Annotated in this window: 104 protein-coding genes and 1 tRNA gene (2 of these 105 running past the window's edge); 60 read left to right on the top strand and 45 right to left on the bottom strand. The window is 63.6% G+C overall.

Annotation, left to right across the window (positions count from 1 at the left end):
• Nucleotides 1-760 carry the 3' portion of a glycerate kinase type-2 family protein gene (locus MESCI_RS01810; RefSeq protein ID WP_013528232.1) on the top strand. 506 nt of this gene lie to the left of the window's left edge, so the window shows 760 of its 1,266 coding nt (coding positions 507-1,266); the start codon falls outside the window, past its left edge; it ends in the stop codon at nt 758-760.
• A gap of 62 nt (nt 761-822) precedes the next feature.
• On the opposite strand, the gene MESCI_RS01805 is transcribed toward MESCI_RS01810, so the two are convergent.
• The 4 genes from MESCI_RS01805 to MESCI_RS01790 all read right to left on the bottom strand — a co-directional run bounded on the left by MESCI_RS01805 (nt 823) and on the right by MESCI_RS01790 (nt 6,396).
• Complete coding sequence (locus MESCI_RS01805; protein WP_013528231.1) at nt 823-2,280, bottom strand: UdgX family uracil-DNA binding protein; 1,458 nt, start codon at nt 2,278-2,280, stop codon at nt 823-825.
• A gap of 2 nt (nt 2,281-2,282) precedes the next feature.
• The gene (locus tag MESCI_RS01800; RefSeq protein WP_013528230.1) at nt 2,283-3,518 is read right to left on the bottom strand and encodes a putative DNA modification/repair radical SAM protein; all 1,236 of its coding nucleotides are present in this window, start codon (nt 3,516-3,518) and stop codon (nt 2,283-2,285) included.
• Nucleotides 3,519-3,598: 80 nt separating this feature from the next.
• Nucleotides 3,599-4,984, bottom strand: a complete 1,386-nt coding sequence (locus MESCI_RS01795) for a glutamine synthetase family protein (protein ID WP_164919993.1) — start codon at nt 4,982-4,984, stop codon at nt 3,599-3,601.
• Nucleotides 4,985-5,016: 32 nt separating this feature from the next.
• The gene (locus tag MESCI_RS01790) at nt 5,017-6,396 is read right to left on the bottom strand and encodes an aspartate aminotransferase family protein (RefSeq protein WP_013528228.1); all 1,380 of its coding nucleotides are present in this window, start codon (nt 6,394-6,396) and stop codon (nt 5,017-5,019) included.
• Nucleotides 6,397-6,551: 155 nt separating this feature from the next.
• Here MESCI_RS01790 and MESCI_RS01785 point away from each other — a divergent pair, with 155 nt between their 5' ends.
• Nucleotides 6,552-7,004 (top strand): hypothetical protein, encoded by a 453-nt coding sequence (locus MESCI_RS01785; RefSeq protein WP_013528227.1) that lies wholly within the window; start codon nt 6,552-6,554, stop codon nt 7,002-7,004.
• Nucleotides 7,005-7,010: 6 nt separating this feature from the next.
• Here the strand turns inward: MESCI_RS01785 and MESCI_RS01780 are convergent, their stop codons facing one another.
• On the bottom strand, nt 7,011-7,985 hold the full coding sequence (locus tag MESCI_RS01780) for a WD40 repeat domain-containing protein (protein ID WP_013528226.1): 975 nt from the start codon (nt 7,983-7,985) through the stop codon (nt 7,011-7,013).
• A 253-nt stretch (nt 7,986-8,238) separates the two neighbouring features.
• Nucleotides 8,239-9,288 carry a CobW family GTP-binding protein gene (locus MESCI_RS01775; protein ID WP_013528225.1) on the bottom strand — a complete coding sequence of 350 codons (1,050 nt, stop codon included), beginning with the start codon at nt 9,286-9,288 and terminating at the stop codon, nt 8,239-8,241.
• 199 nt (nt 9,289-9,487) lie between these two features.
• Here MESCI_RS01775 and MESCI_RS01770 point away from each other — a divergent pair, with 199 nt between their 5' ends.
• Together MESCI_RS01770 and MESCI_RS01765 are read left to right on the top strand one after the other, a co-directional pair.
• A complete protein-coding gene (locus MESCI_RS01770; RefSeq protein ID WP_013528224.1) occupies nt 9,488-10,234 on the top strand; it encodes an intradiol ring-cleavage dioxygenase in 747 nt (248 codons plus the stop codon).
• 221 nt (nt 10,235-10,455) lie between these two features.
• Complete coding sequence (locus MESCI_RS01765; RefSeq protein WP_013528223.1) at nt 10,456-10,926, top strand: MarR family winged helix-turn-helix transcriptional regulator; 471 nt, start codon at nt 10,456-10,458, stop codon at nt 10,924-10,926.
• 24 nt (nt 10,927-10,950) lie between these two features.
• Here MESCI_RS01765 and MESCI_RS01760 read toward each other — a convergent pair whose 3' ends face one another.
• Complete coding sequence (locus tag MESCI_RS01760; protein WP_013528222.1) at nt 10,951-11,820, bottom strand: AraC family transcriptional regulator; 870 nt, start codon at nt 11,818-11,820, stop codon at nt 10,951-10,953.
• 49 nt (nt 11,821-11,869) lie between these two features.
• On the opposite strand from MESCI_RS01760, the gene MESCI_RS01755 reads away from it, so the two are divergent.
• The 5 genes from MESCI_RS01755 (at nt 11,870) to MESCI_RS01735 (ending at nt 15,926) form a co-directional block, all read left to right on the top strand.
• Nucleotides 11,870-12,277: a DUF2000 family protein gene (locus MESCI_RS01755; protein WP_013528221.1), complete on the top strand. Its 408-nt coding sequence runs from the start codon at nt 11,870-11,872 to the stop codon at nt 12,275-12,277.
• Between the two features lie 197 nt (nt 12,278-12,474).
• Nucleotides 12,475-13,359 carry a DMT family transporter gene (locus MESCI_RS01750; protein ID WP_063173523.1) on the top strand — a complete coding sequence of 295 codons (885 nt, stop codon included), beginning with the start codon at nt 12,475-12,477 and terminating at the stop codon, nt 13,357-13,359.
• A 77-nt stretch (nt 13,360-13,436) separates the two neighbouring features.
• Nucleotides 13,437-14,459, top strand: coding sequence for a LacI family DNA-binding transcriptional regulator (locus MESCI_RS01745; protein WP_081714208.1), 1,023 nt, complete (start codon nt 13,437-13,439; stop codon nt 14,457-14,459).
• Nucleotides 14,456-15,439 carry a 2-hydroxyacid dehydrogenase gene (locus MESCI_RS01740; protein WP_013528218.1) on the top strand — a complete coding sequence of 328 codons (984 nt, stop codon included), beginning with the start codon at nt 14,456-14,458 and terminating at the stop codon, nt 15,437-15,439. Before MESCI_RS01745 ends, MESCI_RS01740 begins: the two co-directional genes overlap by 4 nt.
• A gap of 82 nt (nt 15,440-15,521) precedes the next feature.
• Nucleotides 15,522-15,926: a hypothetical protein gene (locus MESCI_RS01735; protein ID WP_024501916.1), complete on the top strand. Its 405-nt coding sequence runs from the start codon at nt 15,522-15,524 to the stop codon at nt 15,924-15,926.
• Here MESCI_RS01735 and MESCI_RS01730 read toward each other — a convergent pair whose 3' ends face one another.
• Nucleotides 15,927-16,700, bottom strand: a complete 774-nt coding sequence (locus MESCI_RS01730) for a gamma-glutamyl-gamma-aminobutyrate hydrolase family protein (RefSeq protein ID WP_013528216.1) — start codon at nt 16,698-16,700, stop codon at nt 15,927-15,929.
• Nucleotides 16,701-16,963: 263 nt separating this feature from the next.
• On the opposite strand from MESCI_RS01730, the gene MESCI_RS01725 reads away from it, so the two are divergent.
• Nucleotides 16,964-18,073 carry a TRAP transporter substrate-binding protein gene (locus tag MESCI_RS01725; RefSeq protein WP_013528215.1) on the top strand — a complete coding sequence of 370 codons (1,110 nt, stop codon included), beginning with the start codon at nt 16,964-16,966 and terminating at the stop codon, nt 18,071-18,073.
• 85 nt (nt 18,074-18,158) lie between these two features.
• Here MESCI_RS01725 and MESCI_RS01720 read toward each other — a convergent pair whose 3' ends face one another.
• From MESCI_RS01720 to MESCI_RS01705, 4 genes are all read right to left on the bottom strand, one after another.
• The gene (locus MESCI_RS01720) at nt 18,159-19,187 is read right to left on the bottom strand and encodes a zinc-dependent alcohol dehydrogenase family protein (protein WP_164919992.1); all 1,029 of its coding nucleotides are present in this window, start codon (nt 19,185-19,187) and stop codon (nt 18,159-18,161) included.
• A gap of 18 nt (nt 19,188-19,205) precedes the next feature.
• Nucleotides 19,206-20,987, bottom strand: coding sequence for a TRAP transporter large permease (locus MESCI_RS01715; protein ID WP_013528213.1), 1,782 nt, complete (start codon nt 20,985-20,987; stop codon nt 19,206-19,208).
• Nucleotides 20,987-21,571 (bottom strand): TRAP transporter small permease subunit, encoded by a 585-nt coding sequence (locus MESCI_RS01710; protein WP_013528212.1) that lies wholly within the window; start codon nt 21,569-21,571, stop codon nt 20,987-20,989. Before MESCI_RS01710 ends, MESCI_RS01715 begins: the two co-directional genes overlap by 1 nt.
• Nucleotides 21,572-21,759: 188 nt before the next feature.
• On the bottom strand, nt 21,760-22,665 hold the full coding sequence (locus MESCI_RS01705; RefSeq protein ID WP_013528211.1) for a branched-chain amino acid ABC transporter permease: 906 nt from the start codon (nt 22,663-22,665) through the stop codon (nt 21,760-21,762).
• A gap of 148 nt (nt 22,666-22,813) precedes the next feature.
• Here MESCI_RS01705 and MESCI_RS01700 point away from each other — a divergent pair, with 148 nt between their 5' ends.
• From MESCI_RS01700 to MESCI_RS01650, 11 genes are all read left to right on the top strand, one after another.
• Nucleotides 22,814-23,425 (top strand): CGNR zinc finger domain-containing protein, encoded by a 612-nt coding sequence (locus MESCI_RS01700; protein WP_013528210.1) that lies wholly within the window; start codon nt 22,814-22,816, stop codon nt 23,423-23,425.
• Nucleotides 23,418-23,954: a hypothetical protein gene (locus MESCI_RS01695; protein WP_013528209.1), complete on the top strand. Its 537-nt coding sequence runs from the start codon at nt 23,418-23,420 to the stop codon at nt 23,952-23,954. Before MESCI_RS01700 ends, MESCI_RS01695 begins: the two co-directional genes overlap by 8 nt.
• A 219-nt stretch (nt 23,955-24,173) precedes the next feature.
• Complete coding sequence (locus MESCI_RS01690; RefSeq protein ID WP_013528208.1) at nt 24,174-27,668, top strand: indolepyruvate ferredoxin oxidoreductase family protein; 3,495 nt, start codon at nt 24,174-24,176, stop codon at nt 27,666-27,668.
• Between the two features lie 144 nt (nt 27,669-27,812).
• Complete coding sequence (locus MESCI_RS01685) at nt 27,813-30,125, top strand: putative bifunctional diguanylate cyclase/phosphodiesterase (RefSeq protein ID WP_013528207.1); 2,313 nt, start codon at nt 27,813-27,815, stop codon at nt 30,123-30,125.
• Nucleotides 30,126-30,460: 335 nt separating this feature from the next.
• On the top strand, nt 30,461-31,240 hold the full coding sequence (locus MESCI_RS01680; protein WP_013528206.1) for an N-acyl amino acid synthase FeeM domain-containing protein: 780 nt from the start codon (nt 30,461-30,463) through the stop codon (nt 31,238-31,240).
• Nucleotides 31,241-31,360: 120 nt separating this feature from the next.
• Nucleotides 31,361-31,510: a DUF3096 domain-containing protein gene (locus tag MESCI_RS01675; RefSeq protein ID WP_013528205.1), complete on the top strand. Its 150-nt coding sequence runs from the start codon at nt 31,361-31,363 to the stop codon at nt 31,508-31,510.
• 205 nt (nt 31,511-31,715) lie between these two features.
• On the top strand, nt 31,716-31,940 hold the full coding sequence (locus tag MESCI_RS01670; protein ID WP_013528204.1) for an aa3-type cytochrome c oxidase subunit IV: 225 nt from the start codon (nt 31,716-31,718) through the stop codon (nt 31,938-31,940).
• A gap of 85 nt (nt 31,941-32,025) precedes the next feature.
• Nucleotides 32,026-33,306: a Re/Si-specific NAD(P)(+) transhydrogenase subunit alpha gene (locus MESCI_RS01665; RefSeq protein ID WP_013528203.1), complete on the top strand. Its 1,281-nt coding sequence runs from the start codon at nt 32,026-32,028 to the stop codon at nt 33,304-33,306.
• Nucleotides 33,306-33,731, top strand: coding sequence for an NAD(P) transhydrogenase subunit alpha part 2 (locus tag MESCI_RS01660; RefSeq protein WP_013528202.1), 426 nt, complete (start codon nt 33,306-33,308; stop codon nt 33,729-33,731). The genes MESCI_RS01665 and MESCI_RS01660 overlap by 1 nt, the downstream gene beginning before the upstream one ends.
• 6 nt (nt 33,732-33,737) lie before the next feature.
• The gene (locus tag MESCI_RS01655) at nt 33,738-35,135 is read left to right on the top strand and encodes an NAD(P)(+) transhydrogenase (Re/Si-specific) subunit beta (RefSeq protein ID WP_013528201.1); all 1,398 of its coding nucleotides are present in this window, start codon (nt 33,738-33,740) and stop codon (nt 35,133-35,135) included.
• A gap of 134 nt (nt 35,136-35,269) precedes the next feature.
• Nucleotides 35,270-36,751, top strand: coding sequence for a hypothetical protein (locus MESCI_RS01650; protein WP_013528200.1), 1,482 nt, complete (start codon nt 35,270-35,272; stop codon nt 36,749-36,751).
• Nucleotides 36,752-36,849: 98 nt separating this feature from the next.
• Here MESCI_RS01650 and MESCI_RS01645 read toward each other — a convergent pair whose 3' ends face one another.
• From MESCI_RS01645 to MESCI_RS33010, 3 genes are all read right to left on the bottom strand, one after another.
• A complete protein-coding gene (locus tag MESCI_RS01645; RefSeq protein ID WP_013528199.1) occupies nt 36,850-37,767 on the bottom strand; it encodes a hypothetical protein in 918 nt (305 codons plus the stop codon).
• A 229-nt stretch (nt 37,768-37,996) separates the two neighbouring features.
• On the bottom strand, nt 37,997-40,468 hold the full coding sequence (gene gyrB, locus MESCI_RS01640) for a DNA topoisomerase (ATP-hydrolyzing) subunit B (protein WP_013528198.1): 2,472 nt from the start codon (nt 40,466-40,468) through the stop codon (nt 37,997-37,999).
• Nucleotides 40,469-40,538: 70 nt separating this feature from the next.
• Nucleotides 40,539-40,670 (bottom strand): hypothetical protein, encoded by a 132-nt coding sequence (locus MESCI_RS33010; protein ID WP_255337201.1) that lies wholly within the window; start codon nt 40,668-40,670, stop codon nt 40,539-40,541.
• On the opposite strand from MESCI_RS33010, the gene MESCI_RS33005 reads away from it, so the two are divergent.
• The gene (locus MESCI_RS33005) at nt 40,669-40,803 is read left to right on the top strand and encodes a hypothetical protein (RefSeq protein ID WP_276325692.1); all 135 of its coding nucleotides are present in this window, start codon (nt 40,669-40,671) and stop codon (nt 40,801-40,803) included. The genes MESCI_RS33010 and MESCI_RS33005 overlap by 2 nt on opposite strands.
• A gap of 115 nt (nt 40,804-40,918) precedes the next feature.
• Here the strand turns inward: MESCI_RS33005 and MESCI_RS01635 are convergent, their stop codons facing one another.
• Nucleotides 40,919-41,488: an NADPH-dependent FMN reductase gene (locus MESCI_RS01635; RefSeq protein ID WP_013528197.1), complete on the bottom strand. Its 570-nt coding sequence runs from the start codon at nt 41,486-41,488 to the stop codon at nt 40,919-40,921.
• 177 nt (nt 41,489-41,665) lie between these two features.
• Between MESCI_RS01635 and MESCI_RS01630 the strand changes: the two genes are divergently transcribed.
• Nucleotides 41,666-43,033: a cytochrome P450 gene (locus MESCI_RS01630; protein WP_013528196.1), complete on the top strand. Its 1,368-nt coding sequence runs from the start codon at nt 41,666-41,668 to the stop codon at nt 43,031-43,033.
• 29 nt (nt 43,034-43,062) lie between these two features.
• Here the strand turns inward: MESCI_RS01630 and MESCI_RS01625 are convergent, their stop codons facing one another.
• The 8 genes from MESCI_RS01625 to MESCI_RS01590 all read right to left on the bottom strand — a co-directional run bounded on the left by MESCI_RS01625 (nt 43,063) and on the right by MESCI_RS01590 (nt 49,789).
• Nucleotides 43,063-44,040: a complex I NDUFA9 subunit family protein gene (locus tag MESCI_RS01625; protein ID WP_013528195.1), complete on the bottom strand. Its 978-nt coding sequence runs from the start codon at nt 44,038-44,040 to the stop codon at nt 43,063-43,065.
• A gap of 93 nt (nt 44,041-44,133) precedes the next feature.
• Nucleotides 44,134-44,586, bottom strand: a complete 453-nt coding sequence (locus MESCI_RS01620) for a DoxX family protein (protein WP_013528194.1) — start codon at nt 44,584-44,586, stop codon at nt 44,134-44,136.
• A 196-nt stretch (nt 44,587-44,782) separates the two neighbouring features.
• The gene (locus MESCI_RS01615; protein WP_013528193.1) at nt 44,783-45,064 is read right to left on the bottom strand and encodes a hypothetical protein; all 282 of its coding nucleotides are present in this window, start codon (nt 45,062-45,064) and stop codon (nt 44,783-44,785) included.
• Nucleotides 45,065-45,300: 236 nt separating this feature from the next.
• Nucleotides 45,301-46,302 (bottom strand): Ldh family oxidoreductase, encoded by a 1,002-nt coding sequence (locus tag MESCI_RS01610; RefSeq protein ID WP_024501902.1) that lies wholly within the window; start codon nt 46,300-46,302, stop codon nt 45,301-45,303.
• A 139-nt stretch (nt 46,303-46,441) separates the two neighbouring features.
• The gene (locus MESCI_RS01605) at nt 46,442-47,251 is read right to left on the bottom strand and encodes an ABC transporter permease (protein ID WP_013528191.1); all 810 of its coding nucleotides are present in this window, start codon (nt 47,249-47,251) and stop codon (nt 46,442-46,444) included.
• Complete coding sequence (locus MESCI_RS01600; protein ID WP_196815384.1) at nt 47,251-47,964, bottom strand: ABC transporter permease; 714 nt, start codon at nt 47,962-47,964, stop codon at nt 47,251-47,253. Before MESCI_RS01600 ends, MESCI_RS01605 begins: the two co-directional genes overlap by 1 nt.
• 155 nt (nt 47,965-48,119) lie before the next feature.
• On the bottom strand, nt 48,120-48,920 hold the full coding sequence (locus MESCI_RS01595) for a transporter substrate-binding domain-containing protein (RefSeq protein WP_013528189.1): 801 nt from the start codon (nt 48,918-48,920) through the stop codon (nt 48,120-48,122).
• A 53-nt stretch (nt 48,921-48,973) separates the two neighbouring features.
• Nucleotides 48,974-49,789, bottom strand: coding sequence for an ABC transporter ATP-binding protein (locus MESCI_RS01590; RefSeq protein ID WP_013528188.1), 816 nt, complete (start codon nt 49,787-49,789; stop codon nt 48,974-48,976).
• A 213-nt stretch (nt 49,790-50,002) separates the two neighbouring features.
• Here MESCI_RS01590 and MESCI_RS01585 point away from each other — a divergent pair, with 213 nt between their 5' ends.
• The 4 genes from MESCI_RS01585 (at nt 50,003) to MESCI_RS01570 (ending at nt 53,970) form a co-directional block, all read left to right on the top strand.
• Nucleotides 50,003-50,875, top strand: coding sequence for a dimethylarginine dimethylaminohydrolase family protein (locus tag MESCI_RS01585; protein ID WP_013528187.1), 873 nt, complete (start codon nt 50,003-50,005; stop codon nt 50,873-50,875).
• A complete protein-coding gene (locus tag MESCI_RS01580; protein ID WP_164919835.1) occupies nt 50,872-51,519 on the top strand; it encodes a TetR family transcriptional regulator C-terminal domain-containing protein in 648 nt (215 codons plus the stop codon). The genes MESCI_RS01585 and MESCI_RS01580 overlap by 4 nt, the downstream gene beginning before the upstream one ends.
• Nucleotides 51,516-53,093 carry a 5-guanidino-2-oxopentanoate decarboxylase gene (locus MESCI_RS01575; RefSeq protein ID WP_013528185.1) on the top strand — a complete coding sequence of 526 codons (1,578 nt, stop codon included), beginning with the start codon at nt 51,516-51,518 and terminating at the stop codon, nt 53,091-53,093. Before MESCI_RS01580 ends, MESCI_RS01575 begins: the two co-directional genes overlap by 4 nt.
• 169 nt (nt 53,094-53,262) lie before the next feature.
• Nucleotides 53,263-53,970, top strand: coding sequence for an SDR family NAD(P)-dependent oxidoreductase (locus MESCI_RS01570; RefSeq protein WP_013528184.1), 708 nt, complete (start codon nt 53,263-53,265; stop codon nt 53,968-53,970).
• Between the two features lie 97 nt (nt 53,971-54,067).
• On the opposite strand, the gene rpsA is transcribed toward MESCI_RS01570, so the two are convergent.
• From rpsA to aroA, 3 genes are all read right to left on the bottom strand, one after another.
• Entirely contained in the window at nt 54,068-55,765 is a 1,698-nt protein-coding gene (gene rpsA, locus MESCI_RS01565; protein WP_013528183.1) for a 30S ribosomal protein S1, read from the bottom strand.
• A gap of 214 nt (nt 55,766-55,979) precedes the next feature.
• The gene (gene cmk / locus MESCI_RS01560) at nt 55,980-56,624 is read right to left on the bottom strand and encodes a (d)CMP kinase (protein WP_013528182.1); all 645 of its coding nucleotides are present in this window, start codon (nt 56,622-56,624) and stop codon (nt 55,980-55,982) included.
• A gap of 67 nt (nt 56,625-56,691) precedes the next feature.
• Nucleotides 56,692-58,050, bottom strand: a complete 1,359-nt coding sequence (aroA, locus tag MESCI_RS01555) for a 3-phosphoshikimate 1-carboxyvinyltransferase (protein ID WP_013528181.1) — start codon at nt 58,048-58,050, stop codon at nt 56,692-56,694.
• A gap of 206 nt (nt 58,051-58,256) precedes the next feature.
• Between aroA and MESCI_RS01550 the strand changes: the two genes are divergently transcribed.
• Together MESCI_RS01550 and MESCI_RS01545 are read left to right on the top strand one after the other, a co-directional pair.
• A complete protein-coding gene (locus MESCI_RS01550; protein WP_013528180.1) occupies nt 58,257-58,646 on the top strand; it encodes a TIGR02300 family protein in 390 nt (129 codons plus the stop codon).
• Between the two features lie 172 nt (nt 58,647-58,818).
• Nucleotides 58,819-58,894 (top strand) — tRNA-Ala (locus MESCI_RS01545).
• 192 nt (nt 58,895-59,086) lie between these two features.
• On the opposite strand, the gene dgoD is transcribed toward MESCI_RS01545, so the two are convergent.
• Together dgoD and MESCI_RS01530 are read right to left on the bottom strand one after the other, a co-directional pair.
• The gene (dgoD, locus tag MESCI_RS01535; protein WP_013528179.1) at nt 59,087-60,235 is read right to left on the bottom strand and encodes a galactonate dehydratase; all 1,149 of its coding nucleotides are present in this window, start codon (nt 60,233-60,235) and stop codon (nt 59,087-59,089) included.
• Nucleotides 60,236-60,243: 8 nt separating this feature from the next.
• Nucleotides 60,244-60,933 carry a FadR/GntR family transcriptional regulator gene (locus MESCI_RS01530; RefSeq protein WP_050596413.1) on the bottom strand — a complete coding sequence of 230 codons (690 nt, stop codon included), beginning with the start codon at nt 60,931-60,933 and terminating at the stop codon, nt 60,244-60,246.
• A gap of 257 nt (nt 60,934-61,190) precedes the next feature.
• On the opposite strand from MESCI_RS01530, the gene MESCI_RS01525 reads away from it, so the two are divergent.
• The 7 genes from MESCI_RS01525 (at nt 61,191) to MESCI_RS01495 (ending at nt 69,044) form a co-directional block, all read left to right on the top strand.
• The gene (locus MESCI_RS01525; protein ID WP_013528177.1) at nt 61,191-62,180 is read left to right on the top strand and encodes an arabinose ABC transporter substrate-binding protein; all 990 of its coding nucleotides are present in this window, start codon (nt 61,191-61,193) and stop codon (nt 62,178-62,180) included.
• Nucleotides 62,181-62,250: 70 nt separating this feature from the next.
• Nucleotides 62,251-63,762 (top strand): L-arabinose ABC transporter ATP-binding protein AraG, encoded by a 1,512-nt coding sequence (araG, locus tag MESCI_RS01520; RefSeq protein ID WP_013528176.1) that lies wholly within the window; start codon nt 62,251-62,253, stop codon nt 63,760-63,762.
• An 11-nt stretch (nt 63,763-63,773) separates the two neighbouring features.
• The gene (gene araH / locus MESCI_RS01515; protein ID WP_013528175.1) at nt 63,774-64,724 is read left to right on the top strand and encodes an L-arabinose ABC transporter permease AraH; all 951 of its coding nucleotides are present in this window, start codon (nt 63,774-63,776) and stop codon (nt 64,722-64,724) included.
• Between the two features lie 13 nt (nt 64,725-64,737).
• Complete coding sequence (locus tag MESCI_RS01510; RefSeq protein WP_013528174.1) at nt 64,738-65,628, top strand: aldose 1-epimerase; 891 nt, start codon at nt 64,738-64,740, stop codon at nt 65,626-65,628.
• Nucleotides 65,621-66,400, top strand: coding sequence for an SDR family oxidoreductase (locus tag MESCI_RS01505; RefSeq protein ID WP_013528173.1), 780 nt, complete (start codon nt 65,621-65,623; stop codon nt 66,398-66,400). Before MESCI_RS01510 ends, MESCI_RS01505 begins: the two co-directional genes overlap by 8 nt.
• Before the next feature lie 14 nt (nt 66,401-66,414).
• The gene (locus MESCI_RS01500; RefSeq protein WP_013528172.1) at nt 66,415-68,127 is read left to right on the top strand and encodes an IlvD/Edd family dehydratase; all 1,713 of its coding nucleotides are present in this window, start codon (nt 66,415-66,417) and stop codon (nt 68,125-68,127) included.
• A gap of 11 nt (nt 68,128-68,138) precedes the next feature.
• Nucleotides 68,139-69,044 (top strand): dihydrodipicolinate synthase family protein, encoded by a 906-nt coding sequence (locus tag MESCI_RS01495; RefSeq protein WP_013528171.1) that lies wholly within the window; start codon nt 68,139-68,141, stop codon nt 69,042-69,044.
• A gap of 14 nt (nt 69,045-69,058) precedes the next feature.
• Here the strand turns inward: MESCI_RS01495 and MESCI_RS01490 are convergent, their stop codons facing one another.
• The 4 genes from MESCI_RS01490 to MESCI_RS01475 all read right to left on the bottom strand — a co-directional run bounded on the left by MESCI_RS01490 (nt 69,059) and on the right by MESCI_RS01475 (nt 72,589).
• Nucleotides 69,059-69,805, bottom strand: coding sequence for an SDR family NAD(P)-dependent oxidoreductase (locus MESCI_RS01490; RefSeq protein ID WP_013528170.1), 747 nt, complete (start codon nt 69,803-69,805; stop codon nt 69,059-69,061).
• A gap of 66 nt (nt 69,806-69,871) precedes the next feature.
• Nucleotides 69,872-71,383: a UxaA family hydrolase gene (locus tag MESCI_RS01485; protein WP_013528169.1), complete on the bottom strand. Its 1,512-nt coding sequence runs from the start codon at nt 71,381-71,383 to the stop codon at nt 69,872-69,874.
• 182 nt (nt 71,384-71,565) lie between these two features.
• Nucleotides 71,566-71,895 carry an L-rhamnose mutarotase gene (locus MESCI_RS01480; RefSeq protein ID WP_013528168.1) on the bottom strand — a complete coding sequence of 110 codons (330 nt, stop codon included), beginning with the start codon at nt 71,893-71,895 and terminating at the stop codon, nt 71,566-71,568.
• Between the two features lie 19 nt (nt 71,896-71,914).
• Nucleotides 71,915-72,589 carry a GntR family transcriptional regulator gene (locus MESCI_RS01475; RefSeq protein ID WP_013528167.1) on the bottom strand — a complete coding sequence of 225 codons (675 nt, stop codon included), beginning with the start codon at nt 72,587-72,589 and terminating at the stop codon, nt 71,915-71,917.
• 324 nt (nt 72,590-72,913) lie between these two features.
• Here MESCI_RS01475 and MESCI_RS01470 point away from each other — a divergent pair, with 324 nt between their 5' ends.
• The 15 genes from MESCI_RS01470 (at nt 72,914) to MESCI_RS01400 (ending at nt 89,268) form a co-directional block, all read left to right on the top strand.
• Complete coding sequence (locus MESCI_RS01470) at nt 72,914-74,416, top strand: sugar ABC transporter ATP-binding protein (protein WP_013528166.1); 1,503 nt, start codon at nt 72,914-72,916, stop codon at nt 74,414-74,416.
• Nucleotides 74,413-75,411 carry an ABC transporter permease gene (locus MESCI_RS01465; RefSeq protein WP_245268583.1) on the top strand — a complete coding sequence of 333 codons (999 nt, stop codon included), beginning with the start codon at nt 74,413-74,415 and terminating at the stop codon, nt 75,409-75,411. The genes MESCI_RS01470 and MESCI_RS01465 overlap by 4 nt, the downstream gene beginning before the upstream one ends.
• Complete coding sequence (locus MESCI_RS01460; RefSeq protein WP_013528164.1) at nt 75,411-76,406, top strand: ABC transporter permease; 996 nt, start codon at nt 75,411-75,413, stop codon at nt 76,404-76,406. The genes MESCI_RS01465 and MESCI_RS01460 overlap by 1 nt, the downstream gene beginning before the upstream one ends.
• 14 nt (nt 76,407-76,420) lie before the next feature.
• Nucleotides 76,421-77,359, top strand: coding sequence for a sugar ABC transporter substrate-binding protein (locus MESCI_RS01455; RefSeq protein WP_013528163.1), 939 nt, complete (start codon nt 76,421-76,423; stop codon nt 77,357-77,359).
• Nucleotides 77,360-77,600: 241 nt separating this feature from the next.
• Entirely contained in the window at nt 77,601-78,773 is a 1,173-nt protein-coding gene (ssuD, locus tag MESCI_RS01450; protein ID WP_013528162.1) for an FMNH2-dependent alkanesulfonate monooxygenase, read from the top strand.
• Nucleotides 78,770-80,230 carry an FAD/NAD(P)-binding protein gene (locus tag MESCI_RS01445; protein ID WP_013528161.1) on the top strand — a complete coding sequence of 487 codons (1,461 nt, stop codon included), beginning with the start codon at nt 78,770-78,772 and terminating at the stop codon, nt 80,228-80,230. The genes ssuD and MESCI_RS01445 overlap by 4 nt, the downstream gene beginning before the upstream one ends.
• 161 nt (nt 80,231-80,391) lie before the next feature.
• Entirely contained in the window at nt 80,392-81,492 is a 1,101-nt protein-coding gene (sfnG, locus tag MESCI_RS01440) for a dimethylsulfone monooxygenase SfnG (protein WP_013528160.1), read from the top strand.
• Between the two features lie 112 nt (nt 81,493-81,604).
• On the top strand, nt 81,605-82,540 hold the full coding sequence (locus MESCI_RS01435) for an ABC transporter ATP-binding protein (RefSeq protein ID WP_013528159.1): 936 nt from the start codon (nt 81,605-81,607) through the stop codon (nt 82,538-82,540).
• On the top strand, nt 82,537-83,436 hold the full coding sequence (locus tag MESCI_RS01430; protein WP_013528158.1) for a branched-chain amino acid ABC transporter permease: 900 nt from the start codon (nt 82,537-82,539) through the stop codon (nt 83,434-83,436). The genes MESCI_RS01435 and MESCI_RS01430 overlap by 4 nt, the downstream gene beginning before the upstream one ends.
• A 3-nt stretch (nt 83,437-83,439) precedes the next feature.
• Complete coding sequence (locus tag MESCI_RS01425; protein WP_013528157.1) at nt 83,440-84,480, top strand: branched-chain amino acid ABC transporter permease; 1,041 nt, start codon at nt 83,440-83,442, stop codon at nt 84,478-84,480.
• A gap of 64 nt (nt 84,481-84,544) precedes the next feature.
• Complete coding sequence (locus MESCI_RS01420; protein WP_013528156.1) at nt 84,545-85,882, top strand: ABC transporter substrate-binding protein; 1,338 nt, start codon at nt 84,545-84,547, stop codon at nt 85,880-85,882.
• A 79-nt stretch (nt 85,883-85,961) separates the two neighbouring features.
• The gene (locus tag MESCI_RS01415) at nt 85,962-86,768 is read left to right on the top strand and encodes an ABC transporter ATP-binding protein (RefSeq protein WP_164919833.1); all 807 of its coding nucleotides are present in this window, start codon (nt 85,962-85,964) and stop codon (nt 86,766-86,768) included.
• Between the two features lie 24 nt (nt 86,769-86,792).
• Nucleotides 86,793-88,040, top strand: a complete 1,248-nt coding sequence (locus tag MESCI_RS01410; RefSeq protein ID WP_013528154.1) for an SfnB family sulfur acquisition oxidoreductase — start codon at nt 86,793-86,795, stop codon at nt 88,038-88,040.
• A 63-nt stretch (nt 88,041-88,103) separates the two neighbouring features.
• Nucleotides 88,104-88,664 carry an FMN reductase gene (gene msuE, locus MESCI_RS01405; protein WP_013528153.1) on the top strand — a complete coding sequence of 187 codons (561 nt, stop codon included), beginning with the start codon at nt 88,104-88,106 and terminating at the stop codon, nt 88,662-88,664.
• A 118-nt stretch (nt 88,665-88,782) separates the two neighbouring features.
• Nucleotides 88,783-89,268, top strand: a complete 486-nt coding sequence (locus MESCI_RS01400) for a hypothetical protein (RefSeq protein ID WP_013528152.1) — start codon at nt 88,783-88,785, stop codon at nt 89,266-89,268.
• A gap of 14 nt (nt 89,269-89,282) precedes the next feature.
• Here the strand turns inward: MESCI_RS01400 and MESCI_RS01395 are convergent, their stop codons facing one another.
• The 6 genes from MESCI_RS01395 to MESCI_RS01370 all read right to left on the bottom strand — a co-directional run bounded on the left by MESCI_RS01395 (nt 89,283) and on the right by MESCI_RS01370 (nt 97,639).
• A complete protein-coding gene (locus tag MESCI_RS01395) occupies nt 89,283-89,822 on the bottom strand; it encodes a hypothetical protein (protein ID WP_013528151.1) in 540 nt (179 codons plus the stop codon).
• Nucleotides 89,815-92,691 (bottom strand): sarcosine oxidase subunit alpha family protein, encoded by a 2,877-nt coding sequence (locus MESCI_RS01390; RefSeq protein ID WP_013528150.1) that lies wholly within the window; start codon nt 92,689-92,691, stop codon nt 89,815-89,817. Before MESCI_RS01390 ends, MESCI_RS01395 begins: the two co-directional genes overlap by 8 nt.
• Complete coding sequence (locus MESCI_RS01385) at nt 92,688-92,954, bottom strand: sarcosine oxidase subunit delta (RefSeq protein ID WP_013528149.1); 267 nt, start codon at nt 92,952-92,954, stop codon at nt 92,688-92,690. The genes MESCI_RS01390 and MESCI_RS01385 overlap by 4 nt, the downstream gene beginning before the upstream one ends.
• Nucleotides 92,955-93,024: 70 nt before the next feature.
• A complete protein-coding gene (locus MESCI_RS01380; protein WP_013528148.1) occupies nt 93,025-94,278 on the bottom strand; it encodes a sarcosine oxidase subunit beta in 1,254 nt (417 codons plus the stop codon).
• A gap of 82 nt (nt 94,279-94,360) precedes the next feature.
• On the bottom strand, nt 94,361-96,772 hold the full coding sequence (locus MESCI_RS01375; RefSeq protein WP_013528147.1) for a GcvT family protein: 2,412 nt from the start codon (nt 96,770-96,772) through the stop codon (nt 94,361-94,363).
• A 207-nt stretch (nt 96,773-96,979) separates the two neighbouring features.
• Nucleotides 96,980-97,639 (bottom strand): TetR/AcrR family transcriptional regulator, encoded by a 660-nt coding sequence (locus tag MESCI_RS01370; protein WP_024501867.1) that lies wholly within the window; start codon nt 97,637-97,639, stop codon nt 96,980-96,982.
• A gap of 269 nt (nt 97,640-97,908) precedes the next feature.
• Here MESCI_RS01370 and MESCI_RS01365 point away from each other — a divergent pair, with 269 nt between their 5' ends.
• From MESCI_RS01365 to MESCI_RS01355, 3 genes are all read left to right on the top strand, one after another.
• Nucleotides 97,909-99,348 (top strand): aldehyde dehydrogenase family protein, encoded by a 1,440-nt coding sequence (locus MESCI_RS01365; RefSeq protein WP_013528145.1) that lies wholly within the window; start codon nt 97,909-97,911, stop codon nt 99,346-99,348.
• A 91-nt stretch (nt 99,349-99,439) separates the two neighbouring features.
• Nucleotides 99,440-100,015, top strand: coding sequence for a DUF1349 domain-containing protein (locus MESCI_RS01360; RefSeq protein WP_013528144.1), 576 nt, complete (start codon nt 99,440-99,442; stop codon nt 100,013-100,015).
• 212 nt (nt 100,016-100,227) lie between these two features.
• On the top strand, nt 100,228-101,202 hold the full coding sequence (locus MESCI_RS01355; RefSeq protein ID WP_013528143.1) for a hypothetical protein: 975 nt from the start codon (nt 100,228-100,230) through the stop codon (nt 101,200-101,202).
• 183 nt (nt 101,203-101,385) lie between these two features.
• Here MESCI_RS01355 and MESCI_RS01350 read toward each other — a convergent pair whose 3' ends face one another.
• The 4 genes from MESCI_RS01350 to MESCI_RS01335 all read right to left on the bottom strand — a co-directional run bounded on the left by MESCI_RS01350 (nt 101,386) and on the right by MESCI_RS01335 (nt 106,162).
• Nucleotides 101,386-102,918 (bottom strand): mercuric reductase, encoded by a 1,533-nt coding sequence (locus tag MESCI_RS01350; protein WP_013528142.1) that lies wholly within the window; start codon nt 102,916-102,918, stop codon nt 101,386-101,388.
• Nucleotides 102,908-104,257 carry a glucoamylase family protein gene (locus MESCI_RS01345; RefSeq protein WP_013528141.1) on the bottom strand — a complete coding sequence of 450 codons (1,350 nt, stop codon included), beginning with the start codon at nt 104,255-104,257 and terminating at the stop codon, nt 102,908-102,910. The genes MESCI_RS01350 and MESCI_RS01345 overlap by 11 nt, the downstream gene beginning before the upstream one ends.
• Nucleotides 104,258-104,400: 143 nt before the next feature.
• Entirely contained in the window at nt 104,401-105,153 is a 753-nt protein-coding gene (locus tag MESCI_RS01340) for an SDR family NAD(P)-dependent oxidoreductase (RefSeq protein ID WP_013528140.1), read from the bottom strand.
• 136 nt (nt 105,154-105,289) lie between these two features.
• Nucleotides 105,290-106,162: an IclR family transcriptional regulator gene (locus MESCI_RS01335; protein ID WP_244514256.1), complete on the bottom strand. Its 873-nt coding sequence runs from the start codon at nt 106,160-106,162 to the stop codon at nt 105,290-105,292.
• A gap of 123 nt (nt 106,163-106,285) precedes the next feature.
• On the opposite strand from MESCI_RS01335, the gene MESCI_RS01330 reads away from it, so the two are divergent.
• From MESCI_RS01330 to MESCI_RS01310, 5 genes are read left to right on the top strand one after another with little or no spacing between them, the layout of a single operon-like run.
• Nucleotides 106,286-107,299, top strand: coding sequence for an ABC transporter permease (locus tag MESCI_RS01330; protein WP_013528138.1), 1,014 nt, complete (start codon nt 106,286-106,288; stop codon nt 107,297-107,299).
• Nucleotides 107,299-108,141 carry an ABC transporter permease gene (locus tag MESCI_RS01325; protein ID WP_013528137.1) on the top strand — a complete coding sequence of 281 codons (843 nt, stop codon included), beginning with the start codon at nt 107,299-107,301 and terminating at the stop codon, nt 108,139-108,141. The genes MESCI_RS01330 and MESCI_RS01325 overlap by 1 nt, the downstream gene beginning before the upstream one ends.
• 3 nt (nt 108,142-108,144) lie before the next feature.
• Nucleotides 108,145-109,221 (top strand): ABC transporter ATP-binding protein, encoded by a 1,077-nt coding sequence (locus tag MESCI_RS01320; protein WP_013528136.1) that lies wholly within the window; start codon nt 108,145-108,147, stop codon nt 109,219-109,221.
• Nucleotides 109,218-110,249, top strand: a complete 1,032-nt coding sequence (locus MESCI_RS01315; RefSeq protein ID WP_013528135.1) for an ABC transporter ATP-binding protein — start codon at nt 109,218-109,220, stop codon at nt 110,247-110,249. The genes MESCI_RS01320 and MESCI_RS01315 overlap by 4 nt, the downstream gene beginning before the upstream one ends.
• Nucleotides 110,250-110,284: 35 nt before the next feature.
• Nucleotides 110,285-111,556, top strand: a complete 1,272-nt coding sequence (locus MESCI_RS01310; protein ID WP_013528134.1) for a CaiB/BaiF CoA transferase family protein — start codon at nt 110,285-110,287, stop codon at nt 111,554-111,556.
• Between the two features lie 163 nt (nt 111,557-111,719).
• On the opposite strand, the gene MESCI_RS01305 is transcribed toward MESCI_RS01310, so the two are convergent.
• Together MESCI_RS01305 and otnK are read right to left on the bottom strand one after the other, a co-directional pair.
• Nucleotides 111,720-112,358 (bottom strand): class II aldolase/adducin family protein, encoded by a 639-nt coding sequence (locus MESCI_RS01305; protein WP_013528133.1) that lies wholly within the window; start codon nt 112,356-112,358, stop codon nt 111,720-111,722.
• The gene (gene otnK / locus MESCI_RS01300; protein WP_013528132.1) at nt 112,358-113,710 is read right to left on the bottom strand and encodes a 3-oxo-tetronate kinase; all 1,353 of its coding nucleotides are present in this window, start codon (nt 113,708-113,710) and stop codon (nt 112,358-112,360) included. The genes MESCI_RS01305 and otnK overlap by 1 nt, the downstream gene beginning before the upstream one ends.
• 131 nt (nt 113,711-113,841) lie before the next feature.
• Here otnK and MESCI_RS01295 point away from each other — a divergent pair, with 131 nt between their 5' ends.
• Nucleotides 113,842-114,167, top strand: the start of a protein-coding gene (locus MESCI_RS01295) for a GntR family transcriptional regulator (protein ID WP_013528131.1). It continues 412 nt past the right edge of the window; 326 of the gene's 738 nt are visible here — the first part of the coding sequence; its start codon is at nt 113,842-113,844; its stop codon lies beyond the right edge, outside the window.

Raw genomic sequence — 114,167 nt, 5'->3', positions numbered from 1 at the left:
GCTGGCGGCGGCCGCATGGCCGGCCAGGGTGGTGTCGCTGATCGTCTCCGATATTCCCGGCGATAATCCGGCAATGGTCGCCTCCGGCCCAACCGTACCGGATACAGGCAGCCGCGCCGACGCGCTGGCCTCGATATCGGCCTATGGCATGAAACTGCCGGCCTCGGTGATGGCGCATATCAATTCGCCGGCCGCCGATGCGCCAAGCCCGGATGACGAGCGCTTTTTGCGCAACGAGGTGCATCTGATCGCTTCGGCCGGGGTATCGCTGGAAGCCGCCGTTGCGGAAGCGAAACGGCAAGGCGTCGAGGCGGTTATCCTCTCCGATGCCATCGAAGGCGAGGCGCGCGAGGTTGGCGGTGTCCACGCCGCGATCGCGCGTGAAGTGGCGACGCGCAACAGGCCTTTCTCGAGGCCGGTGCTGATCCTGTCGGGCGGCGAGACAACCGTGACGCTGCGCGCAAAAGGCAAGGGCGGCCGCAATTCGGAATTCCTGCTCGCCTTCGCCATCGGCATCAATGGCGTCGACGGTATCAATGCGCTGGCCGCCGACACTGACGGCATCGACGGTTCGGAAGACAATGCCGGTGCCTTTGCCGATGCTTCGACCGTGTCGCGCATGCGCGCTGCCGGGGTGGACGCCAAGGCTATGCTTGCCGGCAACAATGCCTGGACGGCCTTCAACGCGGTTGACGATCTCTTCGTACCCGGCCCGACCGGTACGAATGTCAACGATCTCAGGGCAATTCTGATCAGATAGCTGCAGCAATTCCAGGAAAACCGTGAAGCGGTTTTCCGTCCGGAATCGCGCAAAACAGACAATCAGGCGGCCATCAGCCGCTTCACCAGCTTCATGTCCTGCAGGAACCGTTCGCGTTCAGCCTCCTTGTCCGCGGGTTCGCGGATGCGCAGGATGAAGGAGGGATGGATGGTGATGAACACGCGCAATCCGTCCTCGCGCTCGATCACTTGTCCGCGCATCTTTGTCACCGGAATCGCCTTGCCGAGCAGCGACATCGCCGCTGTCGCGCCGAGTGCCACGGCGAGGTTCGGCTTGATCAGCTCGAATTCTTGGTCGATCCACCAGCGGCAGGCCTGAATCTCACCGGAATTCGGTTTGGAGTGGATGCGGCGCTTGCCGCGCGGCTCGAACTTGAAGTGCTTGACCGCGTTGGTGACATAGACCTTTTGCCGGTCGACACCGGCATCGTCCAGGATCGCATCGAACACCTTGCCGGCCGGACCCACGAAAGGTTTGCCGGCGAGGTCCTCCTGATCCCCCGGCTGTTCGCCGACGAAGATCACCTTGGCATTGTCAGGGCCTTCACCGAAGACGGTCTGCGTCGCGTCGCGCCACAGCGGGCAGCGGCGGCAGCCTTTCGCTGCCTCGCGCAATTCCGGAATCGTGCTTGCATCATCTTCCGGTGCTTCGACGGGCTGCTTCGGCCAATGCCGTGCCTGCACCTTTGCGTGGTGCGGCGCGGGTGTTGTCGGCATCTTCGCAATCATGTCCTTGGCGGCCTTGTCCGCTCCTGCGATCATGTCTGGAATGAGCGAGGCCTCGGGAAGGTTCCGCCAATATTTCTTCGGCATCTCCTTCTGCATGGCTTTCACCTTCAATCGCGCCGGGTTGAAGATGTTCTCGAAATAGGTGCGCCAGAGCGCCTCGGTATCGTCCTGATCAGGCGCATCGCCCTTGGCCGCGCCCGGCCCGATCGCCAGCCTTTCGCCATCCCAGTCGGCAGAGGCATAAGGGGTCAGGATCGTCCAGCGCATGCCGGTGAAACGTCTGACGAAGAAATCGGCGTTGCGCTCGACGATGAAATGATCCGGCTCGAACCAGGCGACATAGCGCTCATCGGCACCGTCGCCGATTTTCCGGAAACGTACGAAGGCGTGCATCTTGTGGCTGTCGCGCCGCACCGCCTTCTCCATGGCCTCGAGCCGCCTGGTGTCGGAATCCGACGCGATTTCCAGCAGTTTAGCTTCGTCGCGCAATCGCCACAGCATTCGGTAGAGAAAGGCAAACCGGCCGGGATCGGAATGGCAGAACGCCGTTTCGGCATGCCCGAGGAAGTCGCGCGGCACGACGAGTTGCGCGCCCGCAGGCACTTCAGGCAATTGTGCCTGATCAGAGCCCGGCGCGACATGCCAGTCGACGTCCTCGGGCCTGACCTCATTCAAGGCCAGCCGCCGTGCCGCGTCACGCCAGCCCGCAAAATCCGTCTCGCTGTCGAGCCGAATTCTGTATCTGGCGAGATCGAGTTCCGCCGGCCGCATGATCAGAACAACGACAACTGTTCGCAGGAGGAGGCAATCTTTTCGCGCAGGCCGGCCTTGTCGGTCAGCGCGCCAGGTGACCAGCCTTCGGCGATGATGAAGGGCCTGAGCTTGGCGATCGACTGGCAGATCCGTCCGACGTCCTCGAGCCGCATGCGCCGGTGCCGACGCGTCTCCAAAATCTTCGCCACCACCTTGGTGCCGAGACCCGGCACCCGCAGCAGCGCTTCGCGGTCGGCGCGATTGATGTCGACGGGAAACTGCCCCCGGTTGCGCAGTGCCCAGCCCAGCTTCGGGTCGATGGCGAGATCGAGCATGCCGTCGCTGCTGCCGGCGAGGATTTCCGGTTGCGAAAAGCCGTAAAACCGCATCAGCCAGTCGGCCTGATAAAGCCGGTGCTCACGCATCAGCGGCGGCTTCTGCAGGGGCAGCGACGACGACGAATCCGGAATCGGACTGAAGGCCGAGTAATAGACCCGCCGCAGATGGTAGCTGCCATAGAGCCGGGCGCTCGTGTGCAATATGCCGTCGTCGGATGTCTTGTCGGCGCCGATGATCATCTGCGTCGACTGGCCGCCCGGCGCAAAGCGTTCGCGCTTTTTGGTCTTCAAAGTCGGCTCGGCCTTCTCCTCCATCTTCTGGCGCAGCCTGGCCATGGAAAGCCGGATTGTCTCCGGCTTCTTCTCGGGCGCCAGCCGCTTCACTCCCTCGTCGGTCGGCAGTTCGACATTGATCGACAGCCGGTCGGCATAGAGACCGGCCTGCTCGACCAGTTCGGCCGAGCTTTCCGGGATGGTTTTCAGGTGGATATAGCCGGAGAACTTCTCCTCCAGCCGCAGCCGGCGTGCCACTTCGACCATCTCGCCCATGGTCCCGTCCGGCGAGCGAACGACGCCCGAGGACAGGAACAGGCCTTCTATGTAGTTGCGCCGGTAGAAATCCATGGTCAGCTTCACCACCTCGTCGATGCCAAAGCGGGCTCGCCGCACGTTGGAAGACGAACGGTTGATGCAGTAGCTGCAATCATAGATGCAGAAATTGGTCAGCAGGATTTTCAGCAGCGAAATGCAGCGGCCGTCCGGCGCGTAGGAATGGCAGATGCCCATGCCCTCGGTGGAGCCGATGCCGCCTGATTCCAGCGAGTCCTTTTTCGCCGCACCCGACGAGGCGCAGGACGCATCGTATTTGGCGGCATCGGAGAGGACAGCCAGTTTTTCACGGACGGTGAGTGCGCTCATCCGTTCATGATATGTTCTTATCCGCCCTTATGCCACCTCATTTGATGGAAACGGCGAAAAAGTGATCGCCCGCCCGGCCCTCAGACTTCGTGCAGATAGAGGTGGTAATCCAGTTCGCTGACCGTGCGTGCCACGCGCAGGTATTCGGACTGTTTGATCGCCACGAAGGTCCGGTGCAGGTCCTCGCCGAGCGCGTTCTTCAGGAAGCTGGACGCCCGGGCCGATTCGATCGCGGCGCGCCAGTCGACAGGCATGGTTGTGCGCGTGACCGCTGCCTCATAGCCGTTGCCGGTCGTTTCGGGCCCCGGATCGAGCCCTTCATCCATGCCCTTGATGATGCCGGCGAGCACGGTTGCGGCGATCAGATAGGGGTTGGCGTCGACGCCCGACGGCCGGTGCTCGATGCGCCGGTTCTTGGCGTCGCCGGCCGGCACACGCAGCGCCACCGATCGGTTGTTGACGCCCCATGTCGGCGCCACCGGCGCATAGGATTGCGAGACGAAGCGCCGCCAGGAATTGGCGTGCGGCGCAAACACCAGCATCGATTCCGCCATGGTCTGGATGAGGCCGCCGAGCCCTTGCAGCAGCGGCAGCGACCAGCTCTCGCCGCCGGCTTCGGCAAAGACGTTTCGGCCGGCTCTGTCCTGCAGCGAAACATGGAAATGCATGCCCGAGCCGGCGTATTTCTCGATCGGCTTGGCCATGAAGCAGGCGATGACGCCGTGGCGGCGCGCCTGCGCCCGCACCAGCCGCTTCAGCATGACCAGGTCGTCGGCCGCCCGCATCACATCCTTGCGGTAGTTCAGCGTCAATTCGTACTGGCCGGGCGCATATTCGGAAATGACCGTCTCGGCCGGAATGCCTTGCGCCTTGGCTGCGGCATAGATGTCGGAGAACAGCGGCTCCATGCCGTGCAGATGGTCGACGGAATAGACTTCCGTCTTGCCCGAGACGCGGCCGTCGAGCACGGCGCGCGCCGGCTGCACCTTGCCGTCGGCATCGCGCTCATTGGCCAGCAGGAAGAATTCAAGTTCGAAGGCGCCGGCCGGATAGAGGCCCTTGGCCGCCAGGATGTCGACTTGCCGAGCCAACGCCAGCCGCGGATCCGACGACATCGGCCGGCCGTCGAGCATGTACATCGCCATCAGCAGCTGGCCACGCGGCGGGCTCGTGCCGTAGAGCGGCACCAGCGTACCGGGGATCGGCCATGCCCTGAGATCGCCGTCGCCGGTCGTCCAGATCAACCCGGTCTCGTGCACATCCTCGCCGGTGATGTCGAGGCCCAGGATCGAGATCGGCATATGGCGGCCGCCCTCGAAGATGCTCTTCAGCTCATGCCGGCGCACGATCTTGCCGCGGCCGACGCCATTGGCGTCGGTCAGCACGATATCGAAGGCTTCGATCTCGGGATGGGCGTCGAGAAAGGCTTGCGCCTCGGCGGATGTCGAGCCCGAAGGTGAGGTCATCATGGCATTGGGATGGTCCATCGCCGCTTGTCTCATGCCGCAAGCTTTGCCGCAACCGCGCCGAAGGCGGTGATCAGCCGGTTGACCTGGGTCGCAGTGGTCGCCGGCGAGATCAGCATCATGTTGTGGAAGGGTGCGATCAGCACGCCGCGATTGACCAGCGCGACATGGATGGCGGCCTCCAGTTCCGGCGCATGCGCCACTTCCGCCTCGGTGCCATTGCGCAGCGGACCGGGCGCGCAGATGAACTCGAGGCGGGCGCCGACACGGGAAACATGCCAGGGCAGGCGATAGCGATCGATCACGCCGGTCAACCCGGCATCGAGCCGCCGCGCCAGGTGATCCATGCGGTCATAATTTTCCGGCGTCATTACCTCTTCAAGCGCGGCGCGCATCGCTGCGAACTGCAGCGGGTTGGCCGAGAGCGTCGTGCCCATGCCGGAATAGCCCGGCTCCTTGGTCCTGTTGTAGTCCGCGTAGCGCGAGGCGACGTCGTCGCTCATGCCCCAGACACTGGCCGGCACGCCGCCGGCGATCGGCTTGCCCAGGACGAAGAAGTCCGGGTCGAGACCATATTTCCTCGTGTAGCCGCCGGGGCCGGTCGAGATCGTGTGCGTCTCGTCGATCAGAAGCAGTGTGCCGGCTTGGCGTGTCAGTTTGCGCAGGGCGTCATGGTAGCCCGGATCGGCAAGCACCATGCAGGAGTTGGTCAGCACCGGTTCGGCGATGACGCAGGCGACGTCCTTATCCCCAAGCGCGGCTTCGAGTGCAGAGATATCGTTGAACTCGATGACTTTGGCCGTACGGGTCAGGTCGCGGAATTCCCCCGCCAATCCCGGCCGGTTGACGGGCTTGCCGTCGATCAGCCGCACCATCGTCTCGTCGACCGAGCCATGGTAGCAGCCGTTGAAGACAAGGATCTTCTCCCGGCCGGTGACGGCTCGGGCGACGCGCAGCGCAAAGCGGTTGGCATCGGTCGCCGTCGTCGCGATCTGCCAGAACGGCAGGCCGAAGCGCTGCTGCAGCAGCGGCCCGATGGCCAGCGCGTCTTCCGAGGGCAGCATATAAGTCAGGCCGCGTCCGGCCTGGCGGCGGATGGCGCGCGCCACCGGCGGCGGCGAATGGCCGAACATCGAGCCGGTGTCGCCAAGGCAGAAATCATCGAGCTTGTTTCCGTCAATGTCGGTGATTGTGGCGCCCTTGGCGCTGTCGACCAGGATCGGAAACGGCGTCGGCCAGTCGTTCATCCAGTGCATCGGCACGCCGCCGAAGAAGCCGGGCAGGCCGTTGCCGACCTTTACCTGAGATTGCGGCCGCGCCTTGCGGAAGGTTGCCCCCTCGGTCTCGCGCAGATCGGCAATGCGGTCGCGGCCGATGCCGCCGATGGACGTCTTGGACATATCGCTGTGCATGAAAACCCCTCTGGTCGATTCCTCTTAGCCAATCCGTGTCTGCATCCGCAATTGGCCGCGCATCTGTCCTGCGTTGGCTCAGCCTTTGGCGGCGGCGCTTGACCGTGCTGCCGAAGTCGGCGCCAATATGAGCGGGAATTGAGGGGGGAGGGGTAATGAGGACAGTCATCTGTGTGGCGATGCACCTGTCGTCGGCGAGCGCGGCCTTCGCCTCGGGCGGCATCTGGTGCTCCACCGACGACACGGCGGCGACATTCGAGGTCGAGGCCGGCGTCACCAGAGGCATGGGCGGGCCGACCTTCAACTTTCGCGGCAACCTCGAAATTCTGAGCCGGCCTGCCAGCGACAGCCTGCGCAAGACCGTGTTTGAGGATTCCAACCTGACGCAGTACTGGCTCGACGGCAAGGAATTGCGGCTGAACATCTATCGTGAGCACGAGGCCGCGCAAAAGATCAACTCGGTCGAACTGACGATCCTGACCAGGACCAGCGACGAAGGCGTCTACGACGGGAGCTATACGCTCTCCATCTACGACGCCGCGGCGGATACGGACCAGGACGGCAAACCGGTTGAAATCAGCGGCAAAGTGTCGTGCGGAGCGGAGTGAGCGGGGTCAGGCCGTGATGTCGATGACGCCGCAGTCGCCTGCCGCGCTGCCAAAGGCGACGCGGCGTTCTTCCTTGTCCCACATCATCGAGGTGATGGCGCCCTTGCCCGGTCGCCGCAACAGCACTTCCTTGGCGTCGGCAAAACGCACCGCCATCACCATGCCGTCATCATAGCCGACGGCGACGACATCCTGGCTCGGGTGACAGGCGACAGCCGTCACCATGGCGTTGCCGCGCGTGCCGAGTTCCAGCGGTGCCTTGCCCATCGGCCCGTCCTTGCCGGAAAACGGCCAGACGATCGCCGCCGGCGCGCCGGAACTCGCCAGCCACTTGCCCTTCACGCTCCACGACAGGCTTTTGACCTTGCCGGGATAGCCGGTCATGCGCATGTGCTTGCCGTCGGCGAGCTTCCACCCGTGCAATGCGTTTTCTTGCATGGTGGTGACGAGGAAGGCGCCATCCGGCGAGAAGGTGATGCCGGTATGGGCGCCGGCCCATTCGAGTTCCACCGGCTTGCCCTCGGCGGCCGGGAAATGCAGCGTCGCGCCATTGTAGCGGGCGACGCCGAAGCGCATGCCCTTGGGCGAGAAGGCCAGCCCCTCCACCGAACGCGGATGGACGAATTCCCTGGTCTTGCCGTCGGCGAAGCGCACGAAGGCAGTCTTGCCTGAGGCATAGGCGATGGCGCCTTGCGGCCCGGCGGCAACGCTGGTGATCCACTTCCTGGCCGCGCTTGCCAATTCCGTGGCCTCGCCGCCCGTTTTCACGGCAAACACCTTGCCGTCCTCGCCGCCGGTGATCAGCCGGTCATTGGCCGCATCATGGAAGGCGGCGAGCAGCCCGTCATTGGCCTGAACCGTCTTGTGGCCATGGTCGAGCCGATGGATGGCGCCGTCGGCCATCGCGAAATGCGGCACGTCGCCGAGAAAGGCGGCGGCGATGCAATGGCCTTCGAGGTCTAGGGGGGCGACTGTGGGCATCAGGGAACCATTCCAATGAAGTTTGTTGCCATCCCCGGGAAGTCGCCAGCGCGGCCGGGTGTGGCGCCAACCTTCTCCCCTTGTGGGAGAAGGTGGATCGGCGCGCAGCGCCGAGACGGTTGAGGGGTGTTGGACGGATCGCCGTCGGTGCCCAGCTGGAGCACCCCTCATCCGACCGAGCTTCGCACGGCCACCTTCTCCCACAAGGGGAGAAGGACAGAAGGGGCAGCGCTAGCGTTATAAGGCTTGGAAATCAAGCCGCCTGGCAGGCGTCAAAACTCTTCTTCAGCCGCTCGGCGTCGAGTTCCCTGCCGATGAACACCAGCCGGCTCTCGTGCTTTTCGCCGTCTTTCCAGGCGCGCTGGTGGTCGCCTTCGATGATCATGTGCACGCCCTGGATGAGATAGCGCTCGTCGTCGCCCTTGAGCGCGATGATGCCTTTCAGCCGCAGGATGTTGGGGCCTTCCATCTGGGTGATCTTCTCGATCCAGGGGAAGAATTTCTTCGGATCCATCTCGCCGCCGCGCAGCGACACCGATTGCACCGTCACGTCATGAATGTCCGAAGCATGCGCGTGATGGTCGTGCCCGTCATGATCATGGTGGTGGTGATCGTGGCCGTCGTGGTCATGATGATCGTGATCGTCATGCACCTCGAGGAAGTGCGGATCGTTTTCCAGTGCCCGGGACAGATCGAAAGCGCCGCGGTCGAGTACTTCGGTCAGGTCGACGCCGGCGCGGGTGGTACGATGGATCTTTGCCGCCGGATTGATGGCGCGGATCGTTGCCTCGACCTTGGCGAGTTCTTCTGACGTGACGAGGTCGGTCTTGTTGAGCACGACGACGTCGGCGAAGGCGATCTGGTCCTCGGCTTCCCTGGAATCCTTGAGCCGCAACGGCAGGTGCTTCGCGTCGACCAGCGCCACCACCGCGTCAAGCCTGGTCTTGGAGCGCACATCGTCGTCCATGAAGAAGGTCTGCGCCACCGGCACCGGATCGGCGAGCCCGGTGGTCTCGACGACGATGGCGTCGAAGCGGCCGGGGCGGCGCATCAGGCCCTCGACGACACGGATCAGGTCGCCGCGCACCGTGCAGCAGATGCAGCCATTGTTCATCTCGTAGATTTCCTCGTCGGATTCCACGATCAGATCGTTGTCGATGCCGATTTCACCGAACTCGTTGACGATGACGGCGTAGCGCTTGCCGTGGTTTTCCGACAGGATGCGGTTGAGCAGCGTCGTCTTGCCGGCGCCGAGATAGCCGGTGAGAACGGTTACGGGGATTTGCGTCTGTGCGTCGCTCATGGCTTGCCTCGAAAGTGCTGGGCCGCGAAAGATCCGGCCCTCAAAAGGGATTGTCGGTTCCATATAGGATGTGTGCCGGGCTTTTGCACGGGGCAAACCGATGGGCCAAACCGGCTTGCTACAATACCGGATTTTGACTGGCGAAAGCCGCTGTGATTGCCTAGCTCGGGATGCGGAAGATCAATTTGAGAGGCAAGATATGTCCGGCAAGCCATCCTCCTTCTCATTGAGCCGGCGCCAGGCGCTCGGGTTGATCGCGGTCACCGCCGGAGGTGGTGCCTTCCTGCCGGACTCGGCAATGGCCGCTCAATCTTCGGCTGCCCAGGCTTCACCCTATGCCGGACTGGCCTTGTTCGAAAACGGCGCCGGTGTCTGCACCATTACGCCTGAAGTGACCGAGGGACCGTTCTATTTCGACCCGAAACTCGAACGTGCCGATGTCACCGAAGGCAAGAAAGGTATTGCCCTTGACGTCCGGCTGCAGGTTGTCGACGTGGACTGCCGCCCACTTGCCGGCGCCCGCGTCGATATCTGGCATTGCGACGCGCAGGGCGCCTATTCCGGCTATCCCGGACAGGGTGACGGCCGCGACGTCGACACGTCGGGCCAGACCTTCCTGCGTGGTTGGCAGAAAACCGATGCAAGCGGCATCGTTTCCTTCGCCACGATCTATCCCGGCTGGTATCGCGGCCGCACCACCCACATCCATTTCAAGGTCTTCCCTGACGACAGGTCGGTGATGACCGGCCAGTTGTTCTTCCCCGACAGCCTCAGCGAGCAGATATTCACCTCTGCCGCGCCCTACAATGACCGGCCCGGCAAGCGCGACACTTCAAACGCCGATGACGGCATCGCCAGGCGGGCAGGACCGCAATCGCAGGCTGCGCTGCGCGAGTTGAACGATGCCTATCAGGCGCTGATGATCGTGGCGGTGAAGTCCGGCTGAGCGGCGGTCACTCCACCACCACCACCCTGCTCGCGACGAAAACTCCGGCTGGGAATTCGTTTGTCATCCAACTGAAATAAACATCTGGCATTAGCCACGGCGGACACCACAATGCTTGCCGGCAAAGCTGTTTGAAGCACCGGAATCTTTTTGATCGTCGATTGCCAACCGGCCGGCTGCCTCTATGCTGCCCGCACCGGTACGGCCGAAGAGGGAAGACCATGGCCAAGGCGGACAAGACTGCGACAATGAGCCGGCTGCATTCCGCGGCAAGGCTGGCAAGGACGGCGCTGGCTGCCCGGCTTCTGGCGCACGGCTTCTATGCCGGCCAGGACCAGATCATGCTGGCGCTCGACCGTGAGGACGGCCAGACGCCGGGCAATCTTGCCGGACGTCTCGGCGTGCGCCCGCCGACGATCACCAAGACCATCAACCGGCTGCAGGCCCAGGGTTTCCTGGAGAAGCGCGCTTCTGAAGCCGATGCCCGTCAAGCCCACATCTTCCTCACTGATACAGGCCGCGACATCATCCACGCCATCGAGAAATCGGTGAAGAAGACCGAAAAGCAGGCGCTGAAGGGCCTCGACAAGAAGGACCAGAAGTCGCTGTTCAAACTGCTTGCCCGCATCGAGGCCAACCTCTCGAACGAGGAATTGGTGCTCATCGACGACGACGCCGAGTCGGACGACTGACTGGCGGATTGTGGCGGCAGGCGATCAAGCCGCCGCGGCAGAGCCCTGGATCAGCGACGACCAGCGTCCCGGTGTCATGCCGAACGCCTTCTTGAAGTGCCTGATGAAATGGCTCTGGTCGCTGAAGCCGGCTTCGACTGCGATCTGCGCCAACGGTTCGCCGGCGGCGATCATCCGCCGCGCACGCTGAAGCCGGCGCATCACCAGGAAGCGATGCGGACTGGTCGAGAACGCCGCGCGGAAATGCCGTGACAAGGCATAGCGGTCGAGCCCGGTTATCGCTTCCAGTTCGCCGGAGCGCACCGGCCGGGTCAGGTTTTCCGTGAGATAGTCGCGCGCCAGTGCAGCCGCCCGCCACGCCGTCCTGGTCATCGGCTTTGCCGGCTGGCCGCCATGCCGGGTCAGGCTTTGCATCAGTTGGACCAGGAAATCGTCGACGAACAGGTCGTCGAGTTCCTGCTCCAGCGGCCCCAGCGCCGAAAGCAGCGTTGCGCAAAAGGCGGCGTCCGTCACCACGCCATCCCTCACAAAAGGCAGCGAAGCGCCGCCGAGGCAGTCGAGCATCAGCGACGGCTCCAAATAGAGCATTCGGTAGCGCAGGCCGTCCTCGGTGCCGGCGCCGCCGTCATGCAGTTCGTCGGGGTGTAGCACGATGATCTGGCCTGGAAGGCTGTGACGCGCAGCACCAAGATAGCGAAACGTCTGCACACCGTGCAGCGTTACCCCGATCGCATAGGTGTCGTGGCGATGCAGGTCGAACGCGCTGCCATGGAAGCGTGCCTCGATCCGCTCCATGCCTGCGGGATCGGGACCGGAGATAATACGGTTTTCCGTCGCATCGATGCACAAACGTCCAAGACCCTCGAAGGCCTGGCTGTCTAGATCGTGCGACATCGTCTCTGTAAGCCTCGCATTGGGGCACAAACCGAATGGCCAATGTCTCATGTTCGATACGAAATTTGCAATCGTGCTCAGGGAAGATCTGGCGGTCTGGCAGAAACTCAACGTCACCGCCTTCCTGACCAGCGGCATCGTCGCGCAGTTTTCCGATATCATCGGTGAACCCTATCGCGACCGCGCCGGCAATCTCTATAACCCGCTGTCGATCCAGCCGGTCATCGTTTTGTCCGCCGACCAGGCCACGCTGGGCACGATCCACCGGCGCACGCTGGAGCGCGGCGTGACCACCTCGCTCTATGTCGAGGAGATGTTTTCGACCGGCTTTGACGCGGCCAACCGCGCCGTCTTCGCCGAATTTGCGCCTGAAGACGCCAAGGCGGTCGGGATCGCGCTTCGCGCCGACAAGAAGCTGGTCGACAAGATCACCAAGGGCGCCCGTATGCACCCGTAGCTTCAGAGGCATCGACTAAGCCTGCCGCCGACACTTGTTGTGCCAGCCGGCTTTGGCGTGGCGACAGCCGACAATTGGCTTGCCGGGAGCCGGCAATTCCCGCAAAGGTGGGTCCAGCCCAGCTCCCACCCGGCCTGCAAGTGAGTGCTCCCCAAAGACATGTAGAAAGCGCGACGCCCCCTGTGGCGATCCTGTGCATGCTTTCCACTTACGTCTGCTTCACCTTCCTCGACACATCAAGCAAATACCTCGTCCTCGCCGGCATTTCCGTGCTGGTCGTTGCCTGGGTGCGCTTTGCCGTGCATGTCATCCTGGTCGGCACCCTGTTGCGCGGCTGGCGCCAACCCATGCGGTTTCGCCCGGTCAACCTGCCTGCGCATATCCTGCGCGGGGCTTTCCTGTTCGGATCGACCATATTCAATGTCCTGGCGCTCAAATCCCTGCAACTGGCCGAGACAACCTCGATCTATTTCTTTGGGCCGATGGTGATCACGGCGCTGGCCGGTCCGCTGCTTGGCGAGTGGGCGGGCTGGCGGCGCTGGCTGGCCATCCTGGCGGCCTTTGCCGGCGTCCTCATCATCACCCGACCGGGCGTCGGCGTGTTCGGCATCGGACATCTCTTCGCGCTCGGCTCGATGCTGTCGAACTGCTTCTACGTCATCATGACGCGCCGCATGTCGGCGACCGAGACATCGGAGAGCCTCATCCTGTTTTCGGCGCTGGCGCCGGCGCTGCTGCTGTTGCCCCTGCTGCCGTTTTCGTTTTCCCTGCCGCATGACGGCTGGCACTGGTTCGTGCTGCTGATGCTCGGCGTGTTCGGCGGCGTCGGTCACTGGCTGCTCGTCCAGGCCTACCGGCTGGCGACGACCACGGCTTTGGCGCCCTATCCCTATTCGCAGATGGTGTGGATGATCATTTCCGGATGGATCGTCTTCAAGCAGTTTCCCGACCGCTGGACGCTGGTCGGCGCCGCCATCATCGTCGCCAGCGGCCTCTACATCGTCCATCGCGAGCATAGGCTTCGGCTGCGGAGCCGCGCGGCCTCGGACGTCGAGGCCGAGGCGTTGGCAAAAAAACTTTGATTTGCCCCCGATCGGTGGCATAACGCCGCCTTTAAACAGTTTAGGTCTGGAAAGTCAGGTCCGGGGAGCGCACGTCGCTGGCACAAAAAATCAAGCTTTCGACGATCGCGGATGCGCTCGGCGTGTCCACGGCCACGGTCTCGCTGGCGCTGCGCGACAGCCCTCTTGTTGCCGGGACCACCCGTGACCGCATCAAGGAACATGCCCGCGCCATCGGCTATATCTACAACCGACGCGCCGCCAGCCTGCGCACCTCGCGTTCCGGCATTGTCGGCGTCGTCGTGCACGACATCATGAACCCGTTCTTCGCCGAGATCCTGCGCTCGATCGAAAGCGAGCTCGACCGCAGCCGGCAAACCTTCATCCTGTCCAACCACTATGATCAGCTCGAAAAGCAGCGCACTTTCATCGATACGCTTTTGCAGCTCGGCGCCGACGGGGTCATCATGTCGCCGGCGATAGGCACGCCGGCTTCCGACATCGTGATGGCCGAGGAGAACGGCCTGCCGGCTGTGCTGATCGCGCGCACCGTCGAGGGTGCCGACGTGCCGGTCTTTCGCGGCGACGACTCTTATGGAACAGGCCTCGCCACCAACCACCTGATCTCGCTCGGCCACAAGCGCATCGCCATGATCGGCGGCACCGACCAGACCTCGACCGGCCGTGACCGCTACCAAGGCTATATCAACGCGATGGAGGCGGCCGGGCTGGAAGTCAGGCCGTCCTGGCGCATCGCCGGGCCGCGCACCAAGCAGGCCGGCTTCGAGGCCGCCGGACAGTTCCTGGCGCTGAAGGACAGGCCGACGGCAGCCTGCTGCTGGAACGACCTCGTCGCCATCGGCCTGATGAACGGCATTGCCCGCGCCGGCCTGGTGCCGGGCGTCGACATCTCGGTCACCGGCTATGACGACCTCGAAGAGGCGGCGATCGCGACGCCGGCGCTGACCACAGTCTGGAACGGCCAGCGCGAGGTTGGCCGCCGCGCCGCCAGCGCGCTGCTCGACAAGCTCAACGGGCAGACGGTGCGACCCTCGCAGGAATTGATCAAGCCGGAACTGCATGTGCGTCAGTCGACCGGCAAGCCGGTGGAGCGTGCATGACCAAGGCCGAACAGTTGCAGACCGTCGCCATCCTGGTGCCGGGCGATTTCAACGACCACGCGGTCGACCGCATCAACCGCACGTTCAGGCGTGTCAGAATTGAACGCGCCGATCCGGCGCTCGTCACCGACGAGATGCGCAGTGATGTGCGCGGCATCGCTTCGTTCGCCGGCATCAACGCGGCGATGATGGATGCATTGCCCAACCTCGAACTCATCGCTTCCTTCGGCGTCGGCTATGATTCGGTCGATGTCGGTCATGCGGCGGCGAAAAACATCATGGTCACCAACACGCCCGACGTGTTGACCGAGGAGGTCGCCGACACCACGATCGGGCTGTTGATCAACACCATCCGCGACCTGCCGCGCGCCGAGACCTGGCTGCGCGACGGCAGCTGGGTGCGCAAGGGCAATTATCCGCTGAGCCGGCTGACCTTGCGCGGGCGCAGTGTGGGTATTTTCGGCATGGGCCGCATCGGGCAGGCCATTGCCCGGCGTCTGGAAGCCTTTGGCTTGCCGGTCGCCTACCACAACCGGCGCCGTGTCGAAGGTCTTTCCTACCACTATCATGCGACCCTGAAAGGGCTTGCCGAAGCCGTGGATACGCTGATTTCGGTCGCGCCGGGGGGCGCCTCGACGGAGAAGGCGGTCAATGCCGAGATACTGTCGGCGCTTGGCGCCAACGGCGTCTTCGTCAACATCGGCCGTGGCAGCACGGTCGATGAGGCAGCGCTTGCGGCAGCCCTTGCCAACGGCACCATCGCCGCTGCCGGCCTCGATGTCTTTGCCGACGAACCGAACGTGCCCAAGGCGCTGCTCGACGCGCCCAACACCTCGCTGCTGCCGCATGTCGGCTCGGCCTCGGACCATACACGCCGCGCCATGGCGGATCTGTGCGTCGACAATCTGGTGTCCTGGTTCACCGAGCGCCGGCCGCTGACGCCGGTGCCTGAGACGGCGCATGTGAAGGCTAGAAACTGATCCGTGGCTGCCACATTTATTAACGTCAGCTTAACCCTTTGGAATCATTGTTCAACCTGTCCGTGTACGTGGATGAAGAATGATGAAAGCACTTTCCGCATTGATCGCTGCCGCAGCGCTGTTTGGTGGCATTCAACTGTTTCATGGCGGCAGCCGGGAAAGCGTAGCCAACGAGGCCGCCCCGTCCAACAGCTACAGGCTGGTCGCCAATGGCGATGAAGCGGTCTGTGCAGTCAGCCGCGGGGCCGAAATTTCGGACGGTTTGTCGTTGCTCACCGTTGCTCCCAAATGCCGTCGGCTCTTGCCGGGCATAGAACAGGCGAAGTTCTGGCGCGAGCAAAACGATGGCACCGTTGCCTTCAGCGCCAATGGCACCGATCCAATCGTCACCTTCGCGGCTGCCGATGGCGACGGCTACGAATCCTATGCCCCGGCGCTGCCGCTGCTGTCGCTGGCGGCCACCCGTGATAAAAAATCCGGCGACTGATTATTCCGCTGCGGCCCGCGCGCCGGCCTTCGCTGCGGCGTGCAGCCGAACCGCATCGCCGAAGGCACGGAATATTTTCACCGAATTGCTGTCCGACTTGATCCAGTATTCCGGATGCCATTGCACGCCGACGGCGAAGGCGCGGGCGTCCCGCACCGAAACCGCCTCGACCGTACCGTCGGTGGCGACGGCCTCGACCTGCAGCTTCGAGCCGAGCCGGTCGATCGCCTGGCGGTGCAACGAATTGACCTTGATGTCGCCGGCACCGAACACACCGGCCAGGCAACTGTCAGGTTTGATCGAAATGGTCTGGTGGATGGCGAAGCGTTCGTCCTGCTTGTCGCTCACCGGCGCGCGGTGATCGAGCGAGCCCTCGCGCTCCTGGATCTCGGTGCCGAGCGTGCCGCCCAACGCCACGTTCAGTTCCTGGATGCCGCGGCAGATGGCGAGCAGCGGCACGCCGCGTTCGATCGCCCGGCGGATCAGCGGCAGCGTCGTGGCGTCGCGCGCCGGATCATAGGGGCCATTGGCTTCACTGGCGTCGCCGCCATAGAGCGAGGGATGCACATTGGATTTCGAGCCGGTGACCATGACGCCGTCGACCGACGACAGGAGTTCGTCGAAATCGAGCCGGTCGCCGAACGATGGCACCAGCACCGGGAACACGCCGGCGCCGGTGATCGCCGCTTCCAGATATTGTTGTGGGGCGGCGTGCCAAGTGTAGTTGTCGAACTGGCGGACGTCGGTCGATATGGCGACGAGCGGCTGATGCATTTGGGCTCTGTGTTCCATCGGGGCAAGGGATACCTGCCTTCAAAATAGGCGATCCCACGTTATTTTTCCATGCCAAGTTTCGGCGTGTCGCATGGGCCACGAAACGGCCTGTTAGACTATAGTTGCAGTGCAGCCGGGCTTCGCCGTCAAATCGGGCCGGCCTGCTGGACTCGACTTCTTGCCTGTGTATTGTCTCGAACGAACCGACACGGAAACCGAGGATTTTCTGACGTCGGCCTGTTGATCCAAAAGGGAGGAACTTCATGGATCGTCGTTCATTCATTCGCAAGGCCGGTGTCACCGGCGTCGGTGCCGCGGCGGCGGCGGCCACGCTGGCGGCGCCTGCAATCGCCCAGTCCAATCCCAAGGTGACATGGCGGCTGGCGTCGTCCTTCCCGAAGTCGCTCGACACCATCTATGGCGGCGCCGAGGTGTTCTCGAAGATGCTGTCGGAAGCCACCGACGGCAATTTCCAGATCCAGGTTTTTGCTGCCGGTGAGCTGGTGCCTGGCCTGCAGGCCGCCGACGCCACCACGGCCGGCACGGTCGAGGCCTGCCATACGGTGGCATATTATTACTGGGGCAAGGACCCGACATGGGCGCTCGGTGCGGCGGTTCCCTTTTCGCTCAACGCACGCGGCATGAATGCCTGGCATTACCATGGCGGCGGCATCGATCTGTTCAACGAGTTTCTCGCCACGCAGGGTCTTTTCGGCCTGCCGGGCGGCAACACCGGCGTGCAGATGGGTGGCTGGTTCCGAAAGGAAATCAACACGGTGGCCGACCTTTCCGGCCTCAAGATGCGAATCGGCGGTTTTGCCGGCAAGGTGGTGCAGAAACTCGGCGTCGTGCCGCAGCAGATCGCCGGCGGCGACATCTATCCGGCGTTGGAAAAAGGCACCATCGACGCGGCCGAATGGGTGGGCCCCTATGACGACGAGAAGCTCGGCTTCTACAAGGTGGCGCCCTATTATTACTATCCCGGCTGGTGGGAGGGCGGCCCGACCGTCCACCTGATGTTCAACAAGGCGAAGTACGAAGAGCTTTCGCCGACGTACAAGTCGCTGCTGCACACTGCCGCGCAGGCGGCCGACGCCAACATGCTGCAGAAATACGATTATCTGAACCCTGCGGCGGTGAAGCGGCTGGTGGCCGGCGGCGCGAAACTGCGCCCGTTCAGCCAGGAGATCATGGCCGCCTGCTTCGAAAAGGCCAACGAGGTCTATACCGAAATGGAAGCCTCCAACGCCCCGTTCAAGAAGATCTGGGAATCGATCAAGGGCTTCCGCAAGGAGCATTATCTCTGGGCACAGGTGGCCGAATACAATTACGACACCTTCATGATGGTCCAGCAGCGCAACGGCAAGCTGTAGCCGGCCGGACTTCTGCTCAAAAGCTCTCTGGGCGGACCCCGCTCAGGGAGCTTTTCTGTATATGCCGGGAGGCGAAGCCGGCGGTTCAGCCGCGGCGCGGCACCACCAGAACCTTGACCTCGCCGGGCGCCGGCGGATTGGCGATCACCGCTGGCGCTTCTTCAAGCGACACCTGCCTGGAGATCAGCCTGTCGATCTCGACCGCACCGGAAGCGATGAGTTCGGCGGCGCGGCGATGGGTGTAGGGATTGAGGAAGGAACCGAGCACCTTCAGTTCCCGGAACAACAGGTCGAACGGCTCGAATTCCGCTTTCATGCCTTGCGGCGTCACGCCGACAATGACGACCGTGCCGCCGGCTCGGGCCAGGCGCATGGACTGCTCGACGGTCTCTCGCGCGCCGGCGCATTCGAAGACGACGTCGACGCCACCTGGCGCCAGACCGGCCGGTCCGGCGATCGCATCGATGACATCGGTGGCTGTCGGATCGATCGTCGCTGTCGCGCCGAGGTCCTCGGCGAGGGCGCGCCGCGAAGCCTGCCTGGTCGACAGAGTGATGGTCGTGGCTCCCGCCAGTCTTGCCAGCTGCACGGTAAGCAGGCCGATCACGCCGCCGCCAAGCACGACCACCGAGCTGCCCGGTTTGATACCGGCAAGGTCGACGCCGTGCAGGCAACAGCCGAGCGGCTCGCAGAAGGCACCGTGCAGGGGGTTCAGGCCTACAGGCAGGACGAAAGCCTGCTTCTGCGGCAAGGCAAGATATTCGGCAAAGCCGCCGTCGCGATGAATGCCGATCGCGCACAGATTGCTGCAGAGATTGACTTGTCCCGCGTGACAGTGCGCGCAGCGCCCGCAGGCTATGTTGGGGTCGCCGGTAACACGATCGCCGATGGCAAAACCCGAGACCGATGTTCCGATCGCCTCGACGATGCCGGAAAACTCATGGCCGGGCGTCACCGGTGGCGTGCAGGGAAATTCACCGTGAAACAGATGCCGGTCCGTGCCGCAGACGCCGCAGGCTTCGATGCGCACCAGTAGCTCATCCGCACCGATGTCAGGCATGTCGACGTCGCGCAGCGTGATGCCGCCCACTGCTTCCAGCCGCACCGCTTTCATGGTCTTGACCATGCCGGTTCAGTTGAAGCTTGGCGGTTGCGACAGGTCGGGCTGTGGCGCTGCCGGCTTTGCCGGTGTCGGATCGCCGAAACTGGGCGGTTGCGAAAGGTCAGGAGCGGCCGGCGCCGTGGCGCCACCAGCGGGCGCCGCTCCATCCGCCGGCGGCGTGCCCAGCGGCGACAGGCCGGGCACCTCCGGTACCTTGTAGTCGATGGTGCCCGGATCGACGGTCGTTCCCTTGTAGTGCATCACCATTTGCGGGAAGGCGATGGTCAGCCCGATCATGATCACCTGGATGCAGACAAAGGGCACCGCGCCCCAATAGATCTGCCCGGTCGTCACCGGCGCGATTTGTTTGCCGGTGAGACGATCGAGATAGGGCACGCGCGCGGCCACCGAACGCAGATAGAACAGCGCGAAGCCGAAGGGCGGGTGCATGAAGCTGGTCTGCATGTTGACGCCCAGGAGCACGCCGAACCAGATCAGGTCGATACCGAGCTTGTCGGCGGCGGGCGCCAGCAGCGGTACGATGATGAACGCCAGTTCGAAGAAATCGAGGAAGAAGGCGAGGAAGAAGACGAGCATGTTGACGCCGATCAGGAAGCCGACCTCGCCGCCCGGCAGCGACGTCAAAAGGTGCTCGACCCAGATGTGGCCGTTGACGCCGTAGAAGGTCAGCGAGAACACCCGTGCGCCGATCAGGATGAACAGCACGAAGGACGACAGCCTTGTCGTCGAGGCCAGTGCCTGCTTGACGACGTCAAGCGACAAGCGCCCCTTGGCCGCCGCCATGAACAAGGCGCCGACCGAGCCCATGGCGCCGCCTTCGGTCGGCGTGGCGATGCCCAGGAAGATGGTGCCCAGCACCAGGAAGATCAGCGCCAGTGGCGGGATCAGCACGATGATCACCTGCTGCGCGAGCCTGGACATCATGTTGAAGTTCAGGCGCTTGTCGGCAATGGCGACGATGTAGATGAACAGCACCCCGGCAGTCGCGCCAAGAATGTCGGCATTGTCGCCATGCGCCGGCGCCAGATAACGATATGCCGCGTAGGAAACCGCCGATGTGACCAGCAAAGCCACCAGCAGCGACATCACGCCATGGCCAAGTGTACGGGCCTCGAGCGGCAGCGCCGGCATCGAGTTCGGCCGGATGATCGACATGATCAGGATATAGGACATATAGAGGCCGGTGAGCACGAGGCCCGGGATCAACGCGCCCGCGTACATATCGCCGACCGAGCGGCCGAGCTGGTCGGCAAGCACGATCAGCACCAGCGACGGCGGGATGATCTGGGCAAGCGTGCCGGAGGCGGCAATGACACCGGATGCGAGCCGGCGGTCATAGCCATAGCGCAGCATGATCGGCAGCGAGATCAGGCCCATGGCGATGACGGAAGCCGCCACCACGCCGGTGGTCGCCGCCAAAAGCGCGCCGACGAAGATCACCGCATAGGCGAGGCCGCCGCGGATTGGCCCGAACAGTTGGCCGATCGTGTCGAGCAGGTCTTCGGCCATGCCCGATCGCTCGAGCACGATGCCCATGAAGGTGAAGAACGGGATGGCCAGCAGCGTGTCGTTCGACATCACCCGGCTGCCGTAGAAATTATCCGGCAATGCGTGCAGGAGCGGCCAGGCGAGGTTGATCGATCCTCCGGAATAGGGAGACAGCAGCACGCCGATGAAGAAGAACATCAAGCCGTTGGCGGCCAAGGAAAAAGCGACGGGGTAGCCGATCAGCAGGAAGATGATCAGCGAAGCGAACATGATCGGCGCCATGTTCTGCGCGATGAACTCCATCACGAACGCACCTCGTCGGCCAGCGCCTTGGCTTCGAGTTCGGCCTGCTCATGCACCGATATGAAGGGATTGGGGTCGTCCATGTCTCCGCGCATGATGGCGATCTTCTTGATGATCTCGGAGATGCCCTGCAGCGCCAGCAGGAAAAACCCGACGAGCAGGATGGCCTTGGCGGGCCAGATGATCAGGCCGCCGGAATTGTTGGACATCTCGCCGCTGCGAAACGACAGCGACACATAAGGAACGAAATAGATCACCATCAGCGTCACGAACGGCATCAGAAAAAAGACATGCCCGAAAAGGTCGATCCAGTGCTGCACGCGGCGTGGAAACAGGCCGTAGACGACGTCGATGCGGATATGTTCGTTCTGCTTCAGCGTATAGGCGGCGGCCAGCATGAAGGCGGCGCCGAACAGATACCATTGCAGCTCGAGCCAAGCGTTCGACGATATGTCGAACACCTTGCGGATAATGGCGTTGGCGGCGCTCACCAGGATCGCCAGCAGGATCAGCCACGATATCCATTTGCCGATGAACTCGTTGGCGCGATCAATAGTCCTGGATAGAGCGAGAAGCCCTGCCATGCATTCCTCCCTTGTACCGGAGGCGTGCCGGCTTCCCCCTTTTTGTCCGTCACGCCACGTGGTCCAACGGTATGCCGCGCGTGGACTGACGGGTCAACAAGGATAGAGGCAGCGAATATCATCGCATGGCAGACAGTGCCCAATACCGGCGATCTGCCCTCGCGTCATGCAACCAAAGTCTGACGTTTTCAGGCGATTTTGCCGGTGTCGCGGCCGGCGCCGATGAGGATCAGCGTCGTGACCAGGAACAGGTACATCCACGCGTCACGCCACTCGACCGGGAAATAGCCGGCCCACAGCGATTCGGCCATGCCGAAGACGGCCGCGCCGAGCGCCGCGCGCGGTGGCGAGAGATAGCCGCCGACCGCCGTCACGAACAGGATCTTCAGTCCGTAGACGAGGCCCGACCCGAAGCTGACATTGCCGTAATAGAGCCCGGCCATGACACCGGCCAGCGCGGCGCAGAAGCCGCCGAACAGCACCGCGTGCCGGAACACCGCGCGTACGTCGACGCCGCACATCGCGGCAGCCTTGGGGTCGTCGGAGACGGCGCGCCAGCGCCGTCCGAAGCTCGATCGGGCAAATGCCCAGCTGGCCAGCGCGATTGCCGCCACCACCACGGCGCAGTCGATAAGCTGGATGAGCGTCAGCGTTGCCTTGAAGGTCGCGCCCTGCGCGAAAACGATGGGCTCCGCCAGCATCGGCGGCAGCCACAGATCATGCGTGTCGGCGGCGATGCGGCTCGCTTCGGACAGCAGCAGCAGGATGCCGAGCGTCGTCACCACGATTGCATTGGGCGTGCGGTCGGCCAACGGTTCGAAGACACTGCGCGACAGCACGTGGCTGATCAGCGCGGCATAGAGGAACGCAGCGACGACGCCGAGCGCCACCGCCGCCAGCAGCGTCAGCCACAGCACCTGATAGCCGAAGGCCGCGGTCAGGATCATGGTCTGGCCGCAAAAGGCGAACAACGCGCCATAGGCGAGATTGGTGCGGTGCAGGATGCCGTTGGTCAGCACATAGCCAAAGGCGAGCAACGCATACAGCGCGCCCGAATGCAGCCCGTTCAGCACCTGCTGGAAGAAATAGAGCATGCAAAACCTCGAAGCATGCCGCCCAAAAGTGCGAAGCGGTCCTGGCCAACAGCATGCTCAAAAGGCTGCGGAGACCACCGCATCCCGGAGTGAGGTTGCATCGCTGAATCTAACTTGTCAAATATGATTTATCGGTTAGATTTTCGCCATGACGGTATCATGGACCCCGCACCGCTTCACCGGCGGCCTGCTTGCGCTCGACACGGCGAACACCGTCGTGCTGCGCGGCGATCCGGGGCGGACGTTCGACCGCTTCGAAGATCCGGCCGAGATTGCCCGCTTCGCCGACGCGGCGAGCCGCTTTCGCGCCGCCGAGCTTGGCGAAAGGCCGCTGGCGGTATCCTCAGCGATGGCGATCGCACCCGTCGTGCTGTCGATCCGCGAGGCGACGGACCGGCTGTTTCGTGGAGCGGTGTCGAAGGGCGCGGTCGCCACCGCTGATCTGCCCGGATTCCTGAGCGCCTGCGCCGAGGGTCTGGCCGGCAGCCGGACCGAGATCGGTGCGCCGGGAAGGCCATTCGGTGATCCCCTGACGCCGATCGCCTTCGAGGCGGCGCTGGCGGTTTCGGCGCTATCGCTTCTGCGCGACGATACTCTCGCAAGGCTCAGGATCTGTCCCAACTGCACCTGGCTGTTCGTCGACAGAAGCCGCAATTCCAGCCGCCTATGGTGCGACATGGCGGTGTGCGGCAACCGTCAGAAGGCAAGCCGTCACTATCGCCGTCGTCGCATGGCGGAAAATGAGGTCAAGAATGCGTAGCGGCCTTTCCCGTTCGATCCTTGTTGGCGCGGCGCTCATCGTGGCCGTTGCGCTCGGCGCCTGCCGCGATACCGGCGACGCCGAAGGCAAGCTGTTCGAGATTTCCGGCAAGATATTCGTTTTCAACTACCGCCTCGCCAGGGCGACTTATGTGGTGACCCTGCGGCCGCTGAAGCCGATGGGAGAGGGCCAGGTGGCGGTCGCCAGCTTCCAGGATCCCGCCGGCGGCGCACCTCTGGTGGTCGAGCAGAAGGTCTGGCCGAAGCTCGACAAGGTGACGCTGGAGAGCCCGGCACTGACCTGCGTCGTCAAGAACAAGCCCTATGCGATTGCCATCAGCATCAAGGGCGCCGACGGCGCGGTCCTGCAGAAGATCGACACCACGCTGATGTCGACGGAAGACCAGTCGATCCTGCCCGACCGGCCGCTGGTCATCGACCAGCTCTACACCGCCAATCCCGATCTCGTCGGCCATCCCGACGGCAAGCTGCCGGGCGAGCCGAAGCCAGATTGCTCGAAAGGCGGCTGACGCGTCGCGGCCGGCCGCGCCGCAGCTGTAATGTTCATGCGCCGGGCAATGTCCGCGGATCGGTTTCATACCCGATTCAGGATGGCCGCGGACTGTTCGTTGCGCGTTGCCTGGCATCTGCGATTTTGTTTGACCTGCCTTGCAAGGGGAGAAAGGATGCGTCATCCGACCCCGACGTTGGCTGCCTGCCCCGCGTGGCCTCCGCAGAGGAAATGCCTGATGACGCTGCACGACGTCGCGCTCGACGACAAGTTCGATCTCGCAAAGGAGCGCATCTTCCTGTCCGGCGCGCAGGCGGTCATTCGCATGCTCTTGATGCAGCGCGAGCGCGACCGTCGCGCCGGCTTGAACACGGCCGGGTTCGTCTCCGGCTATCGCGGTTCGCCGCTCGGCGGCCTCGACATGCAGCTGTGGAAGGCGAAGAAACAGCTCGCCCAGGCTGACATCATCTTCCAGCCGGGTCTCAACGAGGAGCTTGCCGCCACCGCCTGCTGGGGGGCGCAGCAGACGGAGCTGCTGGGCGAGGGCACTCATGACGGCGTCTTTTCGGTCTGGTACGGCAAGGGCCCGGGCGTCGACCGCTCAGGCGATGTGTTCCGCCACGCCAACCTCGCCGGATCGTCGAAGCATGGCGGCGTGCTTGCGCTGATGGGCGACGACCATATGGCCGAATCCTCGACCAATGCGCACGCCACCGAATTCCTGTTCGTCGACACGATGGTGCCGATCCTCAACCCGGCCGGTGTCCAGGAGATCATCGACTACGGGCTCTACGGCTTCGCCATGTCGCGCTTTGCCGGCACGTGGGCGGCGATCAAATGCGTCAAGGACAACATCGAATCGACCGCCTCGGTCGATGCCGCGCTCGAGCGGCTGAACATCGTCGTGCCGGAGTTCGACATGCCGCCTGGCGGTCTCAACATCCGCCACGAGATCGACATGCTCGGCCAGGAGGAGCGGCTGCATGAACACAAGCGCGCCGCGGCCTCCGCCTTCATCCTTGCCAATGGGCTGAACCGCATCGTCTATTCGGGCGGCCGCAATCCGAAGATCGGCATCATCACGCTCGGCAAGAGCTATCTCGACGTTCGCCAGGCGCTGGAGGATATCGGCATCGACGAAGCGGCCGCCAACCGCATCGGGGTGCGGCTGTTCAAGGTCGGCTGCCCCTGGCCGCTCGACCTGCATCACATCGCCGGTTTCGCCCGCGGCCTCGACACCGTCGTCGTCGTCGAGGAGAAGCGCTCGCTGATCGAGGTACAGTTGCGCGAAAGCCTTTATGGCACTGCCACCCAACCGGTCATTATCGGCAAGAAGGACGAGCGCGGCGACTGGCTGTTTCCGGCCAAAGGCGCGCTCGATCCCAACGAGATCGCCATCGCGCTTGGCGAGAGGATCGTCAGGACCATCGGCCCGTCCGAAGAGATTTCGGCGCGGGTGGCAAAACTGCGCCAGTTCCAGGCAATGCTCACCGAGGCCACCGACATCGGCTCGCGCACGCCGTTCTTCTGTTCCGGTTGCCCGCACAATTCGTCCACCAAGGTGCCGGACGGCTCGATCGCCGCGGCCGGCATCGGCTGCCACTTCATGGCGCTGTGGATGGACCGCAACACAGTCGGCTTCACGGCCATGGGCGGCGAGGGCGCGCAATGGGTCGGCCAGGCGCCGTTCTCCAAGCGCGAGCACATCTTCCAGAATCTTGGCGACGGCACCTACAACCATTCCGGTACGCTGGCGATCCGCTTCGCGCTGTCGAGCGATGCCAACATCACCTACAAGATCCTCTACAACGACGCGGTCGCCATGACCGGCGGCCAGCCGCACGAAGGCGGCCTGACCGTCGATATGATTGCCAGGCAGGTGCGGGCCGAGGGTGTCGACCGCATTGCCATCGTCACGGATGAGCCGGACAAATATGCTGGCAAAGCCGAATTCCCGGCCGGTGCCACTATCCATCACCGCGACGACCTCGATCTCGTCCAGCGCGAGCTGCGCGACGTCAAGGGCGTTTCGGTCTTGCTCTACGACCAGACCTGCGCCGCCGAAAAACGCCGCCGCCGCAAGCGCGGCACATTCCCTGATCCCGACAAGCGCGTCTTCATCAACGAACTGGTCTGCGAAGGCTGCGGCGATTGCGGCGTACAGTCGAACTGCGTCTCGATCCAGCCGGTCGAGACCGAATTCGGCCGCAAGCGCAAGATCGACCAGTCGAGCTGCAACAAGGATTTCTCCTGCGTCAACGGCTTCTGCCCGTCCTTCGTCACTGTGCACGGCGCCAAGATCCGCAAGGCCGAGGGCCTGGCCGGCCAGGCCGATCCGCTGGAAGGCGTGCCCGTTCCGGCGCAATTCCCGCTTGGCGAGCAGGGCTGGGCGGCGATCATCGACGGCGTCGGCGGCACCGGCGTCGTCACCGTCGGTGCGGTGCTCGGCATGGCGGCGCATCTTGAGGACAAGGGCTGCGGCATGATCGACATGGCCGGCCTCGCCCAGAAGGGCGGCTCGGTGTTCACCCATGTCCGCATCGCCCGTACCCCGGACGACATCCATGCGATCCGCGTTTCGGCAGGGAAGGCCGATCTCGTGCTTGGCTGCGATCTCGTCGTGTCGGGCGCCAAGAAGGTGCTGACCGCGGTGCGCGAGGGCCACACCATCTTCGTCGCCAACACCGCCGAGATCATGCCCGGCGAATTCGCCCGCTCGGCCGATTTTTCGTTGCCGATAGAGCGGCTGAAAAAGGCGATCCGCGCGGCTGCGGGCGACGACAAGGCACATTTCTTCGATGCCACCCGCACTGCCACGGCACTTTTCGGCAATTCGCTCGGCGCCAACATGTTCATGCTTGGCTTTGCCTTCCAGCACAGCGGCCTGCCGCTGTCCGCCGAGGCGGTCGAGAAGGCGATCGAGCTCAATGGCGAAGCCGTGGCGATGAACATCGCCGCCTTCCGCTGGGGCCGTCGCGCTGCCCATCAGCCGGATTTCGTGCGCGGGCTGGTTGCCCAGCCGGGCCCGACCGCGGCTGGAAAGGCAGGCCAGGCCACGGATACCGCCGAGACGCTGGACGACATCATTGCCCGCCGCGTCGCCTTCCTGACCGCCTATCAGAACGCCGCCTATGGCAGGCGTTATGCCGGAAAACTGGCCGCGTTGCGCGCCGCCGAAGCGAAGGCCGTGCCTGGTTCGACCGCGGTGTCGCAGGCTGCCGCCAGGAACCTGTTCAAGCTGATGGCGATCAAGGACGAATACGAGGTGGCGCGTCTTTACACGGACGGCTCTTTCGCCGCCGAACTGGGCAAGCAGTTCCAGAGCTACGAAAGGCTCGAATTCCACCTCGCTCCGCCGATCATGGGCCGTCGCGGCAATGACGGAAGCCCGCGGAAATCGAGCTTCGGCCCGTGGATGATGAAGGGTTTTCGCGTGCTGGCGGCGATGAAGGGCCTGCGCGGCACTGCCTTCGACCTGTTCGGCTACACCGCCGAACGGCGCATGGAGCGGCAGCTGCTGGCGCGGTACGAGGCGGATCTGGAGCTCATCGCCGGATCGTTGGCCCCAGCCAGGGTCGATGCGGCGGTTGCGCTGGCCTCGGTGCCTGCCCTCATCCGCGGCTATGGCCACGTCCGTCAAGCCAGCGCGCAAAAGGCCGCCGGCGAGCGCCAAAGGCTGCTCGAACGCCTGTCGAGTACGCCGGCGCGGCCCGAACTTCAGGCCGCCGAATGATCGATACGCCTTGTTTACCTGAACGACAGTTTCCTTGCTTTCCGCTGCGTCACCCGGCTTGACGGCAGGAGCGCGAGGGTCTCTCTAAATCTTTCTTAAGGCGGATGTGGCACTGCTTGGCTCCCCAGGGTTGGGATTCAGGCGTTGAATCTGCGAAAAAAGAACGAGATCCCGGTCGACGTCTATATTCCGTTCGTGGAAACCCTGTTTCGCGACGGGCTGACGCTTTCGATCGGCATTCTCGCGCAGACTTTCCTGATCGGCCTGGTCTGGTGGAAGAGCGGCGATCCGCGGTATTTGCTGGTCGCGATCTCGATGGTTCTCGTCGGTGTGTTCCGCATGAGAAACTTTCGAAAATACAACAGCATGCCGTCGCCGACGACCTGGGAAGAGGCGCACAAGCGTGAGAATGACTACATTCTCTATGGCTCCCTGCATGGCTTGACGCTTGGCGCTTTCTGCCTGCTCGGCATCTATTTCGCGCGCGATGGTTTCGCCGAAATCGCCTCCGTTTGCCTGACGCTGGCGACGGCGACCTCCATCGCCGGCCGCAACTACGGCTCGCCGCGCATGGTCACCATCCTGACCATTGCCTTGACCTGGCCGATCTCGCTTGGCTTCCTGCTGCGCGGCGACATCTACCATGTCCTCCTCGGGCTCCTGTCGGCGCCGTTCCTGTTCGCCATCCGGAAATTCGCCAACACCGTACGCGATGTGCTTTTTGCGGCCGTCTCGGAAGAGAAGAAGGCCAACCGCATTGCCCAGCGCTTCAACCGGGCGCTCAACACCATGTCGCACGGCCTTGTCATGCTCGGTCCGGACGGCCGCGTCGCGGTGGCCAATGCCGAGGCCGCGCATCTGATGTCGCTCAAGTCGCCCGACGCGCTGCTCGGACGGTCGATCCACGGTCTGTTGATGCGCGGTGTCGCCGGCGGCATGCTGGCGCCCAAGGATTGCCGCTACATCGAGGCGCAGCTGACGCGTGCGCTGCGTGAGGGTCGCGACCGCAAGGTGCTGGTTTCCCTCGCCAACGGCCAGCATTACGAGTTCTCGGCTCGCGAGGGCAGCCAGGAACTGGGCGTCATCACCTTCGAGGACGTCACCGCCCGTGTCGAGGCGGAAGACAAGATCCGCTTCATGGCACGCTACGACAATCTCACCGGCCTGCCCAACCGCGCCTATTTCCATGAATTGGTGGGCGAGGCCATGGCGTCCGGCGATCGCGACCGTCTCTGCGGCCTTGCGGTGCTCGATCTCGACGATTTCAAGAGCGTCAACGACACGCTTGGCCATCCGATCGGCGACGGCTTGATCTATGCCGTTGCCGAGCGGCTTGGCGCCATTGCCAAGCAAGATATCACGGTCAGCCGTTTCGGTGGCGACGAGTTCATGATCTTCTTCGACCGCGTCGAGGATGAGAGCCATCTGACCAGCCAGCTCGACGAGATTTTCGCCGGCCTGCAAGGGGAAGTCGACGTCGCCGGTCACGGGCTGCGCATTCAGGCCAGCGGCGGCGCGGTGCTGTCACGGGTCAAGGATACCGATGTCGACGCCATGATCGTGAAGGCGGACCTGGCGCTCTACAAGGCCAAGGAACTCGGCAAGAACAGCTGGCGATTGTTCGAAGCTTCGATGGATGCCGCCTTCCGCAACCGTCAGCTGATGAAGGCGGATCTGCGCACCGCGGTAGAGGGCAAGAGCCTGCGGGTGGTCTATCAGCCGATCGTGGCGATGAGCACAATGCGTATCGCCAGTTGCGAGGCGCTGTGCCGGTGGGATCATCCAGATCTCGGGCCAATCTCGCCCAGCATCTTCATTCCGCTGGCCGAGGAAATGGGCATCATTTCCGAGATCAGCACCTTCGTGCTGCAGGCAGCCTGCGCCGAATGCGCCAAATGGCCCGACCAGACCAGCGTCTCGGTCAATCTCTCGGCCAAGGATTTCCGCAGCCGCGATGTCATCCAGAAGGTTCGCGATGCGTTGGCCGGCTCCGGCCTCGCCGCCAGTAGGCTCGAGATCGAGGTCACCGAAACGGCGCTGCTCGATGACAAGTCGCTGACGCGCCAGTATATTGAGGAGCTGAAGCAGCTTGGCGTGCGCATCGCGCTCGACGATTTCGGCACCGGCTATTCGAGCCTGAGCTACCTGCACAAGCTGCCGCTCGACAAGATCAAGATCGACCGCTCTTTCCTGATGGACGTCACCCAGAATCCCCGTTCGCTCGAGCTGCTCAAGGGTATCGTCAACCTGTCGCGGCCGCTGGGGCTTTCGGTGACCGTCGAAGGGGTCGAGACCTTCGAGCAGCTCAAGATCCTGGCGCTGCAGGTCAAGCCTGATCTTGTCCAGGGGTTCCTGTTCGGTTCGGCGCTCAGCGCTTCCGGCATCGAGACGATGTCGAACACGGTATGGCCCTTCGCCAAGGATATCAGGACCGCCAAAAAGGCGGTACGCCGCTGATTTGCGGCGCCTGGCGCATGGTGCCCAGGCACTGAGAGCCCATCCCTGTTTCCATCAGGATTGAACAGGCGCCCAGGCTTTAGGCATTCACTGCATTCGAGGTTTCTTTGCACATCGCGGGCCATGCCAGAATTTCAGCCGCTTCCCGTCATGTTCGAGACACGCTCTTTCCCCGTCGCGACGCAGAAAACGAAGAAAACCACCAATTTTAGTTTTATTTTAGCAATCGTTAACCTTAACGACTGGTAAACGGGCTGCTTCCTGTTTTCATCTTTTACATCCCAAGACCCTGTCGTAGTGTCGGATCGCGGCGGCAATGTACGGGGATTGAGTTGATGATTGTGCAGTTGAGTTCGCTTCGTCCGGTGACGGGCGAGGACGGCAAGGACGCCGCCGACACCATGTCCAGCTTCGCCCGCAACGTTTCGGCGATGCTTGAGCGGACAGAGTACCGCCGCTGCGACAAGGGCGAAGATCTCGAGGACATCTACCGCCTGCGCTACAAGTCATATCGCTCGAACGATATGGTGCCCGACAACGAAAACCATACCATTCACGATGAGCTCGACGAGGCACCGAATGTGTACCGCTTCGGGGTCTATATCGACCAGGAACTCGTCAGCACGCTGCGTATCCATCACGTCACCTTGGCGACGCCGATGTCGCCTTCCACCAAGGCCTTTGGCGACATCGTCATGCCGATGCTTCGTGACGGGCTGAGCTTCATCTGTCCCAGCCGGTTTGCGTCCGATCCCGAATGGTCGCGCGTCTACCCGCAGATTCCCTACCTGACGCTGCGGCTGGCCGGCATGGCGTGCTTCCATTTCAACGCGCCCTACTGCCTGTCGACCATTCGCGAGGATCACGCCGGCTTCTACAAGCGTATCTACTACTCGGAGAAGATCAGCGAGTCGCGCGCCTATCCGGGCGTTTTCAACAAGGTCGTGCTCTACCGCGCCGACGTCAACGCAATCCGCGAGCGGTCCTTCTCACGGTTCCCGTTCTTCCGCTCGACGCCAATGGAGCAGCGCATGCTGTTCGATACGCCGCATGTCGGGGAACTCGCGCCGCTGACCATCCTGCCGACGGCAAAATACTATCACGAAGCCGCCTGATACGGCAGGGATCCACACGATTTTGCAGGGCCGACAGGAGCCTTTTGGCGACTTCGGCGTTCTGGGTGAGGCCACGAGCAGCGCTCCGGGTCGATCTGAGGTTTTTGAGGGAACCCCGCCATGACCATTTCCACACTTGCGCTAACCCCGCTCATCTCGCTGATCGCCGGCGTGCTGATCCTGGTCATGCCAAGGCTGTTGAACTACATCGTCGCGCTCTATCTGATCGTCGTCGGGTTGCTCGGGCTATTTCCGCATCTAGCCGGCTGAGGCGCCGGCTTAGGCCACGCAAGCGTCCGCCCTTCGGAGTTCCGCATCAAGCATCAGAATCCAGCGATCGGACTCCGTCGCGGCGTCGACTGCTGGCTTCAATCTTTCTTTGAGGCAGTTGTCGGTTGTTGTGCGCAATAGCGCCATTGCTCTCGGCGCGGCTTTTCGCTATGTGCCTGAAAGATGTCTTCGAAGGGGTATTCCTATGGCTGATCACTCGCCGACTGGTCCTGTCGAACTGGGCGCGAAGATGGACTATGCCGAGCATGACCGCACCTATGCCGGCTTCCTCGCGCTGGCCAAGTACGGCTCGCTGTTTTGTGGCGCCCTGCTCCTGGCGATGGCCTTCGGCTTCTTCGCGGGCGGCTTCTTCTCGGCGACCATTCTGTTCGTGCTGATTCTGGCTGTCGGCGCCTTTATCCTCCGATAGATTTTTCCGACATCTTGTCCACGGCGCCGCCGCGAGGCCGGCCGGCGTCTTGCGGGAAATAGCTTCCGGCCGAAAGGATCATGCGGTGGGACAGACGGTTTTCATCCCTCGTGAGCTCGATGCCAACGAGCCGCGCGTCGCGGCTTCGCCCGATACGGTGAAACGGCTGGCGGCGTTGGGCTTCGACGTCGTCGTCGAGGCCGGTGCCGGTCTGAAATCGCGCATCATCGATGCCGACTATGCGAGCGCCGGCGCTGCTATCGGCAAGGCTTCCGATGTCGCCAAGGCCGATGTGGTGCTGAAGGTGCGCCGGCCTGGTGATGCCGAGCTGAAGAGCTACAAGCCCGGCGCGGCTGTGATCGCCATCATGGACCCCTACGGCAACGATGCCGCCGTGGCAGCTCTTGCCAAGGCCGGCGTCACCGCTTTCTCGATGGAATTCATGCCCCGGATCACCCGCGCGCAGTCGATGGACGTCTTGTCCTCGCAGGCCAATTTGGCCGGCTATCAGGCGGTGATCGACGGGGCTTCGGAATATGACCGCGCCTTGCCGATGATGATGACGGCGGCCGGCACGGTGCCGGCGGCGAAGGTCTTCATCATGGGCGTTGGCGTCGCTGGCCTGCAGGCGATCGCCACCGCGCGCCGGCTTGGTGCGGTCGTCACCGCCACCGACGTTCGCCCCGCCGCCAAGGAACAGGTCGCCTCGCTCGGCGCCAAGTTCCTCGCGGTCGAGGACGAGGAATTCAAGGCGGCCGAAACGGCCGGCGGCTACGCCAAGGAAATGTCGAAGGAATATCAGGCCAAGCAGGCGGCACTCACATCAGAGCACATCGCCAAGCAGGATATCGTCATCACCACGGCGCTCATTCCCGGCCGGCCGGCGCCCAAGCTGGTCTCGGCGGCGATGGTCGCTTCGATGAAGCCGGGCTCGGTGATCGTCGACCTCGCGGTCGAGCGCGGCGGCAATGTCGAGGGCGCCGAAGCCGGCAAGGTGGTCACCACCGCCAACAACGTCAAGATTGTCGGCCATCTCAATGTGCCTGGCCGCATCGCGGCGTCGGCCTCGCTGCTTTATGCCAGGAACCTGTTCGCCTTTCTCGAGACGCTGGTCGACAAGACGACCAAGACGCTTGCCATCAATCGCGACGACGATCTGGTCAAGGCAACGATGCTGACCGATGGCGGCAAGGTGGTTCATCCGGCTTTCGTGAAAGCCGACCAGCAGCCGGCAAAGGGCCAATATGTCGAGCCGGCCGCGATCCCGGCCAAGACCATGGTCGCCGATGCTTCGCCCAAGAAAGCCGCGCCCAAGAAGGCGGCCGCACCCAAGTCGCCCTCGTCGAAGCCGAAAGGGATCGCGTGATGGACCAGACCCTGCAGAAAGCCCTCGACCAGCTCGACCAGGCCTCCGCCGCCGTCCGGCTGGCGGTGCACAATATGGCGACCGCGCCCGGCGGCACTGACGCAGCCGGTGATGCCGCGCATGCGCTCTCCGGCGGAGCCATCGATCCCTTCGTCTTCCGCTTCGCCATCTTCGTCCTGGCGATCTTCGTCGGCTACTACGTCGTCTGGTCGGTGACCCCCGCACTGCATACGCCGCTGATGGCCGTCACCAATGCCATCTCCTCGGTCATCGTCGTCGGCGCGCTGCTTGCCGTCGGCATCGCCGCCTCCGGCATTGCCGCGGGCTTCGGCTTCGTCGCGCTGATGCTGGTTTCGGTCAACATCTTCGGCGGCTTCCTCGTCACCCAGCGCATGCTGGCCATGTACAAGAAGAAGGACAAGTAGAGCGCCATGAACGCCAACTTCGCGTCCTTCCTCTACCTCGTCTCCGGTGTCCTGTTCATCATGGCGCTGCGCGGCCTGTCGCATCCGACCACCAGCCGCCAGGGCAATCTCTACGGCATGATCGGCATGGGTATTGCCATCGCCACCACACTGGCTCTGGCGACCCCGTCCGCCGGTCGCTTCGGCCTGATCGTGCTCGGCCTTGCCATTGGCGGCGGCGTCGGCGCCGTTACCGCGCGCCGCATCGCCATGACCTCGATGCCGCAGCTGGTCGCTGCCTTCCACTCGCTGGTCGGCCTCGCCGCCGTCATGGTGGCGGCTGCCGCGATCTATGCCCCGGAAAGCTTCGGCATCGGCACGGATGGCGACATTCATGCCCAGGCCCTGATCGAGATGAGCCTTGGCGTCGCCATCGGCGCCATCACCTTCACCGGCTCGGTCATCGCTTTCCTCAAGCTCGATGGCCGCATGTCCGGCAAGCCGATCATGATCGGCGCACGCCACTTCATCAACGCCGCACTTGCCATCGCGCTCGTCGTGCTGATCGTGTTGCTGGTCACCACCGAGTCCAAGCTGGTCTTCTGGCTGATCGTTGCCGCCTCGCTGGTGCTCGGTATCCTGCTGATCATCCCGATCGGCGGCGCCGACATGCCGGTCGTCGTCTCGATGCTGAATTCCTATTCCGGCTGGGCGGCGGCGGCGCTGGGCTTCACGCTCGGCAATCTGGCGCTGATCATCACCGGCGCGCTGGTCGGCTCATCCGGCGCGATCCTGTCCTACATCATGTGCAAGGGCATGAACCGAAGCTTCATCTCGGTCATTCTCGGCGGCTTCGGTGGGGAGACGGCAGCGGCCGCCGATGACGGCATCGAACGCACGGTCAAGCAGGGTTCTGCCGACGATGCCGCCTACCTCATGATGAACGCCCAGAAAGTCATCATCGTGCCGGGCTACGGCATGGCGGTCGCCCAGGCGCAGCATGCGCTGCGTGAAATGGCCGACAAGCTCAAGGCCAATGGCGTCGACGTGAAGTACGCCATCCACCCGGTCGCCGGCCGCATGCCCGGCCACATGAACGTGCTGCTCGCCGAAGCCAATGTGCCCTACGACGAGGTGTTCGAGCTTGAGGACATCAACTCTGAGTTCGCGCAAGCCGACGTTGCCTATGTCATCGGCGCCAACGACGTCACCAACCCGTCCGCGCGCGACGACAAGTCCTCACCCATCTACGGCATGCCGATCCTCGACGTCGACAAGGCGCGCACCTGCCTGTTCGTCAAGCGCTCGCTCGGTTCCGGCTATGCCGGTATCGACAACACGCTGTTCTACAAGGACGGCACCATGATGCTGCTCGGCGACGCCAAGAAGATGACCGAAGAGATCGTCAAAGCCATGGATCACTGATCCGGGATAAGCGCCGGGACACGCCAAGAATCGCCCGGCTTCGCGCCGGGCTTTTTCTTGGCTCGACGGCGATTTCGGCGCTACGATGACGAATTCCCGCCTCGACGGCGGGATTGTCGTCGACGGAGACGTTGGTGCCTGACCCGATCGCATCGCCGCCCGCCGGGAAAGCGCCGCGCAAGCCTGGCCAGGCGGTGGTGATCGTGCATGGTATGGGTGAACAGCGGCCGATGGATACGCTGCGAGGCTTTGTCCAGGCTGTCTGGAGCCATGACCCCAACCGCGCGCCGTTTTATGCCCATGTCGCCGATCCGGCCGACCCCGCCGGCGCGAAGATCAACCAGAGCTGGATCACTCCCGACAGCCGGACCAATTCGTACGAACTTCGCCGCATCACCACGCCCTACGATGTCGATGGCCGCCGCACCGACTTCTACGAGCTTTACTGGGCCGACATCACGCAGGGCACGACGCGAGGCCGGCTTGCCGCCTGGGTGACAAATCTGCTGTGGCGCAAGCCCGCCGACATACCGCCGGACGCCCGAAAGCTCTATCTGGTCACCCTGGTTGCCGTCATCATCGTCCTGGTCGCGACGCTCGCGCTTGCGACGTCGGTTTGGCAGCAGCAGATTTCGTGGACCGTCGGCGTCCTCGTCACCATCCTGGCCTCGTTCGTCATCTGGTCGGTGGACCGTTTTGGCCTTCCCTATTTCGGCGATGTCGCGGCCTATGTGCGCGCTGAAGCGGCCACGGTAGAGAAGCGGGCGCTGATCCGCGACCGCGGCCTGAAGCTGCTGAAGCGTCTGATGATGGACGATACCTACGATCGCATCGTGCTGGTCTCGCACAGCCTCGGCTCGATGATCGCCTATGACCTGTTGCAGATCTTATGGTCCGATTTCAGGCCCCGAAAACTGGAGGCCATCCGCGACAAGGCGAAACTGAAAGCTATCCACGCCATCGACAAGGCGACGCTTGTTGCCGACGGCTCGGCATGGCCCGGCAGCCTTGACGACCTTGCCGGGTTCCGGCGCGATCAGTGGGAGCTCTATCGCCAACTGCGCACCAGGGACGACAACCATCGGCCTTGGAAGATCAGCGATTTCGTCACGCTTGGTAGCCCGCTGACCCACAGCGAATTTCTGGTGACGCACAATCTCGCCGAATTCAGGCGCGGCATCGCCGAACGCCTGTTCTCGGCATGTCCGCCGATTGCCGAGGGAGCGGCGGCCGGTGGCACCGTGCTTTATCAGGAAGGGCGCAACCGTTCTTCCGGCAAGCCGCAGCGGGCGGTGCATCATGGCGCGGTGTTTGCTGCGACGCGCTGGACCAATATCTTCGACCGCGGCAACGGTTGGCTGACGGGCGACCCGATCTCCGGGCCGATGGCGGAGAATTTCGGCCCGGGCATAGAAAACATCCAGGTCGAGCTGCGCGGTTCCCTCGGCCGTGTCTTCACCCACACGCTGTACTGGTCGTTGGCGGCGACCGGTATCGAGGTTGCCGCCGGCGATCAGCCGCGCTCGCATCTCGCCGTGCTGCGCGACGCTGTCGACCTCGGTCGCAAACTGGAGCCGAGCCAAGCCGAAGTGCCGGCGATTCCTCCCCGAAAATAAGAACGGATTTCAGCGAACGGGGCCAAGGCAGCGCCGCTCGACAACTTCAAAGCAAAGCCGCTCCGGGCGGGCCAGAGTGGCTTTGTTGCAAGTGCAGTTCAACGGTTGGTGATAAAAACCGCTTCCTCATCGTCGCGCTGCCTGCCGCCAAGGGCCGCGGCAGCACTGGCGATAAAGGCGCCGATCGCCAGCGAGAGCGCACCAAGCAGGGCAAACGTCGCGCTGGCCTTCCTGGCTGTGTCGGCGGCCTGCTGCGCCTTGACCTTGGCGTCTTGGGCCTTGGCGAGGACGGCATCCACCCGGGTCCTGGCATCTGCTTCCGAAAGCCCCGTGCGAACGGCGACCAGCTGCGACAGATAGGTTTTGTCGTCTGCGGAAACCTCGCCTGCCGCGGCGCCGGCGATCAGGATGCGCGAAGCCTGCCCGACCGCGGCCGCATCGCTGTCCGGATTGGCGGCCGCGAGCTTGCCCGGATCGGCCGGACGGAACAGTGAATCCACCAGGTAGGATGTCGCATTGTCGGCCGACGCGCTGCCGGCATTGGCCGAAGCCCCCGCCGATGCGCCCATGGCCGCACCAGACGCGATGGTGGACACCGCCTGCACGCCCGAGCCTATGGCAGCGGAAAGCGCGGAGCCAAGCACGCCGACGACGAGTAGTGTGGCCAACGCCCAGGCAAGAAAGCCATGGGCGGTATCACGGAAATACACCTCGTCCGTGTGGATGCCGACCCATTTGGTGCGCAGGCGTCCGGCAAGGTAGCCGCCGACACCCGAGGACAGCCATTGCACGATGATCAGCCAGACGGCAGTGGATGCCGCGAAAGTGGTGACAGATGCGCCGGATCCCGACCAGGGCGACACCATGCTCAATCCAAGCCCGGAGCCCAGCAGCATGAGGATGAAGGTCAGCGTCGAGGCCGCGAAGGCACCGGCGATGATCGGTCCCCAACTGACGGCGGTGGAGGAGGATTCTGTTGAAGTGGAAACGTCGACAGCCGATAGGGTGGACTGCATAAGTGCCCCCTATCGTACGAACAGCATGATCAGAATGATGATCGGGATCGGTATGCCGAGCAACCAGAGCAAAATGCCGCGTCCCATGGAAGCCTCCTGTTAGAAATTGTGATCGATATTGTCACAATGTCTCGCAGGGACTTCCGTTCCGGCGCGTTGCAAATTGATTTTGTTGCCGCCGGTGGAACAATTGGCGCGCCGCAGCGCGCCAATTCAGATTAACGTCAGCTCAGATATCCAGATTGGCGACCGACAGCGCGTTGTCCTGGATGAACTCGCGCCTGGGCTCGACCTCGTCGCCCATCAGCCGCGAAAACAGCGAATCCGCATCGGTCGCGTCATTGACCTTGACCTGCAGCAGCGAGCGCACGTTCGGATCGAGCGTGGTTTCCCACAGCTGTTCGGCGTTCATCTCGCCGAGACCCTTGTAGCGCTGCATCGTCAGGCCCTTGCGGCCTGTCGCAAAGACCGCATTGAGCATCGCCAGCGGCCCCGAGATGGTTTCGGAGACATCCTTGCGGCGCAGCACCGGCGGCGACCCGTAGACCTCGCTGAGGCGCTGTGCGTAGCGGTCGAGCTGGCGTGCGTCGGCCGAATTGATCAGCGCCAGGTCGAGATGCGCATATTCCTTGACGCTGCGCACCGTGCGCTCGAACACATAGCCGCCCACGCCTTCATTCGAGGTCGACATGCGGCCGGTCCAGCCGCGCTCGGTGTCCTCGGCAATGATGTCGAGGCGTTTTGCAATCCGCTCCGCCATGTCGTTGGCGCGGCCGAGATCGGCGAACACGTCCGGGTTGAGCCCACCGGCGATCGCCGCCTGCTCGACGACGCCTCTGTTGTAGCGCGTGTGCAGGCCGTTGATCAGCTGGCGCACCGCCAGCGCGTCATCGATGGCGCCACGCAGGTCCTGCCCGATGCGAACCTCGCCCGAGCCGAGCGTAAGCGATGCTTCCTCCAGTCCCGAACCGATCAGGAACTCCTCGAACGCGCTCTCGTCCTTGATGTATTGCGAGCTCTTGCCGCGCGTCACCTTGTAGAGCGGCGGCTGGGCGATGTAGAGATGGCCGCGCTCGATCAGCTCCGGCATCTGCCGGAAGAAGAAGGTGAGCAGCAAGGTTCTGATATGGGCGCCGTCGACGTCGGCGTCGGTCATCAGGATGATCTTGTGGTAGCGCAGCTTGTCGGCGTTGAACTCGTCCTTGCCGATCGAGGTGCCGAGCGCCGTGATCAACGTGCCGATCATGTCGGAGCCGAGCATGCGGTCGAAGCGCGCCCGCTCGACATTGAGGATCTTGCCGCGCAACGGCAGGATCGCCTGGTTCTGGCGCGAACGCCCACCCTTGGCGGAGCCGCCGGCGGAATCACCCTCGACGATGAAGATTTCGGATTTCGCCGGGTCGCGTTCCTGGCAGTCGGCCAGTTTGCCGGGCAGGGAAGTGACGCCGAGCGAACTCTTGCGGGTGATATCGCGCGCCTTGCGCGCCGCTTCGCGCGCCGCAGCCGCCTGGATCACCTTGTCGACGACCACCTTGCCTTCGCTTGGATGCTCTTCCAGCCAGGTGCCGAGCGCTTCGTTGACCAGGCCTTCGACGACAGGACGGACTTCCGACGAGACCAGCTTGTCCTTGGTCTGCGAGGAGAATTTCGGGTCGGGAACCTTGACCGACAGCACCGCCGTCAGACCTTCGCGGCAATCGTCGCCGATCAGCGAGACTTTTTCCTTCTTGGTCAGCCCAGAGGATTCGCCATAGCCGGTGATCTGACGCGTCAGCGCGCCGCGGAAGCCGGCCAGATGCGTGCCGCCATCGCGCTGCGGGATGTTGTTGGTGAAGGCCAGCACGTTCTCGTGGTAGCTGTCGTTCCACCACATCGCCACTTCGACGGTGATCCCGTCGCGCTCCGCCCGGATGGCGATCGGCTTGTCGATCAGCGGTTTCTTGACGCGATCGAGATATTTGACGAATTCTTCGAGGCCTCCATCGTAGTGCAGTTCATGGCGCACGACATCGGCGTGACGGGCATCGGTCAAAATGATGCGCACGCCGGAATTGAGGAAGGCAAGCTCGCGCAGCCGGTGTTCCAGCGTGCCGAAGTCGAACTCGACCATGGTGAAGGTCTCGGCCGAGGGGAAGAAGGTGATCTGGCTGCCGCTGCGGCCCTCATAGGTGCCCGGCTGCTTGTCCTGCTCATAGGTGCCGGTCGCCTTCAGAGGTGCGTCGGCATTGCCATGCGTGAAACTCATCTCGAAGATCTGGCCGTTGCGGCGGATCTTCAGCTTTAGCCACGCCGACAGCGCGTTGACCACCGAGACGCCGACGCCATGCAGGCCGCCCGAGACCTTGTAGGAATTCTGGTCGAACTTGCCGCCGGCATGCAGCTGCGTCATGATCACTTCGGCCGCCGAAATGCCTTCTCCGGTGTGGATATCGGTCGGAATTCCGCGGCCATTGTCGATCACAGTGACCGAACCATCGGGGTTGAGCGTCACGGTGACGAGGTCGGCGTGACCGGCCAGCGCCTCGTCGATGGCGTTGTCGACCACTTCATAGACCATGTGATGCAGGCCCGAGCCGTCGTCTGTATCACCGATATACATTCCGGGGCGTTTGCGGACAGCGTCCAACCCCTTCAAAACCTTGATGGAATCGGCGCCGTATTCGGCTTCAGCGCCGTTGTTGTTGTCGATCTGATCGCTCATGAAAACCTGTTGTCTGGATGCCGCCTGCACAGCGCGAAAAATCCGCGCCGAATCGCGCCTCTGATATCGACTAGATATAGGCGCAAAAGGCGGTTTTTCCAAGGTTTGCAGGCATTTCACTGGGAATGGCCGGCTGCCAATGGCGGGCCTCCGCCGGCCCCCATTTCACTTCGGCCAGCGGTCCTTGAGAAACCTTGATCATGAACTTGTATCTCGGCGCCAGCCGCCTGCTGCGGTCGCGCCCCGGCGTCATGTCGGGCGGGCGGCCGGATCAGGCGGTGGTCGTCGTTGGCGATGACCAGGGCCAGGCGCCAGCACTGCGGTGGCGGTGGTGAGCATAGGCAGCAAGGCAAACAGCAAGCGCAAATCGAACTGCCCCCCAGCTCGTTCCTGTGCACGACCACCTCTCTATGGCAGCAAACCGGGGTTTTTTGCGGAAGACCAGCGTTTTCAGCCTGCCCGCATCGGCTTCAAAGCCTCGCTCCAGCGCAGCAGCTCGTCGAGCATGGTTTTGGCTCCGCCCTGCACCTGTTCGCTGGCGTTGAAAGCGCCATTTTCGTCGAGCAGTTTCTGGTACATCGGCAGCGCGACGCCTTCCGGGATCGGCATGACGCCTACCGAGGTCAGCAGCGGCTTCAGCGCTTGCGCCGCGCGCAGGCCGCCGGAGACGCCGCCATAGCTGAAAATGGCGGCTGCCTTGTACTTCCATTCGCGCGAGAGATAGTCGATCGCGTTGACGATCGCCGGCGCCACGAAATAATTGTATTCCGGCTCCACGAAGACGAAGGCATCGGCGGCATCGATCGCCTTGGACCAGGCTTTGGTATGATCGTTCTGGTAGTTGCCAAGCCTTGGATGGTGCGGTTCGTCCAGCACCGGAAGCTTGAACGCATCGATGTCGGTCAGTACAGGCTCGAATTTCCCGTGCTCGCGCGCGAACCTCTCCAGCCACTCGGCAAAAATCGGTCCGGCGCGGCCTGGCCGCGTGCTGCCGATGATGATGTTCAACTGGTGCTTCAAGCTGGGCTCCTGCGGTGGCGGTATCCATTGGTGACTGCCACCTAGGGCATGCCGCTCGGGGCAACAAGAAGGCACCTCGCGGTAACCGGTCACATTCCGGAGAGTAGGGCCTTGCCGTTCGGTCACATGGACGCCTGCTTTGCGGCCCACTACATTGGGTCATCAGCGGAGCACAGCATGGACATCCAGCCCGCCCCCTTCATTCCCCCGGCGCCGAAGCCGCGCACGACGCCGCCCTCGACGTTGGAGATGATCCGCATCGTCTACCGCAACCCGCTCGAATTGTGGGGTGAGCATACCTACAACGAGCCGTGGATCTCGGCGAACGGCGTTGGCGGACATCTGATCGTCGCCAATGATCCCGCCCTGATCCGGCATGTGCTGGTCGACAACGCCAGGAACTACAAGATGGCGACGGTGCGCCAGAAGATCCTGCGGCCGATCCTGCGCGACGGCCTGCTCACCGCCGAGGGCGAGGTCTGGAAGCGGTCGCGCAAGGCGATGGCGCCGGTGTTCACGCCGCGCCACATCTTCGGCTTCGCCCAGCCGATGCTGAGGCGCACGCAGGACTTCGTCACCCGTTACGAAGACGGCGGCACGTCTGACATCGCCCATGACATGACGCTGCTCACTTATGACATCCTGGCCGAGACGCTGTTTTCCGGCGAGATATCAGGCGAGCCCGGCAGTTTCGCCAATGAGATCGACCGCCTGTTCGAGACCATGGGTCGCGTCGATCCGCTCGACCTGTTGCGTGCGCCCGACTGGCTGCCGAGGCTGACCCGCATCCGTGGCCGCAAGACCATGGCCTATTTCCGCAAGATCGTCACCGACACGGTCAAGATGCGCGAAGCGAAATTCAAGCGCGATCCCGATGCCGTGCCGCAGGATTTCCTGACACTGCTGCTCAAGGCCGAGGGACCCGACGGACTGACGCGGGCCGAGGTCGAGGACAATATCATCACCTTCATCGGCGCCGGCCATGAGACGACGGCGCGTGCGCTCGGCTGGACGCTCTATTGCCTGGCTGAATCACCGTGGGAGCGCAACCGGGTCGAGCAGGAGATCGACCAGGTGCTGGCGCGCGAGCCCGATCCGACGAAATGGCTCGATGCCATGCCGTTCACGCGCGCGGCTTTCGACGAAGCGCTCAGGCTCTATCCGCCGGCGCCGTCGATCAACCGCGAGCCGATCGAACCGGAAATGTGGAAGGATCTTCATATCCCCAAGCACGCCGCGGTGCTGGTGATGCCTTGGGTCGTGCATCGCCACAGGAAACTGTGGGACCGGCCGGATGCCTTCCTGCCGGAGCGCTTCCACCCGGGAAATCGCGAAAAGATCGACCGCTTCCAGTATCTGCCGTTTGGCGCCGGCCCACGCGTCTGCATCGGCGCCAGCTTCGCCATGCAGGAGGCGATCATCGCGCTGGCGATCATGCTGTCGCGCTTCCGCTTCGACACCACCGCCGAAACGAAACCCTGGCCGGTACAGAAACTGACCACGCAGCCGCAAGGCGGTCTACCGATGCAGGTCACGCCGCGTTAGGCGTGACACCTTCAGGCAGTTGCGCCGAATTAGGCCGCGGGCTTGCGTTGCTGGAACTGGCCGGCGGCGCGGTAGCGCCAGAGATAGCTGGGCAGGATCGTCGCGATCGACTGCGACTGGATGCCTAGCCCCGCAAGCGTCCTGTTGGTCTGGTTGGCGGCGTCCGAAACGATGTTGTGCTCGCGCAGCTGCATCACCTGGTCCTTGGTCAGCAGCGGGTTGGGCAGGAGACCGAGGATCGAGGCCTGGATGTTGGCCACCCACCACGGAACCGGCACCAGCAGCCGCTTGCGCTCGATCACGTCGAGCAGCTCTTCCATACACTGCTTGAAGGTGAGCACCTTCGGTCCGCCGAGTTCATAGATCTGGCCGCCATCCACCTTGCCGTCGACCGAGCGCGCCACCGCTTCGGCTACGTCGCCGACATAGACCGGCTGAAACTTGGTCTGGCCGCCGCCGATCAGCGGCAGCACCGGCGAATAGCGCGCCATGTTGGCGAAGCGGTTGAAGAAGCCGTCCTCGGGTCCGAAATTGATCGACGGCCGGAAGATCACGGCGTCCTTGATCGTCTCCAGAACAGCCTTTTCGCCAAGCGCCTTGGTGCGCGCGTAGTCTGATTCGGAGTCCAGATCGGCGCCAAGCGCAGAAATGTGGGTCAGGCCGGCGCCGACCGAGCGCGCGGCCTCGGCCACTGCGCGGGCGCCGAACTCGTGCACGGCGGAGAACTTCTGGCGGCCGCTCTCATGCAGGATGGCGACCAGATTGACGACATGGTCGGCGCCTTGCACGGCGCGGTCTACCGACCAGCGCACGCGCACATTGGCCTGGACCGGCTGGATCTGGCCGACATTGCCGAGCGGCTGCAAATGGCCGGCGAGATCGGGCCGCCGGCAGGCGACCCGGATGCGATAGCCGCGCTTGGCCAACGCGCGCACGACATGGCGGCCGACAAAGCCTGACCCGCCAAAGACGACGACGAGCTTTGGGGTCTGCAGGATTTCGGTCATGGCTGGCTCCGGCGCTCGCAGGCTTGGCTGAAGCCGTTTCATAATCCGTTTCGTGCCAAAGGCAAAGGGCGACGCGTCGTCGCTATCAGCCTGTCAGAACGCTTTGCCGATACGGTTGTCGACCGAATGGCGGTTGCCGCCGCGAATGACGAAGAAGAGCAGGATCGCTGCCCACAGCAGCGACTTTTCCGCACCCGAATAGCCTTGGCCCATGGTGACCCAGTGGAACCAGACCGTGACCAGCAGCACGAACAGGCCGGCAAAGGCGGCCGGCCGCGTCAAAAACCCAATGGCGATGAAGATGCCGCCGAAGAATTCAGTGCAGGCCAGAAGCAACGACCACAACGCGCCCGGATAGAAGCCGAGACCCTCGACCATCTCGGCAGCGCCGAAAGGATTGGTGATCTTCTGCGAACCGTGGATCGCGAGAAACCCGCCGGCGACGACGCGAAGAACGGTTTCGGCACCATCGTGCAGGGCCGCGTAAAACCTGCCAAGGACCGGGATGACAAGGGCGTTGCGGGGATTGTCCGTGCTTGCCGACATTGTAGCTCCTCTGTTTTGCTCAATCAGCGCAAACGGCCGATCAGGTTGGTCGAAGTCAAATAAACAAAAGTTGACCAAAACGAGAATGTTTTACCATCGTGCGATCAAAACGCAGAAAACCCCGCTGAAGCGGGGTTTTCCGGGTGACATCCATGCGAAGCCAGGGGCCGACGGCGCGGCCTGACCTGAGACGGTATCAGGAGGGCGTGAAGCAAGTACGCCCACCCCAGCCCTGAACATCCGACATGGTGCCACCAACCTTCTTGCAGGCGGCGACGAAATCAGCGCTGCAATTGGCGAATTTTGCATGGCCGTTCTTGCAGTAGTGGTCTTCGGTGGCCCCGCCGCTCGGGGCAGCGATGACACCCGGGCTGGACGGCTTGACCGGTGCGGCCTTCAGGGTGGCTGCCTGTGTGGCGCCCATGAACGAGCCGAGCAGAAGGACGGCGGTCAGCATGGTGATCTTGGTGTTGGTCATGGCAATTTCCTTTGATTTGGGTTGAGTTTTCCGAGGCGCGAAGGACCGGCCTTCGCGTGATGCAGGCTTTCGATTTCGGTTTGCTGCTTCCCTCGGTGTGGATCGGGCAAGCTCGCCTTGCCCTGGACAAAGCTGGGTCGCAGCAAGGCGCGAAAAGGTTCAGCGGCGTGCAAAGAAAATCGCGCCGCGCCTGCGGCGGGCGAATTCCAGATAACTAATTGATATTTAATAGATATTCAGGAAGAATAGCGTGCAGCGAATTCGGAAATGCGCTGCACCACGGCCTTCGATGCGGTAATGCCGCGCGCCTGCGCCTTCTCGGCGGCCTCTGCGCGGGCACGACCGGGCACATGCACGCCGAAGCGCCGCCGCAGCCGGTCAAGCTGGTCCTTCATTCGTTGCTCGAAATCTGGATCGAGCAGCTTGGGTTCGATAGCAAGCACGAACAGTCCCGTGCCGGGGCTGTCCGGCCCGCCGCTGAACCATGGCGCGTCGAGCGACCAGTTGGCGCCCGACAGGCCCGCCGCCAGCACCTCGACCATCAGCGCGATGTTGGCGCCGCGCTGACCGCCGAAGGCGAGCATTGCGCCCTTCATGGCGGCGGCGGGATCGGTGGTCGGGTTGCCGCTGGCGTCCAGCGCCCAGCCTTCCGGGATTGTCTTGCCGTCCTCGGCCGCTTTGCGGATGTTGACGAAAGCGGTGGCGCTCGACGACTGGTCGATGACCAGCGGCGCCCCGTCGGCGGCAGGCGCGGCAAACGACATCGGGTTGGTGCAGTAGACCGGCTTGACCGAGCCCGAGCCGGCAAGCACGGCCGGGCCGTTGGTGGCTGCGAACGACACCAGTCCTTGTGCTGCCAGCCTTCCGGTGAAATAGCCGAGCGCGCCGCATGTATAGGCGTTCTTCTGCGAGAAGATGGCGACACCGAACAGCTTTGCCGCCTTGGCGAGGTCGTCGATGGTGCGGTCGAAGCCGGTATGCGCCAGCCCGCCGCGTGCATCGGAGAGATAGACTGCCAGCGCCGGCCGGGTGATCACCGGGTCGGCATTGCCGTCGATGCGTCCGGCTTCCAGCGCCTCGAGATAGTCGATGAAATGCGACAGACCGACCGAGGAAAGCCCTTCGGCCTCGGCTGATATGATCGAAGCAGTGAGCGATTGCGCCGCTTCCTCATTGGCGCCGGCGCCAAGTGCCGCCATCCGGCACAGTCCTTTTGCCTGGTCGAGACTGAGTTGCATCATGGCCGTCCTAGGGGAGTAGGGGAATAGGGGAGTACGGGACAGTGGGCAGTGAATAGCGAATGGGGATGGAAATGTGAATGTGGATAGTGGCCCGATACTCCCCTACTCCCCTACTCCCCTACTCCCCTACTCCCCTCTAACCAATCTTGTTCGGGATCCTGGCCTCTATCCTGCTGAAGGCGAAGACCAGAATGCCGGTTATCGTCATGTAGATCAGCGCCAGCAGCAGCAAGGGCTCGTAGGTGAGGTAGGTGTCCTGCCGTACTTTGGACGAAACGGCGAAGATGTCGATGACGCTGATCGTCGCCACCAGCGGCGTCGACTTCAATTGCAGCACGGTCTCGCCGGTCAGCGTCGGCAGCGCCCGGTAGATGGCTTGCGGCAGCCAGATCCGCCGGAACGCCTTCCAGCGGCTCATGCCGAAGGCGCGGGCGGCTTCGAGTTGCCCCTTGGGCACGCCGGCGAAGGCGCCGCGCATCACCTCGCCCTCATAACCGGCGAACGACAGGGTCAGCGCCAGCACGCCATAGGGCCAGGCTTGCCGCAGATATGGCCACATCCAGGATTCGCGGATCCACGGATATTGCGGGAACAGCGAACCCAGGCCGTAATAGAGCAGCCAGAGCTGGATCAGCAGCGGCGTGCCCCGGATCACCGTGCAGAACACCTTGGCGGGTGCGGCGAACCAGAACGAGCCGGCGGCCTGCGCCAGGCCAAGCGGGACGGCCAGCAGGAAGCCCAGAACGCAGGTGACCGCCAGGATCCACAGCGAGCGCCAGAGGCCGATCAAGCCCATTTCATAATATTGCGGCAGCCAGTCCCAGCGCATGAAAAAGGCGGCCGACAAAACAAGGCCCAGTGCGATCAGGATCAGCACGATGCGGTGCGGCTGCAGCCACAGCGACGTTCGCGCGACGACGTCGATGATGGTCGCCTCGTTGGCCATCAGCGCGCCTCCTTGAGCGAAGGCATGCCGCGCCGCGACCAGGTCTCGACCCGGCCGATGACAAGGTTGGAGAACAGCGACAAAAGCAGATAGAGCACGCCCGCCGCGAAAAAGAAGGTGAAATAGGCCTTGGTGACGCCCGCTGCCTGCCGCGTTGCCAGCGCCAGCTCGTAGAAGCCGACAACAGCCAATAGCGCGGTGTCCTTGGTGGCGATCAGCCAGAGATTGGCGAGGCCCGGAATAGCGAAGGGCAGCATTGACGGCAAGGTGATGCGCCGCAACATCAGGCCCGGAGACATTCCATAGGCGCGGGCGGCTTCGATCTGGCCCTGCGGAATGGCCAGGATCGCGCCGCGTATCACCTCTGTCGAATAGGCGCCCTGGACGAAGCCGAGCACGGCGATGCCGGCGGCAAGGCCGCTCACGTCGACGCGCTGATAACCCATGGCCGTCAGCGCCTGATTGATCAGGTCGGTGCCGGCGTAATAGAGCAGCAGGATCAGCACCAGTTCGGGCACGGCGCGCACGATGGTGGTGTAAACCGCCAGGAGATCGCGCACCACCGGCCCGCCATAAAGCTTGCCATAGGCGCCGCCGGTGCCGATCAGAAGGCCGAGGCACGTGGCGCCCAGCGCGATCTCGATCGAATGCAGCAGCCCAACCAGAAGCGCCCCGCCCCAGCCTGGGGGGTAGGGCGAGAGAAGCTCGGTGATGCCGGCCGCGGAGGCCGAAAGAAGTGCGTCGATCAGCGTCGCCCCCGAAGTGCTGACTAAGCGCCGACGGCTGCGTCGGCGGCAAACATGCCTGGGAAAGATCGAGCAGGTGGGGCATGGCGCGACGCCACACCCCACAGCTCATACGAGGATCGTCAGTTCGACTGCGCGCCGCCGCCGCCGTAAATGTCGAAATCGAAGTATTTCTTCGAGATCTCGTCATATTTGCCGTTGGCGCGGATCGCCTTGATGCCGGCGTTGATTTTGCCCTTCAGTTCGGTGTCTTCCTTGCGCACGCCGGCGCCGACGCCCGGTCCGAGCACTTCGTCATCGGGAGCGACCATGCCCTTCAGGTCGCAGCAGGCTTTGCCCTGGTCGGATTTGAGGAATTCGCCAAGCGCGATGGAATCGGCCTGCACCGCGTCGAGACGGCCGGCGGCCAGATCGTTGTTGGCCTCGTCCTGGGTCTGGTATTCCTTGATCTCGGAGGCTGCGCTGCCAAAGTGCTTCTTGGCGTAGACAGCGTGCACCGTCGACACTTGCACGCCGACGATCTTGCCCTTGAGGTCGTCCGGAGCGGAGCCGAATTTCTGGTCCTTCGGGCCGATGATCGCGGTCGGCGTGTTATAGTACTTGTCCGAGAAATCGATCGTCTTCGCGCGTTCGGCGGTGATCGACATCGAGGAGACGATGAGGTCGATCTTCTTGGTCGTCAGAGCCGGGATGATGCCGTCCCAGGCAACCGGGGTGATGACGCAATCGAGCTTCTCCTCGGCGCAGACGGCGTCGATGAAGTCGATCTCCCAGCCGATCCATTTGCCCGAAGCATCGGGCGAGGTGAAGGGCGGATAAGGCTCGGCGGCGACGCCGATCTTGACCGGATCGGCCTTGGCCACGCCCATGGCGGCGACGCCGAGCAGCAGCGCTGCGGCAAATGTCTTCAGAACGGTCTTCATTTCATGACTCCCAGTTTGTTGTTGGTTCCCGGTTTTCTTCCGTCCCGGCTTGCCTAGCCGATGTTGCGGATGAACTGCTTCAGCCTTTCGGATTTCGGTGCGCCGAAGATCTGCTCCGGCGGCCCTTCTTCCTCGACCAGTCCGTTGTAGAGGTAGACGACATGGGTCGCGACCTCGCGGGCGAACTTCATCTCGTGGGTGACCAGCACCATGGTGCGGCCTTCGCGCGCCAGGTCGCCGATCACCTTCAGCACCTCGCCGACCAGTTCGGGATCGAGCGCGGAGGTGGGCTCGTCGAACAGCATGACGCGCGGATTGATGGCCAGCGCCCGGGCGATCGCGGCGCGCTGCTGCTGGCCGCCCGACAGATAGGCCGGATAGACGTCGCGCTTTTCAGCCAGACCGACACGGGCGAGCAGCTTCTCGGCCTCGCCGATCGCCACATCGCGCTTGACGCCAAGCACATGCACCGGAACCTCGATGACGTTTTCGATCAGCGTCATGTGGCTCCACAGGTTGAAGTTTTGGAACACCATGCCGAGCTTGGAGCGGATGCGCTCGATCTGCTTGCGGTCGGCCGGAATGGTGTGGCCGTGGCTGTCGGCCTTGAGCTTGATCTCCTCGCCATTGACGCGAATGATGCCGCTGGTCGGGTTTTCCAGGCAGTTGATGCAGCGCAGCAGGGTCGATTTGCCGGAGCCCGAGCCGCCGATGATGGCGATGACCTCGCCGTCGCGCGCCGACAGCGAGACGCCCTTCAGAACATGCAGCTCACCGAACTTCTTGTGCAGGTTCTCGACATGGATGGCTTCGGCGGCGCCGTCCTGCGCCTTGCCGGATCGGACTGCGGCAGCTTCCACCACGCTCACCGGGTGACCTCTATCGGGTCGGCTGCGGTTCGTCGAACGTGTATCCGGCTAATTAACATATACGCTGTACTGCCCCGCTCCAGACTTCAGCATGGACCCAACGGCGAGAGCCCGTCAATCCTGCTTATTACGGCACTTGCGAGCTTGTTGTGCAAGTGTATAAATAGCCTTCCATGAAATTTTCTCGATTTTTTTCAGCGAAAAAGGACTTCGATGAGCGCTTTCGGATCACAGTCCATGGCGGCGCCGCTGCGCCGCGTGCTGATGCGGTCGGCGGCCAACGCCATGCGCAATGCCGACAGGGTTGCCTGGCACTATGGCCCGGGATTCAATCCGGCGAAAGCGGCATCGCAGCACGCGCTCCTTGCTGAACTGGTGGCGGCTTCCGGTGCCGAAATCGAATGGATCGAGGACACGGCGGATGGACTTTCGGACTCGGTGTTCACGCACGACCCGTCGCTGATGACCGATCGCGGCGCGCTGATTCTGTCCATGGGCAAGCCGTTGCGCGCCAGGGAGCCCTCGCTGCATGAGGAAACCTATCGAAGGCTGGGCATTCCAATCCTGGGCCGCGTCGAGGTTCCTGGCCAGGTCGAAGGCGGTGATTGCGTATGGCTCGATGCCCGTACGCTGGTGATCGGGCGCGGTGTCCGCTCCAACCAGGAAGGCATCCAGCAGGTTTCCAACCTGCTGACGCCGCTGGGCGTTTCCGTCTACGGCTTTGATCTTCCGCTGTGGCAAGGCGAAGAAGCGTGCCTGCATCTGATGTCGGTGATCAGCCCGCTGGCCGACGACCTCGCACTGGTCCATTCACCGCTTTTGCCGGCCTCATTCTATCAGATGCTGAAGGCGCGTAACATCCGGCTGGTCGAAGGCGACGCCGAAGAGTTCGCGGCTTCCAACGGCCTTAGCCTGAACGTGCTGCCGACCAGCCCACACAAGATCATTGCCGTCGCGGGCTTTCCAAAGACCAAAGCCGCGATGGAAGCCGCCGGCTGCACGGTCGAAATCTTCGAGGCGGATGCGCTCTGCATCGCCTGCGAGGGCGGGCCGACATGCCTGACGCGACCGATCCTGCGCCAATGAATATGCCATCCCGCCGCAGGTTCCGTCGCGAGGGCGAGGAGCGGCGGCGGCAGGATCTGATCGAGGCCACTCTGGACAGCGTGGCGGAACATGGCCTGCAGGGCGCCACCTTGCGCACCATCGCATTGCGTGCCGGCGTCACCGCCGGGCTGATCCGGCACTATTTTCCCGGCAAGGAAGAATTGCTGCAGGAAGCCTATGCAGCGCTGATGGGCCGCATGACCGAGCAGGCGAAAGCGGCTTTGGTCATGGAGAATGCCTCGCCTCGCCAGCGCCTTGCGGCTTTCGTCACCGCCAACCTCAATGCGCCGATTATCGACGCGCGGGTGTTTTCGCTCTGGGCAACCTTCATCGGCCGCGCCAGAGCGGATCCGACCCTGGCCCACGCCCACCGCGAAGGCTACCTTGGTTTTCGCAATGAGGTGGAAGCGGTTGTGGCCGAGGTGCTCGCCGCCGAACGGTGCAAATCGGACGCAAGCCAATTGCGCCACCATGCCATCGCGATTAATGCGATCATCGACGGACTCTGGATCGAAGGCTGCCTGGCCGGCGAGATGTTCTCGCCCGGCGAATTGGCGGCGATCGGCATCAAGGCCGTCGAGGCCGAACTAGGCCTCGCGCCGGAAGGGGAGGAAAACCAATGACGACACTCGGCGAAGCGCTCATTTCGCTGCTCGAAGCCCATGGCGTCGACACGGTCTTCGGGATTCCCGGCGTCCACACGGTAGAACTCTACCGCGGGCTAGCGCGCTCCAAGATCCGCCACGTCACACCGCGTCACGAACAGGGCGCCGGCTTCATGGCCGATGGCTACGCACGCGCCAGCGGCAGACCGGGCGTCGCCTTCGTCATCACCGGACCGGGGCTGACCAACACCATCACCGCCATGGGGCAGGCACGCGCCGATTCGGTGCCGATGCTGGTGATCTCAGGCGTCAACGCCACGCCGACGCTGGGCAAGGGGCTGGGCCATCTGCACGAATTGCCGGATCAGCGCGGCATGATGGAGAAGGTGGCGCTGTTTTCGCAGCGCGTTACCGAGGCTGGCGAATTGCCCGGCGCGCTGGCGCAGGCCTTCGCCCTGTTTTCATCGGCCCGGCCCGGCCCGGTGCATATCGAGATCCCGACCGACGTCATGGTCAAGCCGGCGGATGGCATCGCTGCCATGCTGAGCAATGTGACGCCGCCCGTGCCGGAAGGTGTCGCAATTGCCAACGCGGCCAAACTCATCAGTGCAGCGCGCCGCCCGCTGATCCTGGTCGGCGGCGGCGCCAAACGCGCCGAAGCGCCACTGCGGCGTCTGGCCGAACGGCTGGGGGCGCCGGTCGTCCAGACCACCAATGCGCGCGGCCTGCTGCATGGTCATCCGCTTTGCGTGCCGGCCAGTCCCAGCCTGAAGACAGTACGGGCGCTGATGGCCGACGCCGACCTGGTCATTGCCGCCGGCACCGAATTCGGCCCGACCGACTATGACGGCTACAGCGATGGCGGCTTCGTCCTGCCCGCCAACCTGATCCGCATCGATATCGGCGCGGACCAGCTTGCCCGCCGCCCGGCGACGGTTTCGATCCAGGCCGATTGCGCCGAGGCGCTCGAAGCACTGCTTCTGGAAACCCGCCATGTCCGGGCAAGCGAGGGCGGATCGTCGCGCGCCGCTACTACACGCAAAGCAGCCTTTGCCGAGCTCAATCCGACACTGCAGGGGCAGGTGCGCGCCGTCGAGATGATCCGCGACGCTTTGCCGGGCGCGCTCATCGTCGGCGATTCGACGCAGCCGATCTATGCGGCCAACCTCTATTACGACCATGATCGGCCAGGCGGTTGGTTCAATGCCGCCACCGGCTTCGGCGCGCTTGGCTACGGCCCGCCGGCCGCAATTGGCGCGGCCCTTGCGATACCCGATGCGCCGGTCGTCTGCCTCACGGGTGACGGCGGCTTCCAGTTCACGCTGCCGGAACTGGGCGCCGCGCTCGACGCGCGGGTACCGGTCATCTTCGTCGTCTGGAACAACAGAGGCTACCGCGAGATCGAAACCTCGATGCTCCATGTCGGCGTCGAGCCGGTCGGCGTATCGCCGGCGCCGCCGGATTTCTGCAAGCTGGCCGAGGCCTATGGCATCGGCGCCGAACGGCTTGCCGATATCGATGCTCTCGCGGACGCGCTGAAGCGCGCCCGGGCCACCGGACTGCCGCGCGTCATCGAAATCACAGTTGACTGAAGCGCGGGTTTCCCGTTTTGGCGGGCCACGGCTGAAGTGTCGGACGCATGCAAAGACGCGACAACTGCCATGTCGAGATGTCAATTGAGTGATGGCGCAAAAGGCGCGACGCTTCGCGTCGGCGGCACAGAAACGACCTAACGATAAAAAAATGACAGGAGCGTCCAAGATGACGGAAACACTTGAAGGCAAGCATATCGTCGTGACTGGTGGGACCGGTGCGCTCGGCGGTGCGGTTGTCGGCAAACTGCTGAGCGACGGCGCGATCTGCCATGTGCCCAATGCTCATGCCGCCGCCCCTACGCATTTCCCCTTTACCTCGCATGACCGTGTCCAGCTGGTGCACAACGTCGATCTCTCGGACCCCGCGAAGGTCGAAGCGTTCTATAGCCAGGTTCCGGGCCTTTGGGGCTCGATCCATCTGGCTGGCGGCTTCACCTCGGCGCCTGTTGAAAAGATCGAGTCGGCGTCCTTTGCCGAGATGATGGACACCAATGCGCGCACCGCCTTCCTGTGCTGCCGCGCCGCGATCCGCTCGATGCTGTCGTCGGACACGGCGGGCCGCATCGTCAACGTCACCGCGCGCGCCGGGCTCGATCCGCGGCGCGGCGCTGGCATGGTCGCTTACGCCGCCAGCAAGGCGGCGGTGGCAGCCATGACGGTGGCGATGGCCGAAGAGCTGAAGCACAAGGGCATCCTGGTCAATGCCGTGGCGCCGTCGACGCTAGATACGCCGGCAAACCGCACCGATATGCCGGATGCCGATGTCACAAGATGGGTCAGCCTCGAAGCCGCCGCCGAGGCCATCGCCTATCTCGCCTCGCCGGCCAATCAGGCGATGAGCGGCACGCTGGTGCCGCTTTACGGCAGGGCGTAACTGTCCAACCTTTACCTAGGTCAAAGAAAAACCCCGCCGGATCGCTCCGGCGGGGTTTTGTTTTGGAGCCTGTGCGAAGGCTTCGCGGTGCGAAGACTTAGCTGCCCTGCTTCTTCAGCGCGGCACCCAGGATGTCGCCCAGCGAAGCGCCGGAGTCGGTCGAGCCGTACTGAGCGACCGCTTCCTTCTCTTCGGCGATTTCCAGCGCCTTGATCGAGACCTGCAGCTTGCGGGTCTTCTTGTCGAAGGCGATGACGCGGGCATCGACCTTCTGGCCGACGGTGAAGCGCTCGGGGCGCTGTTCGTCGCGGTCACGGCTCAGGTCGGAGCGCTTGATGAAGGTTTCGATGCCGCTGTCGACCAGCCGCACTTCCAGACCGCCATCCTTGACGCCGATGACTTCGCAGGTGACGACCGCGTTCTTGCGCAGTTCGCCTGAAGTCGCCGCTTCGCCGACCGTATCCTTGGCCAGCTGCTTGATGCCGAGCGAGATGCGCTCCTTGTCGATGTCGACGTCGAGCACCTGCGCCTTGACCATGTCGCCGCGATTGTACTCTTCGATGACCTGCTCGCCCGGACGGGTCCAGTCGAGGTCGGAAAGGTGCACCATGCCGTCCACGTCGCCTTCGAGGCCGATGAACAGGCCGAACTCGGTCTTGTTCTTGACCTCGCCCTCGACCTGGCTGCCGACCGGATGGCTCGAGGCGAAAGCCTGCCACGGATTCTCGAGCGTCTGCTTGAGGCCGAGCGAGATGCGGCGCTTGGCCGGATCGACCTCGAGCACCACCACGTCGACTTCCTGGGTCGTCGACAGGATCTTGCCGGGATGCACGTTCTTCTTCGTCCACGACATTTCCGAAACGTGGATGAGACCCTCGATGCCCGGCTCCAGCTCGACGAACGCGCCGTAGTCGGTGATGTTGGTGACGGTACCCTTGATCTTCTTGCCGATCGGGAACTTGGTGCCGATCTCGGACCACGGATCGCTCTCGAGCTGCTTCATGCCGAGCGAGATACGGTGGGTTTCCTGGTTGATGCGGATGATCTGCACCTTGACCGTCTGACCGATGTTGAGGATTTCGGTCGGATGGTTGACGCGGCGCCATGCCATGTCGGTGACATGCAGCAGGCCGTCGATGCCGCCGAGGTCGACGAACGCACCGTAATCGGTGATGTTCTTGACGACGCCTTCGACAACCTGGCCTTCTTCGAGGTTCTGCACGATTTCCGAACGCTGTTCGGCGCGGCTCTCTTCGAGCACGGTACGGCGAGACACCACGATGTTGCCGCGGCGGCGATCCATCTTGAGGATCTCGAAGGGCTGCGGGTTGTGCATCAGCGGGGAGACGTCGCGGATCGGGCGGATATCGACCTGGCTGCGCGGCAGGAAGGCCACGGCGCCGTCGAGGTCGACCGTGAAGCCGCCCTTGACCTGGTTGAAGATAACGCCTTCGACGCGCTCACCCTTGGTGAACTTCTCTTCGAGGCGGACCCAGCTCTCTTCGCGACGGGCCTTCTCACGGGAAAGCATTGCTTCGCCAAGCGCGTTTTCAATGCGCTCGACATAGACTTCGACGGTGTCACCAACCTTGAGGGTAGTGTCCTTGCCCTTGACGCCGAATTCCTTCAGCGGCACGCGGCCTTCGACCTTGAGGCCGACGTCGATGATGGCCATGTCCTTTTCGATCGCCGTGATCGTGCCCTTGACGACCTGGCCTTCGCCGGAGTGACCGGTGGTGAATGATTCTTCGAGCAGGCTCGCGAAATCATCGCGAGTGGGATTTGCAGCTGACATTGTTTCTCCTGGAGTGCCCCGCATCTCAAGCGGGACGGGCGCCGTGGGTTAGCGTTGCGTTGGCCTGCCGGCGTTCCGGGCTACAAAAGCCCTGGGCCGCTCTTTAAGCGGCAATTCCGGCGCATGAAGAATGCTGGCAGGCTGGTTCGTGCCCGATATGGGTATTTTCTTCGCCTCCGACAACGGAAAGACGAGGGAAAAACCCGGATCAGGCCTAGTCTCTCTTGGCCAAGACGTCATCGATGATCGCCATGGCTGCAAGAAACGCGGCTTCTATAGCCATTTCGCTGGTATCAAGCAAGTGCGCGTCGGCGGCCGGCTTCAAAGGTGAGTCCGCTCGACCCATGTCGCGCTCGTCGCGGCGCATGATATCGGCGAGGATCTCGGTAAAATCAGCGGTCCCGCCGATGCTCTCGATCTCGGCCAGCCGGCGCTGTGCCCGCACCTCGGCGCTCGCCGTCACATAGAGTTTGATGTCGGCGTCGGGGCACACCACGGTGCCGATGTCGCGCCCGTCGAGCACCGCACCCGGCGGCGTCTTGGCGAAGTCGCGCTGCTTTTCGACGAGGATGCGCCGCACGGTCGGGTACACCGCGACCTTGGAGGCCGCCTCGCCGACCGCATGCGCCGACAAGACCGTCCGGTCGAGCTTTGCCAGATCGACCTGGCGGGCAGCGGTTTCAGCCGCCGAGACATTGTCGAGCGGCAGCGCGTGCTGGATGAGCGCATAGGCCACGGCACGGTAGGTGAGGCCGGTGTCGAGCAGGTTGAGGCGGTAGTGGTCGGCCAGCCGGCGGGCGAGGGTGCCCTTGCCGGCGCCGGCGGGGCCGTCGATGGCGATGGTGAAGACGTGTGTCATTGGCAGACCGCCGAAAGGGTTGGGCGCTGGCCTGCCAACGTACCAAGGCTATTGGTTGCCACGACCGTCACCCGATCTCCGCGCCCAGCGCCGTCATCAGCCCCATGAACTCCGGAAAGCTGGTCGCGATCATGGCGGCGTCGTCAATGGTCACCGGCTTTTCCGTCGCCAGCCCCATGACCAGAAAGCTCATGGCGATGCGGTGGTCGAGATGGGTCTGCACGGTGGTGTCCTTGCCGTTGGGATGGCCGCCAAGGCCCTTGCCGCCCGGTTTGCCGCGCACGGCAAGCGAAGCTTCGCCCTCGGTGCAGTCGACGCCGTTGAGCGTCAGCCCGTTGGCGACGGCCGACAGCCGGTCGGATTCCTTCACCCGCAGCTCCTCCAGCCCCTGCATCAGCGTTTCGCCCTCGGCGAAGCTCGCAGCGACCGCCAGCACCGGATACTCGTCGATCATGGACGGCGCCCGCTCGGGCGGCACGATGACGCCCTTGAGCTCGGAGTAACGTACCCGCAGGTCGGCGACATCCTCGCCGCCGGCATTGCGCGGGTTGAGGATGTCGATGTTGCCGCCCATCTCCTGCAGCGTCAAAAGCAGGCCGGTGCGGGTCGGGTTCATCAGTACGTTTTCGATCGTGATGTCCGAACCCGGCACGATCAGGGCGGCCACCAGCGGGAAGCCGGCCGAGGACGGGTCGCCCGGCACGGCGATGGTCTGGCCGGTCAGCTTGCCCTGGCCTTCGATGAAGATGTGGCGCACGCCACGCTCGTCGGTTTCGACCGACAGATTGGCGCCAAACCCCTTCAGCATCTTTTCGGTGTGGTCGCGTGTCATCACCGGCTCGATCACCGTGGTGATGCCGGGCGTGTTGAGGCCGGCGAGCAGCACTGCGGACTTCACCTGCGCCGAGGCCATCGGCACGCGATAGGTGATCGGTGCGGCATGCTTGGGTCCATGCAGTGTGATCGGCATGCGGTCGCCCGGCGTCGCCTTCAGCACCTGCACGCCCATCTGGCGCAAGGGTTCCAGCACACGGCCCATGGGCCGGCCCGACAGCGAGGCATCGCCGATGAAGGTCGTCTCCATGTCATAGGTGCCGACAAGGCCCATGGTCAGCCGCGAGCCGGTGCCGGCATTGCCGAAATCGAGCGGGCCTTCCGGCTGCAGCAGCGCGCCGTTGCCGGTGCCGCGGATCACCCACTCGTCGCCGTTCTTCTCGATATGCGCGCCCATTGCCTTCATGGCCGCGCCCGTGCGCATCACGTCCTCGCCTTCGAGCAGGCCGGTGATGCGGGTCTCGCCGGAGGCGAGGCCACCGAACATGAAGGAACGGTGCGAGATCGACTTGTCGCCCGGCACGCGCGCGATGCCTGAAAGGGCAGGGGATTGGCGGGCGGTGGCCGGCTTGGGGGCGGCGGCGTGAGACATGGAATTTCCCTGGACGGAATGCCGGCGGGCCGGCGCTTTTCATTTGTTGCGGCGGTCTCGTACCACGGTGGGCCGAAATGGTCATCCCCATGGTCGTCACTTCACGCGAGGCCTTTCAATGCATGGTTTTGTGACGCCGGCTTTTCGCTTTGACAGCGCTGCAAACTGTGGTTAAGGGGACCACTCTTTTATTGACGAGGCTTGCCGTGGCAAAAACCGAACTTGGCACAAAACGTATCGACCCGGAGACGGGCCGAAAATTCTACGACCTGAACAAGGACCCGATCGTCTCGCCCTACACCGGCAAGACCTATCCGCGTTCCTATTTCGAGGAAGGCAAGATTGCCGCTCTCGAGGAGGAAGAGGAAGTGGCCGAGAAGGAAGTGGACGCCGAGGAAGAAGAAGGCGTTGAGGTCGTCTCGCTCGAAGAGGCAGATGAGGACGTCAAGGGCGACGACCTGCCGGATCTTGGCGACGACGAGGACGACGTTGATCTCGGCGACGACGAAGATGACACCTTCCTCGCCGACGAAGAGGAAGAAGATGACGACGTTGCCGACATGATCGGCGTCGGCGACGACGACGACGAGGTCTGATCGGCCTTGAAAGCGGGCGTTTGCGGGCTTTCGAGGACTGTGAAGAAAAAGCGACTCTCGAAGGCTTGATATCTGAGAAGGGCGGGGTTAGAAGCCGCCTGCACTAACGGCGCGGTCTCCAACCCGCGCCGGATCTCTTCGCCGGAAACGGCGCCGGTTGACTGCCGGAAGTGGGGCCATAGCTCAGTTGGGAGAGCGCTTGAATGGCATTCAAGAGGTCGTCGGTTCGATCCCGATTGGCTCCACCAAACAGTCCCTCTGCAATTCGCAGCCGATGAATGTGCCGCACTGCGGTCATCTGCGTTTGATGGTCAATTCGGCAACGCCGCTGAAAGCCCCTCGATCAAACCGAACGAACGAGCCATTTCTCGAGAGCAACTGCTCGCCGGACAAAGTCTTCATTATTCCTGGAGTGCTTGGAGTCTGAAAGCCAGCCCGGATCACCACTCGGCGAAGGAACCGTCCTTGTGGCGCCAGATCGGGTTGCGCCAGCGGTGGCCTTCCCTGGCGCGTTCCTTGACATAATCCTCGTCGATCTCGACACCCAGGCCCGGGCCGTCGGGAATGGCGACATAACCATCCTCGTAGCGGAAGACATCCTTGTTGGCGGCATAGTCGAGCAGGTCGTTGGCGGCGTTGTAGTGGATGCCGAGGCTCTGCTCCTGGATGAAGCAGTTGTAGCTGACCGCGTCGAGCTGCAGGCACGCGGCAAGCGCGATCGGCCCGAGCGGGCAATGCGGCGCGACCGCGACATCATAGGCTTCCGCCATCGCCGCGATCTTGCGGCATTCTGTGATGCCGCCGGCATGCGACAGGTCGGGCTGGATGATGTCGACGACGCCTTCCTCGAACACGGACTTGAAGTCCCAGCGGCTATAGAGCCGCTCGCCGAGCGCGATCGGTGTCGAGCCAAGCGCGGCGATCTCCTTCAGCGCCTCGCGGTTTTCGCTGAGCACCGGCTCCTCGATGAACATCAGCCTATAGGGTTCGAGTTCCTTGACGAGCGCACGCGCCATCGGCCGGTGCACGCGGCCATGAAAATCGACAGCGATGCCGATGTTGGGCCCGACGGCCTCGCGCACCATGGCGACGCGTTCGACAGCGGCGTCGATCTTGTCATGGTTGTCGACGATCTGCAGTTCTTCGGTACCGTTCATCTTGAGCGCCAGGAAACCGCGCGCAACCATTTCCCTGGCGCCGGCCGCGACCTCCGCCGGGCGGTCGCCGCCGATCCAGGAATAGACCTTGATCGAGTCGCGCAGCTTGCCGCCGAGCAGTTCGTGCACGGGCACGCCGAGCGCCTTGCCCTTGATGTCCCACAGTGCCTGGTCGATGCCGGCAATGGCGCTCATCAGGATCGGGCCGCCGCGGTAGAAACCGCCGCGGTGCATCACCGTCCAGTGGTCCTCGATCAGGCGCGGATCCTTGCCGATGAGATAATCGCCAAGCTCCTTGACCGCCGCCTCGACGGTCAGCGCCCGGCCTTCGACCACCGGCTCGCCCCAGCCGGTGACGCCGGCATCGGTTTCGATCTTCAGGAACAGCCAGCGCGGCGGAACGATGTAGGTGGTGAGCGAGATGATTTTCATGCGCAGTCTCAATTGCTTTTGAGTTTCTTGGCGCTGACGAGGTCGCGCGCCGCGAGGTCGAGGATCTTGTTTGCCGCCCCACGCGCGGCATCGGCATTGCGCATACGCAGCGCCTCGACCACCTCGCGGTGCGCCGCCACGGCCTCCATGCGCCGGTCGAGCGAAATCACCGCCGTCGCCTCCAGCGAGAATTTCAGCCCGGTGTCGATGAGATTGCCGATCTGGCGAAAGATCGGGTTGTGGCTCGCAGCATAGACGATCTGATGGAAAGCGATGTCACTGCGCGAGAAGGCGGCGAGATCCTCGCCGGCGCCGGCCATGCCGCGCCAGGTGGCTTCGAGATCGGCGATCTCCTGCAGCGTCGCGCGCGTGGCGGCGAGTTCGGCAACCAGCGGCTCGATGGCCCGGCGAGTCTCAAGAATGGCGTCGAAGAGCTTGTCGTCCAGTGCATGCGGCGCGTGCCAGGCCAGCACCTGCGGGTCGATGATGTTCCAGTCGTCCTCGTTGCAGACGATCGTGCCGACGCGTGGCCGCGACAGCACCAGCCCTTTTGCCGCCAACACTTTCAGGGCCTCACGGATGACGGTGCGGCTGACGCTGTATTCGACGCCGAGCTCGTTTTCGGTCGGCAGTGAGGAGCCGGCCGGATAGCGCCCGGAAAAGATGTCCGAGGCAATCGCCTTGGTCACGTCGGGCATGACGCGCGGGCGGCGAGTGGCTGTGTCGCCTTGCGGTTTCTTCAAAGTCCCGGTCACCTCAGCCCTCCTCCAAGGCGGCGAACCGCTGGTTTTGCACAACCGGTCCGGCCTTAACGGATGCGGATCAATTGCGCCAGCGATCGCTGGTCAGAGCATGTACATTAATTATCATACCAGATCAATTGACGAGTATGATAAAAGCGATTAGAGACTCCGGCATCCGGGCTGAGCGCCCGGTCTATCGCTGGGAGGTAATCATGCGACTTTTGAAGACCGCGCTCGTCGCGGGCGCGCTTGCCGTGCTGTCCGTCACGACCATCGCTGCATATGCTCAGGACACCAAGATCGGCTTCATCGTCAAACAGCCCGAGGAGCCGTGGTTCCAGGACGAATGGAAGTTCGCTGACCAGGCCGCCAAGGAAAAGGGCTTTACCCTGGTCAAGATCGGCGCCGAAGACGGTGAGAAGCTGATGTCGGCCATCGACAATCTCGGCGCCCAGGGCGCGCAGGGTTTCATCGTCTGCACGCCCGACGTGAAGCTCGGCCCCGGCATCGTTGCCAAGGCCGCCGCCAACAATCTCAAGCTGATGACTGTCGATGACCGCCTGGTCGGCGCCGACGGCAAGGCGCTGGAAGACGTGCCGCATATGGGCATCTCGGCAACCAAGATCGGCGAGGCGGTCGGCCAGGCGATCGTCGACGAGATGAAGGCGCGCGGCTGGAAGGCCGACGAGGTCGGCGCCATCCGCGTCTCCTATGACCAACTGCCGACCGCCGTCGACCGCGTCGAAGGCGCCATCTCGGTGCTCAAGGCAAACGGCTTCAAGGCCGAGAACATTTTTGACGCCCCCCAGGCCAAGACCGATACGGAAGCTGCCCTCAATGCGGCGACCGTCGTGCTCAACGCCCATGCCGAGATCAAGAAGTGGGTTTCTTTCGGCCTCAACGACGAAGCGGTGCTGGGTGCGGTGCGTGCTTCCGAAAGCGTCGGCATCCCCGCTGATAGCGTGATCGGCGTTGGCATTGGCGGCGCGGATTCGGCGATCAACGAGTTCAAGAAGCCGACGGCCACCGGCTTCGTCGGCACCGTGATCATCTCGCCGAAGCGTCATGGCTACGAAACGGCGCTCAACATGTATGACTGGGTTGCCAGCAACAAGGAGCCGGAGAAGCTGATCCTGACTTCCGGTGCACTCGCCAAGCGCGACGACTACCAGAAGGTCCGCCAGAGCCTCGGCATCGAATAATCCTCCCTGTACAAACAGGCGGCGGCTCATCCCGCCGCCTGTTTGCCATTCCATAAGAGGATCGCTGCCCGTGTCCTTTCTCGACTTCTCGCACATCACCAAGACCTATCCGGGCGTCAAAGCGCTGTCGGACGTCTCGTTCGGCGTCGACAAAGGCGCCGTGCATGGGCTGATGGGCGAGAACGGCGCCGGCAAATCCACCCTGATCAAGATACTGTCCGGCGACCAGCATGCCGATCAGGGCGAGATCCGCATCGACGGCAGGGTTCAGGCCTATACCTCGACCCGGGATGCCTTCGACAATGGCGTCATCGTCATTCATCAGGAACTGCAGCTGGTTCCTGAACTCACCGTTGCCGAAAATCTCAGCCTCGGTCGTTTCCCTGCCAACGCCGGCATCATCGCCGGCCGCCGGATGCTGGACGACGTCGGCGCCAAGCTGAAATCGGCCGGCATCGACATCGACATGCGCCGCAAGGTCAAGACGCTGTCCATCGGCGAACGCCAGATGGTCGAGATCGCCAAGGCGATCATGCTCGACGCACGCGTTATCGCGCTGGACGAACCGACCTCGTCGCTGTCCTCGCGCGAAAGCGAAATCCTGTTTGCCCTGATCGACCGCCTGCGCGGCGAGGGCAAGGTCATCATCTACGTGTCGCACAGGCTCGACGAAGTGTTCCGGCTCTGCGACAGCCTGACCGTGCTGCGCGACGGCAAGCTGGCGGCGCACCATGCGTCGCTGAAAGGCGTCACCCGCGACCAGGTCGTCGCCGAAATGGTCGGCCGCGAGATTTCGGATATCTGGGGTTTTCGCGCACGAAAAACGGGCGATGTCCGCCTGAAGGTCGACGCTCTCAGCGGCCCCAAACTGGAGACGCCGGCCAGTTTCGAGGCGAGGGCAGGCGAGATCGTCGGCTTCTTCGGCCTGATCGGCGCCGGGCGCTCGGAACTGATGCGTCTGGTCTATGGCGCCGATCCGCGCTCGGGCGGCACCATCACCGTCGATGGCAAGCTGGTCCCTGCCACCGATCCGCGTGGTACGATCCGGGCCGGCATCGTGCTGTGTTCGGAGGACCGCAAGCATGACGGCATCATCCAGGGCCGCTCGGTCGAGGAGAACATCAACATCTCGTCGCGGCGCCATCACACGCGCTTCGGCGTGTTGAACCGCGCCAGCGAGATCGCCACCGCCGAAACCTTCATCAAGAAGCTCAAGGTGCGCACGCCGTCGCGCAAGCAGGACATCATCAATCTCTCCGGCGGCAACCAGCAGAAGGTCATTCTTGGCCGCTGGCTGTCCGAACAAGGGGTGCGGGTTCTCATTGTCGACGAGCCGACGCGCGGCATCGACGTCGGTGCCAAATCGGAAATCTATGAACTGCTCTACCAGCTTGCGCAGGACGGCATGGCGATCGTTGTCGTCTCGTCCGAACTGCCGGAGGTGATGGGCATCTGCGATCGCATTCTGGTGATGTGCGGCGGCCGCGTCAGCGCCGAGCTCACCCGCGACCAGTTCGCCGAAAGGGCGATCCTGGCCGCCGCTCTCCCCGATCAGAAAACCCCCGACGCGATCGCATCTTGAGGACTTTTGGCATGACCGACCAGTTGAAAAAAATCCTGCTCGGCGAACAGGGCCTCGTCGTCATCTTTGTCGTCGCCTTCGCGCTGGTGTCGGCTCTGGTGCCGAATTTCCTCACCGACCGCAATATGCTCGGCCTGCTGCAGTCGGTGGTCACCGTCGGTATCGTCGCCTGCACCATGATGTTCTGCCTTGCCGCACGCGACTTCGACCTGTCGGTCGGCTCCATCGTCGCCTTTGCCGGCATGGTCGCTGTGATGGCGTCGAATTACACCGGCTCGATCCTGCTTGGCCTCTTGGCGGCAATTGCCAGCGGCGCCTTCGTCGGCTTCATCAATGGCGTCGTCATCGCCAAATTCCGCATCAACGCGCTGATCACGACGCTGGCCACCATGCAGATCGTGCGCGGGTTTGCGCTGATTGCGTCCGACGGCCGCGCCGTCGGCATCAACAGCCCGGATTTCTACCAGCTCGCGCTGTCCAAACTGCTCGGCATTCCGACGCCGGTCTGGGTGCTCGCCATCCTGTTTTGCATCTTCGGCTTCGTCCTCAACCGCACCGTCTTCGGCAAGAACACATTGGCCATCGGCGGCAATCCGGAGGCTTCGCGCCTTGCCGGCGTCAATGTCGACCGGACGCGCATCTGGATTTTTGCGCTGCAAGGCGTCGTCTGCGGCATCGCCGGCATCCTGCTGGCGTCGCGCATCACCTCGGGCCAACCCAACGCGGCGGTCGGACTGGAACTCTCGGTCATCTCGGCCTGCGTGCTCGGCGGCGTCTCGCTTGCCGGCGGCCGCGCCACCATGTCGGGCGTCATCGTCGGCGTGCTGATCATGGGCATCGCCGAGAACGCCATGAACCTGCTCAACATCCCGGCCTTTTACCAGTACATCGTGCGCGGCGTTATTTTGCTCCTGGCCGTGCTGCTCGACAATCTGCGCTCGTCGGCTTTGGGCCGGCGTTGAGTCGGGGCAGGGCATGTCGGCTGGAATACTACTGGAAAGCAATCGGCTGTGCGTCGAGATCAGCCCCTCTGGCAGCGCAATCGTCAACGGCCATACGGCCGACGGGGTGCCATTCCTGCGTCCCTACCAAGGCGAGGCCGAGTTCGACGTTGTGCACTGCGCTTGCTTTCCGATGGTGCCGATCGGCAATCGCGTCGAGGGCAATGCGTTTTCCTGCGGCGGTCAAAACTTCACGCTGGCGCCCAACACGACTGATCCTTTCTATATTCACGGTGACGGCTGGCAGGCGAATTGGAAGGTCGAGGAGCATCGCGTCGACCGCCTCGATTTGGCCTTCGATCAGCCGCGCCGCGTCGACTCGCCCTATGTCTACCATGCGCGACAGTCGTTCCGGCTCGCCGGCGCGCGGCTGGAACTCCGGCTTGCCGTCGAAAATACCGGCGTCATTCCACTGCCATTCGGCCTCGGTTTCCATCCATTCTTTCCGCGCACGCCGCGGACGACCTTGTTTGCGCCGGCCGAAACCTGGTGGACAGAGCGCGACGGGCACCTTCCAGCGTCCAGGAGCGCCATTGCCGACGATGTCGATTTCTCAACGCCGCGCCATTTGCCCGACCGTTGGCTGAACAATGGCTTCGAAGGGTGGAGCGGCATCGCGCGCATCATCTGGCCGGAGCATTGTCTGGGGATCGACATCGAGGCGGACGCGGAGCTCGACCGCTACATGCTCTTTGCGCCGGACACGGACCGAAGCTTCTTCTGCCTGGAGCCGATGAGCCATACCCCAAATGCGTTGAAGCATTTCGATGCCGACCCAATGGGGATCAAGGTACTTTCCCCCGGCGAGGTTCTCAGAGCAAGATTCGCAATGACCGTCTTCGACTGGAGCGACAACCATGGCTGAGCGCCTTTCCGGCAAACGCATCTTCCTGACCGGCGCCGCGCAAGGCATCGGGCTGGCGATCGCCGAGGCCTGCCTTGCCGAAGGCGCAAGACTGTTCCTGGTCGACCGCGACGGCGCACTGCTGGACAAGACCGTCGCGGGCCTCGCCGTGCCGCGCGGCCATGTCGGGCATGCGGCAGCCGACATCAGCGACGGTGCCGCGATTGCCGCTGTCGTCAGCCAAGCGGCCGCCGAGATCGGCCCCATCAACGCGCTGATCAACAATGCCGGGGTCAATGTGTTCTCGACGCCGCTCGAGGCGACCGAGGAGGAATGGAACCGCAACTTCGACGTCAACGTCAAGGGCGCCTGGAATTGCAGCAAGGCGGTGTTGCCGGGCATGATCGCGAGCGGCGGCGGCGCCATCCTCAACATCGCCTCGACGCACAGCTTCACCATCATCCCACACACCTTTCCCTATCCGGTCGCCAAGCACGCGCTGCTCGGCCTGACCAAATCGCTGGCGCTCGAATATGCGGCGCAAGGGGTGCGCGTGAACGCGCTGGCGCCCGGCTATGTCGAAACCCAGAAGGCGATCGACTACTGGAACAGCTTTGCCGATCTGGCCACAGCACGCGCCAACACCATGGCGCTACATCCTGGCGGCCGCATCGCCACGGCGCGCGAGATTGCGCTGGCTGCGGTGTTCATGATTTCCGACGAGTGCCCGTTCATGAATGCGGCCACGCTCGTCGTAGATGGTGGGCTGAGCCAGCTCCAGCATCCAGCCTGAATTCCGGGAAAATCATGACCAAGAGACGATCGCAGCACTGGTTCGGCGGGCAGGGCAAGGACGCCTTCATTCACCGCAGCTGGATGAAGAACAACGGCCTGCCCGACGATGCCTTCGACGGCCGCCCGGTGATCGGCATCTGCAACACCTTCTCCGAATTCACGCCTTGCCACGTGCATTTCCGTGGCCTGATCGAGCACATCAAGGCGGGCGTGCTGGAAGCCGGCGGCCTGCCGCTGGAATTCCCGGTCTTCTCCTGCGGCGAATCCAATCTGCGCCCGACGGCGATGCTGTTCCGCAATCTCGCCTCGATGGATGTCGAGGAAGCGATCCGCGGCAATCCGATGGACGGTGTCGTGCTGATGGCAGGCTGCGACAAGACCACCCCGTCGCTGGTCATGGGCGCGGCCTCCTGCGACCTGCCGTCGATCGTCATTTCCGGCGGGCCGATGCTCAATGGCCGTTTCCAGGGCCGCGAGATAGGTTCCGGCACCGATGTCTGGAAATTCTCCGAGGATGTCCGCGCCGGCGTGATGAGCGAGCAGGATTTCGCTAATGCCGAGAGTGCCATGTCACGCTCGCCGGGTCATTGCATGACCATGGGCACGGCCTCGACCATGGCCTCGATGGTCGAAGCGCTCGGCCTGGCGCTGCCGGGCAACGCTGCCTATCCGGCGGTCGACGCGCGCCGCAGTCGCATCGCCCGCATGACGGGGCGGCGCATCGTCGAGATGGTCAATGAGAATCTCCGCCCGTCCGCCATCCTCAAGAAAGAAGCTTTCGCCAACGCCATCCGTGTCAATGGTGCCATCGGCGGCTCGACCAATGCGGTCGTGCATCTGCTGGCGATTGCCGGCCGCGTCGGCACCGAACTGACACTGGACGATTGGGATCGGTATGGCCGCGATGTACCGACCATCCTCGACCTGATGCCGTCAGGCCGCTTCCTGATGGAGGACTTCTGCTACGCAGGCGGCATTCCGGCGGTCATGAAGGAGATTGGCGATCTGCTCGATCTCGACGTGCTGACCGTCACCGGCAAGACCGTGCGCGACAACATCCGTGACGCTGAAAACTACAATCCCGAGGTGATCCGCCCGCGCGACAAGGCGCTTACTCCCAATGGCGGTATCGCGGTGCTGCGTGGCAATCTGGCGCCCGACGGCGCCATCATCAAGCCGTCAGCCGCGTCACCGGCCCTGATGAAGCATCGCGGCCGCGCCGTCGCCTTCGAGGACATCGACGACTACAAGGCGCGCGTCGACGATCCCGCGCTCGACGTCGACGAAGCGTCGATCATGGTGCTGAAGAATTGCGGGCCCAAGGGCTATCCGGGGATGGCCGAGGTCGGCAACATGGCGCTGCCCCGGAAGCTGCTGAAGCAGGGTGTCCGCGACATGATCCGCATCTCCGATGCCCGCATGTCCGGCACCGCCTTCGGCACCGTCGTGCTGCATGCCGCACCCGAAGCCGCCATCGGCGGCCCGCTGGCGCTGGTCAGGAGCGGCGACTTCATCGAGCTCGACGTCGAAGCAAGGAAGCTGCATCTCGACGTGTCGGCACAGGAGTTGGCGCGGCGTCGTGAATCCTGGCTACCGCCCGTCCCGGCGATGCGCGGCGGCTATCAGGGCCTCTACGTCGACCGTGTCCTGCAGGCGGACCGCGGCGCCGATCTCGACTTTCTCGTCGGATGCCGTGGCCACGCCATTCCACGCGAAAGCCATTGAGGCCGACCAGCATGCCCAATTTCCGGCCTGACGATTTCCACGGCATTCACGCCATTCTCTACGCGCTCTTTGACGCGAACGAACAACTGGACCGCGCGGCGATGCGTCGGCAAGTCGAGATCTGCCTGGCGACCGGCGTGCACGGTATGGCGGCGCTCGGCCTGGCGACGGAAGTCGCCAAGCTGACCGAGGCCGAGCGCCGGACGATCATGGACTGGACGGCGGAAGATACGGCTGGAAAAGTGCCGCTTGCCTTCACCATCTTCGGCGCTTCGGTGGCTGAGCAGGTGGCACAGCTTCGCCATGCTGAAAGCGTGGGAGCGGATTGGGTGATCCTGCAGCCGCCGCCGGTCGGATCCTATGGTGCGCCGGAATACACCAGGTTCTTCGGCCGCGTCGCCGAGGCAACCGACCTGCCGGTGGCGATCCAGAACGCGCCGGCGTTTTTCGGGCGCGGCCTGTCATCGGACGAGATCCGCGAACTCGTCACGCTTCATCCCAACATAAGGCTGATCAAGGGCGAAGGCCCTGTCACCGACATTGCCGGATTGATCGAACGCACCGAAGGCCGGATACCCGTTTTCAACGGACGCGGCGGCCTTGAACTGATCGACAATTTCCGCATCGGTTGCCGCGGCATGATCCTGGCGCCTGATGGCATCGACCTCGCCGTGCGCGCCTACAATGCGTTTCGGATCGGTGACGAAGCGACGGCCGAGGCCGAGTATGCAAGAATGCTGCCGGCAGCGGTCTTCGTCATGCAGGGCATCGAGAACCTGATCTGCTACGGCAAGCGGTTGTTCGGCGCCCGTGCCGGCATCCCGATACACGACCGGGCTCCGGCGATGCGGCCCAACGAGACCGGCGTGGCGATGGTGGCGCGCTTTGCGGCTGGCCTCGGTCGGTTACCTGGCTGAACGGCAACTGCCCTTCAATAGGTCGTCCGCCCACCCGACAGGTCGAACGTGGAGGCGGTCGTGAAACTGTTCTCCTTGGAGACGAGCCAGGCGACCATCGCCGCGGCTTCGTCGACCTCCAGCAGGCGGCCGCGCGGAATGCGCGAGCGCATATATTCGATGTGCTCCGGCGTCAGCTGTTCGAGGATGCGCGTCTGTGCCGTGGCCGGCGAGATGCAGTTCACGGCGATGTCGTACTGCGCCAGTTCCTTGCCGAGCGACTTGGTCAAGCCGATGACCGCCGCCTTCGAGGCTGAATAGGCGGAGGCGTTGGGGTTGCCCTCCTTGCCGGCGACCGAAGCGATGTTGACGATCCGTCCGTAATTGCGCTCCTTCATTCCGGGAACCACGGCGCGATTGACGTAGAACGTACCGTTTACGTTGACGTCGATGACCTTCTTCCACGTCTCGATGTCGTAGACGTCGAGCGGGGCGGCAGGGCCGGCAATTCCGGCGGAATTGACCAGAATGGAAATCTTGCCGGCCAGATCTTCGGTCCTGGCGCGCGCCGCGTCCACCGACGTCCAATCGGCGACGTCCACGATCTCTGTCGTGGCAGCGTTGCCGAGTTCCTTCTTGGCGGTTTCGAGGCGGGCCTCATCGAGATCCCACAAGCTGACCGTCGCGCCGGAAGCGACGAAACGCCTGGCCATCGCAAAGCCGAGGCCTTGGGCGCCACCGGTGACCACAGCGTGCTGGCCGTCAAGATCGATCCTGTTCATGTCGAGCGGTTCTTTCCGTTTGAGCTACTTCCGGGATAAAGGCCGGCCTGTGCAGGCCGGCGATCGCTACATGGTCGCGCCAAGGCTCCATGGCACGAACTCGTTGTCGCCATAGCCGAGCGCTTCCGACCTGGTGCGCCCGCCGGAAGCGACGCGCAGGATCTCGGCAAATATCTCCTCGCCCTTCTCGGCCAGCGAGACGCCGTCCAGTATGTCTCCGCAATTGATATCCATGTCCTCGCGCATCTGCTCGAAGATGAAGGTGTTGGAGGCAAGCTTGATCGAGGGCGTCGGCTTGCAGCCGAAGGCCGAACCGCGGCCGGTGGTGAAGCACAATATGTTGGCGCCGCCGGCGACCTGCCCGGTGGCCGAGACCGGGTCGTAGCCGGGCGTATCCATGAAGACGAGGCCGCGCTCGTTGATCGGCTCGGCATATTCCAGCACCGCCCGCAGATTGGTGGTGCCGCCCTTGGCGGAAGCGCCGAGCGATTTCTCCAGGATGGTCGTCAACCCACCCAGCTTGTTGCCGGGCGAAGGGTTGTTGTTCATCTCCATGTCGTGCCTGGCGGTATAATCCTCCCACCAGCGGATGCGTTCGATCAGCTTTTCGCCCACCGCGCGGCTCTCGGCGCGCAAGGCGAGGAGATGTTCGGCGCCATAGATCTCGGGCGTCTCCGAGAGCACCGCCGTACCGCCTTGCCCGACAAGCAGGTCCACCGCAGCACCTAGTGCCGGATTGGCGCTGATGCCGGAGTAACCGTCCGATCCGCCGCATTGCAGCGCAAGCACCAGTTCGGAGGCTGGTTGCGGCGTCCTTTCGGCGGCGTTCACCGTAGGCAGCATGTCGACGATCGCCTTCACGCCAGCCTCGACCGTCTTTCGCGTACCGCCGGTTTCCTGGATGGTCATCGTGCGGAAAATCGTGCTCTCCTTGATGTTGTACGACTGCATCCAGCGTGGGATCTGGAACGCTTCGCAGCCGAGTCCGACCATCAGCACGCCGCCGATATTGGGGTTCGTGGCAAAGCCCCATTGCGTCCTTTTCAACAGGTCGTAAGCGGGACCCTTGGTGTCGATGCCGCAGCCAGTGCCGTGGACGAGTGCGATGATACCGTCGACATTGGGATAGTCGCGCAGGATGCCAGACCGGTTGACCTCGTCGGTGATGAACCGGGCGACGCTGGCAGAGCAGTTCACCGAGGTCAGGACGGCAATGAAGTTGCGCGTGCCCACCTTGCCGCCCGGCCGGCGGTAACCCATGAAAGTAGCGCGCTCGGCCTCGGCAACGATCTCGGTTTGCCTGGTATTCGTGCCGAAGACGTAGTCGCGTTCGAAATTTCGCAGATACACATTGTGCTCGTGAACCCAGTCGCCGGCGACGATTGGTTCCCGCGCAAAACCGATGGTCTGGCCGTATTTCACGATCGGCTGGTCCGAGCCGATGTCGCGCAAGGCCATTTTGTGCCCGCGCGGTATGCGTGCCCTGGCAGCCACGTCACCGGCTTTTTCGCCGATCTTCAACGGATCGACCGCCAGAAGAATGTTGTCGGCCCCCGAAAGCTTGATGAACCGCGCCATGACCCAAACTCTGAAAAAGTTCTCCGCGACAGGAGGTCGAGAGACAAGAAATGATTTGGAATACTAGTATAATAGAATGTCAGAGGTCAAGGCCGGAGACTGGATGAGGTCGTCATGAAAGACGGACCGGTCGCCACGTCGTTGGGGCATATCCGGGAAGCGACTGCCCGATAACGTTCTGGTCAATCGAGATGGAAGACCTCTTCCATGGCCGCCCACCATTCGCCGTCGGCGCGCGTCGGCAGCGGCGTCTGCATGGGGCCGCACAGTTCCCACCATTTGCGCATGGCCGGCGACTCGCTCATCCGCGCTGCATCCTTGGCGAAGTCGCTGCCGTGATACTCCCAGCAGGCGAACAGAGGGTTCTCCGGTTCGCGCAGGAAGATCGAATAGTTGCGGATGTTGGCGCGGCTGATGACGTCGAGCACTTCGGGCCAGACGGCGGCGTGGACGCGCTTGTAGTCCGCGATCGCCTCGGCTTTCACGCCGATACAAAGTCCCATTCTTTGCATGCTGGTTGCTCGCGGGGCTTCAGCCGAGAAGGTCGGCGGCGACTTCGAGCGTGTTGCGGAACGACGTCTCGAGATGATGTTCCATGGCCCGTGCCGCACCCTCGGCGTCGTGGCGCTTCAGCGCGTCGAAAATGGCCTCGTGCTGCTCGATCGTCTGTTCGCCATAACCCGGTCTTGGGATAGCGAGATAGCGCCCGCGATCCATCTGTGCCTTCGAGATGTCGACGGCTCTCCAGATCATCGGCAGGCCGCAGATCTCGGCTATGGTGCGGTGGAAGACATCGTCGAGTTGTATCGCGGTGGCATATCTGCCGCGGGATATGGCAAGCCGGTGCGCCGCCATGTTGTCTTCCAGCAATTCGCTGGCTGCCGCCGTGAACTTGGCGGCCGCGCGTCGGGCGCTTTCCATCTCCAGTGCCCGCCGGATGACATAGGCTTCTTCCAGGTCGGCCCGGCTGATCGGAGCAACATAGGTGCCGGTCTGCGCCAGGATCTTGACCAGGCCCTCGTCGCTGATGCGCTTGACCGCTTCGCGAACGGGGGTGCGAGACACCCCCAGGGCCTCCGCGATGGCGACCTCGTTGATGACCTCTCCCGGCTTCAGCTGCCCGACGACGATCAGGTTGCGGATCTTGTGGTAGATCTGATCGCGGAGCGGAAGAGCCCGATTGAGCGTCGAAGGATCCAGGTCCATTGCAAATCCGTGTCTTCGTTCACCAGAAATGGCCAGATAGTACTAGAATGTCAATTGGAACGCATCCAATACAAGCGTGGGGGTCGGTGACGCACGACGTCATGACGACCCGCCGGAATCCAGCTTGCCAGAACTGTTATATTAGTGCAATAGTGAGGATGAACGATGGAAAATTCAGTCCGGGACTGAGGCCTGGATCTTCAACAGCGCAGGCCATTCAAGCTTGTTCGAAGAAGCCCGAACTGCGTTTGCAGCGCTATTATACTAACATATCGAAGGCCGATGTAGCGCACCGGCCGGCCGCCAGGAGGAACCTAGCCAGATATGACCGTCGCCGCCGATTGCGCCTTGGATATGCGAGGCATCAGCAAGAACTTTCCAGGCGTGAAGGCTCTGTCCAACGTCAATTTTGCCGTGAAATTCGGCACCGTTCATGCGGTCGTGGGTGAGAACGGCGCCGGCAAATCGACGCTCATGAAGATCCTCAACGGATCCTACGCGCCCACCAGCGGCACGATCAAAGTCGGTGACGCCGAGGTGCGCATGCGCCGGCCCGCCGACGCCCAGGCGCTCGGCATCCGCATGGTGCACCAGGAAATCAATCTGGTCCCCGACCTGACCGTCGCCGAGAACGTCTATCTCGGCCGCATGCCCGGCAAATGGACCTTTCTGCGCAAGCGCGAGATGGTCAGGGCGGCGGCTGCCGTCCTCGACGAGCTCGGAGCGGCCATTAATCCGCGTGAACGGCTCGGCAACCTTTCTATCAGCCAGCAGCAGCTCGTCGAGATCGCCAAGGCCTATGCGGCGCAGCCGAGGATCATCGTGCTGGACGAGCCGACATCCAGCCTCAGCGAGCATGAGACGGCGGCGCTGTTCCGGATCCTGCGCAAGATGCGCGATGACGGCATCGCCATCGTCTACATCAGCCATCGGCTGAAGGAGGTGCTCGAAATCGCCGATGAGGTGACGGTGCTGCGCGATGGCTCAATGATCCAGACGCGTCCGATCAAGGGCATAAAGGCTGCCGATATGATCAGGCTGATGGTCGGTCGCGAAGTTAGCAATGTCTTCCCGAAAAGTCCGGCCGCGATCGGCAAGTCCGTGTTGCGCGTGGAGCATATCAGCGACGGACAGCGCTTCCGCGATGTCAGCTTCGAAGTGCGCGCCGGCGAGATACTGGGCTTGACCGGCTTGGTGGGCGCTGGCCGCACCGAGGTTGCCCGCGCAATCTTCGGCCTGTCGCGGCTTGTCGAGGGCACGGTCAGCGTCAACGGACGCGAGGTCTCGATCAACTCGCCATCCCAGGCGGTCAGGGCAGGCATTGCCTATGTTCCGGAAGATCGCAAGGGCGATGGCGTCGTGCCTGGAATGTCGGTCCGGGAAAACATCAGCCTGCCCATCCTGCGCCGCCTGACCCGTTTCGGGCGCATCAGCCGCAGCGCCGATCGCGCGCTTGCCCGGGATTCGGTCAAGCAGTTTTCGATTTCACCGCCCGACGGCGAACGGCGCATCAGCCTTCTGTCGGGCGGCAACCAGCAGAAGGCGGTCATCGCCAAATGGCTTGCCGCCAAACCTTCGGCCTTGATCCTCGACGAGCCGACGCGGGGCGTCGACGTCGGCGCCAAGGCCGAGATCCACCACATCATCGGCCAACTCGTCGCCGGCGGCATGGCGGTCGTGATGATCTCGTCGGAACTGCCCGAAATCCTCGGAGTCTGCGACCGCGTGGTGGTGATGCGCGATGGCTATGCCTCCGAGCCTCTCTTGCGCAGCGAATTGAGCGAGGAGCGCATCATGGCGCTGGCCACCGGGGAGGAGATGGCTTGAGCGAAGCGGCCATGGAGATCGGTGGCGTGAACCGCAACGACCGCTTTACGCGTGGCAGCAGGCTTGTCGATGTCCTGTCGAAGGCGGGGCTCGCCTTCGCCATCGTCGCCGTGATGCTCTACGGCTCCCTCGTCAGCCCCGCCTTCTTCACGTCAGGCAATTTGCTCAACGTCCTGACCTCGATGTCTATCGTCGGCATCGTCGTCGTCGGCATGACCTTCGTGCTCGTGGTCGGCGGCCTGGCCGACCTGTCGGTGCCGGCCACCATCGCCTGCGGCGCCATCCTGTCGCTCGGGCTGCAGCCGATGATCGGGCCGCTGCCGGCGTTCCTGCTGGCGGTGGGTCTCGCGGGCCTCATAGGCCTGCTCAACGGGGGCCTGGTCGGATATGTCGGCATCAATCCCATCATTGCCACGCTCGGCGTTGGCACGATCGGACTGGGCATCGTCCAAGCGGCTGTCGGCGGGGTCATCGTCTATGGCAGCAATCCCGCCTCAGCCGAATTCGCCAAGGGCCGGCTGTTCGGCATTCCGGTCGTGGTGTTGATCTTCCTGGTCATCGCCCTTGTCGGCCATTTCGTCCTGTCCCGCTCCTTCTGGGGTAGATGGACGCTCGCCACCGGCGGCAATTACAGCGCCGCCGAGGCTAGTGCGGTTCCGGTGCGGGCCGTGAAGGCTGGCGCCTTCGTGATCACCGCACTGGCTTCCGGCATCAGCGGCGGCCTGCTCGGACTGACGCTGCAGAGCGCGCGGCCGCTCATCGGCGGCGGCTACGAATTCAGCGCCATCACGGCGGTGGTGGTCGGCGGCGTGTCGATCGTCGGCGGCTTCGGATCGGTGCCGCGGGCCATTGCCGGCCTCATCTTCGTGCAACTGCTGACCAACGTCATGGTGCTCGACGGTGTGCGCACGCCAATCCAGGGTTTCCTGCTCGGCATCCTGATCGTCGGTGCCGTCGGCATGGATGCGGCATTGCGCAAGCGGGGCGTGGCGTGATGCGTTTTCTTTCGCTTGTCTCGCAGCATCGCGTCGTCATCATTCTCGGCCTGACGCTCGTCATTTCCGCGCTGTTGGTCCCCGGCTACCTCTCGGCATCGACGCTCGGCCTCGGTCTCGACCGGGCGGCGACGATCGGCCTGATCGCGGTCGGCCTGACGGTGCTTTTGATATCGGGCCAGATCGACCTCTCCGGTGGCGCCGTGTTTGCCCTGGCCGGCATCGTATCGGTCATCCTGCAGCGAGAGATCGGCATCCTGCCTGCCGCGATCGTCGGCATCCTGGTCGGTACCCTGGCAGGCGCCATCAACGGCATGCTGGTCGTCGGCCTGAAGGTGAATTCGCTCGTGCTGACGCTCGCGACGATGCTGATCTTCCGCTCACTCGCGCACTGGATCACCAACAGCCAGCCTGTGACCGGAACCGACATCATGCTCTCCCTGGCGCTGGCCAAGATCTATCTCGATGTCTTCACCCTCCGCAGCGTGCTGTTCATCGCCCTGATCGTGCTGCTGCATTTCTGGCTGACGCGCACCATACCTGGGCGCAACGTCTTTGCGGTGGGGTCCAATCCGGCGGCTGCCAAGGAAAGCGGTATCGCCTCGGACCGTATCGTCTTTCTCGGCTTTGTCTTTGCCGGCACGCTTGCCGGCCTGGCGGGGGTTCTCCAGAGCCTCGTCACCAACACCGGCTCGCCTGTCTTCGGCTCGGAACTGACGGTCGCCGTCATTGCCGCGGTCGTTGTCGGCGGGACTCGTCTCGAAGGCGGCAAGGGATCCGCGCTCGGCACGCTCGGCGGCGTGCTGACGATCGGCTCGCTGACCATCGCGATGGAGTTCCAGTCCGTTCCCGCATACGTCCAGCAGGTCGTGTCCGGGCTTATCCTGATCCTGCTCGTCGTGCTCGATCGGGCCGTTACCACCAAGGGGAGGGCTTCGGGCACGCGTCCGGCGCTCGTTCGCGACAATCCAATCACTCAAGGAGGAACCACATGATTGGGAGGAAACACATGATTGGCAAGAAAAGCATGCTTCACGTCGCCGCCATGGCGGCTGTGCTGGCATCGACGGGCTGGGCCAGCGCCAAGACGGTCTGCTACGTGACGGCAGCGGATTCGCATGCCTACGCGACGCCGGCCAACAAGGCGCTTCAGGCGCGCGCTGCGGAACTCGGCATCGAGATCCTGAGCCTCAGCCAGGATTTTGATGTCCAGAAAGGCACCGAGCAGCTCAACACCTGCGTTGCGCGCAAGGTCGACGGCATCATCCTGTGGCCGCTCGACCCGCAGGCATACATACCGGGGCTGGCGCGCGCGCAGCAGGCGAACATTCCGGCGATCCTCATCAATTCGCCGATGAGCGACGATGCCAAGCCGTTCATCAAGTCGTTCACCGGGCCTGATGTCTATGAGGAAGGCAAGCTGGCGGCGGACTCGCTGAGCAAGGCGCTGGGCGGCAAGGGCTCCGTCGTCATCATCGCCGGCCAGGCCGGCAACGGCACCACGATCGGCCGCGTCAGCGGATTTACCGACCGTCTCAAGGAAACCAATGCCGAGATCAACGTGCTCGACACGGTCAACGCCGACTTCGACCAGCAAAAGGCGCTGGTGGTGAGCCGCGATCTGATCACACGCTTCGGCGACCAGATCAGCGGTGTCTACGCCAATGACGACACGATGGCCCGCGGCTTCATCGACGCATGGAAAGAGGCGAACCCCTCCAAGGCCGCACCGCCGATCGTCGGCATCAATGGCCAGAAGGATGCGTTCGAATCGATCCGCACCAATGAGATGTACTCGACCATCGTCCAGTCGCCCGTCGAGGATGGCCGCCTGGCGATCAACACGATGGCCGAGATCATCGAGGGCAAGGAGGTCAAGGACCGGCTGCCGATCCCGCTGACAGTCGTCACCAAGGACAACGTCAACGCGGTCGAACCAGCGTTCTGATGCAGGAAGGCCGGCCCGCTGCACTCGGGTCGGCCTCGCCGCCGATTTCTTGGGGAGAGAAATTCTAATAGCGGCAACGGAATTGGAATAAACTAACTCTACAGAGTTTGTGGAATAAGCAATCTGCACTGGCGATCTGGTTTCCACCCGGACAGGACCACGCCATGCCTACCTTTTTGCGCTCGCCGTCAACCAAAGCAGGCATCTCCGGCCGCCTCCGTCAGGCGACGGGAGACAGGCCATGAGCAAGCACATTCCAGACCGTATCAAGGTGCTCTGGTTTCTGCCGACGCATGGCGACAGCCGCTATCTCGGCACGGCCGAGGGCGGCAGATCGGTCGATCTGCCCTATCTGACGCAAGTGGCGAAGGCGGCCGACACGCTCGGCTACTATGGCGTGCTGTTGCCGACCGGCCGCTCGTGCGAGGATTCCTGGGTGATCGCATCGGCTCTTGTGCCGATGACCGAACGCTTGCGTTTCCTTGTCGCCGTGCGGCCCGGTTTGCAGTCGCCGACGCTGGCCGCGCGCATGACTGCGACGCTGGACCGCATCTCCAATGGCCGCCTGCTGATCAACGTCGTCACCGGCGGCGATCCGCTGGAGAACAAGGGCGACGGCATTTTCCTGTCGCATGCCGAACGCTATGAGGTGACGCAGGAGTTCCTGCGCATATACAAGCGGGTGCTGAGCGGCGAGACGGTCGAGCATGACGGCAAGCATTTCCACATCGAGGACGGAAGGCTGCTGTTTCCGCCGGTGCAGACGCCTTACCCGCCGCTGTATTTCGGCGGTTCGTCCGACGCTGGGTCGGTGGTGGCGGCGCAGGAGATCGACAAATATTTGACCTGGGGCGAGCCGCCTGCCGATGTCGGGCGCAAGCTGGACAGCGTGCGTGAACTGGCGCAGAAGGCCGGCCGCAAGCTCTCCTTCGGCATTAGGCTGCATGTCATCGCCCGCGAAACCACCGAGGAGGCCTGGGCCGCTGCCGACAGGCTGATCAGCCGCCTCGACGACGCGACGATCGCCTCGGCCCAAAAAGTCTTTGCGCGCATGGATTCGATCGGGCAGGCGCGGATGAGCGCATTGCATGGCGGCGATCGTGCCAAGCTCGAGATCGCGCCCAATTTGTGGGCCGGCGTCGGCTTGGTGCGCGGCGGTGCCGGTACTGCCCTTGTCGGCGACCCCGACACGATCGCCGAGCGTATCGACGAGTACCGGCGCCTCGGCATCGATACCTTCATCCTGTCCGGCTATCCGCATCTGGAAGAAGCCTATCGCTTCGGCGAACTGGTGCTGCCGAAACTGCCGACCGACCATCCGGTAAAAGCCGCCGGCTCGTCCGTCAACACCGGTCCGTTCGGCGAGACCATCGCCGGCGACCACCGGCCGAAATCGCTCGCCAGCGCCTCGTGAACGCGCTCCCTCCGGCCCGCCGGTTGCGCGTCGCCATCCTTGGCGGCGGCTTTTCCGGCGCGGCGGTGGCCTGGCATCTGGCGCGGGCACCTCAATCGGAGTGCCTGTCGATTTCCGTCATCGAGCCGCGACCAGCGCTCGGCGGCGGCCTGGCCTATTCCAGCGAGGAACCGTCGCACCGGGTCAATGTCCCCGCAGTCAGGATGAGCATGGCTCCCGATGATCCGCAGCATTTTGCACGCTGGTTGGCTGGCAGCGGAGAACTCGAACACGACCCGGAGGCCATCTGGAAGAACGGCGACGCTTTTCCGCGCCGTCGCGTGTTCGGCCGCTACGTCGCCGAGCATCTGGCGCCGTATCTCGGTTCCGGCCTTGTCCATCATGTCGAAGGTTCCGCCACACGCGTGACACGCGATGCCAGTGGCGCGGGCTGGACCGTGCACACCTCTGCCGGACCGGTCGTCGCCGATATCCTCGTCCTGGCAGCGACGCATCCGCGGCCCGGAATTCCCAACGCGCTGGCCTCGCTGACGGAAGCGCCAGGTTTCGTCGCCGATCCGTACGCTTCCGCCGCGCTTTCAGGGATCGGGCCGGAGGCGTCGGTGCTGATCGTCGGCTCCGGGTTGACCTCGGCCGACATGGTCGCCGAACTTGACCGCCGTGGCCATCGCGGCCGTATCCTCGCGCTGTCGCGCCGCGGCCTGCGCTCGCGCGGCCACCCGGATATCAGGGGCGAGCCTTTTGGCGACTTTGCATCCGCGCCGGCCACGACGGCGCTCGGCCTGCTCAAGACCATTCGCGCGACGCTGGCGGCCGCGCGCGCCGCCAATGTCAACTGGCAGTCGGTCTTCGATCAGCTGCGCCTCCAGGGGCCGGTGCTGTGGGCCGCACTTGCGCCGCCGGAGCGGGCAAGGCTGGTGCGCCAGCTGCGCGTGTTCTGGGACGTGCATCGCTTCAGGATCGCGCCGCAGGTCGCCGCCGTGCTCGACCGGCGTCATGCCGCCGGTACAGTCGACACCATTGCCGCCAGGCTTGTCGCGTCGAACGACGAGGACGGCAGCCTGGCTGTCAGCTTTCAACGGCGCGGGCAGACCCGGATCGAGACGATGCGCTTCGCTGCCGTCATCAACACCACCGGTCCGGCCCATGGGCAGGCGCTGCAGCTGAACCCGGCGCTAAGCTCGCTGGCGGAAGCCGGCTTGATCAGGACGGACCAATATGGGCTTGGCATCGAGACAGGTCTCGACAGCCGCGCGATCGGCCGGGACGGCGCGGCGGTCGCGACACTCCTGGTCGCCGGCCCGCTGGCACGAGGGACTTTCGGCGAGCTCATGGGTCTGCCGGAAGTCGCCCGCCATGCCCAGGCGGTCGCGGTTGAAATTGCCAAGCTGCTGGTAACGCTGCCGTCAGCGCAGGCCATCGGCCCCAATGCCGCGCACCGTCCACACGTGGGCTGACACCTGCGGGCCGGGTTCGGCAGCGAAAATTGGTATTTCCGTCCCAAGAGCGCCCCAAAAACGGAAAATCCTTCTTTGTATATATATTCTATAAACATAATAAATATCGGAGCCGGCGCGACCGGAGCGATCAACGACACGGCCTGAATGGGAGACAGTTCATGGCACATGCAGAAGCCGATCCGATCAAATTCGCCTACTGGGTGCCGAATGTTTCGGGCGGCCTGGTGATTTCCAACATCGAGCAGCGCACCAACCATTCTGCCGAGTACAATCGCAAGCTGGCGCAGATCGCCGAGAAGGCCGGCTTCGACTACGCGCTCAGCCAGATACGTTTCACGGCCGGCTACGGCGCCGACGAACAGCATGAATCGGTGGCGTTCAGCCATGATCTGCTGGCGGCGACCACGACGCTCAAGGTCATCGCGGCGATCCTGCCAGGACCATGGAACCCGGCGCTGGCGGCCAAGCAGATCGCCACCATCAGCTACCTGACCAACGGCCGCGTCGCGATCAACCTTGTCTCCGGCTGGTTCCGCGGCGAGTTCCATGCCATCGGCGAGCATTGGCTCGACCATGACGAGCGCTACCGCCGCTCGGAGGAATTCATCCGTGCGCTGCGCGGAATATGGACTGAAGACAGCTTCACCTTCCGTGGCGATTTCTACCGCTTCAATGAGTATTCGCTGAAGCCGAAACCGCCGCAAGTACCCGAAATCTTCCAAGGCGGCTCGTCGCGCGCCGCGCGCGACATGGCATCGCGCGTCTCGGACTGGTACTTCACCAACGGCAACACGCCGGCCGAGATCGCCAAGCAGGTCGATGATATCAGGGTCAAGGCGAAGGCCAATAACCATTCCGTCAAAGTTGGCGTCAACGCCTTCGCGGTCGTTCGCGAGACCGAGGACGAGGCCAGGGCGGTGCTCGCCGAAATCATCGCCGAGGCCAATCCCGACGCGGTCAATGCTTTTGGCCATGAGGTCAAGAATGCCGGCAAGGCCTCGCCGGAAGGTGAGGGCAATTGGGCGAAATCATCCTTCGACGATCTGGTCCAGTACAATGACGGCTTCCGCTCGAACCTGATCGGCACCCCCAGGCAGGTCGCTCAACGCGTCGTCGACCTGAAGCGCGCGGGTGCGGATCTCATCCTGCTCGGTTTCCTGCACTTCCAGGAAGAGGTCGAGTATTTCGGCAAGCATGTCATCCCGCTCGTTCGCGAACTGGAAGACGCCGAGGCGGCGGCGTCGCTGGCGGCGGAATAGTCACCCCATAGGCACGCCGGACACGCGCCGGCCTGCACACATGAAGCTTGCCCGGCGCGCTGATCCGTCGGGCGGCAACAGGATTTTGCGCGCCTAATCGAGGACGATTGGAATGCCGTTGCCCAGTTATACGCTCGGAGTGATGGAGGCTTCCGCCTATGCACCGGAGGTCTTTGCGCGCGGCCTGCCGTCAGGTCCACGGCCGGAGCAGTCGTTCGAAGATGTCGCCAAGTCGGCAGGGGCCGTTGCCGGCGATGCCTCAGCGTTGCTTTCGCTTCAGGGCATCAGCCTGTCCTTTGGCGGCGTCGTGGCACTGGCCGATATCGACCTATCGGTCCGCCAAGGCGAGATCCGTGCCATCATCGGCCCGAACGGCGCCGGCAAGAGTTCGCTGATCAACGTCATCAGCGGCGTCTACCGGCCGGATCGCGGCCATGTCCAGCTCGACGGTACCTCCTATGCCCAGGTCCCGACGCAGCGGCTGGCCCATCTCGGCGTCGCCAGAACCTTCCAGAATCTCGCACTGTTCAAGGGCCTAAGCGTCCTCGACAATGTCGCCTCTGGCCTTGCCTACAAGGTTCGCTCCAACTTTGCCGGCCAGGTGCTCGGCATCGGCCGCTCGCGTGGCGAGCAGCGCGATTCACGCAGCCGTGCCGAACAGATCCTTGAATTCCTCCATCTCACCGCCATTCGCGACCGTCTTGTCGGCACCTTGCCTTACGGGCTGCAGAAGCGTGTCGAACTGGCCCGCGCGCTGGTGGCCGAGCCGCGCCTGCTTTTGCTGGACGAGCCGATGGCCGGCATGACAGCGAGCGAAAAGAGCGAGATGGCGTCTTTCGTCCGTGCCGCGCGCGATCGTTTCGCCACCACCGTGGTGTTGATCGAGCACGATGTCGGCGTCGTCATGGGTCTGTCCGATCGCATCGCCGTTCTCGACTACGGCCGCAAGATCGCCGACGCCACGCCCGATGAAGTCAGGAACGACCAACGCGTCATCGATGCCTATCTCGGCGTCGCCTCGGACAATGAGGACGGGGCAGGCATATGATCGCCGATTTCGACTACCAATTCCTCATCGAAGTGCTCGTCGGCGGCCTGCTCTCAGGCGTCATGTATTCGCTTGTCGCGATCGGCTTCGTGCTCATCTACAAGACCTCGGGCGTGCTCAATTTCGCGCAAGGCGCGATGCTGCTGTTTGCGGCACTCACCTTCGTCAGCCTCGTCGAGCGCGGTATTCCGTTCGCGCTGGCGCTGGCGGTCACCTTCGCCTTCATGGTGGCGATGGGTGTCGCCATCGAGCGCACGGTGCTGCGGCCACTGACCAACAAGCCGCCGATCACACTGTTCATGGCGACGCTCGGCCTGTCCTACATCATCGAGGGCGCCGCCCAGCTGATCTGGGGCACGCAGGTCCATGGCCTCGATCTCGGCATCGAGGACGTGCCGCTGGAAATCGGCGGCGTGCTGATCAGCCAGTTCGACATTTTTGCCGCGGTGGTTGCCGCCGGCATGGTCCTCCTGCTGTCGCTGTTCTTCCGCTACACCCGCATCGGCCTCTCCTTCCGCGCCGTTGCCGACGACCAGTTCGCGGCCCTCGCGGTCGGTCTCAGGCTGCCGCTGATCTGGGCCACCGTGTGGGCTGCCGCCGGCCTTGTCGCCCTGGTGGCGGGACTGCTCTGGGGCGCACGCCTCGGCGTGCAGTTCTCGCTGTCGCTGGTGGTGCTCAAGGCGCTGCCGGTGCTGGTGCTCGGCGGCTTCGATTCCATCCTCGGCGCCATCGTCGGCGGGCTGCTGATCGGCGCCAGTGAGAAGCTCGCCGAGGTCTATATCGGCGATTATTTCGGCGGCGGCATCGAGAGCTGGTTTGCCTATGTCGTCGCGCTCGTCTTCCTGCTGATCCGCCCTTCCGGCCTGTTCGGCCAGAAGCTCGTTGAGAGGATCTGAACGATGACCGCGATAACAAGCGATTTCGTCGCCGCGCCGGTGCTGCCGAAATGGGTCGTACCGGTCCTGCTGCTCGCCTTCGCCTATGGTGTCGTGCCGCTGATCGGCTCAAGTTATGTGTTCGAGGCCATCCTGCTGCCGTTCCTGGCGCTCAGCCTCGCAGGCGTGGGCTTGAACATTCTCACCGGCTATGCCGGCCAGGTCTCGCTGGGCAGTGCCGCCTTCATGGCGGCGGGCGCCTTCGCCGCCTATAATTTCAACCTGCGCGTCGAGGGCCTGCCGCTGATCGGCAGCATCTTCCTGGCCGGCATCGTCGCCGCCGCGATCGGCATCGTTTTCGGCCTGCCCAGCCTGCGTCTGAAGGGTTTTTATCTCGCGGTCTCGACGCTCGCCGCGCAGTTCTTCGTGCAATGGGCGCTGACCAAGTTCAGCTGGTTCTCCAACAACTCGGCGTCAGGCGTCATCGACGCGCCGAGACTGTCGATTTCAGGTTTAGCGCTCGACGGCGCCGTCGGCCGCTATTTGTTCGCGCTGACAATCGTCACTGTGCTGACCTTCCTTGCCTACAGGCTGGTCTCGTCGCAGACCGGTCGCAACTTCATCGCCATCCGCGACAATGAAACCGCCGCCCGCATCATCGGCATTCCGGTGCTGAGGACCAAGCTGCTGGCCTTCGCCATCTCGTCCTTCATCATCGGCGTCGCAGGCGTCATCTGGGCCTTCGCCTATCTGAGGACCGTCGAGCCGGACGGCTTCGATCTCGATCGGTCGTTCCAGATCCTGTTCATCATCATCATCGGCGGGCTGGCTTCGATCCGCGGCGCGTTTTTCGGCGCCGCCCTCATCCTGGTTTTCCCGCTCGCTCTGTCGCGCCTCGGCGGCTTCCTGCTCGGCGATCTCTTCGATTCGGGCGTGCTCGACATGAGCCAGCGCATCGTTCTGGGCGCGCTCATCATCCTGTTTCTGATCCTTGAACCCGACGGGCTGGTGGCGCTGTGGGACAGGGTCCGAAGACGGCTCCTGTTCGCCTGGCAGTCGACTTGAGCTGATGCATCCGAAAATGAACAAGGGGCCGAACAAGACGGCCCATACCGGGAGTACCTCGACCATGACTTTCCTCAGCACAATCAAGGCGGCGGCATTGTCCGCGGCGATGATCGTGTCGGTGGCCTTGCCCGCCGCGCACGCCGACGAACAATATTTTCCGCTGCAGAGCTATCGCGTCGGGCCTTACGCGGCCGGCGGCACCGGCTTCTTCGGCGGCTTCATCGACTATCTCAACCTCATCAACATCCGTGACGGCGGCGTCAACGGCGTCAAGCTGACCTGGGACGAATGCGAGACCCAGTACGAGGTCGAGCGCGGCGTCGAATGCTACGAGCGGCAGAAGAGCCATGCCGGCGCCGCCGCCTGGAACCCGCTCTCGGTCGGCATCGCCTATGCCATGATTGACCGCATCACCGCCGACAAGGTGCCGCTGATCACCGTCAACCACGGCCGCACCGATTCCACCGACGGGCGTGTCTTCCCCTACGTCTTCCCGCTGCTGCTCAATCCCTACAGCGAGACATCAGGCATCGTGAACTACATCGCCTCCAAGGAAGGCGGCATCGACAAGCTGAAGGGCAAGAAGATCGTCGTGCTCTATCACGGCTCGCCCTACGGCAAGGAGACCATCCCGATCTATGAGCTGCTGGCGCAGAAATACGGCTTCACCGTGCAGCAGATCGAGGTGCCGCATCCCGGCAACGAGCAGCAGTCGCAGTGGCTGACCATCCGCCGCGCCAAGCCGGATTTCGTCGTCCTGCGCGGCTGGGGTGTGATGAACCCGGTGGCGCTGAAGACGGCGGTCAAGGTCGGCTATCCCGTCGATCACATCGTCGGCAATGTCTGGTCGAATTCTGAAGAGGATGTCATCCCTGCCGGCGACGCCGCCAAGGGTTACACCGCCATCACCACGCAGGCTTCCGGCAACTCCTACCCGGTGGTTCAGGAGATCGTGAAGACGGTCTACGGCGCCGGCAAGGGTAACCTTGAAGACAAGGCGCGCATCGGCTCGGTCTACCACAATCTCGGCATCGTCAACGGCATCCTCAATGTCGAGGCGATCCGGATCGCGCAGGAGAAGTTCGGCCACCGCACGCTGACCGGCGACGAGGTCCGCTGGGGCTTCGAGCATCTCAAGCTTGATCCGGCCAAGGTCGAGGCGCTTGGCGCCAAGGACCTGTTCCACTCGATCAATGTCAGCTGGGACAACCATGAAGGCGAAGGCTACGTGACCTTCCAGCAGTGGGACGGCAAGAAGTGGAACGTCGTCTCCGACTGGATCGCGCCGGACTGGGCGCTGCTGCGGCCAATCATCGAGAAGTCCGCCGAGGCCTACGCCGCCGAGAAGGGCATCAAGCTGCGCACCGCCGACGATGCCAATGCTGTGACCACCAACTGATCAGTCAGTGCCGGGCGTCGCGGACCAAGTTTCCGTGGCGCCCGACCTGTTCGGTTTTCGAACCGCGAAAGAACAGCCTATGCCGAACGATGACGTCATTCTTGCTGTGGACACGGTCCATGCCACCTACAACCACGCCATCACGGCGCTGCATGGCGTCAGTTTCGAGCTCAGGCGCGGCCAGATACTGGCATTGCTCGGTGCCAATGGCGCTGGCAAGACCACGACGCTGAAGGCCGTCTCCAACCTGCTGCCGGCCGAACGCGGCCAGGTCAATGCCGGCACCATCCGCTATGACGGCTCGGATGTCTCGCGCCGCAAACCGGGTGATCTGGTGCGCGCCGGGCTGGTTCAGGTGCTGGAAGGCCGCCACTGCTTCAAAAGCCTCACCGTCGAGGAGAATCTGATCGCCGGCGGCATCGGCCGCAGCGGCAGCCGCGCCGAGATCAACGGGGATCTCGAACGGATCTACGGCTATTTCCCGAGGCTTCGGGAAAAACGCCGGACATTGTCCGGCCTGACCTCCGGCGGCGAACAGCAGATGACCGCCATCGGCAGGGCGCTGATGTCGCGGCCGCGGCTGCTCGTCCTGGACGAACCGTCGATGGGGCTCGCGCCAATCATCGTCCAGGACATCTTCCAGAGCTTGAAAAATCTCAACCGCGAGACTGGCCTATCCATCCTGGTCGCCGAGCAGAACTCCGCAGTGGCGCTGCGATATGCCGACCTTGCCACGGTGCTGGAGAACGGCGTTTCCGTTCTCGCCGGCGCGGCCCCCGAGCTTCGCCAGCGCGAGGACATCAGGGCCTTCTATCTCGGTCAATCGAACCCCGGGCAACAGGCGTCACCCGCCACCAAGCCCGCCCATCTCCACGCCGTTGCCTGAATCGAAATCCCAAGGAGCAGTGAAATGACCGTTTCGACCGTCAAGACCGACAAGGCTTCCGCCGCCGTGCCGCCAGTCGCAAGGCCGACCGCCCCGGCGCACATCATCAAGGACGACGCCGAGGCGATTGCGGTTGCCCATGCGCTCGCCGCCGAATTCGTCAAGGACTCCTCCCGGCGCGACCGTGAACGGATCTGGCCGGTCGCCGAACTCGATGCCTTTTCGCAAAGCGGCCTGTGGTCGATCAATGTACCCAAGGCATTCGGTGGGCCGGAGGTGTCCTATGCGACGCTGGCGAAGGTGATCGAGATCATCTCGGCGGCGGATTCCTCGATTGGCCAGGTTGCGCAGAATCATCTCGGTGTTGTAGCCGCCGTCCGCACCGTGTCCGACGCCGATCAGCAGAAGCTGCTGTTCGCCGAAGCGCTGAAGGGCACCCGGTTCGGCAACGCCTTTTCCGAGTTCGGTTCCAAGCGCGCCGCCGATTTCGAGACCCGCTTCACCGATGCCGGCGATCATGTGGTTGTCAGCGGCCGGAAATTCTATTCGTCCGGCGCGCTGCTCGCCCATCTGGTGCCGATCGTGGCGCTCGATGACGAGGGCCGCGCCTGGTATGCGATCGCCGACCGCGGCGCACCCGGCCTGACCGTCATCGACGACTGGTCGAGCTTCGGCCAGCGCACGACCCTGTCCGGCACCGTCATCATCGACAACGTCAAGGTGCCGAAGACGCATCTGGTACCCGGCTACAAGGGCTACGACAAACCGACCGCCGACGGCGCCATCTTCCAGATCATCCAGGTGGCCGTGGACACCGGCATCGCCCAGGCGGCGATCAACGAGACGGTCGATTTCGTCAGGACCAAAAGCCGCGCCTGGATCGACAGCGGCGTCGACAACGCCTGGGACGATCCCTACACCATTCAGGCCATCGGCGACCTGACGCTGCGCCTGCACGCGGCGCAGGCGCTGCTCGAAAAGGCCGGTCATGCAATCGACCGGGCAGTGGCCGAGCCGACAGCCGAGACGGTGGCGCACGCCCAGATCGTCACTGCTGAAGCCAAGATCTTGTCGACAGAGATCGCCATCGCCGCCACCAACAAGCTGTTCGAACTGGCAGGGACCCGCTCAACCCTGGCCGAGCACAATCTCGACCGGCATTGGCGCAACGCCCGCACGCACACGCTGCACGATCCGGTGCGCTGGAAATACTCGATCCTCGGCAAATATTTCCTCAACGGCGAAAATCCGCCGCTGCACGCCTGGAGCTGATTTCCACCGGCGGGCTGGCGGCCCGCCACGTCAAACCTTCGACCATTCAAGAGGCCCACTGCCATGTCAAACCCAACAGTCGTCGGCTTTTCCGGCAACATCACCAGGCCGTCAAAGACGCGCGCCTTCGTCGATCTGGTCGCCAGGGACATCGCCGCCAGCCACGGCCTATCGGCGAGCACCTATGATATCGAGGATCTCGGGCCGTCGCTGGGAACGGCGAAATGGGCCCGCGATCTCGACGGCCAGGCGCACGCGATCCTGGAACAAATCCTCGCCGCCGACGTGTTTGTCGTGGGCTCGCCGACCTACAAGGGCAGCTATACCGGCCTGTTCAAGCATTTCTTCGATCTGATCGATCCGGCGGCATTGCGGGGAAAGCCCATCGTGCTGACGGCGACCGGCGGTGGCGAGCGCCATGCCTTGATCGTCGAGCATCAGCTGCGGCCGCTGTTCGGCTTCTTCGAGGCCTTTGCGCTGCCCACCGCCGTCTACGCCACCGACAAGGATTTCACCGACGGCGTGCTGCGCTCCGAGGCGATCCTTAAGCGTGCGGCGCAGGCGGTCGACGAGGTCGGCTTTGTGCTGGCCAATCGTTCGGCAGGCCGGATCGCCGCTGAATAGCCTGTCGTCAGCCAGATTGAACTGAACGAAATCCGTGAGGGCAGCGCCCCCGCTTACGCGCAATTTACGACCGACCGTTAAAACCGTTCCTGTCTGATTCGTCTGGGACAGGAACGTCATGAGCAAAGCCCTCACATCCTTCGCATTGGTCGCCGTGCTGACCGCCTTGCTCATGGCGTTGAGCCTGGCTGTCGCCAGGCACGGCTATCCCTATGGCGCGATCGGCGTCAGGCGCCTTGACGGCATTGCCGACGCCGGCGTGTTCATCCCGATTGCCGCCGTCTATTTCTTCAGCGCGATGCTGATGATGATCCTGCCGATAAGGGCGGCCGGTATCGTCCTGACCCATGCCGCCGATGCCCTTTTCTGGACCGTGATCGCACTGTTTGCGACCATCGTCGGCTGTCTGGTCGCCAGATGGGCGTTCGGGCAGGGCAGCGCCGTGTGGACATTGCTGAACTGGCGGTTCCTGTTTGCCGCGGCGATCGTCGGTTGTCACTTCGTCATGAACGAGCTGCGCCGCAACGTCCTGCTGCGCAGCCTGTTCTTCGTCGTGTTTGCCGCCGCGACGCTGGCCTGCCTGTTCTGGTCGTTCACACTCTGACCAGCCGTAACCGGCTACTTCGCTGATCCTGCGGCGATGTTGCCGGCGGCAATTTCCATCCATGTCCAGAGATAGGCGGCAAGACCGCGATCGACATGGATGCGCAGCTTGCCGTCACGGCGATAGACGACGGCGCTGATGCCTGCGAATGAGAGCGCTGCACTGGCGCTCGCTTGGCTGGGATCGAGCGTCGTTCCACGCGCGATGAAAGCGTCGAGCGCCGTGCCCTCGGCCTCGAACATTTGCAGCCCGGCGCTGATCGCCGTCACCGCGAACCCGTCTGTGTGCCAGCCCGAGGCGATGGCAAGCGGGCTGTTCGAGACGATCAGCAGCCGGTCGCGCGCCAGCCGCGCCGCATAGCGGTCACCTTGTGCGGTGCCAAAGGCTCCGACACCAGTGCGGTCCACGCCAGATACTCGCGCCCATGCGTCGAGATCGCCGCTGACCAGCAATTGGGAGAGGTCGAGGACTGCTCGTATCGCAAGGCCCGGCGTGGCGATGACCGCGCCCTGCCAGTCCGGTGCAACGGACCATTTTTCCGCGAGATCACGCATGCAGCCGGTCTCCTGCCGGGTCGAAGGCGCAAGGGGCGGTAATCGTCGCCTTGCTGATCTTGCCGAGATACTGGATGTCGATCGTCTCGCCGTGCCGCGTCGCGCCGCGCTCTATCAGCCCAAGCGCAACCGGGCGGCCAAGCGTCGGGCTCTGGTAGCTCGAGGTGACAAAGCCCTGGCTGCGCAATCTGCCGTCGATCCGTTTGATGCCATGCGCGCCGGTCGGCAGCGGTGCTTCGCCTTGCGGCACTGCCAGCCCGACAAGCTGCATGCGATTGTCACGCGACGCCTCCTCGGTGAACAATGAGCGTCGGCCGACGAACTCGGTCTTGCGTTTGGCCCGCGGACCGTGGACGCCGAGATCATGCGGCAATGTGGTGCCGTCGGTGTCCTTGCCGATGACGATAAAACCCTTTTCGGCACGCAGGATCATCAGCGCCTCCAGGCCGATGACGATGGCGTCGAGCGCCTGGCCGGCCTCGCGCAGATGCGCCCATAGCGGCTCGGCGTGGTCGGCCCGGATCGAAATCTCGTAGCTCCTGTCGCCGGTGAAACTGACGCGGGCGATGCGGACTTCGTCGCCGGCATAAGTGCCATGACCGATCGCCATATGCGGCAGGTCGGCATCGTCGAGCGAGAGGCCAAGATGCAGCTTTTCCAGCAGCTTGCGGGCATTTGGCCCCGAAACGGTCAGTGTCGCCATGTCCGGTGTGGCGTTGTGGATGTAGACGGCGCTGCGGCCAAAACGGTCCTGGCGCCATTCCTCCAGCCGCGCATGGACGGCGGCGACATGCGAGGACGAGCACGACACGATGAAGCGATGCTCGTCCAGCCGCACCAGCACGCCGTCGTCGAAGACCACGCCGTTCTCAGACAGCATGAAGCCATAGCGGCAGCGGCCCGGTTTCAATGTTGACATGGTGTTGTAGTAGAGGAAATCGACGAACGCCGCCGCCTGCGGCCCGATCACCTCGATCTTGCCGAGCGTCGAACCATCGAACAGCGCGACCGACTGGCGCGCACGTCGCGCCTCGTCCGCGATCGAACGTTCCGCGTCCGCGTTGCCGCCATAATGAGCAGGCCGCAGCCAGCCGCCATATTCCTGGAAGACAGCGCCGCTGGCGCGATGGACGTTTTCGAGCGGCAGCCGCCGTACCGGCGCCATCAATTCACCGACGCGCGCGCCGGCAAAGCTTGCCAGCGGCACCGGCGTGAACGGCGGCCGGTAGGTGGTGGTGCCGACCTCCGGCACCGTGCGGCCGGTAATCCCTGCCATCAGCGCCAGCCCGGGCAGGTTGGAGGTCTTGCCCTGGTCGGTCGCCATGCCGAGCGTGGTGTAGCGCTTCAGATGTTCGACCGAGACGAAGTTTTCGCGTGCGGCCAGCTCGACGTCCTTCACCGTCACGTCGTTCTGATAGTCGATCCAGATGCGGCCTTTCGAGCCCGGCATCGGCCAGGCCGGGAGAATGCCGTCCGTCGCCTCCGGCCCGGTGCTGCGTGGTGTTGCCGCGTTTTCCTTGCCGGCGAATGCCTTTTCCACGCCGGCAAACACCTCCGACAAGGAGACCGCGCCGGCTGCGGCGCCGACCACGGCGATACCGCCGACCGGTTCGCCCGGCAGGAAGGCCGCGCGCGCATCGCTCCAGGCGAGCTTGCCCTTGGCCTGGCCGAAGAGATGAATGGTCGGCGTCCAGCCGCCCGAGACCACAACGCAATCGGCATCGAACCTCGTGCCGTCGTCGAGCGTCACCCCGTCGACGCGCAGCTTGCCGCTGGCGGATGCGAGAGAACGCCCCTTGATCAGCCGGACATTGGCCGCCGCCGCAGGCGTGCCGTCACGCCGGATATCGACAAGCCTGACTTCGGCGCCGACCTCGGCAAGCGCCCCCGCCACCTCATAGGCGCTGTCATTGTTGGCTGCGACGATGATGCGGCGGCCGACCAGCACAGCGTGGCGCCGGAGATAGGCGAGCGCCGCATCCGCCGACATGATGCCCGGCAGGTCATTGTTGGCGAAGGGCAGCGGTCGCTCTATGGCGCCGGTCGCCAGCACGATCTGGCGCGGCCTGACGCGCCACAGCGTATCCGGCCGGCCGTCGAGATGACGCTGGTTCAGCCCGACCAGATTGTGGTCGTAAATGCCGAAGGCGGTGGTCGAAGGCAGGATGAGGTGACCGCCAGCGGCAAGCCCGGCAATCGTCTCCTTGACCCATACGGCCGCCGGCTTGCCGTCGATCTCCGCGGCACGATGGCCGAGCGATCCGCCGGGGCTCTGCTGGTCGTCGACCAGTGTGACGGTCAGGCCAGCACCGGACGCCAGTCTTGCCGCCGCCAGCCCTGCCGGCCCCGCGCCCACCACCAGCACGTCGCAATGATGGTTGATCTGGTCGGCCATGCCGGGCGAGGTCCAGTCGGCATCGACTGTGCCCAGCCCCGCCATGGCGCGGATGCGCGGCTCGAACCTGTGCCAGTCCGGCCACATGAAGGTCTTGTAGTAGAACGCGGCCGGGATGAAGCGCGCAAAACGGTCCAGGAAGGCGTTGCGGTCGGCCAGTGCGCTGGGCGTGGCGTTGACGCTTTTCGCCACCAGTCCGTCGCGCGCCGGCTCGGTCGTGGCGCGCGTGTTGGGCGTCGCCCGCGAGCCGCCGATATCGACCAGCGCATTTGGCTCCTCGACGCCGGCGCCCCATATGCCGCGCGGCCGGTGATATTTGAAGCTGCGGCCGACGACCGCGACGTCACCCGCCAGCAGCGCCGAGGCGATGGTGTCGCCGGCAAAGCCTTGCACGGTGGTGCCGTCGAAGCTGAAGCGGATCAGGCGCGAGCGGTCGATGGCGCTGCCGCCGGTGGCAAGGCGCGAGGCGGTCACGCGACGTGCTCCCCGCCGAGTGCGGCCGAGGACAGCACCTTGTGGGTGACGGTGTCGCGCTCCATGACGAAGAACTCGCCGCAGTTCATGTGAACCCAGATTTCGCGCGCCGTGCCTTTCGGGTTGGTGCGCAGATAGAGGTAATCAGCCCAGCGATCGATCGGCACATCGGCGCCATCCGGCCGCGCATTGCCGGCATCGCCGCCATAGTGGAATTCGGTTTCGTCGCGCGGGCCGCAGAATGGGCAAGGGAAAAGCTGCATAAAATCCTCAATCTTCGTCTTTATGCATGTCGTTCTCCCAAAACCGCTGCGCACTTTTGGGCGACATGTATCAGTGCGCGATGCCGGAGCCGGCCGCTTCGTCGATCAGGCGCCCGCTGGCGAAGCGATCAAGGTCGAACGGACGGCTGATGTGGTTGTGTTCGTCAGTCGCCAGCAGGTTCGCCAGCAGCGTGCCGCCTGCGGGAATGGCCTTGAAGCCGCCCGTGCCCCAGCCGCAATTGAGGAACAGGCCGGGCAGCGGCGAGGGGCCGATGATCGGCGAGGAATCCGGCACGACATCGACGATCCCAGCCCATTGCCGCATCAGCTTGAGCTGGCCGAAGATCGGGAACATCTCCAGCAGGCCGGCAATCACCCCCTCCAGCGTAGGCAGATTGCCGCGCTGCGCGTAGGAGGGGATGCGGTCGAGCCCGCCGCCGATGACGATCTCGCCCTTGTCCGACTGGCTGACATAGACGCCGCAGCCGGGCGACAGCACCACCGTGTCGAGGATTGGCTTGACCGGCTCGGAAACGCAGGCCTGCAGCGCATAGGAATTGATCGGCAGGCGGAAGCCGGCCTTGGCCGCCAGCACCGAAGAATGCCCGGCCACCGCCATGCCGATACGCTCGGCACGGATCGCGCCACGCGAGGTCTGGACGCCACGGCAGCGGCCGCCCTGGATGATGAAATCGGTGATCTCGCAGTTCTGGATGATGTCGACGCCGAGTCGGCTTGCGGCCCGCGCATAGCCCCAGGCGACCGCATCATGGCGTGCCGTTCCGGCCCTGCCTTGCCAGATACCGCCGAACACCGGGAAGCGTGCGTCCGGTGAAAAATTGTAGATCGGCGCCACCCGGCGCACATCGTCAGGCGAAAACAGCTCCGCATCGATGCCGTTGATCTGCATGGCGTTGACGGTGCGGGCGCCGATCTCCATCTCGCGGGTCGAGTGGCAGAGATTGACCATGCCGCGTTGCGACAGCATGACGTTGTAGTTGAGCTCTTTCGACAATCCCTCATAGAGCCGGTGCGCCAGCCCGTAGAGCTCGACGCTCTCCGGATAATAGTAGTTGGAGCGCACCACGGTGGTGTTGCGGCCGGTGTTGCCGCCGCCGATCCAGCCTTTTTCCAGCACCGCTACGCTGGTGATGTTGTGGTTCTTGGCCAGGTAATAGGCCGTTGCCAGCCCATGGCCGCCGCCACCGATGACGATCGCATCATAGGACAGTTTCGGCTCGGGCGAGCGCCACGCCGGTTGCCAGCCGGTTTGGCCGGCCAGGCCCTCCTTGAACAGCGAAAAGGCGGAATAGCGTGTGGTCATGACGTGCCGGACAGGCCTGATTTTCGGAAAGAAACGTGGATCATCGCATGGTCTTCCGCACCGACGTCACCCGTTCGATCGGTCATGCCCGCATCGCCTTGCCCAGTGGATCGTATGGCGACGAGGCGATGACGCGCGCACCTCTTTCGACGCCGACGATGTGGGTTGTCAACTGCGTATCGATATCAGCCACCTCGCGCTCGACCAGCGCCATGGCGAGGCTCTTGCCGACCGTATGGCCGTAGCCGCCCGAGGTGACGAAGCCAGCAAGCTTGCCTCTATACCAGACCGGCTCGTAACCGCTGGCATCGGCGTCCACCGCGTCGATTTCAAGCGTCACCAACGTGCGCCTCGATGAAGCCTTCAGCTCCTTCCGGGCCGCCTCGCGGCCGATGAAATCGCCCTTGTCGAAAGCGATCCAGCGGTCCATCCCGGTCTCATCGGGCGTATAGTCCTGCGTGAACTCGCGCGACCAGATACCAAAGCTCTTTTCGAGCCGCAGCGAATTGACCGCGCCGAAGCCGTATTCGGTGACGCCCAGATCGCTGCCTGCGGCAAGCAGCGCGCGGCGCAGGCCTGCGTGCTCATTGGCCTGGCAATGGATCTCGTAGCCGAGTTCGCCGATGACCGAGAGCCGCCCGACTTTGGCCCGCACCAGCCCGACATCCAATGTCTTGCAGGCTAGAAAGCCAAAGGCCTCGTGCGAAACGTCCTGATGTGTGAGGCGCTCAAGCAGCATTCGCGCATTGGGACCAGCCAGCGAGAAACCGACGACCGCGTCTGAAATGTCGCGGACGGTGACGCCGTCGCTCATATGCTGCTCGAACCAGCGCATATGCCACTGCCGCAGATAGTAGGATCCCATGATCCACCAGGAGCCATCGCCCCAGTTGAAGACGGTGAGGTCGCCCTTGAGCTTGCCGTTTTCGCCGAGCATAGGCGCGAGCTTGGCGCGACCCGGATTGGGCAGCGCACAGGCAAGCAGCCGGTCGAGCCAAGCTTCCGCCTGCGGCCCGGCGATTTCGTAGCGTGAGAAGGCAGTGATATCGAGCAGACCGACGCCCTCGCGCACCTTGCGGCACTCCTGTGCGACGATGTCGAAGGCGTTGGAGCGCTTCAGCGTCGGTGTCTCGACGAAGCCATGCGGCGCGAAATAGAGCGGCACTTCCATGCCCCATGAATTGCCCCAGCGCGCGCCGGCGGCATCCATCGCGTCATGCGCGCCGGCTGTCTTCAAGGGCCGCCCCGCCGGCAACTGCTCGTTGGGATAGCTCATGACAAAGCGGCGCGAATAGAACTGCCCGGTGGTCTGCCTGATGTATTCGCGGTTGGAGGCGAAATCGCCATAGCGGGCGATGTCCATGCCGTAGACATCGGCTTCCGGCTCGCCATGGATCATCCATTCGGCAAGCGACTTGCCGACCCCGCCGCCTTGCAGGAAACCGGCCATGACGCCGCACGCCACCCAGTAATTGGGAACCCCGCGCACCGGGCCGACCAGCGGATTGCCGTCTGGCGAGAAGGTGAAGGCGCCGTTCACCCAGCGCTTGATGCCGGCATTCTCCAGGCAGGGGTATCGGCTGAAGCCGAGGGCCAACTCGTCGGCGATGCGGTCGGTGTCTTCCTGGATCAGTTCAATGCCGTAATCCCACGGCGCCCCATCCATGTTCCAGTGCTTGTGGTTGATCTCGTAGATGCCGAGCAGCAGGCCCTTCTGTTCCTGGCGCATGTAGGTGAAGCCTTCGAGATCGACGATCAGCGGCAATTCCTTGTCCAGCGCCTGGATTTCGGGCAGCGCCTCGGTGACGAGATAATGGTGCTCCATCGGCGACACCGGCAGGTCGATGCCGGCCATCCGGCCGACCTGCTTGGCCCACAGCCCGCCGGCATTGACGACGTGTTCGGCAATGACCGTGCCCTTCTCGGTGACTACGTCCCAGCCGCCGTCCGCGCGGCGGTTGAGTGCCAGCACGCGGTTGTGCTCGATGATATCGGCGCCGCGCAGCCTGGCTGCCTTGGCATAGGCGTGCACGACGCCCGAGGGATCGATATGGCCTTCGCGCGCGGCATAGAGTCCACCCAGCATGCCATCGGTGTTGAGAATCGGGCAGCGCTGCTTGATCTCATCGACTCCGACCAGGTGGACATCGTCGATGCCCATGGTCTGGAAGATGCGGTATGACGCATTCAACCATTCCCAGCGCTCCGGCGCGGAGGCGACCGAGATGCCACCGGTCATGTGCATGCCGATGCTCTGGCCCGATTCTTTCTCGACCTCGGAGAGCAAGTCGATCGTGTAGGCCTGCAGGGCGGCGATGTTGGGATCGGCGTTCAGCGCATGGAACCCGCCGGCCGCATGCCAACTCGACCCTGCGGTCAGCACCTCGCGTTCGATCAGCGCGACGTCGCTCCAGCCGAACTTCGCCAGGTGATAGAGCACCGAGGCTCCAACCACGCCGCCGCCGATGACGATCGCCCGATATTGGGATTTCATCCTGTCGCACTCCGCCCAGCCAGTGTGGAGTACCCTATCGGTATTGTACATATGTGTCTAGAGGTTGGCGGGCAGCGGAATGAGCGCCCGTGACGCCGCTCTGCGCCGATACGGCAGAGGGCTCCTCTGCTGCTGTCGGCAGCAACCGTGCTTGCTATTGGGCCGATGCGCGAAGCGAAATCGTCAGGCCGCGGCGGCCGGGCCGTACTATCGGTTGCGCGAAAGCGTCTTCTCGACATAGCGCGAGAAGTCCTCGACATCCTCCGCCGGAGGCTCCTGGCCGGTGAAGCTGCGCAGATAACCGGCGACGTGAGGCAGGCGGCTGCTCATCGGCTCGTTGAGCTCAAGCGAGTAATAGCCGATCTGCATGAAATACAGCACGCGGGCCCGCACGAAGGCATCCTCCTCGTCGTAGCCGTGACGCATGAACATGTCGCGTATGGCGTTGACACGCTCCTCGTCGGCCTCGTCTAAGGCGCGCCTGATGGCGGGCGAGCGACGGGCCCAGGCCCTGATCGCGAAATCCAGCTGGGGGTCGAACAGCCTTTCGTCCACCCAGCATTCGAAAATGCTCATCACCCCGCGTATGACGGTGGCGGAAGGCCGCCTGGCGCGTTCCACGATAAATTTGGTATTCGTCTGCCGCCAGTAGTCCAGCAACTGATCGAGCAGATCCTGCCGGCTCTTGAAATACCAGTAGAAGCTGGAGCGCGACACATCGAGCTTCTGGCCAAGCGTCAGCACGCGGACGCGTTCGACTCCGTCAGAGATCAACGTTTCAAGCGCAAGCTTCAGCCAGTCTTCGCGAGTGGCCTTGATGTTGCCGGTGGCGCCGGCGCGCTGAATCGTCGTTTCGAGAGCTGCCATCGACACGACGCATGACATGCTGCCTCAGGCAAATCAAGGCTATGGACATAAGTGTACAGGACGAATCGGCCCAAGCGGATTGATGCACGATGGAGGTTGGCTGCATCGAGGCTCGATGGGGAATCGTCGTCGCCCGCCATCCGCGCGGCGCAGGCACGGGGATTTTTGTCGCGGCTGGCGGTTCACTGTTTGCTTTCCCGCGAGGCAATTGTCTGGCAAATACCAGTTCAGACAGATGCCCGCGCGGCCAACAAGCAGGAACACACGATATGACGCTGTTTCGAAAGAACCTCATCGATGGCGAGTGGGTCGGCGATGCCGGTTCGCGCAACATCAACCCCTCGGATACCGGCGACGTCGTCGGCGACTATGCCTCGGCGGGTGTCGAACAGGCCCAGCAGGCGATCGCTGCGGCCAAGGCAGCGTTCCCGGCTTGGTCCCGCTCCGGTCCGCTGGCGCGTCACGCGGTGTTGAAAAAGGCCTCCGACGAGATTCTGGCGCGCAAGGACGAGATCGGCCGCAATCTGGCGCGAGAGGAAGGCAAGACGCTGGCCGAAGGCATCGGCGAGACAATTCGCGCCGCCCAGATATTCGACTTCTTTGCCGGCGAAACGTTGCGTTTGACCGGAGAGGTCGTGCCGAGCGTGCGGCCGGGCGTCGGCGTCGAGATGACGCGCGAGGCGGTCGGCGTGGTCGGCATCATAACGCCGTGGAATTTTCCGATCGCTATTCCGGCCTGGAAGATCGCCCCGGCGCTGACACACGGCAACACCGTCGTCTTCAAGCCTGCGGAGCTGGTTCCCGAGAGCGCCTGGACCATCGTCGACATCCTGCATCGCGCCGGCCTGCCGAAGGGCGTGCTCAATCTCGTCATGGGCAAGGGCTCGGTCGTCGGTCAGGCGATGCTCGACAGTCCCGATGTCAACGCCATCAGCTTCACCGGCTCGGTCGGCACCGGCAAGCGCGTCGCTGCGGCAAGCATCGAACACATGCGCAAGTTCCAGCTTGAAATGGGCGGCAAGAACCCGCTGGTCGTGCTCGACGATGCCGACCTCGCGATCGCCGTCGATTGCGCGCTCAATGGTGCCTTCTTCTCGACCGGCCAGCGCTGCACCGCCTCGTCCAGGCTGATTGTGGCTGACGGCATTCACGACCGCTTCGTCGACGCCCTCAAGGATCGCATGAGCAAACTGGTCATCGGCGATGCGCTCGACGCGCAGACCCAGATCGGTCCTGTCGTCGACGCGACGCAGCTGAAGCAGGACGAGGACTATATCGCCATCGGCGTCAGGGAAGGTGCCACGCTCGCCTTCGGTGGCGAGCGGCTCGACCGCAAGACGCCGGGCTTCTACCTGCAGCCGGCGTTGCTGACCGAGGCGACCAACGCCATGCGCAGTTCGCGCGAGGAGATTTTCGGGCCTGTCGCCAGCGTCATTCGCGTCAAGGACTATGACGAGGCGCTTTCCGTTGCCAACGACACGCCCTTCGGCTTGACCTCCGGCATCTGCACCTCGAGCCTCAAGCATGCCACGCACTTCAAGCGCAATTCGGAGGCCGGCATGGTGATGGTCAACCTGCCGACGGCGGGTGTCGATTTCCATGTTCCCTTCGGCGGCCGCAAGGGTTCGAGCTATGGGCCGCGCGAGCAGGGCCACTATGCGGCGGAGTTCTACACCACGGTGAAGACGGCCTATACATTCGCAGGCTGATCGGCCGTCGACCGATCAGCCGGGCTGATCGGTCACTGCCGACCACGCCGGCAACCCCACCATGCACATCTGGATTGGAGCGGCGCGAAGGATGACAGTGCAGGACCTGACCTGGCTTAACCCGCCGCCGCACCATTCTATCGACGGCGACAGCGTTCGTGTGCGCACCGGCAAGGAGACCGATTTCTGGCGCGAGACCTTCTACGGTTTCTGGCGCGACAATGGCCACTTCCTGCACCGGCCCGTCGAAGGCGATTTCACCGCCGAGGTCACCGTCAAAGGCGACTACGAGGTGCTTTATGATCAGGCAGGGCTGATGGTCCGGCTCAGCGAAACCCATTGGATCAAGGCCGGTATCGAGTACACCGACGGCCTTGCCTATTTCTCCGTCGTGGTCACCAACGACACGTCAGACTGGTCGCTGGTCGCCATTCATGCCGGTCCGGGCGGCGTCAGGATCCGGCTGACCCGTTACGCCGAAACGATCCGTGTCCAGTATCTCGATGCTTCCGACGGCCACTGGAAGCCTGTGCGGCTCGCCTACTTTCCGATCTCCAGGACGGTCGATGTCGGCATGATGTGCTGTTCGCCGCAACGCGAGGGCTTCGAGGTCACATTCTCCGGCTTTTCGGTGGGGCCGCCGATATCGCGGGAATTGCACGATTGAGACGTGCGGCCTTGCGCCGACCGCAAGCCCTTCGACCTTTGTCATAATCAAGTCTGTAGATCGAGCCTCGCCGGCGGCTGCGCCTGTCGTAAGTTGGGTTCTCCGGAGCCGGAAGGGGTATTGCGGGGAAACTTTTGGCCTTTGTTCCGCTCAAGGCGAATATGTCGGGCAGCACGTTGCAACGGTATTGGCATCCGCGCTAGGAGTTGCCCATGGGCAGGTTGCGAAGGGCAGTCAAAAGAGCCGTCTATTCCAGGGCGCTGAGATTTCTTGGCGTTCCGCCCGTGCTGTGGTCGCAGGGGATCGGACATTTCTGCGATTTCGCCGGGCCGCGCTGGTATCGCAACGCGTCAACCGCATCGACACAGAGCGAGGCATTTTTCCGCCAGCATTACAGCGGCGCACATGGCATCGTCTGGCTGCGTCTGAGCACCTTGTCCAGGGATGCGCAAACCTGTGATCTCGACACGTTCGTCAGGATCGTGTTGCCGACGATCACGGCACCGTTCACGCTGCTGACGACCGATGGCGATGCTTCGGTGCCGTCGGATCTGGCGAAGGACACCGTCGACCAGCTTCTCGCCAACCCCTTCCTGGTCTCCTGGTACAGCCAGAATTGTGACGGCACTCACCCCAGGGTCAAGCCTTTCCCGATCGGGCTCGATCTTCACACGCCTCGGTCCTTCGCCACGCCGGAAGGGCTTGTGAAGCAACTGGAAATCATACGCGCCCGGCAGGATCATGTGGACCGCCGCCCGCCCAGACTGTTCTCTGATTTCAGCATCAGCAATGGCTCGAGACAGCGCCGGGAACTGCTTGATGCCCTGCGCGGATGTCCGCATGTCGATTTCCTGACGAAACGCGTCTCGCAGCGCTCGATCTGGCAACTGTACTCGCAATACCCGCTTGTGCTGTCCACCGAAGGCAACGGCCTGGACTGCCATAGGACATGGGAGCTGTTTTATCTCGGCTGCATCGTCGTCACCAAGACCTCGCCGCTCGACCCGCTCTATCAGGGTCTGCCGGTCATTATCGTCGACGACTGGCATGAGGTCAGGGACCCTGATGCGCCGAGGCGCTGGATAGAGCAGGTTAAGCACCTGACCGAGCGCGACCATGTTTGGGGACGCTTGCATCCGCAAACCTATCTCGAGCCCATTCGGCAAGAACTTCTGCACGCACCCTGACAGGGCAGCCACGAAATTGGAGTCGCGGTCGGCAGGGCCCGCAGGATCCGCGGAAATATAGAGCCGGCTAACCTCTGGATGGCACCGACGTTTGGGATATCCGAGATGGTCGACGAGGCTTTCGTCAAGCGCCGCATCGTCGCCGAATGTCCGACGCACCAGCTGCGGCAGGCTGCCGGAATGTCACCATCGCCTGGACCACGCCAACCAGCGGCCCGCCAGATGCTTCCATGATGAGGTGAGCCTTGTCCGCCGATAGGCGTCGCCGGCCATCTTTATGCCTAGCGCCTGCGTCGGGAAGGGATGGATGACGTCGGCCAGCGCACGCAATCCCATGCCCGATTTGATGGCCAGCGACACCGCATTGATCATCTCACCGGCATGGCTGGCGACGACCGTGGCGCCCAGGATGCGGTCGGACCCTTCCCTGACGTGGATTTTGACGAAACCCTCCTCCTCGCCGTCCATGACCGCCCGGGCGACATCGTGCATCAGCACCGTATAAGTCTTGACCGGGATGCCGTTCTGGCGCGCCTCCGCCGGATAGAGGCCGACATGGGCGATCTCCGGATCGGTGTAGGTGCACCACGGAATGACCAGCTCGCTCAGTTTCCTGCGTCCGAGAAACAGGGCATTGCGCACGACCATGCGAGCTGTGGCCTCGGCGGTGTGGGTGAATTTGTAGGCGAGGCAGACATCGCCCGCCGCATAGATGTGCGGATTTGTGGTGCGGAGATAATCGTCCACCTTGATACCGTCGGCATCGTATGCCACCCCGGCGTTTTCCAGGTCGAGGCCGTCGACATTGGGCGATCGGCCGATGCCGGTGATGATCTCGTCGACGGAAATCGTTGTCGTGATGTCGTCGCACACCAGATCGGCGAGCTTCTTGCCGCCTTCCGTTCGCACCGCTACCACCTCGGTGTTGAGGCGAACCTCGACACCTTCGCGCGCCAGCGCGTCCGAAAGGATCTGGGCGGCGTCGCGTTCCTCGCCGGGCAGGAACATCGGTTCCCGTTGCGCCAGGATGACCTTGGCACCGAGCAGGCAGAAGGCCTGCGCCGCCTCGCAGCCGAGCGGTCCGCCGCCAATGACCAGAAGCCGCTTCGGGCACTCCGTGAGCTCGAACATGGTCTCGTTGCTGAGATAGCCGGCCTCGGCAAGGCCTGGAATCGTCGGCAGCCTCGGGCGCGCGCCTGTCGCGATCAGCGCCTTCCTGAAACGCAAGGTTTGTCCGGCGACCGTGACAGCGTCCGGTCCGGAAAACAGCGCTTCGCCGAAATAAAGGTCGATGCCTTCGGAAACCAGCCTATCGGCGGCATCCGCGCGGCTGATCCGCTGCCGGATCTGCCGCATCCGCGTCATGGCGCGCGGAAAGTCGACGTGAAGACGGTCCGGCATGTCGCCGCCGAAATTCTCGGCATCGCGCATGTCGGCATAAAGCCTTGCGGTGCGGATGATCGACTTGGACGGGATGCAACCGACATTGACGCAAGTTCCGCCGATCAGATTGCGCTCGATGAGCGCGACCTTTGCGCCGAGGCCGGCCGCTTCGTAGGCGGCAGTCAGCCCAGCCGGCCCGGCACCGATGACGACGAGGTTGTAGGGACCGTCCGGCTGCGGGTTCTTCCAGTGCGGCGGATGGGCGCTCGCGATCAGACTGATGTCGTTGCTGTCGACGGGGAAGGCGGTGATCCTGGTCCGGTCACGCGACATTGCCGCCACCTGACGCCGGGCTTGCCGGCTGAGACAGCCAGCCGCCATTGAATCCGGCCTTGTGCAGGCCGCGACGGATATGCTGATTGGACCGCATCAGCTTCCAGATCAGCCCTGACCGATGGTTCTCGATCATCATCACCACGATACCCTGATCCAGCCCATAGTGGCCTTCCGACACCCAGCCGTGCCTCCCGAATTTACGCCGGTTCGCCAATGTCGGATTGAAGCCGCTCGGCAGCCGGAAATTGTCGATCACCTCGGGGTAGCGATCACCGAGATGGCGCAGCGCCGCCAGGCAGATCTCCGGCGCGAAAGGCAGTGATGCCGGATAGGACCAAGGGGCGATCGTCCCGTCATCGGGCCCGAACGGAGCGCCGCGCGCGGCATAGCCGGAAAACCGCCGGCGCTGTCGCTCCACGCTGGTGCGGAAGCCGCCCGGCCCGTCGCCCGCCGAAAGTCCCCAAAGGTTCTCTTCATAGCCGTCATAGCCGTAAGGGTTGTGGCGCGCATAGTCGCGATGCAGATAGGTCGAGCGGCGGCTGTTTTCGAAATAGTCCGAGTTCTTCTCGCGCATGAAGGCGTCGCGGATGCCGGCGAAATCGATCCAGGCATGCGAGAACTGGTGCATGAACAATGGGCCGCCATACAGCACGTCGTAGCCGTAGATGTTTTCCCACTGATAGGTCGCCGTCCAGCCCTCGTAGCTGTTATCCGAGGTTGGACTGTCAGGCGAGGCCATCGACAGCACGTAGAGGATCGTCGCTTCGTTGTAGCCCTCCCAGCCATAGTGCAGAAAGCCGCTCTTTGGCTTCCAGCCTTGCCGCAGGGTCGGGCTTGAACCTTGTGCCCACCGCCAGTCGACGCGCCGGTAGAGCGCCTCGGCCAGTTGGCGGATTTCGGCTTCCTCGTCATCGTCACCGGAGAAATAAGCGCTCGCCACCAGCATGCCTGATATCAGCAACGCCGTATCCACCATCGACAGTTCGCAGCGCCAGACGCGCAGGCCGGTCCGCATATCGAGGAAATGGTAGTAGAAACCCTTATGGCCGGTGACGTCGTCGCTATTGCCTTGCCGGCTGGTCGAGAAGAAACGCAGCGCGGCCAGCGTCAGCTTCGCGGCGGCATCGCGCGTCATCCAGCCGCGCTCGACGCCGATCGGATAGCTGGACAGCGCGAAGCCGACGACAGCGATGCTGGCCGGCGAATTTGGCCGCGATGTGTCTGCGACCAGTCCGTTTTCGGGGTTCACGTTATCGAGGAAGTAATCGAAGGCGGCGCGCTGATAGCGGTCCAGAAGCTCATCGTCGGACAGTGCGGCAGATTCGGCTCTAAGCAAAAGTAGCAAACTCCCGCCTGACGGCTGCATTCCGTGTCATGGTTCCCGCTACCTTGTCGCGACTTGTCGATTCGAGGCGTCCAACTATACGCCCGCATGCTCCATCCGTTGCACCGTCACGTGGAATTGAGATTCGTTCTGCCTCAGTAGGTGGCGCGGCCGCCGGAAACGTCGAACACGGCGGCCGTCGTGAACGAACACTCTTCCGAGGCGATCCAGCAGATCAGCGCCGCCACCTCGTCGACCTCGCCAAAGCGCGCCATCGGTATCTTGGACAGCATGAAGTCGATGTGCTCCTGGCTCATCTGCTTGAAGATCGCGGTGCGCACGGCCGCCGGCGTGACGCAATTGACCGTCACCCCGGTCTTGGCCAGTTCCTTGCCGAGCGACTTGGTCAGGCCGATCACCGCGGCCTTGGACGTGCTGTAGGCGGAGGCGTTGGGATTGCCTTCCTTGCCGGCGATCGAGGCGATGTTGACGATGCGGCCATAGTTGCGCTCGAGCATGTGCGGCACGAGCGCCTTGTTGCAGTAGAAGACGCCGTTGATGTTGATGTCGATGACCTTCTGCCAATCTTCCGCCGAATAGTTCCAGGTCGTCATGTTCGGCCCGGTGATCGCCGCGCTGGTGACCAGGATATCGACACCGCCAAGCGCTTCGAGCGTTGACCGGGCAGCGCGCTCCACGCCAGCGGCATCGGCAACGTCGATAGCGATGCCGTGAAGACTGGGGATGACGGCCTTGGCCTGTTCGATCTGGGCGGGATCGCGATCCCAGACCGAAACCCGTCCGCCTTCTTCGACAATCCTCTGCGCCACCGCCAGACCAATGCCCGATGCGCCACCGGTGATGACCGCCACCCGATCGCTGAACCGTCCTGCAAAATTCATCGGCATCCGATCTCCCCCCGTCACCTGAACCCGATGGACTGACAATGCGAGCGCCATGCCGTCGGCGGCGACTGTGCTGCCCCCACCAGGCAAGTTCAAGCCGGCATGCAGCCCGATCGTCTGGGCCAATCCCGTGCCGGGATTACACGGGAATTCCCTCGAGCTGGTCGCCCAGTGCTTTCACCATCGCCACCAGCGCCGGTCCGATCTCGGCATGCGCGCGGTCCTCGGTGATGATCTCGCCGATGCCGCCGCAGGTGATGGCAACCAGCGGCGAGCCGTCACGCGGGCGGAACGGCACGCCGACTGCATGGATGTAGCTGTGCCAGGCGCCGAACGACGTCACATAGCCCTGGCGTGCATATTGGGCGATCGCATCGTCGATCGCCGCCGCGATCATCGCTGCCTTGTCCGGCTCCGCCTCCTGCAAAGCCCGTACAAGGCTGACGCGCTCCTCGGGTGAAAGGGCCGCCGCATAGGCCAGCCCCATCGATGTCTTCCAGATCGGCAGATAGGAGCCCGGGTTGAGCCGCAGCGTGACAAGGCTCTCCGACCGGCAATTGGCGAGATACACCATGTTGAGGCTGTCGCGCGTGCCGAGCGCCACCGCCGCCCCCGTCAAATCGGCCAGCGGCTGCATCAGCGGCCGGGCGACGTGCACGACGGCGCTTGAACTGAGCGCCGAATAGCCGAGCGCCACGGTAGCCGACCCCAAGCTGTAGCGGCCGAGATCCTTGTCGTACAGGAGGTAGCCGAGCGCGCTCAGCGTATAGGTGATGCGCGACACCGTGGCCTTGGGCAGGCCGGTGCGGGCAATGATGTCCTGGTTGCCGAGCGAGGCGTCGCCCGGCCGGAAGGCGCGCAGGATGCCGAGCCCGCGCACCAGCGACGACGAAAGCTGTGCGCCTTCGCCTTCAAGCTCCGTCTCGTCCCTGGTGGCTCGCTTGCGCACGCTGAGGTCTTTCTGGCGTCGTCGTCCGCCTGTCGGGCCGGTGACGTCGGCACTGTCGATCAAAAATGAAATTAAATTCCATTTATATTGACAGCGGCTTTCGCGGGCTGTCAATATGTTTCCGTCGATGGCATGTCCCAGCGCCTTGTGCCATCTTACGAAGCCCCTCCTTGTGAAGGTAGCCACGTGTCTCGCTATATTTTGCGCCGGCTTATCGCAATGCCGTTTCTGGTGCTCGGCATCGTCACCATCGCCTTCCTGATCACCACGGTGACCAAGGGGGATCCGCTGACCGCGATTGTCGCCGAACAGCAGATGAGCAACCCCGAAGTGGTGGCCGCCGCCAAGACGCGTTGGGGTCTCGATCGTCCTTTGCCGGAACGCTATATGATATATCTTGGTAATCTGCTGAGCGGCGATCTTGGCACCTCGTTCATCACCAAGCGCAATGTCGGCACCGACATTCTCTACCGCTTGCCGGCAACGCTCGAACTGGTTTTCGCCGCGATGATCTTCGGCACCACGCTCGGCATCGTGCTTGGTGTGCTGGCCGCCTATTTCCGCAACAGCCTGATCGACCATGGCGCGCGGCTGTTCGCCTTGTTAGGCTCTTCGCTGCCGGTGTTCTGGTCGGGGCTCGGCCTGTTGTTCATCTTCTCCGTCATGCTGAACTGGCTGCCGGGGCCGGGCAGGGTCGATGCCCGCTTGGCATTGCCGCCCGGCATCACCGGCTTCCTGACCATCGATTCGCTTCTGGCTGGCGACTGGACCGTCTTCAAGGACGCGCTCTGGCACCTGCTTCTGCCGGCCTTCGTCCTCGGCTGGACGGTTTCGGGCACCATATCGCGGCTGGTGCGCGCCAACATGCTTGATGTGATGAGCCGCGAGTTCGTGCTTACCGCGCGCGCCAAGGGGGCGAGCGAATTCCGCGTCGTCATCGTCCATGCGCTGCGCAACACCATGGTGCCGACCCTGACCGTCATCGGCTATTCCTTCGCCTATCTGATCACCGGCGCGGTGCTGACCGAAACCATCTTCTCCTGGCCGGGCATGGGATCCTATGCCGTGGAGGCAGCGCGTGCGCTCGACTTCCCGGCGATCATCGGCGTCACCATCGTCGGCGGCCTTGCCTTCCTGGTCACCAACCTTATCACCGATATACTCTATGTCGTGGCCAATCCGCGCGTGAGGTTGAGCTGATGGCAGTCGTCGTCACCAAGTCCCGCTCCTCGACGGTTCCCGAATGGCTGACCGCGCCATTGGTCATCGGCACGGTCGTCATCCTGTTCTGGCTGTTCATGACCGTATTCGCCAACCTGGTCGTGCAGTTCGATCCGCTCGAAATGGTGGCGCGGCGGCTTCAGGCGCCAAGCTGGGCGCATTGGCTGGGCACCGACGCACTCGGCCGCGATGTGCTGGCCCGCACTCTGCACGGGGCCGCGCATTCGCTGCCGATCGCGGTTCTGGTCGTCGTCTCTGCAGTGATCATAGGCTCGCTGCTCGGCGCCATTTCCGGCTTCGTCGGCGGATTGACCGGCGCGGCGATCATGCGGCTTGTCGACGTCACTCTGTCCTTTCCGCCGATGCTGCTGGCCATGGCCGTCGCGGCGTCGCTCGGACCAGGCCTCGGCAATGCCGCCATCGCCATGGTGCTCGTCTGGTGGCCCGTCTACGCCCGGCTGATGCGGGCGCAGGTATTGGAAGTGAAGGAGCGCGAGCATGTCGAGGCGGCAATCGCCGCCGGCGCCAGGCCGCGGCGCGTGCTGTTCACGCACATATTGCCGCTTTGCTGGACCCCGGTGCTGATCAGCGCGACAATGGATTTGGGCCAGGTCGTGCTGCTTGCCGCGTCGCTCAGCTTCATCGGCCTCGGCGCCACGCCGCCGACACCCGAATGGGGCTCGATGATCTCCGATGGCGCCGTTCATTTCTATCAATGGTGGATCGCCTTCGGTCCCGGCGTCGCCATCCTCACCATCGTGCTCGGCTTTAACTTCATAGGCGACGGCTTGCGCGACATTCTCGATCCAAGGTCGGACTAGGCGATGAGCGCACAGATTTCCTCAGCGCCACCGGGCGCAGTCGACAAGGTGGGCGAGCGCGAGCCGCTGCTGTCCATACGCGGTCTGCGGGTCGGGTTCCGCAAGGCCGGCAGTCAGTTCGAAGCGGTTCGCGGGATCGACCTCGACGTCGCCAAGGGCGAAGTGGTCGGCATTGTCGGTGAGTCCGGCTCGGGCAAGTCCGTCGGCATGCTCGCCGCGCTCGGCCTCACGTCAAAGAACGCGGTGGTCACCGGCTCGGTCCGCTTCAACGGCGACGAACTGGTCGGCAAACCGGCGCGCGAGATGCGCAAGATCAGGGGCGCGCGCATCGCCATGATTTTTCAGGACCCGCTGTCCTCGCTCAATCCGGTGATGACCGTCGGCGCCCAGATTGCCGAGGCGGTCAGGCTGCATCATCGCGTGACACGCAAACAGGCGATGGCGCGCGCGGTCGAATTGCTCCATCTGGTGGCGATCCCGCAGCCGGAGCGCCGGGTCAACCAGTATCCGCATGAATTCTCCGGCGGCATGCGCCAACGCGCGGTTATCGCCATGGCCGTCGCCAACGATCCTGACCTGTTGATTGCCGACGAACCGACCACGGCGCTCGATGTCACGGTGCAGGCACAGATCCTGGCCGTGCTGCGCTCGCTGCAGGAACGGCTCGGCCTCGGCCTGGTGCTGATCACCCATGATCTCGGCGTCGTCGCCGGCCATGCCGACCGCGTCGCGGTCGTCTATTCCGGCCGTGTCGTCGAACAGGCAGGCGTATCCGAGCTGTTCGCCGATCCGCGCCATCCTTACACGCGTGGCCTGATCGCCTCGATCCCCAACCTCGAGGAAAGCCGCGAGCGGCTGTTCTCGATCGACGGTTCGCCGCCCGCACTTGGGCGCTTGCCGGGCGGCTGCGCCTTCCATCCGCGCTGCATTTATGCCGCGGCACGCTGCCGGACCGAGGACCCGCCTTTGCACGATGTCGGCGGCCGGTTCTCGGCCTGTCATTTCGCGACGACCTTGCCGCCCTTCCACAGTGCTGTGCTGGCGGCGGCGAGCCTGGACAGTGGAGACGTGGCCCCATGAGCGCAGCGGAGCAACTCCAGGCGGAAACCAAACCGGCGGCTGCGCTTTCTGTTCGCCATCTCGTCAAGGACTTTCCGGTTCGCGGCGGCCTCGTCTTCGACCGTGCCGTTGCCCATGTCCGTGCGGTCGCCGATGTCTCGTTCGACGTAGCACCAGGCGAAACGCTGGGTCTGGTCGGTGAATCCGGTTGCGGCAAGTCGACCCTCGGGCGCTGCCTGATGCGGCTGATCGAGCCGACCAGCGGCGAAAGCTGGTTCCGTGGCCAGAACCTGCTCGCGCTCAATCACGAAGACATGCGCCTGATGCGGCGCTACATCCAGCTCGTCTTCCAGGATCCCTACGGGTCGCTGCATCCGCGCATGCGCATTGCCGACAACATCGCCGAGCCGCTGCGCATGAGCGACATGTCGGCGACCGACCGCCGCGCGCGCGTCGCCGAATTGCTCGAACTGGTGCGGCTCAATCCCGAGCATGGCAAGCGCTATCCGCACGAACTGTCCGGCGGCCAGCGCCAGCGTGTCGTCATCGCCCGCGCGCTGGCACTCAATCCGCAAGTGGTGATCCTCGACGAGCCGGTTTCGGCCCTCGACGTTTCGGTGCAGGCCGGCGTGCTCAATTTGCTCAAGGACATCCAGCAATCCTTCGGCACCTCCTATCTGTTCATAGCGCATGATCTGTCCGTCGTGCGCCACATCTCGCATCAGGTGGCGGTGATGTATCTCGGCAAGATCGTCGAGATCGCGCCGGCGGCCGAACTCTATTCGAGGGCGCTGCATCCCTACACCCAGGCGCTGCTGTCGGCGGTGCCGCTCGCCAATCCCGAGAAGGAGCGCAAGCGCGAGCGCATCGTGCTGAGCGGCGATGTGCCGAGCCCGCTCAACCCGCCATCCGGCTGCCGCTTCCGCACGCGCTGCTTCAAGGCGCAGGCGATCTGCGCTGCCGTCGAACCGCCGCTCGATCCGGCCGGTGGTTCGCATCGCGTCGCCTGCCATTTCCCGGAGCCGGTCAACACTTTCAGGGCTGTCTGAGTGGCCTGCCGAATTCACCCGAAGGAATTTTGATCGTGACTGAGGACCATTCCGCGAATGCCGGTACGGCAGAACCCGCGCGCTTGCCGCTCGAAGGCATCAAGGTTCTCGACCTCTCGCGTGTGCTGGCCGGGCCGTGGGCAACGATGAGCCTTGCCGATCTCGGCGCCGAGATCTGGAAGATCGAGAACATCGACGGCGGCGACGACACCAGGGCGTGGTCGGTGCCGAGCTACAAGGGTGTCTCGACCTACTATCTCTGCGCCAATCGCGGCAAGCAGAGCATCGCGCTCGACATGAAAAGCCCGCAGGGGCTGGCGATCGTGCGCGAGCTGGCGGCGAAGGCCGACATCGTCGTCGAGAATTTCCGCTCAGGTACCGCCGATAGGCTCGGCGTTGGGTTCAAGGAGCTGAGCGCGTCAAACCCGCGCCTGATCTACTGTTCGATCTCCGGTTACGGCCAGACCGGACCCGATGCCGGACGGCCCGGCTATGATTTCGTCATGCAGGCCGAAAGCGGCCTCATGGCCATCACCGGCGAGAGCAATGGCGAACCGATGCGTGTCGGCGTCGCCATCACCGATATCGTCTGCGGCATGGTCGCCACGCAGTCGATCCTGGCGGCGCTTTACGAGCGCGCGACGACCGGCAAGGGCCAGTTCCTCGACCTGTCGCTGATCGACTGCGCGCTCAGCCTGCTGATCAATGTCGGCAGCGGTTACCTTAACACCGGCCAAGAGGTCGCCCGCTACGGCAATGCCCATCCGACGGTCGTTCCCTATCAGATATTCGAAGCCTCCGATGGCAGCTTTGCGCTGGCGGTCGGCAATGACCGCCAGTTCGCGGCGCTGTGCGAGAAGGTCGTTGATCTGCCACATCTGGCTGGGGATGCGCGCTTCATCAAAGCAGGGGCGCGCGCCACCAACCGTGAGGCGCTGATCCCGCAACTAGCCGCCGTCTTCAAGACCAAGCCACGTGACCACTGGATGGCCACCTGTGCCGCCGCCAGCGTGCCGGCCGGCACGGTAAAATCGATACCGGAAGTCTTCGACAGTTCCAATGTGCGCGAGCGTGGCCTCGTCCAGACCTTGCCGCATCCGCATCTCGGCTCCGTCGCCATGGTGCGCCCGGCGCAGGGACTTGCCGCGCAGCTGACCGCGGACTTCACCGCGCCGCCGATGCTGGGCCAGGACACAGCTGCCGTGCTGGCCGACGTGCTCGGCTATAGCGCCGAGATCATCGACCAGCTGATCGGCACCGGCGCCATCGGCGTCTATACGCCGGCCGCCGAACCGATCCCCGCCTGATCTTCATGGAGCCTGACGGGCCTTCGTCTCGCATTTGCAGGTCGACTGAATGGTTCTTCAAGAGGGCGAAGAGCCGTTCCTTGTTTTGGGGCAATCCCCTGGGGAAAGCGCTATGCGCTTTTCCCGGGAAACCGCTTCACCTTTTCTGGAATTGCTCGGCCGGCTACTTCTGCTGGCCGTAATTCTTGTAGCGCCCGCGAATGGCGGGGATCTCGCTGCCCTCGATGAGCACCGGCGTGCCGGCGCTGCGCGCCAAAAGGTACTGCCGCGCCAGGGTTTCCAGCTTGATGGTGCGGATGAGCGCCGTGTCGAGATCGCCGCCGTAGGCGATCATGCCATGATTGGCGAGCAGGCAAGCCGTGCGGTCCTTGAGCGCGACGACGGCAACCTTGGCCAGTTCGCTTGACGCGAAAAGCGCATAGCCCGAGCAGCGCACATCATCGCCGCCGAAGCCCGCCACCATGTAGTGGAACAGTGGCAGCGGTTCACGCAGGCACGACAGCGCCACGCAATGGTCGGGATGGGCATGCACGACGGCGCCGGCCTCGGGAAACGCCTTGTAGATTTCGGCGTGCATCTCCCATTCGCTCGACGGCCGGAACGCAGCGTCCCAGGATCCATCGAGCTGCATCCCCACCATCTGCTCCGGCCGCAAGGCGCTTGTGGCTATTCCCGTCGGCGTGATCAGCATGCCGCCTGTCGTGCGAACGCTGATGTTTCCGGTGGTGCCGACATTCATCCCGCTGGCGTCCAGCGTCTGCGTCGCGGTGATCAGGCTCGTGCGTTCGATTTCGAGTTCCATCACGATGCTCTCCTTGCCGGTGGCCATGTGTCGATCGCCGGCGCAATAGTGCTCGGCCGTGTCATGTCTTGCAGGACGTCGGCGAAAATATCCGGGCCGCCGAGCTTTCCCGATTTCAGCATCAGCGCCAGCGGATCGGAAGGCCGGCCGGGGAGGTGAGCGATGGCGCGCGACAGTCCGGGGCCCTCATAGGCGCCCATGGCGATCCGGTCGATGCCGAGAGCCTTCGCCACCGAACCGGCGGTCTCGCCGCCCGCGACGACGAGCCGGCGGACGCCGAGTTCGCGCACCAGAATCTGGGCAATCCCGGCCAGGATCTCTTCCGCCCTTGCCGCCACCATATCGCGGCCGTGCGCCTGCTGCAGCGCTTCGACGGTCGCTTGCGGCGCTGTCGTAGCAATGGCGATCATCGCGCCGGGCAAATGCCGTTGGGCGAAGGTACGCGCTTCGGCCATGACATCGGCGCCGGCAAAGGCGCTGGCAAGGTCAATCGTCAGCAGTGGATTGTTTTGCGCAAAACGCTCGAGCTGTTCGATGGTGCGGTCGGCGACGCTGCCGGCCAGCACCGCTGCCGGCCCTTCGACGGCCGGCAGGCTGGTGGCAACGAGATCGCCTGAATCCAGCAGCCCATGCGTGAGCCAGGCCGGTGGCAGATGCGCGGCGACTGAGGAATTACCGGTCATCAGCGGCAGGTCGAAGGTGGCTTCCGCGATCGCCGCCAGATCGCGCTCGCGGATGGTGTCGGTGACCAGCAGCGTCTCGCCACGCGCGCTGTGTGCTCGTATAGCGCTTCGGATGGCTCCAGCGCCGGCGTCGACGACGAGATAGGGCACCAGCCCGACCTTGCCCCTGCTCTGCGCCTGCAGCACGCGAACCAGATTGGAATCGGTCATCGGCGTCAGCGGATCGAAGCGCTTGGGCGACTCAGCAAGCAGCTGGGGACCGCCGAACATATGCCCCTGATAGACGGTGCGCCCAGTCTCACACAGCGCAGGGGCGAACAGTGTGACGCCGCCGCCAAGGCGCTCGAGCAGCGCTTCGGCGCAAGGACCGATATTGCCCGCGGGCGTCGAATCGAAGGTGGCGCAATATTTGAAGAAGATCTGCCGCGCGCCAGCTTCGACCAGCCGGTCCGCGGCCTCCAGCACCTGGCGCACCGCATCGCTGGCTGCGATGACGCGGGTCTTCAGCAGGATCACATGGGCAAGATTGCCTGATGAGATCGGCGCGTCCAGCCCGACCGTGCATCCCGTCGGAATGCCGCGCGCGACCAGCATCGACGCCAGCTCGGTGCCGCCGGTCAGATCGTCGGCAATGGCGCCGAACAGCAAGGAAGGCATCGACGCGGTCATGCGGCCCGTCTCATGTCTGCCGGTTTCGGGGCGGCTTGTCTCATGTCGGTGGTCAGGCCATTCGTGGTATCATATACACAAGCCACGCGACGCAGGCGACGCCTGCGCTGTTGCAAGAACGGAGAGCGGATGTGACTGCTTCTATCGCGCCGATCGCGCGCGACAATCTGACGACGCGTGTCTATGAGGAGCTTCGCCGTGCCATGATGGAAGGCCGTTTCTGGCCGGGCCATCGCTTCAAGATCCGCGACCTTGCCGCCAGCCTTCAGGTGTCTGAGACGCCGGTGCGCGAGGCGCTGATGCAGTTGGTGCGCGAAAAAGGCCTGGAGATGGAGGCTGGCCGTTCGATCACTGTCGCCCAGCTGTCGCTGGCTCAGTATCTGGAACTGCGCAGCATCAGGTTGCATCTCGAAGGCATGGCGGGTGCCGCGGCAACGACGCGCATCGAGCCGCGCGA

It is taken from the genome of Mesorhizobium ciceri biovar biserrulae WSM1271, assembly GCF_000185905.1.
GTDB classification, from domain to species: Bacteria; Pseudomonadota; Alphaproteobacteria; order Rhizobiales; family Rhizobiaceae; genus Mesorhizobium; species Mesorhizobium ciceri.
This window is presented reverse-complemented; position numbering and strand designations above follow the sequence as displayed.

Excerpts from the sequence above, each read along its gene's own strand:
- MESCI_RS01805 (WP_013528231.1), bottom strand. The coding sequence starts at position 2,280 with ATGCGGCCGGCGGAACTCGATCTCGCCAGATACAGAATTCGGCTCGAC.
- MESCI_RS01800 (WP_013528230.1), bottom strand. The coding sequence starts at position 3,518 with ATGAGCGCACTCACCGTCCGTGAAAAACTGGCTGTCCTCTCCGATGCC.
- MESCI_RS01795 (WP_164919993.1), bottom strand. The coding sequence starts at position 4,984 with ATGACCTCACCTTCGGGCTCGACATCCGCCGAGGCGCAAGCCTTTCTC.
- MESCI_RS01790 (WP_013528228.1), bottom strand. The coding sequence starts at position 6,396 with ATGCACAGCGATATGTCCAAGACGTCCATCGGCGGCATCGGCCGCGAC.
- MESCI_RS01785 (WP_013528227.1), top strand. The coding sequence starts at position 6,552 with ATGAGGACAGTCATCTGTGTGGCGATGCACCTGTCGTCGGCGAGCGCG.
- MESCI_RS01780 (WP_013528226.1), bottom strand. The coding sequence starts at position 7,985 with ATGCCCACAGTCGCCCCCCTAGACCTCGAAGGCCATTGCATCGCCGCC.
- MESCI_RS01775 (WP_013528225.1), bottom strand. The coding sequence starts at position 9,288 with ATGAGCGACGCACAGACGCAAATCCCCGTAACCGTTCTCACCGGCTAT.
- MESCI_RS01770 (WP_013528224.1), top strand. The coding sequence starts at position 9,488 with ATGTCCGGCAAGCCATCCTCCTTCTCATTGAGCCGGCGCCAGGCGCTC.
- MESCI_RS01765 (WP_013528223.1), top strand. The coding sequence starts at position 10,456 with ATGGCCAAGGCGGACAAGACTGCGACAATGAGCCGGCTGCATTCCGCG.
- MESCI_RS01760 (WP_013528222.1), bottom strand. The coding sequence starts at position 11,820 with ATGTCGCACGATCTAGACAGCCAGGCCTTCGAGGGTCTTGGACGTTTG.
- MESCI_RS01755 (WP_013528221.1), top strand. The coding sequence starts at position 11,870 with ATGTTCGATACGAAATTTGCAATCGTGCTCAGGGAAGATCTGGCGGTC.
- MESCI_RS01750 (WP_063173523.1), top strand. The coding sequence starts at position 12,475 with ATGCTTTCCACTTACGTCTGCTTCACCTTCCTCGACACATCAAGCAAA.
- MESCI_RS01740 (WP_013528218.1), top strand. The coding sequence starts at position 14,456 with ATGACCAAGGCCGAACAGTTGCAGACCGTCGCCATCCTGGTGCCGGGC.
- MESCI_RS01735 (WP_024501916.1), top strand. The coding sequence starts at position 15,522 with ATGAAAGCACTTTCCGCATTGATCGCTGCCGCAGCGCTGTTTGGTGGC.
- MESCI_RS01730 (WP_013528216.1), bottom strand. The coding sequence starts at position 16,700 with ATGCATCAGCCGCTCGTCGCCATATCGACCGACGTCCGCCAGTTCGAC.
- MESCI_RS01725 (WP_013528215.1), top strand. The coding sequence starts at position 16,964 with ATGGATCGTCGTTCATTCATTCGCAAGGCCGGTGTCACCGGCGTCGGT.
- MESCI_RS01720 (WP_164919992.1), bottom strand. The coding sequence starts at position 19,187 with ATGAAAGCGGTGCGGCTGGAAGCAGTGGGCGGCATCACGCTGCGCGAC.
- MESCI_RS01715 (WP_013528213.1), bottom strand. The coding sequence starts at position 20,987 with ATGGAGTTCATCGCGCAGAACATGGCGCCGATCATGTTCGCTTCGCTG.
- MESCI_RS01710 (WP_013528212.1), bottom strand. The coding sequence starts at position 21,571 with ATGGCAGGGCTTCTCGCTCTATCCAGGACTATTGATCGCGCCAACGAG.
- MESCI_RS01705 (WP_013528211.1), bottom strand. The coding sequence starts at position 22,665 with ATGCTCTATTTCTTCCAGCAGGTGCTGAACGGGCTGCATTCGGGCGCG.
- MESCI_RS01700 (WP_013528210.1), top strand. The coding sequence starts at position 22,814 with ATGACGGTATCATGGACCCCGCACCGCTTCACCGGCGGCCTGCTTGCG.
- MESCI_RS01695 (WP_013528209.1), top strand. The coding sequence starts at position 23,418 with ATGCGTAGCGGCCTTTCCCGTTCGATCCTTGTTGGCGCGGCGCTCATC.
- MESCI_RS01690 (WP_013528208.1), top strand. The coding sequence starts at position 24,174 with ATGACGCTGCACGACGTCGCGCTCGACGACAAGTTCGATCTCGCAAAG.
- MESCI_RS01680 (WP_013528206.1), top strand. The coding sequence starts at position 30,461 with ATGATTGTGCAGTTGAGTTCGCTTCGTCCGGTGACGGGCGAGGACGGC.
- MESCI_RS01675 (WP_013528205.1), top strand. The coding sequence starts at position 31,361 with ATGACCATTTCCACACTTGCGCTAACCCCGCTCATCTCGCTGATCGCC.
- MESCI_RS01670 (WP_013528204.1), top strand. The coding sequence starts at position 31,716 with ATGGCTGATCACTCGCCGACTGGTCCTGTCGAACTGGGCGCGAAGATG.
- MESCI_RS01660 (WP_013528202.1), top strand. The coding sequence starts at position 33,306 with ATGGACCAGACCCTGCAGAAAGCCCTCGACCAGCTCGACCAGGCCTCC.
- MESCI_RS01655 (WP_013528201.1), top strand. The coding sequence starts at position 33,738 with ATGAACGCCAACTTCGCGTCCTTCCTCTACCTCGTCTCCGGTGTCCTG.
- MESCI_RS01645 (WP_013528199.1), bottom strand. The coding sequence starts at position 37,767 with ATGCAGTCCACCCTATCGGCTGTCGACGTTTCCACTTCAACAGAATCC.
- gyrB (WP_013528198.1), bottom strand. The coding sequence starts at position 40,468 with ATGAGCGATCAGATCGACAACAACAACGGCGCTGAAGCCGAATACGGC.
- MESCI_RS33005 (WP_276325692.1), top strand. The coding sequence starts at position 40,669 with ATGAACTTGTATCTCGGCGCCAGCCGCCTGCTGCGGTCGCGCCCCGGC.
- MESCI_RS33010 (WP_255337201.1), bottom strand. The coding sequence starts at position 40,670 with ATGATCAAGGTTTCTCAAGGACCGCTGGCCGAAGTGAAATGGGGGCCG.
- MESCI_RS01630 (WP_013528196.1), top strand. The coding sequence starts at position 41,666 with ATGGACATCCAGCCCGCCCCCTTCATTCCCCCGGCGCCGAAGCCGCGC.
- MESCI_RS01625 (WP_013528195.1), bottom strand. The coding sequence starts at position 44,040 with ATGACCGAAATCCTGCAGACCCCAAAGCTCGTCGTCGTCTTTGGCGGG.
- MESCI_RS01620 (WP_013528194.1), bottom strand. The coding sequence starts at position 44,586 with ATGTCGGCAAGCACGGACAATCCCCGCAACGCCCTTGTCATCCCGGTC.
- MESCI_RS01615 (WP_013528193.1), bottom strand. The coding sequence starts at position 45,064 with ATGACCAACACCAAGATCACCATGCTGACCGCCGTCCTTCTGCTCGGC.
- MESCI_RS01610 (WP_024501902.1), bottom strand. The coding sequence starts at position 46,302 with ATGCAACTCAGTCTCGACCAGGCAAAAGGACTGTGCCGGATGGCGGCA.
- MESCI_RS01605 (WP_013528191.1), bottom strand. The coding sequence starts at position 47,251 with ATGGCCAACGAGGCGACCATCATCGACGTCGTCGCGCGAACGTCGCTG.
- MESCI_RS01595 (WP_013528189.1), bottom strand. The coding sequence starts at position 48,920 with ATGAAGACCGTTCTGAAGACATTTGCCGCAGCGCTGCTGCTCGGCGTC.
- MESCI_RS01585 (WP_013528187.1), top strand. The coding sequence starts at position 50,003 with ATGAGCGCTTTCGGATCACAGTCCATGGCGGCGCCGCTGCGCCGCGTG.
- MESCI_RS01580 (WP_164919835.1), top strand. The coding sequence starts at position 50,872 with ATGAATATGCCATCCCGCCGCAGGTTCCGTCGCGAGGGCGAGGAGCGG.
- MESCI_RS01575 (WP_013528185.1), top strand. The coding sequence starts at position 51,516 with ATGACGACACTCGGCGAAGCGCTCATTTCGCTGCTCGAAGCCCATGGC.
- MESCI_RS01570 (WP_013528184.1), top strand. The coding sequence starts at position 53,263 with ATGACGGAAACACTTGAAGGCAAGCATATCGTCGTGACTGGTGGGACC.
- rpsA (WP_013528183.1), bottom strand. The coding sequence starts at position 55,765 with ATGTCAGCTGCAAATCCCACTCGCGATGATTTCGCGAGCCTGCTCGAA.
- cmk (WP_013528182.1), bottom strand. The coding sequence starts at position 56,624 with ATGACACACGTCTTCACCATCGCCATCGACGGCCCCGCCGGCGCCGGC.
- aroA (WP_013528181.1), bottom strand. The coding sequence starts at position 58,050 with ATGTCTCACGCCGCCGCCCCCAAGCCGGCCACCGCCCGCCAATCCCCT.
- dgoD (WP_013528179.1), bottom strand. The coding sequence starts at position 60,235 with ATGAAAATCATCTCGCTCACCACCTACATCGTTCCGCCGCGCTGGCTG.
- MESCI_RS01530 (WP_050596413.1), bottom strand. The coding sequence starts at position 60,933 with ATGCCCGACGTGACCAAGGCGATTGCCTCGGACATCTTTTCCGGGCGC.
- MESCI_RS01525 (WP_013528177.1), top strand. The coding sequence starts at position 61,191 with ATGCGACTTTTGAAGACCGCGCTCGTCGCGGGCGCGCTTGCCGTGCTG.
- araH (WP_013528175.1), top strand. The coding sequence starts at position 63,774 with ATGACCGACCAGTTGAAAAAAATCCTGCTCGGCGAACAGGGCCTCGTC.
- MESCI_RS01510 (WP_013528174.1), top strand. The coding sequence starts at position 64,738 with ATGTCGGCTGGAATACTACTGGAAAGCAATCGGCTGTGCGTCGAGATC.
- MESCI_RS01505 (WP_013528173.1), top strand. The coding sequence starts at position 65,621 with ATGGCTGAGCGCCTTTCCGGCAAACGCATCTTCCTGACCGGCGCCGCG.
- MESCI_RS01500 (WP_013528172.1), top strand. The coding sequence starts at position 66,415 with ATGACCAAGAGACGATCGCAGCACTGGTTCGGCGGGCAGGGCAAGGAC.
- MESCI_RS01495 (WP_013528171.1), top strand. The coding sequence starts at position 68,139 with ATGCCCAATTTCCGGCCTGACGATTTCCACGGCATTCACGCCATTCTC.
- MESCI_RS01490 (WP_013528170.1), bottom strand. The coding sequence starts at position 69,805 with ATGAACAGGATCGATCTTGACGGCCAGCACGCTGTGGTCACCGGTGGC.
- MESCI_RS01485 (WP_013528169.1), bottom strand. The coding sequence starts at position 71,383 with ATGGCGCGGTTCATCAAGCTTTCGGGGGCCGACAACATTCTTCTGGCG.
- MESCI_RS01480 (WP_013528168.1), bottom strand. The coding sequence starts at position 71,895 with ATGCAAAGAATGGGACTTTGTATCGGCGTGAAAGCCGAGGCGATCGCG.
- MESCI_RS01475 (WP_013528167.1), bottom strand. The coding sequence starts at position 72,589 with ATGGACCTGGATCCTTCGACGCTCAATCGGGCTCTTCCGCTCCGCGAT.
- MESCI_RS01470 (WP_013528166.1), top strand. The coding sequence starts at position 72,914 with ATGACCGTCGCCGCCGATTGCGCCTTGGATATGCGAGGCATCAGCAAG.
- MESCI_RS01460 (WP_013528164.1), top strand. The coding sequence starts at position 75,411 with ATGCGTTTTCTTTCGCTTGTCTCGCAGCATCGCGTCGTCATCATTCTC.
- MESCI_RS01455 (WP_013528163.1), top strand. The coding sequence starts at position 76,421 with ATGATTGGCAAGAAAAGCATGCTTCACGTCGCCGCCATGGCGGCTGTG.
- ssuD (WP_013528162.1), top strand. The coding sequence starts at position 77,601 with ATGAGCAAGCACATTCCAGACCGTATCAAGGTGCTCTGGTTTCTGCCG.
- sfnG (WP_013528160.1), top strand. The coding sequence starts at position 80,392 with ATGGCACATGCAGAAGCCGATCCGATCAAATTCGCCTACTGGGTGCCG.
- MESCI_RS01435 (WP_013528159.1), top strand. The coding sequence starts at position 81,605 with ATGCCGTTGCCCAGTTATACGCTCGGAGTGATGGAGGCTTCCGCCTAT.
- MESCI_RS01430 (WP_013528158.1), top strand. The coding sequence starts at position 82,537 with ATGATCGCCGATTTCGACTACCAATTCCTCATCGAAGTGCTCGTCGGC.
- MESCI_RS01425 (WP_013528157.1), top strand. The coding sequence starts at position 83,440 with ATGACCGCGATAACAAGCGATTTCGTCGCCGCGCCGGTGCTGCCGAAA.
- MESCI_RS01420 (WP_013528156.1), top strand. The coding sequence starts at position 84,545 with ATGACTTTCCTCAGCACAATCAAGGCGGCGGCATTGTCCGCGGCGATG.
- MESCI_RS01415 (WP_164919833.1), top strand. The coding sequence starts at position 85,962 with ATGCCGAACGATGACGTCATTCTTGCTGTGGACACGGTCCATGCCACC.
- MESCI_RS01410 (WP_013528154.1), top strand. The coding sequence starts at position 86,793 with ATGACCGTTTCGACCGTCAAGACCGACAAGGCTTCCGCCGCCGTGCCG.
- msuE (WP_013528153.1), top strand. The coding sequence starts at position 88,104 with ATGTCAAACCCAACAGTCGTCGGCTTTTCCGGCAACATCACCAGGCCG.
- MESCI_RS01400 (WP_013528152.1), top strand. The coding sequence starts at position 88,783 with ATGAGCAAAGCCCTCACATCCTTCGCATTGGTCGCCGTGCTGACCGCC.
- MESCI_RS01395 (WP_013528151.1), bottom strand. The coding sequence starts at position 89,822 with ATGCGTGATCTCGCGGAAAAATGGTCCGTTGCACCGGACTGGCAGGGC.
- MESCI_RS01385 (WP_013528149.1), bottom strand. The coding sequence starts at position 92,954 with ATGCAGCTTTTCCCTTGCCCATTCTGCGGCCCGCGCGACGAAACCGAA.
- MESCI_RS01380 (WP_013528148.1), bottom strand. The coding sequence starts at position 94,278 with ATGACCACACGCTATTCCGCCTTTTCGCTGTTCAAGGAGGGCCTGGCC.
- MESCI_RS01375 (WP_013528147.1), bottom strand. The coding sequence starts at position 96,772 with ATGAAATCCCAATATCGGGCGATCGTCATCGGCGGCGGCGTGGTTGGA.
- MESCI_RS01370 (WP_024501867.1), bottom strand. The coding sequence starts at position 97,639 with ATGGCAGCTCTCGAAACGACGATTCAGCGCGCCGGCGCCACCGGCAAC.
- MESCI_RS01365 (WP_013528145.1), top strand. The coding sequence starts at position 97,909 with ATGACGCTGTTTCGAAAGAACCTCATCGATGGCGAGTGGGTCGGCGAT.
- MESCI_RS01360 (WP_013528144.1), top strand. The coding sequence starts at position 99,440 with ATGACAGTGCAGGACCTGACCTGGCTTAACCCGCCGCCGCACCATTCT.
- MESCI_RS01355 (WP_013528143.1), top strand. The coding sequence starts at position 100,228 with ATGGGCAGGTTGCGAAGGGCAGTCAAAAGAGCCGTCTATTCCAGGGCG.
- MESCI_RS01350 (WP_013528142.1), bottom strand. The coding sequence starts at position 102,918 with ATGTCGCGTGACCGGACCAGGATCACCGCCTTCCCCGTCGACAGCAAC.
- MESCI_RS01340 (WP_013528140.1), bottom strand. The coding sequence starts at position 105,153 with ATGCCGATGAATTTTGCAGGACGGTTCAGCGATCGGGTGGCGGTCATC.
- MESCI_RS01325 (WP_013528137.1), top strand. The coding sequence starts at position 107,299 with ATGGCAGTCGTCGTCACCAAGTCCCGCTCCTCGACGGTTCCCGAATGG.
- MESCI_RS01320 (WP_013528136.1), top strand. The coding sequence starts at position 108,145 with ATGAGCGCACAGATTTCCTCAGCGCCACCGGGCGCAGTCGACAAGGTG.
- MESCI_RS01315 (WP_013528135.1), top strand. The coding sequence starts at position 109,218 with ATGAGCGCAGCGGAGCAACTCCAGGCGGAAACCAAACCGGCGGCTGCG.
- MESCI_RS01305 (WP_013528133.1), bottom strand. The coding sequence starts at position 112,358 with ATGGAACTCGAAATCGAACGCACGAGCCTGATCACCGCGACGCAGACG.
- otnK (WP_013528132.1), bottom strand. The coding sequence starts at position 113,710 with ATGACCGCGTCGATGCCTTCCTTGCTGTTCGGCGCCATTGCCGACGAT.